Source organism: Formosa sp. Hel1_31_208, from assembly GCF_900104785.1.
Lineage (GTDB): Bacteria > Bacteroidota > Bacteroidia > Flavobacteriales > Flavobacteriaceae > Psychroserpens.
In genome coordinates, this window is record NZ_LT629733.1 from 263,187 (window position 1) to 378,529 (window position 115,343).

Below are 115,343 nucleotides of genomic sequence, written 5' to 3' on the forward strand. Positions count from 1 at the left end.
TTTATTGGCACAGGAGGTCATGGACATACCTATCCTGGAGCAACCATGCCTTTTGGGATGATGCAATTAAGTCCAGATACACGATTGGATGGCTGGGATGGCTGTTCAGGCTATCATTACAGTGATACCTATATCTACGGATTTTCACACACGCATCTAAGTGGCACAGGCGTTAGCGATTATGGCGACGTACTTTTAATGCCAACTAATGCAATACATTTCAATAATGGTAGTGATGGCCAATTAGGGTATCGTGCATACTTCTCTCATGATAATGAAATCGCTCAACCAGGTTACTATAAAGTACATCTAGATTCAACTAACATTGATGTAGAACTTACCGTTTCAAAACGCAGTGGAATTCATAAATACCAATTTCCTTCAGGCGACAACCAATATGTAATTCTAGATTTAGATCACCGCGATGAACTCCTAGATTATAAAATTCAAAAAATTAATGATAATACCATTTCTGGATATAGACACTCCAAAGCTTGGGCTACAGATCAGCGCTTATATTATCACATTGAGTTTTCTCATCCTATTAAATCTATTACCTATGAAGAAAATGGAACCCCTATTTCAAAAAACTATAAATTTCAAAGTAAAAAAGCCGCTATAGAATTTGAAAACCCTAATAACGACATCGTTTATGTAAAAGTTGGCATTTCCGCTGTTGACGAACTTGGAGCAAAAAATAATTTACAAGAAGAAATTCAATCTAAAACATTTGATCAAGTAAAAAATGAAGCCCAAACAGTATGGGAATCACAACTAGAAAAAATTGTGATTGGCTCCAATAACACCGACTATAAAACAAATTTTTATACAGCTTTGTATCATACAATGATTGCACCAAATTTATATCAAGATATTGATGGTCGCTATCGAGGAATGGATCTAGAAATTCACGAAACTAAAGATTTTGACTACTACACTGTGTTCTCTCTTTGGGACACTTATCGAGCGGCACATCCCTTGTACACCATTATAGAGCAAGAGCGTACCAATGACTTCATCAATACCTTTTTAGCCAAGTATGATGAAGGTGGTATTATGCCAATTTGGGATTTAAGTGCAAATTATACTGGCTGTATGATTGGTTATCATGCCGTACCCGTTATTTCTGATGCCTACATGAAAGGTATAAGATCTTACGATGTAGAAAAAGCTTTTAATGCCATGACCCATTCGGCTACAAGAGATAAACTCGGACTTAAATCTTACAAAGAATTCGGTTTTATTCCTGTAGAAGAAGAAAGTGAATCCGTTTCGAAAACTTTAGAATATGCCTACGACGATTGGACAATTGCCCAAATGGCGAAAGCTATGGGAAAAGAAGAGGACTACAAAACCTATTCTGAAAGAGCGCAGTATTATAAGAATATCTTTGATCCAGAATCAAAGTTTATGAGAGGGCGGTTTCGTAATACATGGTTCGCACCTTTCGATCCTTACGAAGTTAATTTTAATTATACCGAAGCCAACTCTTGGCAATATAGTTTTTACGTACCACAAGACATTACTGGTTTTATGAATTTGTTAGGCGGAAAAGAGCAACTCGAAGCCCAATTAGATGAATTGTTTATTGCTAAAGCCCAAACCTCTGGTCGCAATCAAGCCGATATTACCGGATTGATCGGACAATATGCACACGGTAATGAGCCAAGTCATCATATGGCTTACCTCTATAATTTTGCAGGAAAACCGCACAAAACAATGGAGAAAGTCCATCAAATTTTGACCGAACTTTATAAAAATGAACCCGATGGAATCTCAGGAAATGAAGATTGCGGACAAATGAGTGCATGGTATGTGTTTTCATCAATGGGATTCTATCCCGTAACTCCTGGTTCTAATCAATATATTATTGGAACTCCGTTATTTGATAAGGTGACCATTAACTTAGAAAATAACAAGCAATTTACGATTGCGGCAAATAATCTAAGTGATAGCAACAAGTATATAGAATATGCATATCTCAATGGAGAACAATTAGATAAGACCTTCATTACTCATGAAGATATTATCAATGGTGGAACACTAGAATTTAAAATGACCGATAATCCAGCAGTTTGGGGAAGTCGTAACGGACAAGAACCGAAAACAGAAATTTCAGAACATCTCATTGTTCCAGTACCTTTTATTGAGAAAGGAGATGTAGCTTTTAAAGGTGGTACTGAAGTTAGTTTGGCGAGTGTACAATCTGAATCAGAGATTTTTTATAGTCTCGATGATTCTGAATTCAAACGATATACTACACCTTTTACAATTTCAGAAGCGACAACATTAAAAGTATATGCAACCGATGATATTGGAAATAAGAGCTCAACCGCAGAAACCAACTTTTATAAAATAGATCCTAACCTATCGATAAGGTTAGATACTGAATATGCTAATCAGTATAATGCTGGAGGCAACGACGCTCTTATTGATGGCATTTTGGGCACTCAAGATTTTAGAACTGGCACATGGCAAGGATATTGGAATGAAGACTTGATTGCTACTGTAAATCAAGGAAGTGTTAAACCTATTCAAAATGTAAGTATCAACTTTTTACAAGATCAAGGGTCATGGATTTTCTATCCAACTCAAGTAGAATGTCTGGTTTCTCAAGATGGTACATCCTTTAAATCTATTGAAGTTCTCAGTATAGATACAGCTGTTAAAAATGACACTGTTCTAATTAAACATATATCCTGGAATATTCCTTCAGACTCTTATCGTTACGTCAAAATAATTGCCAAGAAAATGGGTGAACTTCCAAAATGGCACTTAGGCTATCCACATGATGGCAGAAGCTGGATCTTTGCAGATGAAATAACCATAAAATAAATACGAGGTAACCCTATGAACCAACAGAAATCCTATCGCTCATCCTTTATCCTTTTAACGACGTTATTTTTCCTTTGGGGATTTATAACGGTCTTGGTCGATTCTTTAATTCCTAGATTAAGAGAACTGTTCACGCTAACATATTTTCAAGCTGGAATGGTGCAATTTGCATTTTTCGGCGCCTATTTCTTACTCTCCATTCCTGCCAGTTATATCCTTTCAAAAATAGGGTATAAACGAGGTATTATATTCGGACTATTTACCATGGCCCTTGGATGTTTATTATTTTATCCAGCAGCTTCTTATCGTGTATTTGGCGTATTTATGTTTGCTTATTTTATTTTAGCGGGAGGTATGACCATCTTACAAGTTGCCGCTAATCCTTATGTAGCCGTTTTAGGTTCAGAAACCGGTGCATCAAGTCGTTTAAATCTCTCTCAAGCTTTTAACTCATTAGGAACCGCAATTGCTCCGGCAATAGGCGCCTTATTTATTTTAAGTGATAAAATCAAAACCAAAGATGAGATTGCAGCACTTTCAGAAACTGCCAAAGACACCTATTTAGCCACTGAAGCTTCGGCAGTACAAAAACCATTTATCGGATTGGCATTGTTTATTCTATGTATCGCAGGAATATTCTTTTTTGCAAAACTTCCTAAACTAATCAGTGAAAAATCTGAAGGGACCTATAGTGAAGCTTTTAAACAGAAAAATTTGATGCTTGGTGTCTTAGGCATCTTTTTCTATGTAGGTGCAGAAGTCGCTATTGGAAGCTACTTAGTCAACTATTTCCTAGATATGAATTTGGTGGAAGTCATCAAAGACAATAACATGATGCGATCTTTCGCAGAGAGCATTCTAAATTCTGGATTAACCGACAATGATAACAAAGCTATTGTGGGCGTATTTGTTACCTTCTATTGGTCGGGTGCTATGATTGGTCGTTTTGTAGGTTCTTATCTCACTAAAATTATAAACCCAGGAAAAGTACTTGGTATTTTTGCCACGATAGCCATGATCTTAATTTTAACTTCTATTTCAACAACAGGCATAGTAAGTATGTGGAGCATACTAGCCGTAGGGTTATTTAACTCTATTATGTTCCCTACCATCTTTACCTTAGCCATAAATGGAATAGGTGATCTTAAACCTAAAGCCTCTGGACTGCTATGTACCGCTATTGTAGGTGGTGCTTTCATTCCGCCCTTATATGGCTATTTTACAGATGAGATTGGCTTTAAATCGGCTTTATTCTTTATCATTATTTGTTATGCTTATATCTTATGGTATGGCTATAAAAACTCTAAAAAAGTATTCGTATGAAAAGACGTCATTTTATTAAAAAAGCATCTTTAACTGGTGTTGGACTTGCCGTTGGCAGTACACTTGTGAGTTGTGCTGAAAACACTTCAGATAAAACAGTTGAAAGTACAGCTGTTTTGAAAGCTGAAGATCCCACAAATAAAGCATCATTACCCTTAGTAATTGCCACATGGCATGTCATTAAGGCTACCGCGAAAGCGATGGAAGTCCTCCAAGCTGGAGGCAATGCATTAGATGCCGTAGAACAAGGCTGCATGGTAGAAGAAGCGAACGAAAAAGGGCAATCGGTTGGTAAAGGCGGCCTCCCAGATCGCGATGGCAATGTTACACTTGATGCCTGTATTATGGATAAGCATGGAAATTGTGGCTCAGTCGTCTATCTTCAAAACATAACTCATGCGGTTTCAGTCGCACGAAAAGTTATGGAAGATACACCGCATGTCATGCTAGCTGGCGAAGGTGCCAAACAGTTTGCGGTGTCTAAAGGGTTTAAACCAGAAGACTTATTGACTGAAGCTTCAAAAGCAGCTTGGGAAAAATGGAAAATTGAAGCGGAATACAAACCCATTATCAATATCGAAAATCATGATACTATTGGTATGTTGGCAATCGATAAAAATGGTGATATTTCTGGCGCTTGCACAACGAGCGGATTAGCATACAAAATGGGAGGTCGCGTAGGAGACTCCCCAATAATAGGTTCTGGTTTATTTGTAGACAATGAAATTGGAGCTTGTGTCGCTACAGGTTTAGGCGAAGAAGTCGTCAAAACTGTTGGCAGCTTTTTAGTAGTAGAATTAATGCGACAAGGTAAATCACCTCAAGAAGCTTGTGAAGAAGCTATTAGTAGAATCGTGAACAAACCGAATAGCAACTACAAAGATTTTCAAGTTGGTTATATCGCTGTGAACAAAAAAGGTGAAACTGGGAGTTATTCCATACATCAATGGTTTAGTATGACAAAGTTTCAAAATGATGTTAATGAGCAAATTCAGTCTGATTATTTTAACAAAGTTTAAAACCACTTTATAGTCAAATCGACAAGCTTCTGTTTAAAGTTGTTGTAAGGCGGCATGAGTAAATCTACCGCTCCAAGAGTATGTTGTTTTAATACTGAGCGTTGATTGCTAAATTCTTGAAATCCATAAACACCATGAGTTTTACCAATACCACTATTATTTGAGCCTCCAAACGGTAAATTATGATTTAAAAATTGCAACAAATTATGATTGATACAAGTGCTCCCGGCTCTTGTGTTATTTATTATGTCATTAATGCGTGTTCTATTCTTACTGAAAATATAAAGTGCTAGTGGTTTTTCTTTTGAATTGATGAAGTTAATAACTTCGTGCGTGGATTGATATGTTTTCACCGGAAGTATGGGCCCGAAAATTTCATTCTGCATGAGTTGACTCTCTTCGGAAATATCAAAAACTAAAGTTGGTGCAATATAATTATCCGTCTCGTCAAAGTTCCCTCCAACTGCAATACTCGCATTTCTAGCGTAAGCATCTTCGAGATACCCTTTTAAACGTTTATAATGTTTTTGGCTGACAATTCTTCCGAAGGAATCTGAAGTTGAAGGGCTTTCAGAATAGAATTCAGTAATATAATTTTTAAATACTGAAGCAAATTCAGCTTTAATCGTTTCGTTAACAAGCACATAATCAGGGGCAATACAGGTTTGGCCTGCGTTTAAAAATTTTCCGAAAACAATTTTTTTCACCGCTTTATCTAAATTTGAGGTGTCATCAATAATTACGGGTGATTTACCTCCTAATTCTAATGTCACAGAACTTAAGTGCTCCGAAGCCGCTTTCATAACTAGTTTCCCTACTTGAGGTGACCCAGTAAAAAAGATATGGTTGAAAGGCAATTTAAGCAACTCTTGCGCTACTTCAACCTCTCCTTCGACAAGTGCAATTTCATTCTCATCAAATAAGTCATGAACGATATCATACATCACCTTAGAGGTATGATAGGTTACTTCACTAGGTTTTAAAATCACCGTATTTCCAGCAGCTATTGCTGATACTAATGGCCCAAAGGTTAAATTCACAGGAAAATTCCAGGGAGAAATTATTAGGCAAACACCCTTGGCTTCATTTTTAATCCATGAAGAACTACCCAATAATGCTATTGGCGTATCGACATGTTGCTTTTTGAGCCATGATTTTAAATGCTTTATTGCAAAGTTTATTTCATCAATGACGGGATAAATTTCAGTAAGATCAACTTCAAGTTGCGGTTTTTTGAAATCTTTATATAAAGCTTCTCTAATCTCATTTTTATAGGTTATCTCGAGTGCCGCTTTTAAAGCTTTTAATTTTTTGATACGTACTTTATTATTGGTTTTACCTACCAAAAACTGATTTGCTTTTTGTTTGTCAAATAGATTAGAAAACTGGTTATCTGAATAATTTGTCATTTAAACTGTAATGTATTTATTGGGCTGCAAGCCCTTTTTGTGTATTTCGTCGATGTTTTTTACTACGGACTTCATCTCACCTAAAAATCATCCTTTTTATCTAATATATTCATTAGCACTCTATTTGTTGTGTTTCTTTGGCTTGAGTTAAAACACAACACCTCAGTGATTATGAAAAAAATATTAACCATATTAGCCTTTACAATATTACCTCTTATTTCTATAGGACAGGAGGCTAATGTTGATATCAAAAATAATGATACTGCTGAAATTATCATTGAAAAGAAAGCAGAAACTCAAAATGCGAAACAAACCTCATCTAACTCTACTGCTAAGTCTCAATTACTAAAAATTAACAGAAAGAAAAGTTCAGATATTATCAGCATCAAAGCTTATCGTAAAAGTTTACAAATAAAAGTGAAGGAAGTAAAGCTTTGTTAATGCGTTTAAAAAAAATCAAAAAAAATCCGAAACATTAGTGTTTCGGATTTTTTTTGTTAATTATTATGCGAAATTTAATTCTCCCCTGGCTTCCTGTTCTTTAAACTTTTTAACCAATTCTAATGCGTCAGGTATCACATCACTACATAAAACAATAAGAGACCCTTTTACTGCATTTTTTACCGCAAAAGTAATCGCTTCTTTTTCAGATGGAATAATGGTTGTTTTCTTATTGGGATCTCTCCTCTTTATACCATCATCCAACATTTTAATGAGTTCTTGTTCTGTTTTACCGCGTAATCGTTTGTCTTGTCGAATAATTACCTCATCAAACATTTCGGCAGCAATAGCACCCATTTCATTATTGTCTTCAACCCGTCGATCTCCTAGTCCGGCGATAATACCTACTTTAACTGTGGCGTCTAACTCATCTGTAAATTTTTGTAGTGCTCTCATACCAGATGGGTTATGAGCATAGTCTAATAAAATACTGAAGTTATTAAACTTGAATAAATTTAATCGTCCTGGAGTTTGAGAAGCCGACGGAATAAACGTTTCTAATCCTGCCTTCATATCCTCTATACTTATGCCCTGTACATGCACCGCAAGAATGGCTGCGAGTACGTTTTGTATCATAAATTTTGCCTTACCACCGTAAGTTAACGGAATGTTTTCAGCCCTCATAATACGCATTTTCCATTCTCCTCTGCAAATCGTAACGTAACCATTTTCATATACAGCTGTTATACCATGTAAGCGTTGCAAGGCTTTAATTCTTGGATTATTCTCATCCATCGAAAACAAGGCGACATTGCAATCTACGCTTCTTCGCATATTATATACCAAATCGTCATCTGCATTTAAAATCGCATATCCATCTGGCAAAACAGTTTCTGGAATAACTCCTTTAACTTTAGCCAATTGTTCGATAGTATGAATCCCTTTTAAACCCAAATGATCAGCTGCTACATTAGTCACAACACCAACATCACATTTCTTAAAGCCTAAGCCAGCTCTTAATAAACCGCCTCGAGCACATTCTAGAACTGCAAAATTTACGGTTGGATCCTTCAGTACAAATTCGGCACTTGACGGACCAGTACAATCACCTGTCATTAATAATCTATTCTGAATATAAACGCCATCACTTGTGGTATAACCTACACGGTAACCATTCATTTTTGTGATATGTGCAATAAGTCGAGATGTTGTTGTTTTTCCATTTGTTCCTGTTACAGCAATGATAGGAATTCGTCCCGTATCACTCTTTGTTGGAAATAACTTATCAATTACTGGTGCAGCCACATTTCTTGGCAATCCAGTGGTTGGTGCTAAATGCATTCTAAATCCTGGACCAGCATTCACTTCTAAAACGGCACCCCCTGTTTCACTTAGTGGTTTCGTGATATCACTTGTCATCACATCAATTCCACAAATATCTAAATCAATGATTTTTGAAATTCGCTCTGCCATTGACACATTTGCAGGATGCAAAATATCAGTGACATCCTCTGCGGTTCCACCTGTACTCAGATTTGCTGTGTCTTTTAAAATTAGTCGTTCTCCTTCTGGAATCACAGAATCAAGAGTATATCCAGCATCTTTTATGATCGTTTTTGTCAATTCATTAATAGAAATTTGCGTCAATACATTTTCATGACCGTAACCACGTCTTGGATCTTTATTAACCTCATCAACAAGTTCTTGAATTGATGATTTACCATCTCCAATAACATGCGCAGGAGTTCTTATTGCCGCAGCCACTAACTTATTATTGATTACAAGTAACCTATAATCCTCACCCGTAATAAATTTCTCTACGATTATTGCGCCACTACGCGAACTCTCTTTGGCATGTTTAAAAGCCTCCAAGGCATCTTCATAATTTCTTATATCTACAGTAATTCCTCGACCGTGATTTCCATCAACTGGTTTAATCACTAAAGGATAACCCACATAGCGACATGCCTCTTCTAAGCTACGTTCACGGCGAATAATATCACCTTTAGGCACTTCAACTTCTGCCTGTTCTAAGAGGTATTTCGTATCTTCTTTATCACAAGCTAATTCTACACCAATACTGCTAGTTTCGCTCGTTACTGTTGCCTGAATTCGCTTTTGATTAGCCCCATAACCTAACTGAACCAGCGAGTATTTATTTAACCGTATCCATGGTATACCTCGAGACTCAGCTTCCGCTACTATAGAACCTGTACTAGGCCCTAAACGATCGGCTTCGCGAAGTTCTCGCATTTCTTGTATGTCTTCAGACAAATCATAAGGTTCCCCACTAATCAATGCCTCACATATGCGCACAGAAGCTTTTGCGGCAAAGCGTCCAACAGATTCCTCCATATAGGCAAAAACCACGCTATAAACTCCTTCTTCGCCATAACCTCGTGTTCTTCCAAAACCAACATCCATACCCGCAAGAGTTTGAATTTCTAAGGCGATATGTTCTATAATATGACCCATCCAGGTCCCTTCTTCTACCCTTTGAAAGAAACCACCTGGTTCTCCCACCGAACATCTATGCTCAAACATCCCTGGAAACATAGTTTTTAATCGTTCATAAAAGCCATCAACTTTATTAGATGGTTGTTCTTCCATTTCCTGAAGATCTAATACCATTACAATTAATTTATGACGGCGAATAGACCAGTAATTAGGTCCTCGCATGGCATTAATCTCGCGTATTTTCATGTTAGTTAGTTTTAATTTAAATTTTGTGAAAGATTATAAATATAGTATTTTTCAGAAGAAAATTTAGTTTATTTTTGCCCAATATTTAAACGAGAGAAAGATTTTTATGTTGACGAATAAAGGAACATTAATCCCTATTGGTGGAAATGAGGACAAAGGAATAGAAGAGCACGAACAATATACCTTGGAGTTTATTGATGAAGGTATCTTATATCACGTGGTCAAAGAAGCTGGAGGAACATCAGCAAAAATTGTTGTGATCCCAACTGCGTCGAGTATTCCCGAAGAAGTTGGCGCTAATTATCTAGAAGCTTTTAAAACTTTAGGATGTAACGATGTTACTGTTTTAGATATTAGAAGTAAAGAAGATTCTGAAAAAGAGTCCTCCATTAATTTAATGACCTCTGCCAACTGCATCATGTTCTCTGGTGGGAATCAATCTAAAATTACTGACAGAATTGGAGGAACTTCTATCCACAAAATTTTATTAGATCGCTATCAAAACGAAAAAGGTTTTGTTATTGCAGGAACAAGTGCTGGTGCTATGGTTATGGCTAATGAAATGATAGCAGGCGGCAGTGCGTCTGAAGCTTTTTATAAAGGTGCCGTAAAAATGTATAAAGGTCTTGGGCTAATTCCCGACCTCATTATTGATACGCACTTCATTAAACGAGGGCGCTTTGGGAGACAAAGTGAAGCCATTGCTAAATTTCCAAATATAATTGGTTTTGGATTAGCAGAAGACACCGGAATTATTATTAAGAATGGTAACGAGTGTACCGTGATTGGATCAGGAATGATTATTGTTTTTGACGGAAGTAAATTGACTCACAACAATGAAAAAGTATTAGAAGAAGGCACACCTATGACTATGGCAAATTTAACTGTTCATGTGTTGTCCAATGGCGATCAGTACAATATCAAACAACGAAAAGTAACTGTTCTTCCTATTGAAGCACCATTTATCTAATTTTTTTTTAAATTCAAATTAAATTCTTTTAGTTTCGAAACCTATGAAGCTTAGGTTTATGATCGGAATTTTATTTTTAATGCTACAAGTTGGTTCAATCATCTATGTGCATTTTATTCCAGAACGCTTTTTTTGTATGGGCACTCATCTTTTACTTTTTACCGGTGAGATGGAAGAAAGTAAAACAACTCTTATTATTTATAAATCAACACGGTTTCTTCTCCTTGAGAAGTTTTAAACCCACGATACATCCCTTCTGTATTAAAAGGCATGGCAATATTTCCATTCGCATCCACAGCAATTAACCCACCATCACCTCCAATTTCGAGAATACGCTTATGAATGACCTCTTCTGAAGCAGCTTTTAAACTCATGTTTTTGTGTTCCATTAAACTAGCCACATCGTAAGCTACAACTCCGCGAATAAAGAATTCACCACTTCCTGTGCACGAGATGGCACAGGTCTTGTTGTTGGCATAATTTCCTGCGCCAACCATCGGGCTATCGCCTACTCGTCCCCATTTTTTATTGGTCATTCCACCTGTAGAAGTTGCTGCCGCAATATTCCCGTCTTGGTCGCAAGCCACAGCGCCAACAGTTCCAAACTTTCCGTCTTTTTTCACACTGTGATCCAACTGAAACGTCTCACTGTCTTTTATGCCTTGCCATTGTTGGTAACGTATCTCATCGTAAAAATACTCCGGAGATTCAATGGTATACCCTCGCCCTTTAGCAAATTGCATCGCGCCTTCTCCAGCTAAAAACACATGATAACTATTATCCATCACGTCTCTAGCTAAAGACACAGGGTTTTTTATCCCAGTAACTAAGGAAACAGCTCCAGCATTGCGCGTTTTTCCGTCCATGATACAGGCGTCCATTTCATGGGTGCCTTCTGCTGTAAACACAGCGCCTTTTCCAGCATTGAATAACGGTGTGTCTTCTAAAGATTTAACTGCAGTTTCAACCGCATCCAAAGCACTTCCACCTGTTTCTAAAACATGATACCCTTTATCTAATGCTTGTTTTAATGCCGCTTTATATTCCGCTTCCAATTCAGTAGTCATTAAACCTTTAACTAAGGTTCCTGCGCCTCCATGGATAGCGATAGAAAAATTTCTCATTCGTATTTATTTTACTTCGGAAAATTACAAATTGTAGTTCAAATAATTCTCAAATTACTCATAACTTTTCGTAGCTTTGAATCTCTTACAAATTCATTCCGATGTCAGATCAAAAACGCCTATTCCTCGTTGATGCCTACGCCCTTATTTTTCGCGGGTACTACGCTTTTATAAAAAATCCAAGAATCAACTCTAAAGGGGAAGACACCTCAGCCATTATGGGGTTTATGAACTCGCTATTAGATGTCATTAAACGTGAAAGACCAGACCATTTGGCGGTTTGTTTTGATAATGGCGGTAGTGTTGATCGTGTAGAAATGTATGAAGCCTATAAAGCCAATCGTGATGAAACCCCTGAAGGTATTAAAACGGCTATTCCACGTATTCATGAGATTCTTGAGGCCATGCATATTCCTATTATTGAAAAACATGGCTTTGAAGCCGATGACGTTATTGGTACATTATCTCGTCAAGCGGAAAAAGAAGGTTATAAAACCTATATGGTAACCCCTGATAAAGATTTTGCACAATTGGTCACCGAAAACATTTTTATGTACAGACCGGTTTTTGGAGGTGGTTATGAAACTTGGGGGATTCCTGAAATTCAGAAAAAATTTGAAGTCGAAACACCAGATCAGGTCATTGACTTTTTGGGGATGATGGGAGACGCCTCTGATAACATTCCCGGACTTCCTGGTGTAGGTGAAAAAACAGCCAAAAAGTTTATCAAAGAGTTTGGCAGTATGGAAAATCTCCTCGCTAATACCGATCAGCTTAAAGGCAAGATGAAAGAAAAAGTAGAAGCCAATGCTGAGCTTGGTCGACTTTCAAAAGAACTGGCAAAAATCATGTTGGACGTCCCTGTGACTTTTGATGCTAAAGATTTTGAACTCGATCATCCAGATATTGAAAAAGTCAAAGAAATTTTTCAAGAGTTAGAGTTTAGACGACTCACCGATAACTTTTTAAAAGCTTTCCCTTCGGAAACCGAAACACCTGCAGCCACACAATCCAATGACAGCAAGCCACCAGAAGCCAAGCCCACACCAAAAGAAGAGAAATCTGCTGGCGCAGGACAGTTTTCATTGTTTGGTGGTGACGCAACGACAGCAACCGAAACGACTTCAGAATACGTTAGACGTACGATCGAAACTACGTCTCATTTTTACCAAAGCGTAGCACCAGGAATGGCTACTACTTTATTCGTTAAAAACTTGATGAACCAAACGGCTGTGTGTTTTGATACCGAAACTACTGGACTCAATCCCTTAACAGCAGAACTTGTTGGCATCGCTTTTTCATGGGAAGCCGGAAAAGGCTTTTATGTCCCATTTCCACAAGATAAAAACGAAGCACAAGAACTCATTGAAATCTTTCGTCCATTTTTTGAAAACGAGGCCATTGAAAAGATTGGTCAGAATTTAAAATATGACATCAAGGTCTTAGCCAAATACAATATTGACGTCAAAGGCAAACTTTTTGATACCATGTTAGCGCATTATTTAATCAATCCAGATATGCGCCATAATATGGATGTCCTAGCAGAAACCTATCTCAATTATACTCCAATTTCTATTGTAGAACTCATTGGTAAAAAAGGGAAAAACCAAATGTCGATGCGCGATGTACCGTTAGACAAACAAACGGAATATGCGGTTGAAGATGCCGATATCACCTTACAACTCAAAGAGCACTTCGAAAAAGAATTAACCGAAGCCAATACACAAAAGCTATTTGATGAGATTGAAGTGCCATTACTTCGGGTGTTAGCTGCTATGGAATTGGAAGGCATCAATTTGGATAAGGCCTTCTTGAATTCCTTATCGGAACAGCTCAATACAGACATAGCTGTGCTTGAAAAGAAAATTTATGAAGCGGCTGGTGAAGAATTCAATATTGCCTCACCAAAACAGATGGGAATTATCCTTTTTGAAAAGCTGAAATTAGTCGATAAACCCAAAAAGACCAAAACCGGACAATACGCCACGTCTGAAGACATCTTATCCTATCTCGCTAAAGACCATGAGATCATTCGAGATATTTTAGAATATCGCGGACTCGCAAAACTAAAAAGCACCTATGTGGATGCCTTGCCTTTACAAGTTGAGGAAACTACGGGTCGCGTCCATACCGATTATATGCAAACCGTTGCTGCGACTGGCCGACTGAGTAGTAATAATCCGAATTTACAGAATATTCCAATCCGTACCGAACGTGGACGACAAGTGCGTAAAGCCTTTATCCCGAGAAACGAAGAGTATACCCTACTCGCTGCCGATTACTCGCAAATAGAATTGCGAATTATTGCTGCTTTAAGTCAAGAAGAAACCATGATTGAAGCCTTTAAAAATGGTGAAGACATTCATGCCTCAACCGCGTCTAAAGTCTTTAATGTCCCATTGGCAGAAGTCACTCGTGAGCAACGTAGTAATGCCAAAACGGTGAACTTCGGAATCATTTATGGTGTCTCTGCCTTTGGATTGAGTAATCAAACCGATCTATCGCGTGGTGAAGCCAAAGAACTCATTGACACTTATTATGACACCTATCCGAAACTGCGTGCGTATATGAGTGAGCAAGTGGATTTTGCAAGAGATCATGGCTATGTCCAAACCGTTTTAGGACGTCGTCGTTATTTGGCAGCCATCAATTCTCGTAATGCGGTGGTTCGTGGTGCTGCCGAGCGAAATGCGGTCAATGCACCCATCCAAGGAAGTGCAGCAGATATCATCAAAATTGCCATGATAAACATTTATGAGAAGCTACAAGCAGGCAATTACAAATCGAAAATGCTCTTACAAGTGCATGATGAATTGGTTTTTGATATCTACAAACCAGAACTCGACACTATGAAAACACTCATCAAAACGGAAATGGAAAGTGCCTACAAACTAGACGTGCCTTTAGATGTCGATTTAGATATTGGTGAGAATTGGTTAGAGGCGCATTAATGGGAATTAATTGAGGAGTTAAATATTACGATAAAAGAAATAAACACACATTCGAGTAAAGATCGTACATCCAATTTTCAAATTTGAATTATTAATACCTACAACCCCAACCCCTTCAAACTCTCCACACGATTTCTAGCTAAGAAATCATCAATCGTTTCAAAGTGTTCGATGACACGTTGGTCTTTAAATTCGAATACTTTTTTAGACAAGCCTTGTAAAAAATCACGATCGTGAGACACAAGAATTAAGGTCCCATCAAAATTTTGGAGAGCTTCTTTCAACACATCTTTAGATTTTAAATCAAGGTGATTAGTAGGTTCATCGAGAATCAATACGTTCACAGGTTCGAGTAGGAGTTTCACCATGGCCAATCTGGTTTTTTCACCTCCAGAGAGCACACTTACTTTTTTGTCAATGTCATCGCCTTTAAACATAAAGCGACCTAAAATATTCTTAATTTGTGTGCGCACATCACCTTTGGCCACCTCATCAACGGTTTGAAAAATCGTCAAACTTTCATCTAACAAAGCGGCTTGGTTTTGCGCAAAATACCCAACCTTTACATTATGTCCTAAAGCACAAGTACCTTCCACATCAATTTCACCTAAGATGGCTTTAATCATCGTCGATTTCCCTTCGCCATTTCGCCCTACAAAACAGACTTTCTCACCTCTAGCAATAGACATATTGGCGTTTCTAAAGACATCAAGAATACCGTAGGATTTAGAGACGTCTTTTACCGTTACAGGATAATCTCCTGAACGTGGTGTTTGCGGAAATCGCAACTTCAATGCCGAGGTATCGACATCATCAATTTCAATAATCTCTAACTTTTCAAGCATACGTTCTCGCGACGATACTTGATTTGTTTTTGAATAGGTGCCTTTAAATCGGTCAATAAATGCTTGATTATCGGCAATCATTTTTTGCTGTTCTTGGTAGGCTTTAATTTGATGTGCACGTCGGTCTTCACGCAACTGCAAGTAATGGGTATACTTGGCTTTATAATCATAAATACCTCCCATAGTGACTTCTATGGTTCGGTTGGTAATATTATCAATAAAGGCGCGATCATGAGAAATCACAACAACAGCATTGGCTTTATTAACTAAAAAATCTTCTAACCACACCACAGATTCTATATCAATATGGTTGGTAGGCTCATCTAATAAAATCAAATCTGGCTTTTGAAGTAAGATTTTAGCAAGTTCTATTCGCATACGCCAACCTCCAGAAAACTCATTGGTTTGTCGGTTAAAATCGTCTTGCTTAAAGCCTAAACCTTTGAGTGCTTTTTCGACTTCGGCATCATAATTCACATCTTCTAAAGCATAATAACGCTCTCCTAAATCGGAGACACGCTCAATAAGTTTCATATAGGCATCAGACTCATAATCGGTTCGGGTCTCTAACTGCTTATTCAAACCTTCCATCTCATCACGCATGGCAAACACATGGCTAAAGGCTTTAGACGCTTCTTCAAAAACGGTGGTATCATCCTCCGTTAATAAATGCTGCGGCAAATACGCAATAATGGCATCTTTGGGCGCTCTCACATTTCCACGCGTTGCAGTTTGAACACCAGCGATGATCTTCATCATCGTAGATTTTCCCGCGCCATTTTTACCCATTAAGGCAATTTTATCGTCTGCATTAATCGTAAATGACACCTCACTAAACAAGGTGTGGCCACTAAATTCTACTGCTAAATTATCTACTGAAATCATCTAAAACATATAAAGCTGCAAAACTACTAAAAGCGCATTCGTGTTTTAAAGAATTGTTTCGTTTTTTTGACATCATAAGACGTCTGTAACTCTTATGAGTATCATATTATGAAACTGATCCAAAACGAATACCCTATTTAGCCATCCAGAAGTGGTGATTAGTGCTTGAAGACCCTCCAGAAACATTGATTTGAATAGGTTTTCTCAACCATATGTCGTCAACTTCATTTTTCTAGTATGGAATTCTAACGGAATTACTATATTTGGCGCTTAACCAATTTTATATTAAAACCATGGCAAAAAAAGTTATCATAGATATCGAATTCGCTGTTTACGGCACTGGTGCAAATACTGTTGATGTTACAGAACAAGTTCAAAATACAATCAGCGGAGACGATCTTACAGTTTCAGCTCGTAAATTCGGGATTGAAAATCCTGCTCCAGGAGAAACAAAACATTTTGCGGTGAAAGCCAATATTACCATTGACGATAATGAGCCTTATCCATTCTTTTATATTGCAAAAGATTATGAAACGATCGACTTTATCCCATAGGTCGTCATTCAAATTCCTGTTTTAGTATTGCCTTAATCCTAACTTTCACAAAGCACATATGCTCCCTGTTCAAAAAAGTTGAGGCTTAATGTCTTGCACTTATGTGGGTAAAAACTCTGTTTTTATTCAGGTTGTCATAGATATGAGTGATAATTGGTTGGAGGTGCATTAAAACTTCATTTTTTTGAAGTAATATTGCAATCTAATTTGGTTATGAGTATTATTTCAACAGACATATCAAAAGCCGTGGCTTTATTACAAGCTGAGGATGTGGTGGCAATTCCCACCGAAACAGTCTATGGATTGGCGGGAAATATTTTTAGCGAGAAAGCCATCAAGTGTGTTTTTGAAACAAAACAACGTCCATTTTTTAATCCGTTAATCGTGCACATCGCTTCTGTTGCACAATTACCAAACATTGTAAGTTATATTCCTGAAAAGGCAAGACTATTGGCTGATGCCTTTTGGCCAGGACCATTAACACTGGTGCTTCCAAAACAATCAATTATTCCTGATGTGATTACGGCAGGAAAAGATACGGTTGCAGTTCGCGTACCAAACCACCCAATCACTTTAAAATTATTACAACAGTTGGACTTTCCATTAGCGGCACCTAGTGCCAATCCGTTTGGAAGTATCAGTCCCACAACAGCGCAGCATGTGGAAGACTATTTTAAACATCATATCAAAATGGTATTAGACGGTGGTGCTTGTCAACGCGGCATCGAATCTACCATTATCGGATTTGAAGGTGAGGCCCCTATCATTTACCGGTTAGGATCTACAGCTATTGAAGCCATTGAACGTGTTGTTGGAACTATCGAAATTAAGAACAAAGAAGACATTGCTCCCAACGCACCAGGAATGTTAGAGCGCCATTATGCACCTTCAACACAAACCATCTTAACCGATAATATTTCCGAAGCTATTAAAAACAATACCGAAAAACGTATTGGTGTTTTGGCTTTCAGCACAGGGTGTCATCATGAGTCTATTGCGTTTCAGATTGTGCTTTCTCAAACTAAAAATGATCAAGAAGCCGCATCAAAACTTTACGATGCCTTACACCAACTGGATAAGCAAAATTTAGACCTCATTGTTGCCGAACTTCTGCCCGATGTTGGCTTAGGCAAATCGATTAACGATAGATTGCGACGTGCCACCGTTCAACCTTGAATGCCGGCGCATTAGATAAGACCTTTAAATTCCCGACAAAAAACCCGTTACAGGGTTTGGTAATCAAATATATAATCGTAAATTTGCAAACTCTTTTTGAGAGAGAAAAGTTTAACCAGCTTGTCGTGAGACAGGTGATTAATATGAATAAGTGTGGATACATTAAGCTACAAAACGATTTCAGCAAACAAGGCTACTGTTAATAAAGAGTGGGTTTTAGTTGATGCTGAAAATCAAACACTAGGTCGTTTATGTTCTAAAGTAGCAATACTTTTAAGAGGTAAACACAAGCCTAACTTCACACCACATGTTGATTGCGGAGATAACGTTATTGTTATCAATGCAGAAAAAATCAACTTATCAGGAAACAAGTGGAATGACAAAACGTACATTCGTCACACAGGGTATCCAGGTGGTCAAAGAAGTTTAACTGCGAATGAATTGTTTGGAAAAGATCCGGCAAGAATCGTGGAAAAATCAGTAAAAGGAATGCTCCCTAAAAACAAATTAGGCGCAGAGTTATTCCGTAATTTAAATGTTGTTGTTGGTTCGGCTCATACACATGAAGCTCAAAAACCAAAAACAATTGACTTAACAAAAGTTAACTAATGGAAGTAATGCACAAAATCGGTCGTAGAAAGACGGCTGTTGCTCGTGTGTACCTTGCTAAAGGAAAAGGCAAGATCACGGTAAACAAAAAAGACATGGCGGATTATTTTACAACTGCAACATTGCAGTATAAAGTAAACCAACCTTTAACCATGACTAACAACGATGGCAACTTTGATATTACAGTAAACGTTTATGGTGGTGGCATTACAGGCCAAGCCGAAGCGATCCGTTTAGCATTATCTCGCGCGATGTGTGAGTTGGATGCAGAAAACAGACTAATATTAAAGCCAGAAGGATTATTAACTAGAGACCCTCGTATGGTTGAACGTAAGAAGTTCGGTCAGAAGAAAGCAAGGAAGAAATTCCAATTCTCGAAACGTTAATCCTATTCTTTGTTATTATTCTGAATTTTCTTCGGAATATAAAACATTTTCAAAGCTGTTCTGGTCAATCCGGAACAGCTTTAAATTAAACGTGTTGAATGCAATTCAGCACACATTAAAAAATCCTGAAACGAGTTCGGGTATAGTTTAGCATCTAAATGGTTAAGGCGAGCGTAAGCAACCACTTAAACATTGCTAATTTAACAGAACGTAAACGATTAAAAAATGAAAAAAGTAGAAGTAACAGAATTACTTGAAGCAGGTGTACACTTTGGTCACTTGACAAGAAAATGGGACCCAAACATGGCTCCTTACATTTATATGGAACGTAACGGTATCCATATCATCAACCTTTACAAAACACAAGCAAAAATTCAAGAAACTTCTGAAGCCCTTCACAAGATTGCAGCTTCGGGAAAGAAAATCTTATTTGTTGCTACAAAAAAACAAGCGAAAGACATTGTTGCTGAAAAAGCAGGAAATGTAAACATGCCTTATATTACTGAAAGATGGCCTGGCGGAATGTTAACCAACTTTGTAACGATTAGAAAAGCGGTTAAGAAAATGGCTATGATTGATCGTATGAAAAAAGACGGTACATTCAACTCATTATCAAAGAAGGAACGTTTACAAGTAGATCGTCAACGTGCTAAATTAGAAAAGAATTTAGGTTCTATTTCTGATATGACACGTTTACCTGGAGCCTTATTTGTTGTAGATATTAAACGTGAGCACATCGCTATTAAAGAAGCGCAGAAATTAAACATTCCTATTTTCGCAATGGTAGATACGAACTCAGATCCACGCGAAGTAGATTATTTAATTCCAGCTAATGATGATGCCTCGAAATCGATTAACTGCATTATGTCTGCAGTAGCAGAAGCAGTAGCAGATGGTCTAGCTGAAAGAAAATCAGAAAAAGCTGAAAAAGATGCTAAAAGTGAAAAATCACCAGCAGCAGATAAAGAAGTGAAAGCTGAAGTAAAAACTGAAGCTAAGGCAGAAGTAAAGACTGAAGCAAAAGCTGAACCAAAGGCTAAAACGAAAACTGAAGAAAAAGTTGTTGCACCAGTTGCAGCTAACGAAGAAGAATAAATTAAAAATTACTCAATATCATTGAATCGTTTAATTGCTTTCTTCCCAGAAAACCATTGAACGATTTTTTAAATATTAAATCTATGGAAAATACTGTAAAAATAACAGCCGCAGAGGTAAACAAACTAAGACAAGCTACAGGTGCAGGAATGATGGACTGCAAGAAAGCTTTAGTTGAAGCTGGAGGTGATTTCGATAAAGCTATTGAAGTACTTCGTAAAAAAGGTCAAAAAGTTGCAGAAAAAAGAGCTGACAGAGATTCTTCTGAAGGTGCTGCAATTGCAAAAATTAATGCAGATCACACTTCTGGTGTTGCTATCGTTTTAGGATGTGAAACTGATTTCGTTGGAAAAAACGAAAACTTCATAGCATTGGCTAACCAATTAGCAGATATCGCATTACATACTAATTCTAAAGACGAATTTTTAGCTGCTGATTTCGATGGAATGACTGTTGCTGAAAAATTAATAGAACAAACTGGTGTTATTGGTGAAAAATTAGACATCACTTCTTTTGAAAAATTAGATGCACCATATGTTGGACAATATGTTCACATTAACAAAATTGCTGCTTTAGTAGGATTATCTGCGAAAGTTGATAACGTTGAAACTTTAGTGAAGGATATTGCTATGCAAGTTGCTTCTATGGGTGCAACAACATTATCTTACAAAGATTTTGAGCCCGCTTTCATTGCTTCAGAAACTGAAGCAAGAATTGCTGTTATTGAAAAAGAGAACATCGAATTAGGTCGTTTAGGAAAAACATTAAAAAACGTACCTACATACATCTCTATGGCGCAATTAACTCCTGAAGTCATTGCTGAAGCTGAAGCTGCTGCAAAAGCAGAATTAAAAGCAGAAGGTAAACCAGAACAAATCTGGGACAGAATTTTACCAGGTAAAATGGAACGTTTTATTTCTGATAATACCACTTTAGATCAAGAAAAATGTTTGTTAGATCAAAAGTTTATTAAAGATGAAAAGAAAACTGTCGCTCAGTATGTAGCATCTTACGGTGATGTTGCTGTTACTGGATTCAAACGTGCTACAGTAGGATAAATACCAAAGCCTTCAGTTATTCTTATCACCTAGAGCTCTGTCGAAAGGTCTCGAATAAAATGGTATACAAAAAACCACTACCCTTAGATTAAGGCTAGTGGTTTTTTTATTTGTAAAATTCTACTTTTCTAAATTACAATAATGATTATATTTGCTAAACTTTCAAGTGAATCTTAACATAAGCCATAGCTATTAATTTAATTGAAAGACAAATATGAACATGGCGATTTGCATTTGATTACTAAAAGCAATAAACACGACTAATGAAATACAAAAGAATACTCCTAAAACTATCTGGTGAAGCATTAATGGGATCACGCCAATATGGAATTGACCCAGAACGTTTAGCCGAATATGCTAAAGATATTAAAGAAATCACCGATTTAGGTGTTGAAGTTGCCATTGTTATAGGTGGTGGTAATATTTTTAGAGGTGTCGCCGGAGCCATGCATGGTATGGATCGTGTTCAAGGAGATCATATGGGAATGCTCGCCACTGTTATTAATGGATTAGCCTTACAAAATGCATTGGAAGATGCTGGCGTTAAAACGCGTTTGCAAACGGCAATTAAAATTAATGAAGTCGCAGAACCTTTTATTAGACGAAAAGCAATGAGCCATCTTAACAAAGGCCGTGTTGTTATTTTTGGTGGAGGCACAGGAAACCCCTATTTTACGACAGACTCAGCAGCAGTCTTACGAGCTATTGAAATAGAGGCAGATGTGATTTTGAAAGGAACGCGTGTTGACGGCATATATAATGAAGATCCAGAAAAAAATGCCGATGCTATAAAATTTGATCATATTACTTTTGATGATGTCCTAAGAAAAGGACTTAAAGTAATGGATACTACGGCTTTTACATTAAGTCAGGAAAATAAATTACCAATTATTGTATTTGATATGAATAAGAAAGGAAACCTCTTCAAGGTCGTTTCTGGAGAAAATATTGGCACTAAAGTTAATTTATAAGTTTTGGCTTATTTTTTGGTAAACATTAGTTTAGTATCAGTAATTAATGTTGCCAAATAGCTAGAATTGTTTTAAATAAAACAAAGTATAGCCTTATTATCGTTTCTGTTTTTAACGAAATTAAAGCTAAAAAACAACCATTTATTGGTGATATTAGATTTGTAAACTAGTATTAATACATTAAAGTTTTTTAAATATGAACGAGGAGATAAAATTTATATTAGACACCACTAAAGAAGCAATGGATGCTGCAATGAAGCACCTAGAAAAACAATTTTTGAATATTAGAGCCGGTAAAGCAAGTCCTGCAATGCTAGGAAATGTTATGGTAGATTATTATGGGTCTCAAACGCCTTTATCACAAGTGGCTAATGTCAATACTCCTGACGGCAGAACTATTACTGTTCAACCATGGGAAAAAAGTATGTTACAAGAAATTGAACGCGGTATAATGTTCGCTAATTTAGGGTTCAACCCTATGAATAATGGCGAAGTTATTATTATTAATGTTCCACCTTTAACCGAAGAGCGAAGACGTGACTTATCAAAACAAGCCAAAGCAGAAGCAGAAGATGCCAAAGTTGGAGTACGAAGCGCAAGAAAAGAAGCAAATAATGACCTCAAAAATCTAGAAGACATTTCAGAGGATCTTCAAAAAAATGCAGAAATTGATGTACAACAAATGACGGATAGCTACGTTAAAAAGATAGATGAAATTTTTGATGCCAAAGAAAATGAAATCATGACGGTATAACTTTCAAAAGCGACATTTTTAAAGTCGCTTTTTTTATTAATCCATTTTTCAACCTCTACTCAATGCATAAGATTTATTGCTTAATTTTATTTACGCTCTTCACCTGTGCATTATATTCGCAAAACCCACCACCATCAGCTAAAGACACTATAAGTGTTGCGCAAGATTCTCTGAAAAAACGTGAATTTTTAAAACAATTAGGAAATGGCTTCTTACCTACTAAATTTATTAATCTTGATTTGCGTTATCTTATAAAATTCAATCAATATGAAGGTCTTAGAACTGGTTTAGGTGGTGTGACCAACGAAAATTTTTCAAAAAAATATCGTGTTAATTCATATGTCGTTTACGGCTTTAAAGATCACCGATTTAAATACAAAATAGGTGGTGGCTTTAGAATTAATGAAGCCTCGAATACATGGATTAACTTGTCATACACAGACGACCTGCAAGAAACAGGGAGCTCAATTTTTTTAACTGACAAGCGCTTTTTTTCTTTTTTTGAACCCCGATTATTAAATATCGATCTGTTTCATAAACATATTACAAAGGCTCTAGCTATTGAACATCAATTTTCAGATCATTTGCTTTCGGAAACCGAATTTGCTATCAGTAAAATCGACCCTACTTATGATTATACTTACAATATTGATGGTGTTTCCTATGATAACTTCGAAGTGAGTACAGCAAAAGTATCACTCCAATGGAGTCCGAAAAGTGATTTTGAAACCTCCGATGGGACCGTTGTTGAACGTAAAACCGGCTATCCTAGATTTACGTTGCAATTCACACAAAGTTTTAAAGATATTTTGAATGGTGACTTTAACTTCTTTAAGACCGATTTTAGAGCTGTCCATCACTTTACCTATAATGACGATGTATTTACTCAAGCGACCCTAACCTCTGGACTTGCGCTTGGAAACACCCCTTTAACACATTTGTACCACGCCTATCCTAATAATATTACAAAGGAAACTGTGTTGCAACGTTTTTCAGTTGCTGGCATCAATAGTTTTGAAACAATGTATTTCAATGAGTTCTTTTCAGATCGGTTTGCAACATTACAAATTAAACACTTTGTGAAACCATTTAAAATTACAGAACGCTACAGACCACAGTTAGTGCTAATTTCTCGATTTGCATTTGGTGATATGAGTAATATTGAACGCCACCAAAATATTGAGTTCAGCACCTTATCAAAAGGCTATTCCGAAGCTGGTATCGAGTTAAATAAATTACTTTTTGGATTTGGCTTAAGTTTCGCCTATCGTTATGGCGCATATCACCTTCCTTCTTTTGCTGATAATATAGCCGCGAAATTCACATTTAATGTGACTTTGTGATGCGATAATATATCGTTAAAATTATCGCTTATCCCTAGGTTTTTTCTAACTTTGCGCTTCTTTTACAAGGTACATGTTTAAATTGTTTACAAAGGACTTCTGGGAAGTTGTTGCTCGATTAATATTGCGTAACAAAATTGGTATACTCATTGCTATTATTTTGGCGACTGTATTCTTTAGTTCCCAATGGAAGCATATGCGTTTCACCTACACAGAAGCCAACTTGTTACCAGATGATCATGAGGTTAATGTTACCTACAATGAATTTCTAAATATTTTCGGAGAAGAAGGCAATCTTATTGTTATTGGTGTAAAAGACTCAACACTATTCACCGTTGAAAAACTTAACGCTTGGAATCAACTTTCGGAAGATTTCAAAACTTATGACGAAGTTGAAACCGTAGTATCTATAAATGATCTTCAGAAATTAATTAAAAACAAAAAAGAAGAGCGTTTTGATTTAGTACCATTTATTGAAGATTCTATTACATCTATCGCACAAATTGATAAACTCCAAGAAGAACTGTTTAAGCAGTACCCATTCTATGATAATTTCTTATTCAATACCGAAACAAGAACCATAAGAACAGCCATCTATCTCAAAAAAGAGATCGTCAACACACCGGTAAGAAAAGATTTCATCATGGAAACCCTTGATGAAAAAATCAAAAATTTTGAATTAGCCAACGATTTGGATGTTCGAGTGTCAGGAATGCCATACATCCGTACTCTGAATTCTCAAAACATTGTTGACGAAATTGGTCTATTTATTGGACTGGCATTGGGTGTCACATCGCTCATTTTCTTTCTGTTCTTCAGGTCGTTCAGAGCCACTATTATTTCACTTATCGTGGTATGTGTAGGGGTGATGTGGACCTTTGGTATATTAGGACTATTAAATTATGAAATCACAGTCTTAACAGCTTTAATTCCACCACTAATTATCGTCATTGGTATTCCAAATTGTATTTTCCTTATCAATAAATACCAGCATGAGGTGAAACTTCATGGTAATAAGGTTAAGTCATTACAACGTGTAATTACTAAAGTTGGTAATGCTACCTTAATGACTAACGTCACCACAGCTTCTGGTTTTGCAACCTTTATTTTAACTGAAAGCAAGCTCCTAAAGGAATTTGGTATTGTCGCCTCACTGAGTATTCTGGCTATTTTTGTACTGTGCTTGTTTGTTATTCCTATCATCTATACATTCTTACCTTATCCTAAAGACCGTCACCTGGAGCATTTGAATAAGCGCTGGATTGGTGGTTTTGTTAATTGGATTGAGCGCATGGTAAAAGAGAAGAAAATTGCCATTTACCTGACCTCACTCATTCTCATTATTGTGAGTATCATTGGAATATATAAAATAGAAATCTCTGGATCGCTCATTGAAGATATGCCAAAAGAAGAAGCATTTTTTAAGGATATCCGTTTCTTTGAAGAAGAGTTTAAAGGGATTATGCCTTTAGAAATAATGGTAGATACCAAGCGTAAAAAAGGGGTTATGAAATTAAGCACTCTAAAAAAAATGGAGGAGCTTGAAAATCTAATAGACGAAACACCAGAATTATCACGTCCGATTTCCGTTGTGAGTTTAGTTAAATACAGTAAACAGGCCTACTACAACGGTAATCCAAAATATTATCAATTACCCACAAGTCAAGAAAATGGTTTCATTTTATCATACGCAAAAAACTCATCTTCAAAAGTAGATTTGCTTCAAAATTTTGTGGATAGTACTGGACAATATGCCCGGATAACTACCTTTATGAAAGATATCGGCACAGATAAAATGGAGCGCATCGAAGAAGACCTTCAAAATAAAATTAATAAAGTCTTCCAGCCTGAAGATCGTTATAATGTGACGATGACTGGAAAAGCTTTAGTATTTCAAAAAGGGACAAAATATCTGGTTAAAAACTTAGCTATTTCTCTATCCTTAGCGATTTTTCTCATTTCCCTATTCATGGCTTATATGTTTAGATCGTTCAGAATGATTATCGTCTCTCTTATCCCCAACCTGCTTCCACTGTTGATTACTGCAGGATTGATGGGCTATTTAGGTGTTCCTATTAAACCTTCTACGATTTTAGTATTTAGTATTGCTTTCGGAATTTCGGTAGATGATACCATTCATTTCTTAGCCAAATACAGACAAGAATTACAGGCTAACCATTGGAAGATTCGTAAATCAGTATATGCCGCATTGCGCGAAACCGGTGTTAGCATGTTCTACACATCCATTGTATTATTCTTTGGCTTTATTGTATTTACAACCTCAAGCTTTGGTGGAACTGTTGCTTTAGGAGCCTTAGTTTCGGCAACCTTATTATTTGCAATGCTCTCAAATCTATTATTGCTTCCTTCGCTGCTGCTATCATTAGAACGCAGCATTGCGAATAAGGAAGTGATGCGAGAACCATCTATTAATATTATTCCAGAGGAAGATGATATTTCCGAAGAAAACATAAATTCATAAACATTTATATTTGCATAAAATTTCAAAATAATGAGCTATACAGTTTCACAATTATTAACACAAGACATTACCTTTCAACCTATTGAAATTAAAGGTTGGGTAAGAACATTTAGAGCCAATCGTTTTATTGCCTTAAATGACGGTTCTACCATACATAATATACAGTGTGTTGTTGATTTTGAAAATACAGACGAAGATCTTTTGAAGCGCATTAACACTGGCGCTGCAATTCATATAAAAGGTGAATTAGTTGAAAGTCAAGGTAAAGGACAAAAGGTAGAAATACAGGTGATGTCAATTGAAATCTTAGGAGATTCTCATCCTGATGAGTACCCTATTCAACCCAAAAAACACTCCCTTGAGTTCTTGAGAGAAAATGCACACTTACGCACCAGAACAAATACATTTAGTGCTGTGATGCGTTTGCGTTCATCATTATCATTTGCCGTTCACAAATATTTTAATGATAATGGATTCTATCATATGCATACACCTATCATCACAGGAAGTGATGCTGAAGGTGCAGGCGAAATGTTTAGAGTAAGTGCCTTAGATGCCAAGAATCCACCTTTAGATGAAAACGGAAATGTGAACTATAAAGAAGATTTCTTCGGAAAAGAAACTAACCTTACCGTTTCTGGTCAGTTAGAAGCCGAAACCTACGCCATGTCCTTAGGAAAAGTATATACTTTCGGACCAACATTTAGAGCCGAAAACTCGAATACTTCTCGTCATTTAGCAGAATTCTGGATGATTGAACCTGAAGTCGCATTTATGGACTTGGCAGGCAATATGGATCTTGCTGAAGACTTTATGAAATCAGTACTTGGTTATGTCTTAGAACATAATCAAGAGGACTTAGAATTCTTAGAAAAACGTTTGCTTGATGAAGAAAAAACAAAACCTCAAGCCGAACGTTCAGAAATGAGTTTAATTGAAAAAATCAAATTTGTTGTAGACAATAATTTCAAGCGTGTGAGCTATACAGAAGCAATTGACATCCTAAAGAAATCTAAGCCAAATAAGAAAAAGAAATTTAACTACATCATTGAAGAATGGGGCGCAGATCTTCAAAGTGAACACGAACGTTTTCTTGTAGAAAAACATTTCAAATGTCCAGTTATCTTATTTGATTATCCAGCAAATATCAAAGCGTTTTATATGCGTTTAAATGAAGATGGAAAAACAGTTCGTGCTATGGATATTTTATTTCCAGGCATTGGAGAAATGGTTGGAGGATCTCAGCGTGAAGAACGTTTAGAGGTGCTTAAAGAAAAAATGAAAGCACTAGATATCGATGAAAAAGAATTATGGTGGTATTTAGATCTTAGAAAATATGGAACTGCAGTGCATTCAGGATTCGGATTAGGGTTTGAACGATTAGTAATGTTCGCCACAGGAATGGGCAATATTAGAGATACGATTCCTTTTCCAAGAACACCACAAAATGCAGAATTTTAAATAAGTAAACAACCTGTTGGTTAAAAACCAGCAGGTTTTTTTAATTTTATAAATAGAATCATTACAAATAGAAAAAATCATCTTTGTTGGAATAATTCTTGTAGATTTATATCAATTATTTTATTATTCACAACAAACATTCATTAGCATAAACGATTAGGCTAATATTATATGGCTTTAAAACAATACTTACAGTTTAAACTATCACAAAAGTTGTCACCGCAACAAATCCAGCTCATGAAGTTGATTCAGTTGCCGACCCAAGCTTTTGAGCAACGTATCAAACAAGAGTTAGAAGAAAATCCAGCTTTAGATACGGGAAAGGAAACTTCTGATGAAGACAAGTATGATGATGAATTTGACAACTCTGCAGATGAGTATGATGATAATGAAACTATCAATACAGACGATATCAATATTGATGAATATCTTAGTGATGATGACGTCCCAGAATACCGTACGCAAGCCAATAATTACAGTGCAGATGATGAAGAAAAGAGTGTGCCTTATGCAGCAGGAACATCATTTACACAACACTTAAGAAATCAGTTAAATACCTTCAGACTTGATGAAGAGGAGTATGAAATAGCTGAGTTCTTGGTAGGCAGCGTGGATGAGAGCGGCTACATACGTCGGTTAATCAGTGACATCTTAGATGACCTGGCTTTTACACAAAACGTCTTTACTACAGAAGAAAAAATTGAGCAAGTGCTTCATGTAGTGCACCAACTTGATCCCGCGGGTGTTGGTGCTCGGAATCTCCAAGAGTGTTTAAGTATTCAATTACACCGAAAAGAAAAAACTCCAGACGTTGAATTAGCTATTGATATCATAGATAAGGCTTTTGATCAGTTCACAAAAAAACATTACCAAAAGCTTCTCCAAAAATTTGATATTACTGAAGTTCAACTCAGAGATGCTATAGAAGAAATAGAGCGCCTCAACCCAAAACCGGGAGGATCGTATGCTGGAAACAACCGTATGGTTGAGCATGTGGTTCCTGATTTTGCAATTAAAATTGTAGATGGTGAATTAGAACTGACTTTGAATGGCAGAAATGCTCCAGAGCTTCATGTATCGCGCGAATATAGCAATATGATGAAAGGCTATAAAGCATCTAAGGACAAAAGTAGGTCTCAAAAAGATGCTGTGATGTTTATCAAACAAAAGTTAGATGCTGCCAAATGGTTTATAGAAGCCATTAAACAGCGTCAACAGACCCTTTTTGTCACCATGAGTGCCATTATGCAGTATCAAAAAGAATACTTCCTTACAGGGGACGAGCGCAAGCTGAAACCAATGATTTTAAAAGATATTGCCGATGAGATTAACATGGATGTGTCTACTGTGTCTCGTGTGGCTAATAGTAAATATGTAGATACACCTTATGGCACAAAATTAATAAAAGAATTCTTTAGTGAATCTATGACCAACGATCAAGGTGAAGAAGTGTCTACGAGAGAAATAAAGAAAATTTTAGAAACAGTTATTGAAGACGAGGATAAGAAAAAACCGCTTACCGACGAAAAACTAGCTACGATTCTTAAAGAAAAAGGCTATCCTATTGCACGTCGTACCGTTGCAAAATATCGTGAGCAGTTAGATATTCCTGTGGCACGATTGCGTAAGAAAATTTAATGAACCGTATCCTGAAAAGCATATCTTATATTTTTCACCCCTTGTTAATGCCATTGCTAGGTGTGGTATTCTATTTTTCCAAAACACCTCGATTTATTCCGGAACCTTTAATGAAGGCAAAATTGTTCTCGGTAACCATTCTTACTGTAATCCTACCAATTCTATTATTTTACCTTTTGAAAACGATCAATAAAGTACAATCTATTCATTTGGAATCTGTTCATGAACGTCGAATTCCATTAATTATAAATTCCTTTATAATCCTTTTAATCTTAATTCGTGTTTTACCGATTGACGAAATTACTGAGCTCTACTTTTTCTTTATAGGTATTTTAATATCTACAATTACGTGTTTTGTTTTAGCTATTGTAAAATTTAAAGCAAGTATACATATGATTGCTTCTGCTGGATTTTTTATGTTTGCCGTTGCTCTTGCCATTCATTTTAAAATCAATATCAATGGAACCATTGCGCTAATGTGTATCATTCTTGGTGCTATTGCAACATCACGGTTACATCTTAAAGCGCATTCACCAATAGAATTACTTGTTGGCTTCTTTGTAGGGCTATTGCCGCAACTTATATTATTAAACTATTGGATGTAAGTTTATAGGATGTAAAAAATTAGTCCTATTTTAAATGCAGTCATATCAACTATTTCTCCTGAGTCTGTTAATTTAGTGTCATTATCAAAAATAGAATTCAATGCATAATAGAGGTGAAAATTCACATTAGAATACCCTGCACTTAAAGTGAGTCCATATTGAATGGCATTAACATTATCAATATTAGATAACTTGATGTCATTTGGAAGTCCTCTAAATTTTGAAGAATTATGAACTACATATCCCAATTTGATCCCTGTATAAATACGCCAGAAGTCATATTCGGTGGCCGTTGATGTTCGCCATCTGAATTCAATGGGTATTTCAATCAAATAGGTTGTGAACTTATTTTTACTAAAGGTAACATCACTATTGATGAGCTCATAATTTAAAGTATTGTTTTCTTCAGATATTAAAATGTTCTGATTATAAGAGTTAGTAGAGAGTCCGAGACCTATTCCAATGGCTATATTGCGACGTTTATTGATGGGCATATCTCTAATGAATCCTATATGAAATCCACTAGAAAACCCACTCTGCGACACATTATTTGGTTTTTTCCCTAAGAGATTATAGGTCACTGAAGCATAAAATTGATCTTCCCTATATTTGGAATCAACAACGGAATCCTTTTTTACACCTAATTTTTCAGTTTCTTGACCAATTATCGAAGGCATACAAAACAAAACCAATATAATAAATAGCAGTTGCTTCATGTTACAAATATAACTCAATAGTCCGTAAAAATATTTTAGTGAATGAAATAAAAAAAGCATCCAGAAATTGGATGCTTTTTTATTAATATAATGTAAAGTGCTTAATTATCCATTGCGCTACCTGTTCCAGTAGTATAATTGATTTTTAAAGCATTTGCTTTTCTTAATTCTTGTTTGATATCTCCTACGATGCCCATATTGGCATCTCTATCTACCTTTAATGACACTGTTAAATAAGGAACTAACTCTTCACGAAGTGCAAGTCGTTCAGCATTAATAAAAGATTGTATTTCAGAGATTTCTGCAAACTTATCATTGAGTTGTAATCTTGCTTCCGTTCCAAATTTCTCATAACCTCTTGCCGGTTTTCCAGCATAGATGTAACTAATTGGGTTTTTCTTATCCAACTTTTCAACTTGGTCTGCAAGTGGTAATTTATTTTCAATTAATAAATTGTCTTCTCTCATTACAGTAACAACCATGAAGAAAAACAACAGCATAAAAACAATATCTGGTAACGATGCTGTATTTACAGCAGGTAATGCATTGTCTTTTTTCTTTTTAAACTTAGACATATTGTTTGAGTGTTTTTATTTATTGTACTTCTGAGAGCTTTTCTGGATACTCGTTACGGATTTGATCAATAAGCGCTTTCAGTTTCACGGTGTTACCGATAAACTTTGGATCTTTATAGTTTTTCTCCATCATGACGAAATCCATTTCTGGAAATCCCCTTTTTGGACCTATATCTAAAGCTCTTCGGTTACGCAAATCGTTATATGCTGCTACTAGCTCATTCTGAACAGAAATATATGCAGAATAAGAAGTTTCTCTCTCATTCTTTAAAGATATAATCGCTTTATCAGGATTATCAGATGATGATGGATTTTTTGCACCGTTACAGTAATTACAAGAACCGTCACCTCCGTTATCTAAAAATTCTATTGCAGCAGCTCTCAAATCTTTGAGTTCCATCAGCTCGTCTTCAACTAATAATTGATCTTTACCATTTAAAAGAACGGTAAAAATATTCTTTTGCTTGATCACAACATCTTCGTCATTTTCCTCAATAGGAGGAAGCTTACGGTTGATCCCTGAATCTTTAGGGATTGTTGTAGTTACAAGGAAAAATATGAGAAGTAAAAATGCAATATCTGCCATAGATCCTGCATTAACTTCTGGTGCTGATCGTTTTGCCATAATTAATATTTATTTACTTAGCATTTTCTTCACTCCAAAGAACAACATTAAACCTGCTGCCATGAAGATTAAGATATAAAATGCTTTGATTCCTGCTTCAATCAGTTGTGATTGACCTTCAGTTAATATTGAACCGTCGTTTAGCGTTCTTTCTACTCCTGTCGAAGCGAACCATGCTACTACACAAACAAGAGCAAATACGCCTAATGACAATAATGCCTTTTTAAGCTTCTCTGGACTGCTAACTAAGTTTATTAAACTAAATACTAATGCAGAAATCGTTGCAATAGCCAGTACGACATAGGCCAAGTTCGCAAAATTACCTAGCACGCCTTGATTTGCTACATCTGCCTCAATTGCCTCGTCTCCAAGTCTCATGATATTCACTAAGAAGAATACAGCAATTAGACCTATTACTAAAGCAACAATTTTGATTATTTTTTGAATATTCATATGATGTCTGATTTAATAATTGGTGTATTATTTCTTATGTCTAACTAATAAATCCATTAGTGAGATTGATGCATCTTCCATATCGTTAACGATGCTATCAATTTTAGAAATAATATAATTGTAAAATATCTGTAAGATAATAGCAACAATTAGACCAAATACTGTTGTTAATAAAGCTACTTTAATACCTCCCGCTACTAATGAAGGGTTCATATCACCTGCAGCCTCAATTTTATCAAAGGCATCAATCATACCAAGTACGGTACCCATGAAACCTAACATTGGAGCAAGAGCTATAAACAATGAAATCCAAGATACATTCTTCTCTAGTTGTCCCATTTGAACACCACCATAAGCTACAACAGCTTTTTCAGCGGCATCAAGGTCATCGTCTGCTCTATCTAATCCTTGATAGAAGATAGAAGCAACAGGTCCCTTTGTATTTCTACAAACTTCCTTAGCAGCTTCAATTCCACCTGAATTAAGTGCATCCTCGACATTTTGAGTTAATTTCTTAGAATTTGTTGTTGCAAGATTTAAATAGATAATTCTTTCAATAGCAATAGCCAATCCCAGAATTAAACACAGCAATACAATTCCCATAAAAAATGGACCACCTTCAATAAAACGCTCTTTGACTTCTTGAGTGAAAGATTTGTCAGCTTCAACAGCTGGTTCTTCTTGAAATGATGTTGCAACTGCTGTTGTTGCAGCTTCTACTGTGTAAGCATTTGTACTTGCATTCACAGTACCGAAAGCCATGATACATGCTATGGCTAAGATAGAAAATAGTCTTTTCATCGTTCTTGTTCTTAATTTTTATTAGTTAAAGTGTTAAAGATATAAAAAAATTGTAATTAAAAAATAAAAATCCCAATTGAGTCCTGTGGTTTAACGTTGTTTAACTCAATTTGAATTTTTACCGTGACGAATTTAATTAAAATGTTTTGGATTTCTTGTTTTGGAACAAAAAAAACTTTCAATATCTATCAATAAAAACAACAATATTTAATGAGTTTTAGAGCAAAGGCATTCATATTTTTGAACTCAATAGCTATGTTTCAGTTCTTTAAGTGATTTTAGAAAATCAAGAGAATAAGAATCTTATACTAACAGTATTTTTTTAAGAGTGTCTTGCATTGATTTACAACTTCGCTAAATTTGTCGTTATTGGCCTCCATAGATCTCAAATAATTATACTGGCCATACATCTTTTCAGCAAACTTTCGTTTGCTTATGAAAACACGCCTATGTATTTGCTGAAGCTAAATTTGTTCATTGGGATTGACGTCGTCTCTCCCAAATGGTTATGCTGGCAATACATCTTTTCAGCAAACTTTCGTTTGCTTATGAAAACACGCCTATGTATTTGCTGAAGCTAGCTTCGACAAATACATAGGCGTGTTTTCATGTATTCGCAGAGAGGAAGGGATTCGAACCCTCGATACCCTTTTGGAGTATACACACTTTCCAGGCGTGCGCCTTCGACCACTCGGCCACCTCTCTAGTTTTGAGTTTGCAAACATACAACTCATATCAATTTTAAAAAACTTTAAACAAACTTTTTAAGACATTTCACCTCGCAACGACGTTTCGAAAATAGTTTTGAATGTTTTTGATGTCACACCTTCTCCAAGCATATACATCATTTTTGTCAAAGCAGCCTCTGTCGTAATATCTTTCCCTGAAATCACACCAATGGATTTTAATTTCGTACTAGTCTCATATTGACCCATTTGAACACTACCTCCTGAACATTGTGTCACATTAACTATTGGAACGCCTCTTTTAATAGTTTCTTGCAACATACTTATAAACCATGCGTCAGTAGTTGTATTACCTGCCCCATATGTTTCAAGAATTACCCCTTTAATATTCGCCATTTGAAAAAGTGGCTCTAATATAGATGCGCAAATTCCAGGAAATAATTTTATGAGAAGAATATTGGTGTTAAATTGTTTATGAACCACTAGTTTTTTTCGAGCATTTGGTTTGTATAAGTTACCATACTCCACTTTTAAATGCACTCCTGACTCTGCCAAATGCGGATAATTCAAGGACTCAAAGGCTTCAAAATGTTCAGCATTTATTTTTGTGGTTCTATTTCCGCGGTATAATTTATATTCAAAATATAAGCCTACTTCTTTAATTACGGGCTTTCCTCCTTTTTGTAAAGATGCCATTTGAATTGAGGTAATCAAATTTTCTTTAGCATCCGTTCTTAGATCACCTATTGGAAGCTGAGAACCTGTGAAAATAATAGGTTTCACCAAATTTTCAATCATAAAGCTCAGTGCTGATGCCGAATAACTCATAGTATCACTTCCGTGCAATACAACGAAACCATCAAAAGTTTCGTAATGTTTCTCGATAATTTCGGCAATGTCAATCCAGTACTTCGGATTCATATTGCTCGAATCTATTGGCTCTTCAAAGGATATTGTCTCAATATTACAATCCAATAGCTGGAGTTCAGGTATGCGTTCTAAAATCGTATTAAAATCAAAAGACCTTAGAGCACCAGTTTCAGGATCTTTAATCATTCCTATAGTCCCTCCAGTATACACTAATAATATGTTAGGTTGCTCAGTAGTTATCATTATATGCCAAATATATCTTTTGAGTTTGCGGTTGTAATTTCGGCAATTTTTTCTTCGGAAACCGAATATATTTCGGCTAATTTTTCCAAGACCTTAATGATATAAGCACTTTCATTACGTTTGCCTCGATAAGGCTTCGGAGCTAAATAAGGGGCATCTGTTTCCAGAACAATATGTTTCAATTCTATTTCCTGAAGAAACTGATCTATCTTTCCATTTTTAAAAGTCGCAACACCACCAATACCCAGTTTCATATTAAATGCTATCGCACGACGCGCTTGTTCTATGGTTCCTGTAAAACAATGAAAGATACCAAAGAGCTTGTCATCTTTAACTGTCTCCAGAACTTCAAAGATTTCTTCAAAGGCTTCACGGCAATGAATAACGATTGGCAAATTATAGTGTTTTGCCAGTTCTATTTGATGCTTAAACGCCTCTTTCTGCATCTCCAATGTCGATGTATCCCAATACAAATCAATACCTATTTCACCCACTGCATAAAAATGTCGCTGTGCGAGCATGTCTTCGACATGTTTCAATTCACTCTGAAAATTTTCCTTTACAGATGTAGGATGTAGTCCCATCATTAAAAACATATGCTCCGGAAAATCAGCCTCTAAACTTAACATGGCATTGGTATATGACGAGTCAATAGCAGGAATAAAAAACCGTGTCACATCTTGAGCGATGGCGCGCTCTATCATTGCTTTTCGATCTTCATCAAAAGCGTCACTATAAAGATGTGTATGTGTATCTGTAATTATCATGTTGCAAAAATAATTGTTTTATAGGACTATATTTGTAGAAAAAATGAGCTTATGGAATCTTTACAGGACTATCTACTAAATAAAGGCTATACAAAAGTGAAACTAAAACTGACTAAGACCAATCACTTTGAAGTCAAAGCATCAATTAATGGCGTTAAAGGACTTTTCATTCTTGACACAGGTGCTTCAAGTTCTTGCGTGGGTTTTGAAGCTGTAAATACTTTTAAACTTACAGCCAAAGATTCTAAAATAAAAGCTGCTGGTGCAGGTGCAACTGATATGCTCACACAATTATCAAAAAAAAACAAATTAAAAATCGGCAAATGGAAACAAGATAAAGTAGCACTTATTTTATTTAATCTTACACATGTAAATACCGCATTAAAGAATCACAATGCACAACCTGTCGATGGAATTATTGGTGCAGACATTCTAAAAAAATCTAGAGCAATTATTGACTACGAAAAGAAATACTTGTATTTAAAATAACGCGCTTAAAGGCGGCACATTCACAAAAACTAATTATCTTTAGACTTGAATCCCTCAGATACATTGCCCTATGCCTATATCTATAATTACCGCAGATGATCACCCCCTAATACTTAAAGGGTTAAATGATTTCTTAATTGAAAAACAATTCAATGTCATTGCGAGTGCTAAAAACGGAAAAGACGCTTTTACACTTATTAAAGCTCATGAACCTGATATTGCTATTTTAGATATTCAAATGCCAATATTAACTGGGCTGCAGGTCGCTGAGAAATGTAATACTGAAAAGTTCAGAACAAGAATCATCATCATTACTTTCGAAAAAAGTGAAACCATTTATAAGAAGGCAAAAAACTTAGGAATCTATGGCTATATTTTGAAAGAATTTGCCATTGCCGAAATCGAAAATTGCATCGCTTCAGTTCTAAAAGGGAAATCATATTTTAGTGCCGAATTGATTGAGTATCTAGAAATTAAAGAAACCCCTAAGGAACTTGCCACTCTTACCGATGCTGAAATGAAAGTTCTTAAGCTCACAGCTCAAAATAAGACAGCAAAAGAAATTGCAATTATTTTATTTATTTCAGATCGTACAGTCGAAAAACATAAGAGTAATATAAGACACAAACTAAAACTGGAATCTAAAGCTAATAGCATTGTGCTCTTTGCGAAAGAACATCAAGAATTCTTGTCAAAATATATATAAATATCTCAAATGCAATCCTTTATTTTAAAAACAGGTAAATATACCTATTGATTATTTCTGCATAAACAGACATCTTTGTAACAGCTATTATATTCTTTTAAGGGAGAATTAATTGAATATGAACTCTGGATTAGTTTTAATCCAGAGTTTTTTGCTCTTATCAAAAAATACGTAGATCTACGTATTGTGCCACCTTAATTTATTCTCTAAGTTTGTAATGCTATTAATCAATTTCCTTTCGTGAAAAAAAGAAATAAAGCTCTAAGTCTTTTGGCTTAGAGCTTTTTTTTATCTAAAATTATCAAAAGAATAAAAATTTAACATTTAAAATCAAAATATACGTAGAACTACGTATTGTTTGATGTTACTTAAATAACGAATTTTACATCAGAGTTATTAAGATTAGAGGGATTTACTTGCGGTAACTCTATTAATTAATTAGGGTAAATAAGGCTCTGGGCTCTATAACCCGGAGCTTTATTAAAAAAACATATAATTTAAAAGATATCAAATGGAAACGATGAAAAACCAACAAAGCCTAACCAACCGAATATTTATCGCTGGCTTAATATGTAGTGCCGTTATCATTATATCGATAAATATTCTTGTCAATTTTTTTTAGTTATTAGTTAGTTATTTTTATTAGGGAAAAAAGCGCAATCCAAATGTTGAATTGCGCTTTTTTGTATTTTACAATATATGCTTTATAACTACATTTCCAAAGCTCTCTTTACATCATTATCCATTAACAATTCGGTTGGGTTTTCAAGAGCTTCTTTGATGGCTACTAAGAACCCAACAGATTCTTTCCCATCAATAATTCTATGATCATATGATAAGGCGACGTACATAATTGGTCTAATCTCTACTTTACCATTTATAGCGACTGGACGTTCTACAATATTATGCATGCCTAAGATTCCGCTTTGCGGTGGATTAATTATGGGAGTTGATAACATACTTCCAAAAACACCACCATTAGAAATGGTAAAGGTTCCTCCTGTCATTTCATCCACGGTTATTTGTCCATCACGAGCACGAATAGCTAAGCGTTTCACTTCTGTCTCCACACCTCTAAAGCTTAAATTTTCAGCATTTCTAATAACGGGCACCATTAATCCTTTTGGTCCTGAAACAGCGATACTTATATCGCAGAAATCATATGACAACATTTCTTTACCATCAATCATTGAATTCACCGCTGGATATAATTTCAAAGCGCGAACTACAGCTAAGGTGAAAAAACTCATAAATCCAAGACTTACGCCATGCTTTGTCTTAAAGTCTTCCTTATATGCTTTGCGTAATTCGAAAATTGGCGACATGTCAACCTCATTAAAGGTGGTTAACATCGCTGTTGTATTCTTTGCCTCAACCAAACGTTCTGCAACTTTGCGACGTAACATTGACATCTTACTACGAGATGTGCTGCGACTTCCGCCTGCCGGAGTTCCCATTGATGGTACGGCATTGATGGCATCATCCTTTGTAATACGTCCATCTTTTCCAGTTCCAATAACCGAAGTTGCGTCAATACCTTTTTCAGCTAGTACTTTTTTAGCTGCCGGACTAGCAGTTCCTGTTACATAAGTTTTTGCTTCAACTTCAGCGGGTTTTGAAGTCACCTGTTTAGGGGCATCATCCTTCTTCTCCTCTTTCGCTGGCGCAGCATCTCCTCCTTCCGGTTTTGCAGCACTCGTGTCAATTAAACACACAACAGCACCTACATCTACAGCATCTCCTTCTTCTGCTTTAAGTGTAATAGTTCCACTGGCCTCTGCTGGTAATTCTAACGTTGCTTTGTCGCTATCTACCTCAGCAATTGCTTGGTCTTTTTCAACATAATCTCCGTCTTGTACTAACCATTCTGCAATTTCAACTTCTGTGATTGATTCTCCTGGTGAAGGCACTTTCATTTCTAAAATCATCGTTCTGTAATTTTATTTTAGGCGTTTGTTTTGGTTATCTTTTTATTTTAACATCCTTTTTTTATGGATGTTCTTATTCTAGCGTTGGTTATTTTGGGTTTTATCAAATACGTAATCAATAACTTCTTGATGGCGTTTTTTAGAACGCACACTACTACCAGCTGCCGGAGCGCCATAAGGTCTTCGAGTTGCTGCTCTAAATGATTTTGCCTCATCAAAATGCATTAACATATGACCATAAGCTCCCATGTTTCTTGGTTCTTCTTGAGCCCAAACGATATCATCAGCATTCTTATATTTCGCCATGATATCTCTCATTTGTCGCTCTGGTAATGGGAATAATTGTTCTATTCTTACCAATGCCACATCATCTCTTTTTAATTCGGTTCTTTGCTCTAGCAAATCATAGTAAAACTTTCCAGTAACAAATGCCAATGTTTTTACCTTATTGGCACTGACTAAAGCATCATCAATGACCATTTGAAAACTCCCATTAGCAAACTCATCTACTGTAGACAAGACCAATGGATGACGCAATAAACTCTTTGGAGTAAACACAATTAAAGGTTTTCTAAATTTAGTCTTCATCTGTTTACGCAACAAATGATAGAAGTTTGCTGGTGTTGTACAATCCATAACAAACATATTATCTTTGGCACATAGTTGCAAGTAACGTTCCATTCGGCCAGAAGAATGCTCTGCTCCTTGTCCCTCATATCCATGAGGCAACAGCATAACCAATCCGTTTTGAAGTTTCCATTTGTCTTCGGCGGCAGAAATATATTGATCTAACATGATTTGAGCACCATTGCTAAAATCACCAAATTGTGCTTCCCAAATGGTTAGTGTATTTGGACTTGCCATCGCATAGCCATAATCAAAACCAACAACTCCATATTCTGACAGCAATGAATTATATATGTAGAACTTACCTTGGTTGTCACTAATTTGATTAAGTAATAATATTTCCTCTTCACTATCTTCAACTTTGACAACAGCATGACGATGTGAGAATGTTCCACGCTCGACATCCTGACCAGAAATACGAACATCGTATCCTTCTTCTAATAAAGTTCCATAAGCTAAATGCTCAGCCATTGCCCAATCAAGTTTATCCTCATCAAACATTGTTTGACGTGATTGAACTAAACGTTGAATTTTGCGAATGAAATTTTGATCTTCAGGTAATGTTGAAATCACCTTAGTAATCTTCTCTAAATGTGCTTTTGGATAAGTGGTGTCGACAGTTTGGAGCATTTTATCTTCAATCACTGTTTGAAAATCTGCCCATTTATCCTCCATGAAAGGAGTAATTACTGTTTTATCTTCTTTTCGAGAATCTTCGAGTTTTTCCTCGAGCTTATCTTTATAATCTTTTTCTAATTGAACGACATAGTCTTTATCGATAACGCCTTCTGCTATGAGCTTTTCAGCATAGATATCTCTTGGGTTTTTATGCTTTGAGATTGCCTTATATAATTTTGGTTGTGTAAAACGAGGTTCATCGCCTTCATTATGACCATATTTTCTATAGCCTAATAAGTCAATAAAAACATCACGTCTAAATTTCATTCTAAAGTGAAGTGCAAATAACATCGCGTGCACTACGGCTTCTGCATCATCAGCATTAACGTGCATGACAGGGGATAAAGTCACTTTACCAACATCAGTACAATAGGTGCTCGATCGTCCATCTAGATAATTAGTAGTAAATCCAATCTGGTTATTGACTACAATATGAATAGTTCCATTGGTTCTATAACCATCTAGCTTTGCCATTTGGACTAATTCATATACTAAGCCTTGTCCAGATATTGCAGCATCACCATGAACAATAATTGGTAAAACCTGAGAAGGATTATCGCTATATTTTTCATCTTGTTTTGCTCTTGCTATACCTTCAACAACGGCTCCAACAGTTTCTAAATGTGAGGGGTTTGGAGCAATATTAAGGTTAATTTTTTTTCCACCATCGGTAACACGATTACTGGTCCACCCTAAATGGTATTTCACATCACCATCAAAGATTTCTTGCTCATAATCTTTTCCATCAAATTCGCTAAAGATATCTTTTGCTGATTTTCCAAAGATATTAGTTAATGTACTCAAGCGTCCACGGTGCGCCATCCCCATAACGAATTCTTTTACACCATGATCAGCAGCATTTTCAATCAATGAATCTAACGCAGGAATAAGTGACTCGTTACCTTCTAATGAGAAACGTTTTTGACCTACATACTTCGTATGAAGGAAGCTTTCAAAAGAAACTGCTTCATTTAATTTTTTTAGTATATACTTTTTCTGTTCAGAAGAAAATTGTGGTTGATTGTCGTTTATGTTTAACTTGTTCTGAATCCATTCAATCTCTTCAGGCTTCCTAATATACATGTATTCTACACCAATTGATTCACAGTAAATACGTTCTAAATGATCAATGATATTACGTAATGTAGTTTTTCCAATGCCTATAATTTCTCCCGCTGAAAATACCGTATCTAAATCACTTTCCGACAACCCAAATGTTTCAACATCTAATGTTGGCGCATACTTTCTACGGTCACGAACTGGATTAGTTTTGGTAAATAAGTGCCCACGATTTCTGTATCCATCTATCAATTTTACAACCTGAAATTCTTTTTGAACGTGTTCTGGAATTTGAGTAGAAACACCTTCAATAATTTCAGTTTCCATTCCATAGCTTTCACTACCAAAATCGTACCCTTGAAAAAAGGCTCTCCAACTTGGCTCTACAGAATCAGGATTTTTTAGGTATTGGTCGTATAAATCAGCAAAGTATGCTGTGTGTGCTGCGTTTAAAAAGGAATATTTATCCATTATTGGGTGTCAGTCGTTTTCGCTTCAACAAAATTTAGACAAAAATACAACATTTAGGAAAATTAGGAGTCCTTTTGTTATATTTATGAATGTTATTTAACTCAAATTTTAGATTATGAAAATTTACCCCCTTATTAATTGTAAAATCTTAAAAATGACCTTGCTTTTTCTAAGTTTTTCATTCGCCATATCCGCTCAAGAAGAGGAAGATAGATCTACGTTTTGGTCAAAGGTACAATTTGGTGGTGGCGTGGGTTTAAGTTTTGGTGATGGGTTTTTTAGCGGAACATTAGCCCCAAACGCTATTTATCAATTCAATCCTGATTTTGGTATGGGTCTAGGCCTGAATGGCACATATAACAAACAACGTGACTTTTTCAAATCTACAATAATCGGCGCAAGTGTCATTGGTATTTACAACCCTATCGACGAGCTTCAATTCTCAGGTGAATTTGAGCAATTAAATGTCAATCAAACATTTGACAGTAATGCGTTTGCAAACGACAATTACTGGGTTCCTGCCCTTTTCGTTGGACTTGGTTATAGAACTAATAATGTCGTTTTTGGGATGCGTTATGATGTGCTCTATGATGTTCGAAAAAGTGTTTACGCTGATCCGTGGTCGCCTTTTGTGAGAGTATTTTTCTAAAATTATAGATTAATTCTTATAATGGTTTTTAAACCACACTTTTTGCCACTCACGTTGTAAAATTAAAAAGGTGACATCCTCTGAAAGTTTCAGCATATCACTACCATCTAACTGTTTTACTTTCAATTCAGAAACGTCGATGATATATAGTAAATTAAGATAATCAGTAAACTTTTGTTGTATGAGATTAAAGATAATTTCATGTAACAAGTATTTAAGGCTGGACGGCAAAATATCCTCTTGGAAGTCAAGATCAATATTCGCTAATAGAAAGTCCTTATTAATTTGCTGTATTAGTTTGTCATAGAGTTGAAGACTTTCAGCTTCATCAATAAGAGCATTAAAAGATGCTGGTAGCTTAGACATTTCGGTTCATTAATTCTTCTCCAAAACTTCTAAGAGCCACTTTATTTTCATTGGAAATTTTGATGGTCTCTAAAACAGAAAATGCCTTGTCAGTATAATATTTGACTTCTTTAGTTGTTGCTTTAACAGAACCACAGGATTCAAACAAGTGTTTTACTGTTTCTATTTTTTCAGAAGGATCAGAAGGGTTGATGCTATATAAATGCTCCAATTGCAACTTGTGTTCTTTTTGCGAAAATTCCAATGCCTTGAGATATAAGAACGTTTTCTTGTTCTCAATGATATCGCCCCCCACTTGCTTCCCGAAGGTTTTAGGGTCTCCAAATGCATCGAGATAATCATCTTGCAATTGAAAGGCGATACCTAGGTTTTTTCCGAAATTATAAATTGCATTTTGACATTCTTCTGAGGCTCCTGCTACAATAGCACCCATTTTCATAGCTGCCCCAACTAGAACGGCTGTTTTATATTCTATCATTGTCAAATATTCAGCAATCGTCACATCATCTCTGGTTTCAAAATCGACGTCATACTGCTGTCCCTCGCAAACTTCTAAGGCTGTTTTACTAAATAATTTAGCCAATCCTTGAAAGACAGATGAGTCATAATTTTCAAACAACTGGTACGCCATAATAAGCATGGCGTCTCCAGATAAAATTCCAGTATTTATATCCCATTTTTCATGAACTGTATCCTGACCACGTCTTAATGGTGCATCGTCCATAATGTCATCATGAACTAAGGAAAAATTATGAAAGACCTCAACACTTAAAGCTGCATTTAAGGCTTTGTGATAATCACAGCCAAATATTTCAGCCGTCATTAGAGTCAATATTGGACGTAAACGTTTTCCGCCAAGTTGTAATATATAATTAATGGGGTCATAAAGGTTAACTGGTTCTTTATGTTGCACGGCAGATTCTAAGTGCTTTAAAAATGCCTCATGATAGGATTGGATATTCTGCATGGCACAAAAATAATGCAAATGAGCAAATCTACAATCACACTTTAACTATATGTTAAAAAATCATTAAAACTTTGGAAACTTTAATTGTTTTTAAAGTTTCCGTGTTTATCTTTGCGGTCCAATTATGAGAGACAGAATTATACACAAATCGTCAGAATTATTTCTTACACTCGGCTTTAAGAGTGTAACCATGGATGATATAGCTAGTACAATGGGTATTTCAAAAAAAACCATCTATGTTCATTTTTCTAATAAAACCAAACTGGTAGAGGCGGTGACTTTTACACTTTTTGAAAATATTTGCGATGGTATTGACTGCATTTGCGAGACTGCACCTAATCCAATTTCCCAGTTATACGATATTAAGATGTTCGTTATGCAACATTTAAAGAACGAGCAAGCGTCGCCACTTTTTCAACTTAAAAAGTATTACCCTTCTATTCATGATGCCTTGAAATCAAAACAATTTGAAAAAATGCATGAATCGGTTTCAGAAAGTTTAGCAAAAGGAATTGAGACCAGCGTTTTTAGACCAAATATTGATGTTGAATTTATTGCACGTCTTTATTTTAATGGTATGACTGGAATTAAAGATGAGATTATTTTTCCACGTGAAAAATTCAACATGCACTATTTGATGGAAAGTTTTTTAGAATACCATTTAAGGGCAATTGTTACAGACAAAGGAATGACAATATTGAATAATTTTATTAACAAGAATCAATCTTAAACCATGAGACAATCACTCATATTAATATGTAGTCTAATTACCATATCATTTGCTTTTTCTCAAGAAAACTCGACTCGCTTTTCGCTCCAAGAGGCCATAGTTTATGCTTTAGAGAATAATAGACAGGCTAAAAATGCAGTTCGTGATATTGATGCAGCAAAGCAACAAAAATGGGAAACTACAGCTACAGGTTTACCTCAACTTAATGCCAATATCAATTATCAAAACTTTTTGAAGCAGCAAGTATCGGTGATTCCTGCAGAGTTCTTTGGTGGAAATCCAGGAGAATTTGCTGAAGTCATATTTGGAACTAAACAAAGTACTGCTGCCACTGCAACCTTAAATCAGATGCTATTTGATGGATCGTATTTGGTTGGATTACAATCTGCAAAAGTGTTTCTAGAAATATCTGAAAACGCGAAAGTCAAAACCGATTTAGAGGTTAGAAAAGCAGTCATAAATGCTTATGGAAATGTTTTACTAGCGGAGGAAAGTATAGAAATACTTGTTAAAAACATTGAGGTTTTAAGTAAAAATCTATACGAAGTAACCAAGATTTATGAAAATGGTCTTGAAGAACAAGAAAGTGTAGAGCAACTACAAATTACACTATCTAATGTTCAAAGTAGTCTCAACAACACCAAACGTCTCAAAAATATCGCCTATCAAATGCTAAATATCACACTAGGCATTGATTATAATACTGACATTATTCTCACTGATGACTTGGAGTCGCTCACTTTAAAGAATATAAGTTTAGATATCCTCAGTACAAACAACGACGCCACCTCTACAATAGATTATAAAATTGCTCAAAACGACACCAAAGCTAAAGCCCTAATGCTGAAACTCGAAAGAAGCAGAGCATTACCAACATTAAATGCATTTATCAATGGCAGCTATACCGCTTTTGACAATGACTTTGTTTTTTTTGATTCTGATACCAAATGGTTTGGCGCGTCTTTATTTGGATTAAACTTAGATATTCCAATTTTTAGTTCAGGAAAGCGCAATGCTTCAACACAACGTGCTCGAATTAATCTAGAGAAAGCAAAAGACGACCTTACCGAAACCGAACAACGTTTAAACCTTCAAATTGAAGCTGCTAAAAGTGATTTTAAATTTGCTATTGAAGACTATGATAATAAAAAACAGAATTTAAATCTAGCCGAGCGCATAGAGCAAAAAAATCAAACTAAATTTTTTGAAGGTGTAGGCTCAAGTTTTGAGTTGCGCCAAGCACAAACCCAATTATATTCAGCACAACAAGAATTACTACAAGCTATGCTTGATGTTATTAACTCAAAAGCTGAACTTGAAACCGTATTAAATACTCCCAACAATAATTAAAAAATTGCCAAATGAAACCTATATTCACATTAATCTTTACCGCTCTAATTGTAGTTTCCTGCGGAAATAACAACACCAAAAGTATCGAAGACATTATAGCTTCCAATGATTTGAAGCAAATTCGTACTAAAAAAACAGAACTTGATGCTCAAAGACAAGAATTAGAAACTCAGTTAAAACAACTTAGTCTCAAAATCAAAGAATTAGATCCTCAGGCTAAAATTCCTTTAATTACAACATTTCCTGCCGAAGAAACGGTTTTTACTCATTTCGTAGAATTACAAGGAAACGTTAACACCAAAAAAAATCTAGTCATCTATCCAGAATATTCTGGGGTTATGACTAACGTCTTTGTCAAAGAAGGTCAAAACGTTACTAAAGGGCAAACACTTGCCAAAATTGATGACGGCGGATTAAGTCAACAATTATCTCAATTACAAATACAAGCAGAGTTAGCAAAAACTACTTTCGAACGTCAAAAACGTTTATGGGAACAAAATATTGGTAGCGAAATACAATATCTACAGGCCAAATCTAATTACGAAGCACAGCAAAAAGCCGTTAGTCAGATAAGGCAACAAGTCGCCAAAACGGTCGTTACTGCGCCTTTTTCTGGAACTATTGACGATATTATTACTGAACAGGGTAGCGTTGTAGCTCCTGGTCAATCTCAATTATTTCGAATTGTAAACCTGGATGACATGTACATTGAAACGAATGTTCCTGAAAGTTACATCATGAATGTTATAGAGGGAAAAGTCGTTGAAGTGGATTTTCCGGTTTTAGGATTAACTATGGATGCTGTAGTTCGTCAAGCTGGAAGCTTTATAAATCCAGCTAACAGAACTTTCAAAGTTGAAGTGGCTATTGCCAATGCAAACAAAAACATTAAACCAAATCTTACCGCTAAATTAAAAATCAATGATTACACCAATAACAAAGCCATCTTAATACCGTTGAGCATCATTTCAGAAAACTCACAAGGTGAACAATATGTGTATACCATTATTGGGAAATCAGGCGATACGGCAACAGCGAAACGTTCTATAATTACTACAGGTAAAACTCAAGGGGACTACATTGAGGTGTTGACGGGATTATCTAGCAATGATGAAATCATTAAAGAAGGTGCTCGTAGTGTGAAAGACGGACAAGAAGTTAAAATCATTAAAACAGAAACTAACGCATCTACCCTATAACCGTATCCATATGATTCAGAAAAAGAAAAAAGTAGATAAAGAGTTTATTCTATCGTCATGGGCTATCAATAATAAAACCACGATGTATGTGCTGATTACCCTTATTTTAATATTAGGTACTGGAGCTTATTTTAGTATGCCACGTGAAAATTTCCCAGAGATTAAGGAAACTAAAATCTATGTCAGTTCTATATATCCGGGAAATACAGCCGAAGACATCGAAAAACTAATTACTGATCCTATAGAGGATAAACTTAAAACGGTGAGTAATGTTGTTGAAATCACCTCTACCTCTCAAGAGGATTATTCTATTGTTATTGTAGAGTTTGACGAAAACATATCTGTTGAAGCAGCTAAGCAAAAGGTAAAAGATGAAGTAGATTCTGAAACATCAAGTGAAGACTGGCCCACCTTTAATGGCGCAAAGGTCGAACCAAACGTGTTTGACTTGAGCATGTCTGAAGAAATACCAATTTTAAATATCAACATCTCTGGAGATTACCCTGTTGATGTGCTTAAAGGATATGGAGAATATCTCGAGGATGAAATCGAAAGTTTACAAGAAATTAAACAAGTAGATATTAGAGGTGCTCAAGATAAAGAAGTTGAAGTTGCTGTAGACATTTATAAAATGATGGCCGCAAAAGTAAGCTTCAACGATATTATTCAAACCATTACTAACGAGAACATGACCATGTCTGCAGGTAACTTGATTTCTAGCGGACAACGTCGTACCATCAGAATTTTAGGTGAAATTGATGACCCAAAAGAATTAGAAGATTTTGTAGTAAAAAATGAACGTGATAACCCGATTTATCTCAAAGACATAGCTAAGGTCACCTTTAAAGATGAAGATAAAACGACTTATGCAAGAGAATTTGGCGCACCTGTTGTCATGCTTGATGTCAAAAAACGAGCAGGTAAAAATATGGTGGATGCTGCCGAAAAGATTCAAAGCATGGTAGATGATGCCATCACCAATGTATTTCCAGCAGATTTAAAAGTAACTATAGCGAACGATCAATCTGAGAAAACAATTGGTCAGGTGGATGACTTAGTTAACAATATCATCTTTGGTATTATATTGGTTGTTACGGTATTAATGTTCTTTTTAGGTTTTAAAAACGCCTTGTTTGTCGGCTTTGCAATCCCAATGTCTATGTTTATGTCTTTAATGATTCTAAATCTTTTAGGCTATACCATGAATACGATGATTCTCTTCGGATTGATTATGGGATTAGGTATGTTGGTTGATAACGGGATTGTAGTTGTTGAAAATGTGTATCGCCTCATGCAAGATGAGGGGTTGAGTAGAGTTGAAGCCGCAAAAAAAGGTATTGGAGAAATCGCATTTCCCATCATTATATCTACACTAACTACAGTGGCAGCTTTCGTCCCTCTAGGCCTATGGCCAGGGGTGATGGGACAATTCATGATTTATTTTCCTGTGACACTTTCTGTAGTATTAGGATCTTCACTATTTGTTGCGATCTTTTTTAATTCAGTATTGGTGTCTCAATATATGACTGTAGAAGATAAAGAAATGCCCTTAAAGCAGATTGTGAAAATTTCAGCAATAGTTGGTGTCACTGGGATTTTAATTCTGATTTTTGGCGGTGCGTATAGAGGTCTTGGAAGTTTAATGATTTTCACAACAATATTGCTTTGGATCTATCGCTTATTTCTAAGAAACTGGGCTAATAATTTTCAATCTCGAACATTACCAAAATTAGAAGGTTTTTACGAGAAGACATTAAGAGTTGCCCTATCAGGAAAACGTCCTATAATAATAACTATAGCTACAGTTATCCTTTTGTTTATTGCTTTTGGCGGTTTTGGTGCATCAATCGGTAGCCAGCGAACAAAAGTTGAATTCTTTCCAGACAACACGCCTAATCAGATTATTGCCTATATCGAATATCCTGAAGGAACTGATATAAAAAAGACCAATGAGATTACAAAAGATATTGAACAGCGTATTTACAACATTATTTCTGATGATGCCTATATAAACGGTGGCTATAATTTTTTAACTGAAAGTGCTGTATCCCAAGTAGGTGAAGGCGCAGGTAACCCACAAACTGATGGAGGTTCTGCTGCAGAAATGCCACATCGTGGCAAAATTACAGCAACCATGCGTGAGTATAAGTTTAGAGAAGGTGCCGATAGCAATGAACTTCTTAAAAAGATACAAGATGACCTAGATGGTATATATCCAGGTGTTGCGATTTCTGTTGAGAAAGATGCGGTTGGTCCACCCGCTGGCTACCCGATAAATATAGAACTCGAAGGCGAGAATTATGAAGAGTTAATAGCGACTGCCGAACGTATGCGTGATTTTATCAATAGTCAAAACATTCAAGGTATTGAAGAATTAAAAATTGATGTGAATCGTTCAAAACCATCCATGCAAGTTAATGTTGATCGTAAAAAAGCAGGGGAATTAGGAATCACCTCTGGTCAAGTAGGACAACAATTACGAAACTCCATTTTTGGGGCAAAGGCAGGTGTTTATAAAGAAGGTGGTGATGACTACGATATTTATGTTCGATTTAATGAAGATAATCGCTATAACAAAAGTGCTATTTTTAATCAAAAAATCACCTTTAGAGATATGGCTTCTGGTCAAATAAAAGAAGTTCCCATTTCCGCAGTAGCAAGCCAAAACAACTCTTCAGGTTTTAGTGCAATAAAACACAAAGATGTGAAGCGTGTGGTAACAGTGTATTCAGCTCTAGCAGCTGGCTTTACTGATGCTGGTGCTATCGTTTCTGAAATACAAAATGAGATGACATCTTTTGATGGCAAACCTGATAATGTGAATATTGATTTTACAGGCCAGATTGAAGAACAAAACAAACAAATGGCTTTTTTAATGTCTGCATTTTTTATTGGATTAGGGTTGATCTTCTTTCTGCTTATATTTCAGTTTAATTCGGTGTCTAAACCTGGAATTATCATGTTGGCTATTTTCTTAAGTCTTATTGGTGTATTTGGTGGATTGATCATAACAGGAAAAGCCTTCGTTATTATGATGACTATGATGGGAATAATTTCTCTTGCCGGTATTGTCGTAAATAACGGTGTAGTATTGTTAGACTACACGCAATTACTTTTAGACCGAAAGAAGGTCGAAAGAGATCTTGATGAGGATCAATATCTTGATAACAGTGATTTATTAGAGGCCATTATCAAAGGTGGGAAGGCACGTTTACGACCTGTATTATTAACAGCTATAACCACCATTTTAGGACTTATTCCGTTAGCGACTGGATTAAATATTAACTTCTTCACATTGTTTAGTGAATTTGATGCGAATATCTATGTGGGTGGTGACAATGTAATATTCTGGGGACCATTGGCCTGGACTGTTATTTACGGTTTGTTTATAGCGACGTTTTTAACACTAATAGTAGTTCCTATTTTATTCTATTTAATTACACGTTTTAAGATGTGGATGCGTGGAGCTAATCGTTCTACCAAAGTTATAAAACAACCGATTAATTTGGATAAAAGCATTGAAGCTCAATTATAAAAATCACCTTAACATATACCTAAGGATTGATTAATGGCAAAAAGCCTCAACAAATGTTGAGGCTTTTTTTAGACATAAAACTCAGTATATTAATTATTCATTCTCTGTAAATGGAGTTGGAAAAGCAGGAATAACATTATCACCAGGTCTATCAAGTGAGATATTAGACGCATTCAATATGTTTAATCGTCTCAAGTCAATCCACCGATGTCCCTCTGCAAGTAATGAATACCTTCGTTGCTTGAGGACTTCATCAAGCAATTCACCGGGATCTGTAGGACTTCCTGAATAATTACCTAGCCCAGCGGCATTTCTTATAATATTAATGGCATTAACGGTTTCAGAATTATTGACTCCAATATTCGCTTCTGCATACATTAGAATTAATTCTTCATTTCGAACTAAGTATACGGGATCTGTATTAGAATCATATACCGCTAATTGATATTCAGCAGAAAGACCATCAAACATTGTTCCTCCAGTTAATTGAAATGATTTCTCGGTCACACGTGAATCACCTGCTTCAGCATCTGCGATCCAGTCATCTAGTATCATATATTCCTGCCCTGATTGTCCTGCAACATGAAATTGTGTATTCACAATATCGTTGCCTGTCAATCCAAAAACATGTGCTGGACCATTATATAAATCACCATTAAGATTTAGAAAAGAAGCACCTAAAAGCGTCAATACCATAGGATTATTTCCTTGATATAAAGCAACTCTCGCTGCTATCGCTCTATTAAATTCACTATAACTAGAAGTCGTATTAAATCCATCAAAACCAGAACTAATACTAAAATCAAAATCATCTGAAGCATTAGCTAAATCTGAATTAGCTTCATTTAGTAAATTCATGATCCCAGTTAATGCGTCTTCATAGCTTACTTTTGGCCCAAGATTATTGAGATCTTCAACCTCTAACCTTATACCGTTGGTAAATTGTCTATTCGCAACCATTAACAAGGCATAAGCCTTAAGCGTCTTTGCGTAACCGTAGTAACTATTCTTAACGTCATCTGTAAACCCTGCGGAGGAATTCTCTACAGCTCGAATTAATATATTAGCAGACTGCACCACTTTATACCAAGCAGCATATGATCGTGTTGTAAGAAACCCATTATTATCTAATGGCCCCTTTAAAAGCTCTCCTGTATAACGAGGATCTACACCAGTAAGATCATAGTACTCACGCCCTAAAATACTTACGGTATCATAATGAAAGGCTAAATCGTTTCTCATAATTGCCTCGAGTCCAACGGCTAACAATTGCACATCAGCTTGACTTGAACCACTTCCAAAGCTTCCTACTGTTGGAGCATTGGGGTTTTCAATTTCATCTAATTGGCATCCAGACAAAGTCAGGATTAACCCAAAGAAGACTATTTTTATAATATTATTTTTCATAATTCTCAAAATTAATTTTTAGAAGTTCACATTTAAATGAAAGTTTATAAACTTAGACATTGGATAAGGCGTAACTTCAACATTATTTCCTAATACATTATTACCGAAATTTGAAACTTCCGGATCGTAACTATTATAGTCAAAAATATTGATGAGATTCCTACCTGAAATACCAACCTTGATTTTATCGGCATACTTTATTAAACCATCTGGTAAGGTATAAAATATCCCTATTTCTCTTAGCTTTAAATACCCTGCATCTTCAATCACTGGATCAGGATTGACAAAAGCCTGACTAGCTCTGTAATCACCATTTGAAAGCTGACCAGTTGGATCTAAACCAAAGTCATTATAGTCCCAAGTTGTCCCTGCTAAATCATATAACAAGGTAGTAAGATTGATATTATCTCCTCCTTTTTTCCAATGCCATAAAAATGTAAAATCAAAGTTTTTATAACTTATTTCATTGAACCAAGACATCTGAAAATCTGGCTCTGCATTACCATATACAAAGAAGCCATCACCTTCTGGATCTCTTATAGCAATCTCTTCTGCTGTATAGGCTGACGGGTCAAAAGTTCCAACAATCTGTGTTGCGCTTTGGCCTTCTTGTATTAGAAATGTTCCTAATGACGCGGCAAAACCTCCTGTAGTAAACGCCGGAACGTCTAAACGCGTAATTTCTGATTTATTCTTCCACCACTTTAATCCTACATTCCAAGAAAAATCTTCTTTTTGAAGTACATTGGCATTTAAAGATAACTCTATTCCTTTATTTTCAAGTTCACCTCCATTAACAACTCTATTTGTAAATCCTGAAGATGTTGGGATTTGTGATCTAATTAATAGGTCATCAATTTTTTTATTATAAAACGACACTTCAAAATTTAAACGTTTGTCAAATAATCCAAAATCAATACCATACTCCAATTCAGATTGGCGCTCAGGCCCTATATCTGGATTTCCACTTAAGTTTCCAGGACTTAAGCCCGATTGACCACCAATAAACTGTGGATCCATGAGTGTGAATCGATCATTGAAATTCGAGAACCGACCAGATTCTCCATAAGCTATTCTTGGTTTGATATAACTTATTTGTTTAATGTTCCAAAAATCAAACTTGTGCAAGTTAACGGCTAAGTTTGCTTTTGGATAATAATACATTTTATTAGAATCTCCATTATTTGTAGACTTATCCCCTCTTATTCCAACTGTACCAATTATCTGATCGTTGAAATTAATTTCTTCTTGCACGAAAAACCCAGTATCTTTTTGAGGTCTTATTGTTTGTTGTGTCGACACATTTGTTGACTGTGTTAAATTGGTTTGAGAACCATTTAAACCCGTAGCAATCGTAATTACTGTGTTGCGATCAAAATTTTGAAAGAAACTACCAACCTGAGTTGTAAAACCTAAGCCATTATCTAAATCTAAATTATGTACTAAGAAAGCAGATAAATTATAATTTGTATTCACTGTTGTCCCCGAAATTGATACCCCTCCTAAAGACGTTGGGTCAGAAAAATAAGATAGTGCTCTAGGAAATATACTCGTCGTTCTTAAAGTGAATTGATCAAAACCTCCTTCTAAAACCATTTTCAACCTATTGTTGGCTCCTGATAGTAATTGGATATTCGATGTGGCACTTCCTATAAATCTGTTAACTTCTTCACGATTTGTAGTAATTGCAATTGTTTCTAATGCATTTGAACCTGCACCACCTTGAGGATATGCCCCATTTACTGGTGACAAATCTTCCCAAGGATAGGTAAATGCCAGAGCATAACCTACAGTTCGATTGGCATTACCATTATTAAAGAATCCTCTATCTGACTCAGAATTAATATAGTTTGTTGTCACATAAAGATCTAACCACTCATTAAATTTTTGTCCAATATTTAATCGCACAGAACTTTTAGTATATCCCGTATTATCTACTAATCCTGGCTCATTTCTGTGGGTCGCTCCAAAGAAGTAATCTGTGTTTTCCTTCGCTCCTGAAGTTGAGAATCGTGTTGTAGACGATACTTGTGTTTGATCAAATATTTCCGCCTCATAATCTCTAAGTACAGCATTAGCCGGACCACCTAAATCGGTTATTTGTTGAGGTGTGTAATCTCGTATTCCTAATAATTGGGTAGGACTTCTAAATCCAACAACCTGAGAAAATTGAACAACTGGTCTCCCTTGTTTTCCTCTCTTGGTTTTTATTATGACCACACCACCAGCAGCTCGAGAACCATATATAGCTGCGGCCGAGGCTCCTTTCAGAATTTCGATACTCTCGATATCGTCAGGGTCTATATCTGCAATTCTATTGGAAGCATCGTCCTGATTAGACGATGGATTACCACCTCCTGCGGCTTCACTTACAATATTATTACCTAAACCTATTGAAGAGTTATCTACATAGACACCATCTACAACAAATAATGGTTGTTGATCTCCAAAAATAGATGTGACACCTCTTAGTCGCATTGAAATTCCTCCTCCTGGTGCTCCAGAGTTAGCCTTAATCTCAGCGCCATTAAATTTACCGTATAAGGCACCATCTAAACCAGATTGTACGGTGACACCTGTAAGTTGTTCGGCGGATACAGACGCTACTGCATTTGCTGAGTTAGATCGTTTCGTCGTAGATGCTAAACCTGTAATTACAATTTCATCCAAAGATGTATTAGATTCTTGTAATGTTACATTAACTATGCGAACTTCAGTTAATCGCTCTTCTAATGATTCAAAGCCTAATGAAGAAAAAACGAGTGTTACTGGAAAACTGGAAACATTGATACTAAAATTTCCATCGAAATCTGTAGTTGTACCAGTAGTTGTCCCTTTAATGATGACCGTTGCACCAGCTAAAGGCAAATTTGATGCTCCATCCATCACCTTACCCGTAACTTGTTGTCCTAAAGACAATAACGGAATAAATAGAAATGCAAACAAAAGCAACTTTAATGATAAAGTGTTGTTCATAATGACAATATTTTGAATTAGTTATTATAAATATCTTAATTTATTGTTAATAAATCAGCTTTTTAACTTAAAATATGAAAATAATTTTGTGTAAACTGTATTATTATTTCTTTAGTTTTTTATATAAATTATCTCAATTTGCTTTAATAAACACATTAACTTATTAAATTTGCAGGATTAAAATTTCGATATGTATAGAAGTCATAATTGTGGTGAGTTAAGAGCTTCACACATCAATACGCAAGTAACTTTAGCTGGGTGGGTTCAAAAGTCCCGAGATAAAGGGTTTATCGTTTGGGTAGATTTAAGAGACCGTTATGGGCTTACGCAGTTAGTATTTGACGAAGAGCGTACGTCTAAAGACATAATGAAACAAGCCCAAAATTTAGGTCGTGAGTTTGTAATTCAAGTTACGGGAAACGTCATTGAGCGTGCTTCAAAAAATCCGAATATGTCTACGGGTGACATTGAAATATTGGTGTCAGAATTAACCATTTTAAACGAAGCGCAATTGCCACCCTTCACTATTGAAGATGACACTGATGGTGGTGAAGAATTACGAATGAAATATCGCTATTTGGATATACGTCGTAATCCTGTTAAAAACAGCCTGATTTTTAGACATAAAGTAACTCAAGAAGTAAGAAACTATTTATCTAAAGAAGGATTTATTGAAGTTGAAACACCTTATTTAATCAAATCTACACCTGAAGGGGCACGTGATTTTGTGGTGCCTTCCCGCATGAATGAAGGGCAGTTTTACGCACTTCCACAATCACCACAAACTTTTAAGCAACTGCTTATGGTTGGAGGGATGGATAAATATTTTCAGATTGTAAAATGTTTTAGAGATGAAGATTTACGCGCTGATAGACAACCAGAATTTACTCAAATTGACTGTGAAATGGCATTCATTGAGCAAGAAGATATTTTAAATGCGTTTGAAGGTTTAACAAGGCATCTTCTGAAAGAAGTCAATGGTGTTGACGTTGAAAAATTCCCAAGAATACTTTACGATGATGCGATGCGTATCTACGGAAATGACAAACCAGACATTCGTTTTGGGATGGAATTTGGTGAATTGAACGCCGTAACTAAACACAAAGAATTTAATGTATTTAATTCAGCCGAATTAGTTGTTGGTATTGCAGTTCCTGACGGAAATAGTTATTCAAGAAAGGAGATTGATAAATTAATCGACTGGGTAAAGCGTCCACAAGTTGGCGCTTTAGGTATGGTGTATTGTAGATGCAATGATGATGGAAGCTATAAATCTTCCGTAGATAAATTTTACGACCAAGACGATTTAGCAAAATGGGCAGAAGTTACAGGCGCAAAAGCTGGAGATTTAATTTGTGTTCTTTCAGGAAACATACATAAAGTTAGGGCACAATTAAGTGCTTTACGTATGGAATTAGCCGAGCGTTTAGGGTTAAGAGATCCTAGAACATTTGCACCTCTATGGGTCTTAGATTTTCCTCTGTTAGAATGGGATGAAGAGACTGAACGCTACCATGCCATGCACCATCCATTTACCTCACCAAAACCTGGTCAATTAGAATTATTGAAAACAGATCCAGGCGCTGTTAAAGCCAATGCTTATGATTTGGTATTAAATGGAAATGAAATTGGCGGTGGATCGATTCGTATTCATGACAAAGCTACCCAAGCTTTGATGTTTGATTATTTAGGTTTTACACCCGAAGAAGCTAAAGCACAATTTGGTTTCTTAATGGATGCTTTCCAATATGGAGCTCCTCCGCATGGTGGACTAGCTTTTGGATTAGATAGATTGGTTGCTATTTTAGGCGGACAAGAAACCATTCGTGATTTTATTGCCTTCCCAAAAAATAATAACGGTCGGGATGTGATGATAGATGCCCCTGCACCAATTGATGATGAACAACTCAAAGAATTGAGTTTAAAACTCAATTTAAAATCATAAATAAATAATCCTGCTTCATGCAGGATTTTTTAGTAGATTTAATCAATGTCAATCCGAAACCTTATCAAACGCTTACTCATTTTGCGGTATAAATACATATCGCAGAAAAATTTCGTGTTTTTACTAGCCATGCTTATTGGTTTATTATCTGGATTGGTTTCTGTAACTATTAAAAATATAACTTATGGGATCGAGTGGATTTTAGACCATCTCGCTATTGTATCTCAAAACAGCATATACTTCATTCTGCCAATAATTGGATTATGGTTGGTTTACTTATTCGTAAAATATGTGTCCAAGCAAAAAGTAGAGCATGCCATACCAAGCATTCTTTTTTCATTATCTAAAAAGGACGGATTACTCAAAAGAAGCAAAATGTACTTACCACTAATAACGGCACCTCTAACAGCAGGGTTTGGAGGCTCTGTTGGTCTTTTAGGCCCTGCTATTGCTTCGGCTGCAGCGGTAAGCTCTAATATTGGTCAGCTATTTCATGTAGATAGAAAAACAAGAACTTTACTCATTGGTTGTGCAGCAGCTGGAGCTATTGCCTCCATTTTTCAATCTCCCATTGCCGCCATTATTTTTGCCATAGAAGTCTTTAGTCTAGATCTCACATTTGCATCTTTATTGCCATTATTAATCGCCTCAGTATCCTCGGTATTAACCTCTTATTTTTTCTTGGGAAATGGGGTGTTATTTAATTACAATATATCACAGCCATTTGCGTTAAGAGACACCTTATTCTTTATTATTTTAGGTATTGGAACAGGTATTGCCTCCATCTATTTCTCGAAAATATACTTTGCAATCTATAAGTTCTTTGAACGATTTAAAACAAATGGTCAAAAGCTTATTGTAGGCGGCTTAGCCATAGGGGTTATGTTATATTTTATACCACCACTTTATGGTGAAGGTTTTGGGTTTATTAATGACCTTTTAGATGGAAATCATTTACACGCTCTAGGGCAAACTCCTTTTGATAACTATTTGGATAATATATGGGTGGTTATTGCACTCCTTATAGGAATCACCATTTTTAAAGCGGTAGCAATGACAACTACTTTTGCGGCCGGTGGTGCCGGTGGTATTATCATACCAACTATGGTTATGGGAAGTGCCCTAGGAAATGTTGTTGCAAAAATCATTAATAATATTGGGTTGGGTTTTCAAGTGTCTGAATCTAACTTCACACTATTAGGCATGGCAGGACTGATTGCAGGAGTGTTGCATGCACCTCTCACTGCTATTTTCTTAATCGCAGAAATCACAGGTGGTTACCAATTATTTGTCCCTCTAATGATTACAGTATCAATGTCGTTTATCATCACAAAGAATGCCATAGATCATACTATTTATACCAAAGAACTTGCTGAAAAAGGAGCGCTCCTCACTCACGATAAAGATCAAACTATCTTAACTTTAATGAAATTAGACAGCGTCATTGAAAAAGACTTCACCATTTTACATCCTGAAATGTCTTTGGGCGAAATGCTGCATGAAGGTGTTGCTAAATCTAATCGAAATCTGTTTCCTGTTGTAGACGAAAATCAATATCTAGTTGGTATTATCTTATTAGATGATATTAGAACCGTTATGTTTGATCAGTCTCTGCATAAAACAACTTCCGTAGAAACCTTTATGCATAATCCTCCTGAACATATACACTATGAGACGGACTCTATGAAAGCTGTTATGAAGAAATTTCAAAATACTGGTGCATGGAATCTACCAGTAATTAAAGACTTAAAATATTATGGTTTTGTCTCAAAATCAAAACTCTTAACCGCTTACAGGCGCGAATTGATTAATTTTACAACTTAGAATATTCTGGTCATTACATTATGAAATATCTTATTTTTATCTGTTTTATCTCTGCCATTGGCAGTATTTTATGTGGTTTTCTTTTAGACCTGCACTATTCCCAAAAACTTATAGGTTTTGGCGTTTTAGGTCTATTTCTCGTGGTTTTTCCTTTATTCATTTATTATAGATGGAAAGGTAAAGACATTAAAGACTATATGCTCACTCAAGAAAATTTAGAAAAAATGAGAAAAAACCAGAAAAGAAATAAATATTAGCACTCAATCAAGAGCAATTTTTTCCCACATAAAATACAGTAATTACTCTGAGCCTTTTCAAAGATTTATTTTAATTGTTTAGTTTTCAATTATTTAAAAAAATAAAATTAATTAAGCATCGCATTAGTATAAGTATTACATTTGTAACTTTATTAACATATATTTTTATTACAATGACTGGAACAGTTAAATTTTTTAATGATTCAAAAGGATTTGGATTCATTACCAACGAAGAAACAGGAAAAGACATTTTCGTTCACGTATCAAACCTTAACGGTGTTGAATTACGTGAAGGCGATAATGTAGAGTACACAGAAGAAGAAGGAAGAAAAGGAATGGTCGCGGCTAACGTGCAGGTTCTTTAAGAAGATATACTTTATATTACAGTTTCAACGTCTAACGAAAGTTAGGCGTTTTTTTGTGCGTTTTCTCCTTCGCTAAAGCCACCGAGAATCAGGCTCTCGGCAATCGCTCTTTTCAAGGAGCTCCAGCAAAGCCTCCATCCTTAACGCAATATTCGGTTTAATTCAAATTACGTCTTTGAATAAAAAATCGTTTCAATAATGCTGATGCTTCATCAGCTAATATACCACCAATCATGGTAGTCTTTGGATGCAATTTACTTTTCAAATTAATACATCCACGTTTTTCATCTCTGGCAGCATAAACGATTTTAGAAATCTGACTCCAATACAAAGCTCCTGCGCACATTTGACAGGGTTCTAAAGTGACATATAAGGTGCAATTTTGCAAGTACTTACCTCCTAAAAAATTAGCTGCTGCTGTAATAGCTTGCATTTCTGCATGGGCAGTCACATCATTTAATAATTCAGTTAAGTTATGAGCTCTTGCGATAATTCTATCATTAATCACTATCACAGCACCTACTGGAATTTCATCTTTTTCAAAAGCAATCTCAGCCTCCTGTAAGGCCTTTTTCATAAAATAAATATCGTCAAAAGGATTTTCCATAATCGTAAAAATACAATAACAACTCGTACATTTGCCAAGCAGTGCAAAAATTATTAGACCATATCAACCTTCCTTCAGATTTAAGACAATTAAATCAGAATCAACTCCCACAACTCGCTCGTGAGTTACGTGACTTTATTATCAATGTCGTAGCTACCAAAGAAGGTCATCTTGGAGCTAGCTTAGGGGTCATTGAATTGACATTAGCGTTGCACTATGTATTCAACACCCCTGAAGACTTGTTAGTTTGGGATGTTGGTCATCAAGCTTATGGACATAAAATTATTACTGGAAGAAAAGAACGTTTTCATACTAACAGGCAGTTAGATGGCATAAGTGGCTTTCCAAAACGTGATGAAAGCACCTATGACACATTTGGGGTTGGACACTCATCAACATCTATTTCGGCAGCATTAGGCATGGCCATTGCATCTCAACTTAAAGGTGAAAACAAACATCATATTGCTGTGATTGGTGACGCATCTATTGCTAGTGGAATGGCATTTGAAGGGCTTAATCATGCTGGAGTGACTGCTGCAAATCTTTTAGTTATTTTAAACGACAATGCCATAGGTATAGATCCAAGTGTTGGTGCTTTAAAGCAATACTTAACTAATGTTAAAAAAGGAAAAGAAAAACAAGACAACATTTTCGAAGCCTTGAACTTTGACTATACTGGTCCTATTAATGGTCATGATTTACCCGCTTTAATAACAGAATTAGAACGTTTAAAACATGTAAAAGGTCCGAAATTTCTTCATGTAATTACGACCAAAGGAAAAGGCTTGAAACAAGCCGAAGACGACCAAGTAAAATATCATGCTCCTGGGAAATTCGACGCGAAAACAGGTGATCTTTTTCCTAAAGAAACTATTGAACAAGCACCAAAATTTCAGGATGTTTTTGGTCATACTATAGTTGAATTAGCTAAAGTTAATAAACACATAATAGGTATAACACCTGCTATGCCCACTGGAAGTTCTTTAAAGTTTATGATGGCAGAACTTCCAAAACGCGCTTTTGATGTTGGCATTGCCGAACAGCATGCCGTCACTTTAGCGGCAGGAATGGCGACACAGGGTCTCATTCCCTTCTGTAATATTTACTCTACTTTTTTACAGCGTGCTTATGATCAAGTAATTCATGATGTCGCCCTACAAAACCTACCCGTAATATTTTGTTTAGATCGTGCAGGTTTGGTTGGAGAAGATGGCGCCACACATCATGGTGTTTTTGATTTAGCCTATTTACGATGCATTCCAAATATGATTATTTTTGCACCTAGAAACGAAATTGAATTGCGGAACATTATGTTTACGGCTCAATTAGAAATAGCTCAACCCATTGCCATTCGATATCCTCGAGGTCGTGGCCGGATTATAAATTGGAAACAGCCATTTACTAAAATAGAAATAGGAAAAGGTCTACGTATAAAAAAAGGGACTGAAATTGCTGTTTTAAGCATAGGTACAATAGCATATAATGTCGAAGAAGCTATATCTATATCTGAATTCGGAGAATTAATCTCACATTATGATATGCGCTTTGTAAAACCCCTAGATGATTTATTACTGCATTCTGTTTTTACCACATATAAGGAAATAGTAACACTTGAAGATGGTGTTATAAGTGGAGGTTTTGGATCTGCCATTTTAGAATTTGCATCAAAACACAAATATAAAACTCCAATTACAAATTTAGGTGTCCCTGATAATTTTGTAGAACAAGCATCTGTAAAACAACAACATCAATCGGTTAAGATTGATGCTGATAATTTAAGTATGTTATTTAAATCTATTATTCTTCGTCTGTCTTAACCATATCTGGTTGTTGGTTTGCATCTGCATCATAGACCTCAACATTAATCTGTGGCTCTTGATTACCATTACTCGTAATATCATCTAACATTAATAAAAATGCTAATGTGACAAAAAAGATGACTGCCGCTCCTAAAATATTTTTTTTCATAATAGTAGGTTTTAAAGATTTGGTTAACAAATATAATTAATTATCGCTTAAACACAAATTTAATCGATGAAATGCATTATTTGAACAAAGGGAACTCGTAAAAGCCCCCTTCTATGTGATACATATCTTATTTATTTTATAATAATTTTTTTCGTCTCGGAATAATTATCCACTCTAATATCGACAAAGTAAATTCCTGAATTTAGATTCAAATTAAGTTTGGCATTTGACGGTGACAGGTTGAGTATAGAATTGTAAACGTTTTGGCCATTCAAATTATAAACGGTAATATTCGCATTACCTAATTCAATCTTAGAAGTAATCGTAATGTCTCCCTCAGATATTGTTGGGTAAAGAACAATGGTATTCGAATTAAACTCACTCTCTAGCACACTTAACGGATCCGGAGTGAACTGACTAGTAAAAAAGCCTCTACCGAAAGTGGTTGCCAAAATCGTATTATCCGATGCCTTAAGGTCCAAATCGGTTACAACCGCATCACTCATCCCATTGTAAGATTGAACCCAACTCGGATTTGGAACGGTATAATCTCCAGTTGCCCAAACTCCCAACTCAGTTCCAATAATTAACTCTTCAGGTATTAATGGGTTTTGAAGAATACAGCGTACAGGCACATCAGGAAGGTTTCCTTCTATACTTCTCCATGTCGCTCCACCATCATCAGTAAACCAAACACTTTGCACACCATAATTATACATCGTTACGAAAATTTCCTGTTCACTTAAACCAAATTCAATATCAGATATACTCCCAACAAAACCAGTTCCCGAAATATTTATAAACGCTGGGTTTGCAATATCAGCTAATGTTCCTCTTAATAATCTTCCACTTCTTAATCCGACATACAACGTAGATGATGTTGTTGTAAAAGGAGAAACTTTTAATGCACTTGGAGTCGCATTAAATTGCCCTGATGTAAGTAAATCATTCTCTCTTGCGGCACCACCTGGCAAAAATTCTTTCACCCTTTCAATAGCTATTCCATTGGCATTACTCGAAGCATTAGCATATAAGATAACTAGGTTCTTGTCTAGAGCAGCCTCGTTTATGAAACTACCGCCTCCTTGGTTTGTTATCGCTGAAAAATTAGTAAAACTAGGATAACTAATAAATCGATGTGAATTTCTAGGGTAAGTTGTAATTACATAGTCTCCAGCTGCTCCAAATTCAGTAAAACCACCATCTCCACCCACGGGATCAAAAAATGCATTTGCTCCAGGAGTGGCATTGTTAACAAATTGTGTTCCGTTATCTTGTGTTCCTCCTGCTAAATTAGTGTCTGGTGAATTAGGATCAATTGCACCATAATAAAATTGTATGGTATTAAAATCTTTATTTCTAGTTTGAATTCCATTTGCATTACCAACGACGTTACTCATATCTGGGGCGTAATAAATACCTCCATCATTGCCAAAAACAGCCTCACTACCATTTGTTCCAGGGCGAAATACAATAGCATGTTGATCCGCGTGTACACGCGGCACATTTAATGCTGCTAGATTATTATTATTGGACCATTTTGAAATTTGTGTCCAAGTATTCCCAAAATCTTCAGAACGAAATAAATCAATTCCACCAACATATAAATTACTATTTTCATCAATTTCGATTGGTAGATTGTAGAAGGCTTGATTCCTTGTGTAGTCATTAGCTGGAATTCCATTATCCGCATCATTTGGTTCATTCACTACAAATAAATTTGCCGGAGAAGCAAATGCATCTGTGGTTCTGAAAATATCAGCTTCGCCACCAATATTACAAACTACCCATAATAAATTCGGGTTTGTAGGATGGGTTTCTAATTCCGTTCTTCTTGATGCTCCAAATGATCGCATTAAGGTAAACGAAATTCCATCAGTAGAGCGATAAATATCTCCGCCACCTTGACCAAACTCGTCACTTGTTGTAGTTAACCAAACATTATTATTGGCGTCTAATTCAATATCATTTGGATTTTTATAATTTCCATTAGTAAATTGAATATCAAATCGCGTCCATGTGACACCATCATCAATAGATTTGTATAATCCGCGACTATTGCCTCCTAAAAAATTGTTTGGTCCCGAAGCCTCAACAAATCTTCCACTAGGAAATGCAGCATACAGTTCTGTAACGCCACCATTATCTCTAGCGACAATATCGCTTACATAGAAAATTCCATCAACATTTTGACCTCCATTACTCACGCCTGTAAAACCACCAATAACATTTTCCCAGGTAACACCACCATCTATAGATCTGTATACACCGCGTCCTATGACAGCCCCATCTGCTCCAATATATGGCTCACCAGAACCAATATACAATTTGTTACTGTCGTTAGGGTCTGAAATGATCACAGTTACCGCAATATTCTCTTGAAGCCCAGGAACCAAAGTCCATGACGAATCTGGATCTGTAATATCTTCATTAACCCAAAGTCCCCCCGAAACACCTCCAGCAAAGACACGTGTGTAATCATCATTTGGATTGGCATTTCCTACATCATTAGGATCAAACATAATTCCTCGAGTACGACCACCTTGGTCATTAGGGCCTCTATCCACCCAAGGATTGACATCATCACCTCCAACGCCTCTTAAGAATATTCGTTGTTCTCTTAAATCTTCCTGCACAGCTAATGCGCGTTCAGGCATCGGTCGACCGGTTGACGGATCCATAGTAAGTTCCCACAATTGCTCATTATAAGCATTTGGAGGCAAACCTAAATCTTTTCGTTCTGATCTTGACAGTTTTTGAGTTTCCTTGTAAGGACTATTTTCAAGATGAGATAAATGTTGTTTTCTAAGTTCTGAAACAGAATCTTCCTCTTTTACATTACAATTGAACATAAAAATAGGCATAAGGGCTAGGGTAACTATTGTAACAATAGTTAGAAATTTTCTTTTCATTTTTCGCAATTTTTCTTTTTTATAAATGGTTTCCTTTTAATTTCTGATAGCTTAACATAGCATTGCTGTCAGACATTTTTGAGACATAAAAACAAACAGATAATAAGCTGTTATAAATATGATCTGTGTCTAAGTCTACTTGCGGTTCTAAAAGTTTCAAAATAAGTTTATCAAAATTTGATAATTCTCCTTTGATATTATTTATGACCGATGTTGTAAAGATACCTAAAAGTTCATTAATTACCTTGTACCCTATAATCTCTTTATCGATAACCTCAGACGATTGATATACGTTCTTAATACTTAACGTAATGATGTCATTAATTTGTGCTTCGTACTTGCTATAATCCATTAAGGCCTTTGAGAATTCACCAGATAATATGCTATTCTCATGCGCCATGAATACTTCGACGACTTCATTAATTAATGTATTAATTGCCAATGCCCGCAGATAACTCAATCGGTCTTGCGTACTTCTTAAAGCATTGTATGTTTTTGTTTGAATAGAATCTCTTACTAAATTGATTAAATATTCTAATGCGAATTCTTCTTGTATCAAACCGAGATTAATACCATCTTCAAAATCTATAATGGTATAGCAAATATCGTCTGCTGCTTCAACTAAATATGCCAGAGGGTGTCTACAATATCTAACGTCACCATCAGCACCTCTTTTTTCTAATCCTAACTCTCGAGCGACATCTTCAAAAAGGTCTTTTTCACTTTGAAAGAATCCATACTTTTTATCTGCAATATGTTTACTCGGTTTTTTAGGTAGTGACTCTTTTGGATATTTTGTAAATGCTCCTAAGGTTGCATAACTCAAACGCAAGCCTCCTATTCGTCCTTGACGACTTTCAGTTAATATTTTAAAACCGTTGGCATTGCCCTCAAAACTGCAAAGATCTTCATATTGCTTTTTAGTGAGATGATCTTCAAAGTAGCGTCCTTCTCCTGTTTTAAAAAATTCTCCAATTGCCTTTTCTCCCGAATGTCCAAATGGTGGGTTTCCAATGTCATGAGCCAACGCTGCTGCGGCAACGATAGCACCAAAATCATTAATTTGATATCCATGAACATCACGAAGGTGAGGATGTTTTTCGAGTAGTTTCTGACCTACCTTACGGCCAATTGATCGCCCCACAACACTCACCTCTAGACTATGCGTTAATCTTGTGTGTACAAAATCTGTCTTAGACAACGGAACAACTTGAGTTTTATCTTGCAGGCTTCTAAATTCCGAAGAAAAGATAATCCGATCATAATCCACTTCAAAACCTAAGCGCGTTTCATCTTGTTCTTTCCGCAATCGTTTATGCGTGTCTCCAAATCGTTTTAAGGAGAGTAATTGTTCCCAAATCATAGATATTTTTTAGCAGTTGCAAGATAAACTTTTTCAATGTTAAATTAATGTTTCTATTTCATAAAAAATCGATTCTTGGGTAACCATAAATTAACCTTTTTATCATTTAGGTTTAATCTGCTATTAACCTAAACTTTACATAATCCCTCCATCTTTGCACCATAACAAAAAAGAATATAAAATTTATTTTAAAAAAAATATCATGAAAAAATTAGTACTATCTGCATTAATCGCTTCTTCACTAGTATTCACTGGCTGTTTTAAGGATGACGATACTCCAATTATTATTGAAGAAACCACCATCATTAACAATAATGGTGGAGGAACTGACGACGAATGTCCAATAGTAGCTATCACGGGAGCTATCACTGAGGATACCACTTGGACAAATGATAACATTTATCAATTGAATCAAAAAGTAGTCGTAGATAATGGCGCAACTTTAACCATTCAAGAAGGCACAATTATCAAAGGCTCTCCAGGCACTGGATCTTTAGCTTCTGCTTTAATTATTGCCAAAGGCGCAAAAATAAATGCTGTTGGAACCGCAACTCAACCCATCATATTTACAAGTACCTCCGATAATATTAATTGTGGTGAAACTGCTGGAACCAATTTAGATGAAAACGACAGAGGTCGTTGGGGTGGTTTATTAGTATTAGGAAACGCACCTTGCTCATTTGCTGGAGAAATTGTTGAAGCGCAAATAGAGGGTATTCCTGCTGATGACACTTTCGGACTTTACGGAGGAACTGATGCTGCCGACAACTCTGGTGTCATTCAATATGTATCTATACGTCATGGAGGTGCCTTAATTGGAGAAGGCAACGAAATCAACGGTTTAACACTTGGAGGTGTTGGGAATGGAACTGTAATCAATAACATAGAAATTGTTGCGAATGTAGATGATGGTATTGAATTCTTTGGAGGAACTGTAAATGCATCAAACTTATTAGTTTGGGCTGTGGGAGACGATGCTTTAGATATCGACCAAGCGTACTCTGGAACGATTGACAATGCTGTTGTTGTATTAGGTGAGGTTTCTGACCATGCTTTTGAAATTGACGGTCCAGAAGGATCAGCTACAGGATCATTCACGCTACAAAACGCAACCATTATTGGCAACACGACAACTGTTAACGGTGAATATGCAGATTATAGAAGTAATGCTACTGGAGCAACAAATAACATCTACGCTTTTGGATTCAAAGACACATCAGATGTAGAACTAGATAATGATGGTGTTGCAACTAATTATAACAATGGTGATTTAACATTCGGAACTTGGGAAATTGTTTTACCAACAGGCGTTACTGATGTTACAAGCATTTTTGCAAACAAAGCCGAAACTGTGACCGTGACTGGATTTGGATCAACTGCTACTGCAGTTTCGTTAGGTGCAAATACAGTTGGCGCGACCACTTCTGAATTGGCTTGGACATACGCAAATACTGCAGGTGGTTTAGGTTTCTAATTTTAATTAATATTAAATATTGATTGCTGAAAAAGCGTTCATAAAACAAACGCTTCTAATCGTTGTAAACTAACGAGCAGAAGTGTTTAGATAATTATCTCAATATGAAAAATAAATTATCCTCACTTTTAATTGTCTGTCTTCTTGTTTTTGGTTTTGCTAACGCACAAAAAGGAACCATAGCTGGAAACGTAATTGACGGTGAGTTTGTAGAACCAATGGCCTTTGCTAATATTTTAGTTAAAGGAACAACCACTGGGACCACTTCTGATTTTGATGGTAAATACGAATTACAGTTAGAGCCTGGAACTTATACCTTAGTGTTTTCATTTGTTGGCTATGCCACGCAAGAAATTACCGATGTGGTTATAAAGGCTGGTGAAGTTACATCTCTTGATATAACCCTTAGCGCGAATTCTTTAGATACTGTTATTATTAATACCACAATGAAACGTAATACTGAAAACTCCGTATTAGATCTTCAAAAGAAATCGGTGGTTGTATTAGACGGTTTATCGGCACAATCGATAAAAAGCAGCGGAGCAAGTAATCTTGCCAGCGCCGTAAAGAGTGTTCCTGGTGTTTCCATCGAAGGTGGTAAATATGTTTATGTTCGAGGTTTAGGAGACCGTTACACCAAATCTATCTTAAATGGTATTGATATCCCAGGATTAGATCCAGATCGAAATACAATACAAATGGATTTATTCCCAACTAATATTTTAGACAATGTTATCGTATTAAAATCGGCTTCTGCTGAATATCCTGCCGATTTTACAGGTGGTATCGTTGATATTGTAACAAAAGACTTTCCAACAAGAGCGGAATATACACTTTCGGTTGGAACAGCATATAATCCTGATATGCACTTTAATGAAAACTATTTAACCTATACGGGTAGTGATACAGACTTTTTAGGTTTTGATGATGGGACAAGAGATCTTCCAATTAACAGGTATCAGCCTGTTCCTAATACCGATGAAGACCGAATTTTATTATCGAGTTTAACCAATAGCTTCGAAAAAGAACTTAGAGCAAAGCGCGAGATGAGTGGAATGAACTTCGACTTTGGCTTCACTTTAGGAAATCAATATGACGTAGGTGATGATCAATTAGGGTATCAAGCATCCTTCTCTTATAAAAATTCAACTACATTTTATGAAAATAGAAATGATGGTGCTTGGGTAAAGGATAATGACGAATCATCAAATAATGATCTTGTTTTTACTTTAAATTCACAAGGATCAGAAGGTATTAATAATATCATTTTAAATGGTCTTGTTGGTTTAACCTATAAAGCTGACCGAGCAAAATATAAGGTCAACTTTCTTCACATTCAAAACGGTGAGTCAACAGCTGGTTTCTTTAACCAAATTATTTCACAAGATGGAATTGGTGGCGCTAGAGAACCACTAACAAAAAATTCATTGACCTATACAGAACGTTCGATCACTAATTTATTATTAAGTGGCCAACATCGCTTGAGTGATGATGAGAACGCTTTCAACTTAGTTTGGAAATTCTCACCGACGTTTTCTAAGGTGATGGACAAAGGTCACAGGATTACTCCTCTGCAACAAAATGACCAAGGTGTTTCATTTTTAACACCTTCAGCAGCAACTTTTCCAATTCAATTATGGAGAAACTTAATTGAAGAAAACTGGGCAGCAAGGGTAGATTTTGATAAAACAATTGATCTTTTTGGAAGACCTGGAAAACTAAAATTTGGGGGTGCTTATACTTATAAATTTAGAGATTTTAGTATCGATGACTATACCTTTAATATTCAAGGTGATGCGTCATATATCGCAAATGGTGATGTTGACAACTTATTATCTGATGAAAACATTTGGGCACCAAATGAAGGCGGCACCTTTTTAATTTCTACTGATACCTTTAACCCAATTGATGCTTATGAAGGTGAGCAAAATATTGGTGCAACTTATGTTTCTGCAGAATTTAATATTTCCGAGAACATTAAAACCGTCATCGGTTTAAGGTCGGAATTCTTTAAGTCCTTTTATACAGGAGCTCAAGATGCTGAAACAACATTCTTAAGAGAATCTATATTAGATGAATTGGATTTATTTCCATCTGCTAACGTGATATATTCAGTAACAGATAACACTAACATTAGGACCTCATTCTCAAGAACTACAGCAAGACCCTCTTTTAAAGAAGCTTCTGTAGCTCAAATTTTCGACCCTATTACGAGCCGACTATTTATTGGTAATTTAGATATCGCACCAACTTATGTCAATAACTTTGACTTAAGATACGAACGCTTTGGTGATAATGGTCAGATGTTCGCCATAAGCGGTTTTTATAAAGATTTTAAAGATCCTATTGAACAAGCATTTTTTGAATCTGCTCCTACGCAGTTAACCGTTGGAAATCTTGGTGATGCTAAAGTTTATGGTATTGAATTTGAAATCAGACAACGTCTAGGTTTCATCACTGAAGGGCTTAAAAACTTAAAATTTAATGCTAACATGTCATTGATAAAATCAGAATTGACGATGTCTGATGCAGAGTTTAATAGTAGGGTTGCTAATTCAAGAGATGGTGAGTCTGTTGATAGACAAAGAAACTTGCAAGGGCAAGCACCATATTTGATTAATTTTGGTCTTGATTATAACAACCAAGACATTGGACTACAAACTGGTTTATTCTTTAATGTTCAAGGGGAAACACTCGAAGTTGTAGGTATAAATATTGTACCAGATGTCTTCACACAGCCGTTTAACAGTTTAAACTTTAACTTAAATAAATCTTTTGGTGAAACTAAAAATTCGTCAATTGATCTAAAAGTATCAAATATACTTAATAGCGTTAGACGCAGTGATTATGTATCATTTGGCTCTCAAAACCAATTGTTTTCATTAAGAGAACCCGGGACTGAAATTTCAATAGGATATTCTTTTAAATTTTAAAAAAACTAGAATTAGTTTCTAACAAAAAAGCTCTCAACCACAAGTTGAGAGCTTTTTTGTTTATTATATTTGATGGTTAGTTACCTACAGCAAGTAGTACTTTGTCCTTCCACTCGCTTACACTAGTGATTTTTGAATCCACATAATCTACCTCTCTAAGCGAATTATCTGACCAAAATAACCATTTACCAACTTTTTTACCACTGTGGTAGTTTCCCATGGTTACCTTATTTCCTTTAGCATCAAAACTCGTCCATATGCCATGAAGTTCTCCAGCTTCATTGAAAGTGCCTTGTTGTTCTATTGCACCATTATCATGATAATAAGTGGCCACTGTTACATCACCATCTTTTTTTAAGTCTACTTTTTGTTGTTCCTGCGCAAATGCAAATGTTACACTCAACATCAATAGTATTGTAAATATCTTTTTCATGTCTTTCTGAATTTGGGTATTAATTATGATTTATCAACGAAAGTTATGAAAAACTTTACAATATTCAAACATTTAGGTAACATTTAGTTAACATTAGGAGCGCAACAATCTAATTAACTTGCCTTTACAATTCAATGAAACTGTTTTAATAAGTTAATAATTAGATAATATTAGCATTACAATTACATTACGTTCAATACGCATCTTTGCAATGTGTTGAAAAACACAATTAGTATTTCATAAAACTGTATTAGTTTTTGTCGACTAAATGATTATGAATCCTAATGAGACTGCTTTTCATAAAGCAGTCTTTTTTTTTAAAAATATTAAAATGGTAAACATTAGGAAACATTAAGTTAATATTAGAGTTGGTTATTTGCAGTGACAAAAACTAATAACAAAATGAAATCAAAACTATTACTAGCACTCACATTGTGCATTGTATCTTATTCAAGTTCTCAAGAAATAAGTGATACTTCATTCGGAAAAGGCTTATTAAACTTTACAGCAAAAGACAGTTCTTTCAGTGTAAAATTCGCACCGCGTTTTCAAGTACGGTCGATATCATCATGGGATCATGATGGCAGTCAATACGGTAGTCCTGAACACAACTTTATTGTAAGACGTGCGCGATTAAAGTTTGACGGTTTTGCCTACAGCACAAAACTGAAATATAAAATTGAATTAGGACTCTCTAATAGAGATATTTCTGGGGCAAACGACTTCAATCGAAATACACCTCGATATATTTTAGATGCCGTTATCATGTGGAATTTTGCAGAGAATTGGGAATTGTGGGCTGGTCAAACTAAGCTTCCAGGTAATGTCGAACGTGTAGTCTCATCTGCAAACTTGCAATTAATAGATCGTTCCTTATTAAATAGTAGATTTAATATTGATCGTGATTTAGGTATACAGTTACGTCACAAAACTAAATTAGGAGAACACTTTTTAATGCGTGAAAAACTTTCTGTGTCACAAGGTGAAGGACGAAATGTTACTGAGGGTAATGAAGGTGGTCTACAATACACAGCTCGTGTTGAGTTTTTACCTTTTGGAACATTCAAATCTAAAGGTGATTATAGTCAATCAGATCTAAAACGTGAAGAAAAGCCAAAATTGATGATGGGTTTTACATATAACTATAATCAAGATGCAGTAAGAGAAAGAGGATTTGCTGGTGATTATATGATAAGAGCTGACGAATCGTTATATGAAACAGATCAAACCACAATTTTTGCAGACGCTATGTTTAAATTCGACGGATTTTCTTTTATGGGTGAATATGCAAAACGTACCGCTCAAGATGAAATAGCAACAGAAATAGATGGCACTACTCCTACTGGTGATATTGTTTTAACCGGTAATGCTTTAAACTTACAAGCAGGCTATTTATTTAATAGTAACTATGAAATCGCAGCACGTTTTACAACTGTAAATTATGAGAATGTTACTGGAGAACTGCCAAGTGAGCAATATACACTTGGTGTTAATAAATTCGTTGTTGGTCACAAATTAAAAGTACAGACCGATATTAGCTATACCACAGTAGATGGGAATGAAGATAATATTACATTCAGACTTGGTTTTGACATTCACTTCTAAAGATTAAATAACAATTAGGTAACTTTACAGTGAAAATTACTTAAGATATTTGCAAACTTATTTTAATTAAAAATTATGGATAATATTTACTTATTAATGTTAATTGCCATCACAGTTTTAGCTGTAGCTGATATTGTTGTTGGTGTAAGTAATGATGCTATTAACTTCTTAAACTCTGCCATTGGTTCTAAAGCTATTTCGTTAAGAACTATAATGATTGTAGCTAGTTTAGGGATTTTCATTGGAGCTGTATTTTCTAGTGGAATGATGGAGGTAGCTAGGAAAGGCATTTTTGTACCTGCTCAATTTGAGTTCGGAGAGATTATGCTGATTTTTATGGCCGTAATGATTACGGACATTTTATTGCTAGACTTTTTTAATACACTCGGACTTCCAACATCAACTACGGTTTCTATCGTATTTAACTTATTAGGTGCAGCTGTAGTAATGTCGTTAATAAAAATTAGTCAATCAGATACGCAATCCTTCTCGGATTTAGCCACCTACATAAATACAGAAAAAGCGCTAGAAATTATATCTGGTATTTTGTTGTCAGTAGTCATTGCTTTCTCTGTTGGTGCCCTGGTACAATGGGTCTCAAGACTTATATTCACATTCAACTATGAGAATAAAACAAAGAATTTTGGAATTATTTTTGGTGGTGTTGCCTTGACAGCAATCACTTATTTCATTTTCTTAAAAGGTTTAAAAGGGACACCATACTACAAAGAACTAAAGGGCGTTATAGAAGGTCAAGAAATTTATATTATTCTTGGCAGTTTTGTGTTTTGGACCTTATTTTCATTCATCTTTGAAAAAATCACCAAGAAAACAGTTTTACTAGTTGTCATCGCAGTGGGAACTTTTGGACTGGCATTAGCCTTTTCTGGAAACGACTTAGTCAACTTTATTGGTGTGCCTATGGCTGCCTATCATTCATATGAAGCCTGGGTTGCTGGAGGTATGGATGTCACAATGTCAATGGCTGTTTTAGACAAAAAAGTGCCTGCTGAACCATTACTTCTATTTATAGCAGGAACCATCATGGTTTTGACACTATGGTTTTCTAAAAAAGCTAAAACAGTTGCAGAAACGGAAATAAGCTTGTCTCGTCAAGGAGAAACTCATGAAAAATTTGAACCTAACCGTCTCTCTAGAGCGATAGTAAAAGGAACATCACAATTATCTAATTATTTTAGTGTTTTAATTCCAAATTCAGTTCAAAATAACATCAGTAAACGTTTTGAAAAACAGAACTTCAATTTGACAAAAAATCAAAGTATTGAAGCACCTGCTTTTGATATGATTCGTGCTTCTGTGAATTTAATGGTTGCTGGTGTATTAATTGCCATTGCAACGTCTATGAAGTTACCGCTTTCAACAACCTATGTGACATTCATGGTTGCTATGGGTACATCTTTAGCAGACCGTGCATGGGGAAGAGAAAGCGCTGTGTATCGCGTTGCTGGTGTATTAAATGTGATTGGTGGATGGTTTGGCACTGCAATAGGTGCATTTGTAGCTGCAGGGATTGTGGTATTTTTAATTAACTGGAATCCAAGTGTTATTACACCAATATTATTGTTGTTGACAGTTCTATTGTTATACAGAAATTATAGATCTCATAGAAATAAGACAAACAAAACTATTGATGAAGATAGCTTAACATCTTCTGAAGAGATTAGCTCTGTTCAAGGTGTTATTCACCAAAGTGCCAAGAATATTTCTAAAGTTGTTAAAAGAACAAATAGGATCTATTCAAATGCAATTGTAGGTCTTGCCAGACAAGATTTAATCTTACTAAATAAGAGTAAAAAGCAAGTCATAAAGTTATCTGATGAAGTTGACGAATTACGTGATAACGTCTTCTATTTCATCAAGAATCTTGATGAGTCTAGTGTTGGTGCAAGTAATTTTTACATTAATATTTTAGGGTATTTGCAAGATATGTCACAATCGTTAGAATACATCTCGAAGGTGAGTCATAAACATATTAATAACAATCATAAAAAACTTAAACTTAGTCAGATTAAAGAATTAAAAGAAATAGATGATAAATTAGAACTTTTATTTAGTGACACTGAAAATGCATTTAAATCTGAATCTTTTGAGGAAATAGGAGCAATTCTAAATAAAAAGAAAGAAGTTTATGATTTAGTGAAAGAGAAAATCCAAACTCAGGTGGCACGTACACGAAATGAAGAGTCAAGTCCAAAGAACACGACACTTTATTTTAGTATTCTTTTAGAAACAAAAGATTTAATGAATGCTACAATGAGTTTATTAGATGAATATCACGGTGCTCATGATAGTAGTGTCGAACCCGCTACGGCTAATGAGCCTGAAGAATAAATACTACAAATAGAAAAAAAGCGACCAATAGGTCGCTTTTTTTTATGTACCATTATTTAAAAGTGGATCTTTTTTACCATAAAGTAATTCGGCTACTTCAATAAGCTTCTTAATCATATCATTGACATTATCACTATCATTGACCAAAGAGGAAGCCATATCTACAGTGATGAGATCTTGTCTAATTAGCTTATCTATCTCTAAATTCCCTTTGTGAAAACTTTTTTTAGCTTCATCACTCAACTTCATCAGTGTTTGATGGTATTTTGCATTGTCTTTTTCCGTTCTAAACAGATGAATAACTCGCAATACTTTAGCCACTTTTTTTCTTAGTTGATCGTACTCTTTTTGAATATATTTATTTTCCGAATTTAAATATTTGGTAATATTTCTACTCAATTCCCTCACATCTCTAATGATTTCAACCATTTTTCTGTTGGCTACTTTTATCTCAGTAATTTCGCTGTTTTGTTCCTCACTTAAATCCAAACTACTTTGAGCTTTAGTTGCATAACTAATAATCTCACCGTAAATATGTTTCACCTTAGTAGCATACAATTCTCTCACGTCTGTTTCAAAAAGAATATTTGATTTCTTAATTACTTTTTTAAGTTTCAAATCAGATTTTATATCCTCTCGATGAATGTTTAAAGCATGTGATACTATTTCAAAAATCGCATTTTTAAATAAATACTTTGATTCTTTAATCAATGTAGCAATGGCTGTTTCTGGATATTTCAGTTCTGCTTTAGTTAAGTATTTAGGTACCTCAATTTCTCGTTCTGGCAATAATTTTTCAGGTATGATACGTTCCACGAGTTTCGCTATTGGATTAATAAACCAAATAAGTATGAACGTATTTAAAATATTGAACGTGGTATGAAATAGTGAAATGGCGACAGGAATTGCAGCGGCATTGACATATGGTGAATCAGACCCTAAATATTGCGTTAACCAACTTACAAATTTTAAAAACGGATAAAACAAAATCAGCATCCATAATACCCCAATCAAATTAAACACAAGATGTGCTCTAGCGGTTCTCTTCGCCTGATAATTAGCAATAATTGCAGCAAGATTAGCTGTTATGGTGGTCCCCACATTTTCACCCAAAACCATCGCAGCAGCCAGTTCAAATGGAATCCAACCCTGTGCAGTCATAATTAACGTTAGAGCCATCGTGGCACTTGAAGACTGAATAACAACGGTCAAAACAGTTCCAATTAAAAGAAATAAGAGAATTGACAAAAACCCCAAATCTGTATACTGTGCCAAGAAACTAAGTAATTCGGGGTTGCTCTTTAAATCTGGCATGGCCTCCTTTAAAAACTGGAGCCCAATAAACAGTAAAGCAAATCCAATAATAAAATTCCCCCAATTTTTATAATTCTCTTTCTTCACAAACGTAAATCCAAATCCAAATCCAACAAGTGGAAGTGCGATGGCGCTCATACTTACTTTAAAACCCAATATCGTAATTAACCAAGCTGTAATGGTTGTTCCTATATTGGCTCCCATAATCACGCTAATAGACTCTGTAAGCGTTAATAAACCAGCGTTTGAAAAACTAACGACCATTAATGTAGTCGCAGAGGAGGATTGGATTACGGACGTAATTAAAAACCCAGTAAATACTCCCAAGAATCTATTGGAAGTCATTGTTGCAAGAATTGAACGCATTTTGTTTCCTGCTAATTTTAAAAGTGCATCACTCATAACCTTCATTCCGAAGAGAAATAAACCTAATGCACCTATGAGCTGCAAAATGTCATAAAAACCGTATTCCATAGTGTAATTGTCGACTTAAAACCTATTAAAAGTTAGGGTAAGGTAGTTTATTCCGATAATAATTACAAGTAGGAAATTTTGCGCATTCTAAATTTTAGAGCACAATTTAAAAGAAACTGATCAAAAGATACCCTAAAAATGAACCTATAACAATAGTCCATATAGAACTCAGTTTTGTTCCAAATACAAAGTAAGCAGATAACAAGGCAATGCTAATTGCTTGCCAATTTATCAATGTTTCCTTAGACATCACAAAAAGCACGGCAAGCATCACTGCAACAGCAGCTACATTTACTGCATCTAAAAAATAGCCAAACACCTTAGATTGTCTCATTTTAGGAATAAACGGATTTAAAATTAAAACGAATAAGAAGGATGGTAAAAAAATACCAGCTGTGGCTGCTAAAGCACCACTAAAACCAGATAATTGATAGCCAATAAAGGTAGAGGTAGATAATATTGGGCCAGGAGTAAATTGCCCTACAGCAATAGCATCTATAAGCTCTGCACGTGTGAGCCAACCTCTAGTGACTAATTCGGCATCTAAAAATGCAAATAAAACATAGCCACTTCCATATAATATAGCGCCAACTTTTAAAAACACCCAGAATAACTTCGCACTTGATATTTTGACTAGTAAACTATTGAGCGCTGCAGCACCAATAAAAGGACTGAAACTATGTAACCCTGATCCCAATTTAGACTTCAGGCTGTAGTATAATACGCCAATAAGTCCTGCAGCAAGTAATGCGAAAATTTCATTAAGACCAAGCAGGCTGGCCATTAAAACTAAAACACCTAAAACAGCGAGCTCCGTGCGTTTTATAGCTTTTTTACCAAGTTTTAGAATGGCCGAAGCAATAACAGCAAGTACGGCTGGCTTAATACCAAATATAAAGGGCTCTACTTCTGGCAAATTTCCATACTTCACATACAAATAAGCAAGGATGGCTGTGATGACTGTCGCTGGAAAAATGAAGCATATACCCGCTACAAAAAGTCCTTTTTTTCCTGCATATTCAAAACCACAGTGCATGGTCATTTCTGTTGAATTAGGACCTGGAATTAAATTTGTTGAGCCCATGAGATCTAAGAAATGTTCTCTTGACATCCATTTTCGCTTTGTAATAATTTCGTCATCCATCATTGCAATATGGGCTGCAGGACCACCAAAGGCAAAACAACCTAACTTAAAAAATACTAGGGCGACTTCTTTGAGTCTATTGCTTTGTAAAGACATGATTTTATTCGTTTATTATTCACCAATTCTTCCTATTTCTTCTAGGCCTTCAAGTGTTTCTTTCTTTGCATTATACTTTTTCACATCCACAACATACGTCTTAGATATTGAATCGTGCCACCCTTTTCCATCTTCTCCAAGAAACGAGAATTGTTCAAATGGGATAATTCGACATAAACTACGTACTAAAATATCTTTGAATTTTGGTTTAGAGCCATCATAACAAACTACTTTGGTATTAGTGATATATTTTCCTATTGAGCGCCCAGTAAACGTTTCAATTGTTGTGTAGTAAATCATTAAGACGAAATAGCCAAATGCAAAATCAACAAGTCGGCTTTCAGAATATAAAAAGGTGTCGGCTAGTGTATAATCTCCCGTTAATTCGGCCATGATTCCAATAACAAAGCCTATAAGCATGCCAATAGCAATCTGTATCACATAGTCAATGATATAATTTAAAAACCTAATACTTTTACTTGACAGGACGTCTTTAGTAACTGTATGTTCAATAGTATTCATAACGAAGGATTAGCATTTACCTTTCAAATATAGCATTCTGAGATTAAAATCAAATAGTTTAATTTAGAGTTTTTAAATATCATGTATATGAAATATCTTACACTTATCGTTATTGCTTTACTCAGTTTTCAATCTGGATTTGGTCAAGAGTTATCTGGAACTGAACTTTTAAAAAAAGCAATTAAATATCATGATCCTAATGGACAATGGTCATCTTTTAACGGTCAACTACAAGTGGTCATGGAAACTCCTAATAACCCAAATCGACATAGTAAAATTAAAATTAATCTTCCAAAAGATTACTTCTGTGTTAGTGCAACTAGAGATACGATAAACACGGAGTACACAGTAGATCATGGAGCGTGTTCTATCAAATTAAATGGGAGTGAAGCTATTTCAGAAGCGGAACAAAAAATGTATAATCTCAGCTGTGATAGAGCTACCCTCTATAAAAACTATTACACCTATCTCTATGGTTTACCGATGAAATTAAAAGATGAAGGCACCATCATTCATGATGCTATAGAACGTAGGACATTTAAAGGTAAAGAATATCTAGTATTAAAAGTCTCCTATGATAAAAATGTGGGAAGTGATGTTTGGTTTTTTTATTTTGACCCCGAAACTTACGCCATGGAAATTTATCAGTTTTATAAAACCGACGAGAACGGCAAACTTAAAAAAGATAGCGGTGAGTATATTCTTCTAACTGAAACAATGACCATAAACATGATAAAGATGCCTAAAAACAGAGCGTGGTATTATAATAAAGATGATAAATATTTGGGTACAGATAAGTTACAGGAATAGATCCTTTCATTTTTAAGCATAAAAAAAAGCATCTCTCTCGAGATGCTTTTTAATTTTATATGTAATGGTTATGAACCGCACATTAAGCAATCATCACCTTCAGCTTCTTTAGCTTGAGCAATTAGTGCTTTCATTTCATCAGCGCTCAAAGGCTCTACTTCAACTTTTTCTGCTGTTTGCTTAGCAAATTTTGCTGCAGTTTCAGCGGCTTTCTGTTGTTTTTGTGCGACGTTATCTATAGCAACTTCTTGCACTTCAGCAACAGGTTCTGCTTTTGCTTCTCTTGTGATTGTTACTTTTTTAGCATCAACGGCACTCTTGGTACGTAAATAGTACATTCCCGTTTTTAAGCCACTTTTCCACGCATAAAAGTGCATAGATGTTAACTTAGCCATAGTAGCGCCTTCTAAGAACAAGTTAAGAGATTGTGATTGGTCAATAAAGTAACCACGTTGACGCGACATGTCTATAATATCTTTCATAGACAGTTCCCAAACTGTTTTGTATAATTCTTTTATGTCTTGAGGAATGCAATCTACATTTTGTACAGATCCATTAGCTCTCATAATTTCGTTTTTTAAGTCTTCATTCCAAAGTCCTAATTCTACTAAATCTTCTAATAAATGTTTGTTCACAACAATAAATTCACCAGACAATACACGACGCGTATAAATGTTAGATGTATAAGGTTCAAAACATTCGTTGTTTCCAAGAATCTGAGATGTTGATGCTGTTGGCATTGGCGCAACCAATAAAGAGTTACGTACTCCGTTTTTTAATACTTGCTTACGCAATTTCGCCCAATCCCAAAGTCCGCTGAGTTCTTCATCTTTAATTCCCCAAAGGTTATATTGGAATTCTCCTTTACTAATTGGAGAGCCTTCATAACTTTGGTAAGGACCATCAACTTTTGCTTCTTCCATACTTGCGGTTACAGCAGCAAAATATAGTGTTTCAAAAATATCGTGATTTAGCTTTTTAGCTTCATCACTAGTAAAAGGCATTCTTAGTTTAATGAATGTATCTGCTAATCCTTGTACCCCTAAACCAACTGGTCTGTGGCGGAAATTTGAGTTTTCAGCTTCTTTTACAGGATAATAATTTCTATCTATTACTCTATTTAAGTTTTTAGTAACACGTTTTGTAATTCTAAATAATTCTTTATGGTCAAACTCTCCATTTTTAACGAACATTGGCAAAGCAATAGACGCTAAATTACATACAGCAACTTCATCTGGCGAAGTATACTCCATAATTTCTGTACATAAATTTGAAGAACGAATAGTCCCCAAATTCTTTTGGTTAGACTTACGGTTTGCTGCATCTTTATACAACATGTAAGGTGTTCCTGTTTCAATTTGTGATTCTAATATCTTTTCCCAAAGTTCTCTCGCTTTTATAGCTTTACGTCCTTTGCCTTCAGATTCATATTTTGTGTATAAGGCTTCAAATTCTTCGCTGTGCACATCACATAATCCAGGACATTCGTTAGGGCACATTAAGGTCCATTCGGCATCTTCTTGCACACGCTTCATAAATAAATCTGGCATCCACATCGCATAGAATAAATCACGCGCCCGTAATTCTTCGGCACCATGATTCTTTTTTAAATCTAAGAAACTCATAATATCTGCATGCCAAGGTTCGATATACATCGCAAAGCTTCCTTTACGTTTTCCTCCACCTTGATCTACATAACGTGCCGTATCATTATATACTTTAAGCATTGGTACTATACCGTTACTAGTTCCGTTTGTTCCAGCGATATAGCTCCCTGTTGCACGTACATTGTGAATAGATAAGCCTATTCCTCCGGCAGACTGTGAAATCTTGGCAGTTTGTTTTAATGTATCGTAAATACCATCAATACTGTCATCTTTCATTGTTAATAAGAAACAAGAAGACATTTGAGGTTTTGGAGTTCCTGAGTTAAATAATGTTGGTGTAGCATGTGTAAAGTACTTTTTAGACATCAACTCATAAGTCTCAATTGCAGCATCTAGATCGTTAAGGTGAATACCAATAGATACTCTCATTAACATGTGTTGTGGTCTTTCTGCAATTTGACCATTCAATTTTAAAAGGTAAGAGCGTTCTAGCGTTTTGAATCCAAAATAATCATAACCAAAATCACGGTTATAGATAATAGCAGAGTCTAACATGTCTTTATTATCGGTAATTACTTTATATACCTCATCACTTAATAAAGGTGCCTTTTTTCCAGTTCTAGGATTGACGTATGTATACAAATCAAACATGACCTCACTAAAGGTCTTTTTTGTGTTTTTGTGTAAGTTAGAAACTGAAATACGAGCTGCTAAGCGTGCATAATCAGGATGTGCTGTGGTCATTGTTGCGGCTTGTTCTGCTGCCAAATTATCCAATTCACTGGTTGTTACACCATCGTACAAACCATCAATAACGCGCATTGCTACTTTAATTGGATCGACAAGTTCATTAAGTCCGTAACATAGTTTACGAACTCTTGCTGTAATTTTGTCGAACATTATTGGCTCTTTCCTTCCGTCTCTTTTTAATACATACATACTTTACACATTTTTTAGTTTATTTCTGAAGCTACTTTTCAGAAAAAGGGTTAGTTAGTTATCATTAATCAGCTAGGCAACTGATTAACAATGGATTAATTGTTAGTTTATTTATTCTGAAATTAAAACTGGTTGAATCAATGGTGCTGGAGTCTTTGGACAGCTGTCATTAATGACCAATTAAAATTATTCTATTATTGATTTATTTTAAAGATCTAGAAATCAAAGCTGTCGCTTCCGAAATCGTACTTATTCTCTTCTTCTTCTTTATTAAGCACACCTGCTTTCTGATATTCTGACACACGCTTTTCGAAGAAGTTAGTTTTACCTTGTAATGAAATCATATCCATGAAATCAAAAGGATTTGCCGTATTGTAAACTTTCTCACAACCAAGATCCTGAAGTAAGCCATCAGTTACAAATTCTAAATATTGTGACATGAGTTTTGAATTCATACCAATCAAACTTGCAGGCAATGACTCTGTAATAAATTCTCTTTCAATGTTTAGTGCATCAACCAAAATCTCTTTAATACGCTCTTTTGATACTTTATTTACTAAGTGATGTTCGTGTAGGTGTACTGCAAAGTCGCAGTGCATACCTTCATCACGAGATATTAATTCATTAGAAAAGGTTAGTCCTGGCATTAAACCACGCTTCTTTAACCAGAAAATCGAGCAAAACGAACCTGAAAAGAAGATACCCTCAACAGCTGCAAAAGCTATTAAACGTTCAGCAAAACTCGGAGACTCTATCCATTTTAATGCCCAATCTGCTTTTTTCTTAATTGCAGGAAATGTTTCAATAGCATTAAAAAGCATTGCTTTTTCTTTTTCGTCTTTTACGTAGGTATCGATTAATAATGAGTACGTTTCGCTATGAATATTTTCCATCATAATTTGGAAACCATAGAAAAATTTAGCCTCACTGTATTGTACTTCACTCACGAAATTTTCAGCTAGGTTTTCGTTTACGATACCATCACTTGCAGCAAAAAATGCTAAAACATGTTTGATAAAGTAACGTTCGTCTTCATTTAATTTATCGGTCCAATCTGTAATGTCTTGATGTAAATCAATTTCTTCAGCAGTCCACATACTCGCTTCAGACTTCTTATACCATTCCCACAAATCATGGTGTTGAATTGGAAAAATCACAAAACGATCTTTATTTTCTTGCAAAATTGGTTCTACCTCTTGAGACATATTAATTGGTTTTAAAAATTAAAAAATTAACTGAAAAATTTAGTGTGATTTGGGACTAACAAAGATTCAAAAATGTAACAGATATTTTGACCTTTTTTTAGAAAGCTTTTCAACAAGTTTTTAACAATTGAGGATTTGATAAAAAAATCAAAGAAATGTTAAATATAATATTAACATACTGTTTATCAGTATTTTATGCTTATTTTGTTTTACTATCATTCGTAAGTATAATCTTATTAAATACCTCCTCAATAGTGATGTTTCCTATATAATTTAGATTATAAAATTGACTTCAGAATTAAACAAAAATAGAGTTTGTTTTGAAGGGCTTATTTTTAATTATTATTTAGGCCCAGTAAATCGTTTTTTTAAGCATATGCTGCTGTTTAACGACATAAAAATGATAAGAATAAAAGTTGCTATATAGTTACAACACTTCAAATATGGATATTAAAAAGATTTTATTGTAAGGCAGCTTTTGCACAGCATGTGCAACTCTTTTTATTTATAAGTTTTGGCAATAGTCTCTAACTCTGCATACCAGTCTTCACCAAACTTTCGTATTAAGGCTTCTTTTACAAATTTATAAATAGGCACTTGTAATTCTTTACCGAGCACACATGCATCATCACAGATATCCCATTTATCATAATTTACTGCAGCAAATTCTGAATATTGTTTAATTCGCACAGGGTATAAATGACAGGACACAGGTTTCTTCCATGAAATAACACCTTGATTGTAAGCTTCCTCAATACCGCAAAGTGCTGTTTTTTTATCATCGAAAATTACGTAAGCACAATCTGCTCCATCTATCAATGGTGTTTCAAAATCTCCAAATTCGGTGGTAATATGAGTGCCTTGTGCTTCAATAGCTGAAATCCCTTCCTGACGTAAAAATGGTTTCACTTCAGGATAGATGTCTTTTAATATTTTTACTTCTTCTTCATCTAAAGGCGCTCCTGCATCTCCATCAATACAGCAAGCTCCCTTGCATGCGGATAAATTACAGATAAAATCCTTTTCGATAATATCCTCTGAAACTATTGTTTTTCCTAACTGAAACATAAATTTATAACACTAAAAATATTAGGGGTAAAAATAGCTAAACTTTACCACTATTTAATGTTATACATATGTCTTAAAGACCTACTTTTGCCGAAAATTTAGAAATCATGGATATTCAATTGAATTTGAAAGAAATATTCACAGCATTTATGATCCTATTTGCTGTTATCGATATTGTTGGAAATATTCCAATTGTAATTGATCTGCGCAAAAAAGTTGGACATATACAAAGTGAAAAAGCGTCAATTATCGCAGGTGTAATAATGGTACTGTTTCTGTTTTTAGGAAAAACAATACTCTCACTTATTGGTGTTGGTGTGAATTCATTCGCTGTAGCTGGTGCCTTTATTTTATTCTTTATTGCCTTAGAAATGATTCTAGGCATTACCCTTTACAAACAAGATGAAGATGCTGCAATGACCGCATCTGTGTTTCCATTGGCATTTCCTTTAATCGCAGGACCGGGTAGTTTGACCACCTTACTATCTTTACGCGCAGAATATCGTATTGAAAATATCATAATTGCTGTAGTGCTAAATGTTATTATTATCTTTATAGTTTTAAAAACATCTGCTAGAATTGAGCGTTTTATTGGACAAAACGGTATAAATATAATCAGAAAAGTTTTTGGTGTAATTCTATTAGCAATTGCTGTAAAACTATTTGCTCACAATATTAAGGCTCTCTTTGAACTGGCATAACGATTAACTTATGAAGTATTTTACCATTTTAGTTACCATAGTAGCCACGGGCCTTATTGTCTTCAACGCTCTACAATTAGATTTTAACAACCTCTTTGAAGGTCAAAGCATTGTTGCGCTCATTACTATTTTGGCCTCGCTTTGCGCCATTGCTTTGCTACAGATATTACGATTGTCAAAACGTATTGACAACAAATTAAAAGGCCGCGACTAATGTATGACGCATTGATTATCGGTGGAGGAGCTGCAGGCATGTCTTGTGCTTTAGTTTTAGGATCGGCAAAACCGAAACCTTTTGCTGAACACAAACGTATTGGCATTATCATGCATCAAAAAACCTCCCACTTACAAAATGCCTTATTTAATAATGTTTTAGGGTTATCTCCAGGAACTTTAGGGTCTGATATTTTAGAACAAGGAAAAATACAGCTTAAAAACTTATATCCGCATGTGGATCATATCGATAAAGAAAAAGTACAATCTATATTAAAGTCTTCCGAAGGATTTACAATAACAACAAATAAACACTCTTACCTTTCTAAAACTGTTATTATTGCGGTAGGATACACGAATTTATTGACAATTAAAGGTTTAGAGCAATACGTTGAGCCTCATCCGAGAGCACCAAAAGAGAAAGAACGCATCTGGTTAAAAAACGAAGACCATGTGGTGGATAACGGACTCTATGTTGCTGGAACATTGGCGGGTTGGACCAGTCAGTTTGCTATAGCATCAGGGAGTGGCTCACAAGTGGCTACAGATGTATTAACCCTTTGGAATAAAGGAAAACCTACCAAAGTACACGATAAGATATCATTGGTTTAATTATCTTCGGAAATTTCAACTTCAAAATTGGCTTCATCTTGACTTAACAATATCACTTCTTCGATAATATCGTCATTTTCGTTAAGAATTTGCTCCGCAACGTTACTCCCATAGAGTTGCTCTGCCAGTTCTGATTTGATGAGGCGACGCATTTGATTATAATAGGCTACAAATGTGATATTTGTACGCTCTTTCAGATTTACATAATCCTGAAACTTCACTACAATATCATCACTAACTTCAAAATTTGCTACAAAATCAGAAGCATCAACATCTTCATAAACACTTCGGTCTTTATCTAATTCGTTAAAAACAAAATTACTAATGTATTCACGACGTTTGAGATAATTGAGTGTTTCGTTTTGATGGTTTGTATTTAACGGCACGAAGATATCAGGAATAATTCCTCCTCCTCCATAAACTACTTTGCCCTTTGGTGTCTTAAATTTTAAGGAATCAGCAATTTGTATATATGCTTCATTTTCAAATTCACCACTGCGCAAGCGTTTATTATAATCGTTGTAATAGTCGTTATTATTCCCATTATTATAAGGCCGTTGAATGGAGCGCCCTGTAGGTGTATAGTATCTAGACACTGTGAGTCGTACTGCGCTTCCATCTCCTAATGACATTTCACGCTGCACGAGTCCTTTGCCATAACTTCGTCTTCCAACAATTATCCCTTTATCATTATCCTGCAAAGCGCCAGCTACTATTTCACTAGCAGAGGCAGAACTTTCATTAATCAAAATATAGACCTCACCATCTTCAAAATCACCACGATTTGTGGCATAACTTTTTTCAATCTTTCCTGTTTTATTTTTAGTAAATAAAATGAGTTTATCATCTTCTAAGAACTCATCAACAATTTGTTCTGCGATACCAAGAAAACCTCCAGGATTATCTCTAAGATCCAATGCTAATTGCGTTGCACCTTGATCTTGAAGTTTATCCAGTGCCGTCTTAAACTCTTTATAGGTAGACTCTGCAAAACGATTAATTTTAATATACCCTAATTTAGCTGTGAGCATATAGGCGGCATCAACACTTTTTATTGGCACAACGTCGCGTTTGATTCTAAAATCTAATAATTGGTCTTCCCCTTTTCTAAAGATTTTAAGGTCTACTTTTGAGCCCTTTTCCCCTCTTAGTTTAGCAACGATGTCTTTGTTAGACCACTCTTTACCGAAAATAGAATCTCCATCTGCCATTAAAATACGATCACCAGCTTTAATTCCAGCTTTTTCACTTGGACCATCTTCAATGGTACGAATCACAGTGATGGTATCCATATAGGTATAAAAATTAACTCCAAGACCAACAAAATCACCTTTCATATTATTAGTGACGCGTTCTAATTCACTTTTAGGAATATAAGTTGAATGTGGATCAAGATTGTCTAAAATACCGTTAACCGTTACATCAACTATACTATCAGTATTGACCTCATCAACATATTCATAATCTATATAATCAATGAGACGATTCAGTTTATCTTTTTTACTATTAGAAGTAAATAGTCTATCTGACGTGTCTTTAAAGTTTAACTTCCCTCCAATAAAAACACCAGCTGCAATAGCAGCCCCAACAATAAGCGGTATGTATTTTTTATCAAATGTCATTTAAACAGCAACATTTTCAATAAGTTCTAATTCTATTCCGGCCTTTTTCAAAAAATCTATTCCTGAGCAATCTTTATAAGCTTGTTGATACACGACTCTTACAATACCTGCTTGATGAATAAGCTTACTACATTCTTTACACGGTGATAGTGTAATATACAATGTAGCACCTTTACAAGATTGTGTTGAAGCCGCTACTTTTGATATTGCATTGGCCTCGGCGTGCAACACATACCATTTTGTATACCCTTCTTCATCTTCACAAAAATTTTCAAATCCTGTTGGTGTTCCATTGAAACCATCAGAAATTATCATTCTATCTTTTACGATAAGCGCACCTACTTTCTTACGTTCACAATGAGATAATTTTCCCCATTCTTTTGCTATTCTCAGGTAAGCTTTATCGTATCGTAATTGTTTATTCTTCGGCATTCTAAATATTTAGTACTGCAAAAATAGTTCCACTAATCCTAATAACACTTTAAATTGGCTAGTATTGTGCATGCGGCTTATTCGTGCTGAATTTCAAATGTAACAATAAATCCAAACGTATTTGTTATATAAAATGTTAGATAACGTTAAAGTTTTATCAAAATCGAGCAGCGGTCTTTAAGCAAAGAGCTCACTGTTAATCAGCATGGGTAATACAAAACCAACAACAATTGCAGAAATAACCATGATCCAATCACGTCTTGAAAATCTAAAAATAGTCTGACATAAAAAACTCAGAAACATAACGATGAAAACAACGACTAACTGACCTACTTCAATTCCTAATCCGATTTCTAATAGTGCTAGGAGTTTATTTTCGGAAGTTGAAATCAGTCGTTCGAAAGCAGTTACAAAGCCTAATCCATGAATCAATCCGAAAAATAAAGTTGCGAAAAATAAGAGTCCGATTTTAGTGCCATGTGATTTCTTGCCTGCTGTAAAGACATTGAACAGGGCAACAATTAATATGGTCAAAGGGATAAGAAACTCGACTAATTTCACATTAACGCTAATAATATCGTAAGTTGTTAATGCTAGTGACGCACAATGGCCAAGTGTAAAAACGGATACGAGTATTAACACACGCTTCCAATCTTTAAACAAATAAGGAATTGTAAGTACGATTAAAAATAGAATGTGATCGTAGGCACTGAGATGGAGGACATGGAAGACACCATCTTGAAAATTTGACAGAAAATTGTCAATCATAGGATTTTTTATTTGGGTTAAACCAAAGTTACGTTTTAAAATTGATAATGGAAATAAAACAGGCTTTAACTCTTTCCAATATCCAATAGCTTTGCTTAAAGTGTCGGCTTGGACATCAAAAACCCACAAAAACAAAAAAGCAAGCTTTGTGTTTTTGCTTGCTTTTTGATGTATTCGTACTCAAGGTGGGAATCGAACCCACACGACCGAAGTCACTGGATTTTGAATCCAGCGCGTCTACCAATTTCGCCACTTGAGCGTTTAAGGATTGCAAAATTATAAAATAATTTTTTACAATCGAGTAAAAATAGTAGGTTTTATGCTTTTTCAGTTGAAATAAATTCATAAATTTGCACCTCGTTTAAAGTAAGCGTTTTAGATAACACCTATAATTCATTACCAATGCCAACCGGAGCAACAGAAGCAAAAATTTTTGCATGTACTCAAAGTAAAGAACTCGCAACGCATATTGCATCAAAATTTGGTGTGCCGCTAGGTAATGTCATTACGTCAACTTATAGTGATGGTGAATTTCAGCCATCTTACGAGGAATCGATTCGTGGTACACGTATTTTTATTATTGGTTCTACGAACCCAGGTCCAGAAAATTTAATGGAAATGCTCCTGATGATTGATGCCGCAAAACGTGCCTCAGCAAGACATATTACGGCAGTTTTACCATACTTTGGTTGGGCTAGACAAGATCGTAAGGATAAACCAAGAGTGCCTATTGCAGCAAAACTTGTTGCTAAAATGTTAGAAGTAGCTGGAGCAACTCGTATTATCACAATGGACTTGCATGCCGATCAAATACAAGGATTCTTTGAGAAACCTGTAGACCACTTATTTGCGTCAACCATATTTTTACCGTATCTCAAATCACTAGGGTTAGATAATCTAACGATAGCGTCTCCAGATATGGGTGGTTCTAAAAGAGCTTATGCCTATTCAAAAGCTTTAGAAAGTGATGTCGTCATTTGCTACAAACAACGCGCAAAAGCTAATGTGATTTCACATATGGAATTGATTGGTAATGTGACCGGAAAGAATGTTGTCTTGGTAGATGATATGGTAGATACAGCTGGAACTTTAACGAAAGCAGCCGATTTAATGATGGAAAAAGGAGCACTTAGCGTAAGAGCTATTTGTACACATCCAATCCTATCAGGTGATGCTTATAACAAACTAGAAAACTCCAAATTAGAGGAATTGATCGTAACTGACTCCATCCCTTTAAAACAACAAAGTGATAAAATTAGAGTTTTAACCTGTGCTGATTTATTTGCAGAAGTGATGCATAACGTGCATTATAACAAATCAATTAGCTCTAAATTTTTAATGTAATTTAATATTAATATAAACACAAACAATGAAATCAATTACAATCAATGGATCTCAAAGAGAAAGCGTGGGCAAGAAAGCAACAAAAGCCTTACGTAATGCTGGTCAGGTTCCTTGCGTATTATACGGAGGAGACCAAACTATGCATTTCTCTGCACCAGAATTGGCATTCTCTAAACTAGTATACACGCCTAATGCGCATACAGTTGTGATTGCCTTAGACAATGGCGAAACGTTAGATGCTGTTTTACAAGACATCCAGTTTCACCCAGTAACCGATAGAATCTTACACGTAGATTTCTACCGTTTATTTGAAGACAAAGAAATTGCTATGGATATTCCTGTGCATATCATCGGAACATCTAAAGGTGTTTTAAATGGTGGTGTTCTTCGTAGAAATAGACGTAAATTAAGAGTAAAAGCTTTACCTAAAAATCTTCCAGATTTCTTAGAAGCTGATATTACACCTCTTAAAATTGGTGGTAAATTATATGTTACCGCATTAGAAGGTGAAGATTATAAACTCTTACATACAGACAATACTGTAGTTGTGCAAATCAAAACTGCTAGAACTGCTATTGTTGAAGATGAAGATGAAGATGAAGATGAATTAGAAGGAGCAGATACAGCTGCAACTACTGAAGGAGGTGATGCTCCTGCAGGAGATGCACCCGCTCAAGAATAGAACTTATTTATTCATGAATAATAAAAAGCATTCTATTTATTTAGAATGCTTTTTTATTTTTACATAAAGATTTTAATATTATCTGGACATTTCTACGAAATCTATTTAATTGGAATTCAACTTCTCGTGATGCTGAAAACACAGATCCTATGAAAAAATTTCTTATTGTCGGACTTGGAAACATTGGCGACAAATATGCAAAGACGAGGCATAATATTGGCTTCAAAATTTTAGATGCTCTAGCTGAAAAAGAGGAACTTAAATTTGAAACCCGAAAGCTGGGAGACCTCACAACTTATAAATTCAAAGGACGAACATTTATTCTTCTTAAACCTAGCACCTACATGAACTTAAGTGGCAAGGCCGTTGTCTATTGGATGACTAAAGAAAAAATTCCTTTAGAGAATCTTTTAATCATCACTGATGATCTCAATTTACCCTTCGGAAATATTAGATTGAAAACCAAAGGAAGTGATGGTGGACATAACGGTTTGAAAGACATTCAGGATAAATTACAAACTACGAAATACAACAGATTTAGATTTGGAATAAGTGATGAATTCTCAAAGGGTAGACAAGTGGACTATGTCTTAGGGGACTGGTCAGAGGAAGAATCTAAAAAGCTTCCAGAACGCCTAGAAAAATCTATAGAACTCATCAAGTCTTTCGGAACCGCAGGCATTAATAATACCATGAATACATTTAATGGAAAATAAAAAAGAGGCTTCTAAGCCTCTTTTTTATTTTGTATTTATTATGTGTTATTCAACAACAATTCGTTTCGTAGCTTTCTTTAAGCCATCATCTACCGTTACTAAATACACTCCTGCTTGAGCATTTCCAAGGTTGATGGTTTGATTAAATGCTGGCGACCCTTCATAGGTGTTATTAAAGATACGTCTGCCTCTTATATCAAATACAGTGATTTTCACATCACCAGTCGCAGCATTATTTAAAACAACATTAAATTCCCCAGTATTAGGGTTTGGATAAATAATGAAATTTGAATTATCAAACTCTGAATCTGCAACCGATAGGGATCCTTGAACACATAGAAATAATTCAAAACTATCAAACGTCCCACCGTCTAGGTTTGCATCATCGACAACCGTTAATACCCAATCACCACCAGAGGTTTCACCGTAAATTGTAGACAAATCTCCTTCAGGCAAGAAACTTCCTGTAAATGGTGCAGCTGCACCTACTATAGATCCATCAGTTCCTTCTTGGTCAAATGTTGTGTTTACAAGGTTATCGCCATTTCCTCCTTCATCAAAAATCAAATCAACAACTGTTCCTTGTGGACTAGTTAAGGTGATTTCAAGATCAGAAACCCAAGTATGCGTAATATTCAGCGTCACATTAACATCAGTTACTGGAAAATCTTCAGTAACCGTTATTGTTGATGTCAAGGTGTTTCCTGCTCCTGAAGGAGAGATCGTTTGTTGCACATCATCAATAAAACTGTCACATGTTAAATTTGCAGTTGTAAAACTAAACACCGCGGAGGCATTTGCAACACCGCAAAGGTTGGAAGCTGTCACTCTCCAGAAATATAAAGTATTTGCACCAAGCGATCCACTCACATAAGTTGTTGTTTGTACGTTCGCACTATCAATTATAGCCGTAAAATTACTATCTGATGCAATTTCAATCAGGTAATCTTGAGCATTAGCCGATGCATTCCACATAAATTCGACTTCCGCACTCACATCGACAGCCGTATTAGCAGGCATGGTTAAAACCGCTGGTGTTATGGTATCATTAAATATATTTAATATTAAATCCACTGTTTTTGTATTTGTTCCAGATATCCCTTCAAATGTAAATGGATAACTTCCTGTAGCAACATTTTGCGTCCCACTAATAGTTAGTGTTCCAGTAGTGCCATCTGCAGTTGCAGATGTCGGATTAATAGAGGCATTTAATCCCCCTGGTAATCCTGTTACAGAGAAATTAGTCGTGCCTGTGAACCCTAAAAATGTATTATACATGAAATTGTATATGGCATCACTCGGCTGACAAACATCTAATTCTGTATTATCAACAGTAATGACGTATTCAGACTCTTGAATGCTAAAGTTTATTGGATTAACCGCATAAAATATATTATTATTTCCTTCTACAATAACTCTGGCGGTAGTTGTATCACCACCTGTTACCGGCACTGTAACGTCATGTGACCCATCATTTGCAACACCAGAAGCCATAACAAATGGGAAGGTTTGTCCACCATCTACAGATAATAAAATATTCACTGTAGGTGTGTTTACAGTTCCAATATCTGTTCCTGCCACATCCCATGTAATTGTTTGCGTAGACCCTGCATCCCATGATTCATTTGTAGTTTGAGATGTTACAGCAAAAGGTCCAGAAGCAGCATCTACCGTCACGGTCATTAGGTCAAAGTCTGATTGAGGGGATTGCCCTACACCACCAGCTTCAGAACGATCTCTTACGGTAAGTGCAAAATTTAAATCCCTTCCTACGTTTGAAACAGTCTCCCATGAGGAGTTATCCACAGTTTCAACCGGATTAGTTTCTGTTAGTTGACCATTTAATACCCGTTCTAAAATTGGCATGTAACGGTTTGGAGAAACGCTTGGAGGTCTTGAACGCCAAACTGCCCCCGTTGTTTTATTTGGGCCGAATGTACCATTAGTGGTTACACCGTTATCAATTTGTTCCCAGCAATAAGTTAACACATCAGTTCCGTCAGGATCTGTAGCTGCACCTCTCAATACAAAAGCGGTTCCACTTGGAATCGTATAATCTGTACCAGCATCTGCTACTGGTGGACTATTTGTTATTGCGGTAATCGTTGCACAGTTATTAGGTGGTGAAATTACATTATTCAATATTTGAAGAATACTGTAATAATGGAAATAAGGATCACTGTGATCTTGAACATCATTACCACCTGTAATTCCAGCATATCCCATAATGGTTGTTCCACTTCCAGGTTCGGCATTCACACCAGTACCTTCAGAACTAAATGACCACGTATGATTTGCTCCCATTTGATGTCCAATTTCATGAGGCACGTAATCGATATCAAAGAAATCAGCGAAATATGGTCCACCATCATTGTCTAAGAAAGAGTGTGATGAAAATCCAGACCCTTTTCCATTCGTACACACACATCCAATACATCCTGCATTGCCAGTATTTCCTCCAAAATCAAATAAATGTCCAATATCATAATCGGACTCACCGACAGTGGCTGTTAAATTTGATTGCAAGCCTGCATTTAAATTTGCTCCATAGGGATCAGGAAAAGAAGGTGAATAAATCAAATCAATGGCTGGATCATCGGCAGTATCTACGAGCTGAAACGTAATCGCCATATCCACTTCAAATACTTCATTAGTTCTATTTAAGGTCGATACCATTTGCGCTAAAGCATCCTGACGATCAATCCCATTAACACTGTTGCCATCATCCCAAAATGCAGTATACTCTTGAGTTACGGAAATGGCAATTCTAAAGGTGCGTAATTGCTGATCATTAGCATCTCTATTCAGCATAGAGGATTCAAAAGCCTCCTTTGAAATATCCAAATCATCCGTTAAACACTCAAATGTTTCTGGATATGCTTGTCTTGCGCTTTTATTATATACTAAATATTGACCGTTAGAAACTTTGGTTACAGGTTGAATAAAGAACGTCTCTTCACCTGGGACAGAAATCATTGCATTTAGGCCTAACGGAGTCACACTAAACCTTACACGTGCTCCAGGGTTATCAATCTGCGACCCTAAGTAGGTTTTAATATTAGGGTGTTGTGCAGCATTGTCTTGCGATGAAAATATTTGAGTTTCAACTATTCTATACTGCTGAAGTTTTCCAAACACATCTGGAAAATCAACACTGACATTAGATTTTCCTCCGGATTGGCTTCTTAATGGTGCTTCTATTAATTCAGATTTAAAGTTGTCTACATCAAATTGAAACAGTCTAAAATGGTTTTCATCTAAAGCTTTTAAGCTTACATTTTCTATTCTGCTGTCCTTTGAAATGGCTTGCCAAACAGGGCTTTGACTATAACCGGAGGTCATAGAAAGACATAGTAAAATTACGGTTAGGGTAAGTAGTGTTTTTTTCATAAGTAGATTTTTTTTAATAGATACATCAAAACAGGCGGCTCACAAATATAATACAGATAAATTAAAAATAAAAAAAGAGAGGCAAGAATGCCTCTCTTTTTTTATTTCAAACTTTTAAAGACTATTCAACAATAATCTTTTTTGTTGTTTTCTTATCTCCGTCGCTTACAGTAACGAGATACATTCCAGATTGCACATTGTTCAATCTAACAACTTCGTTAAAGTCTGCGTTGTTCACGTATGTATTATTAAAGATTCGTCGCCCTCTAATATCATACACGTCTACTATGATATCTTCATTAGATGATGAATTCAACTTAATGGTGAACTCACCTTGATTTGGATTAGGGAAAATTAAAAACTCGTCACTACCAAACTCTGCAACGCTCAAAGGCTGTTCTGTACAAACTGTAATCGACCAATCATTCAATTGACCTGTATCTGCAGCAAAGAAATCAGCTATTAATATGGTCCAATCTCCTGCGGTGGCTAATCCAGCAAATGCACTTAATGGGTTAGTTGGAGCATATGTTCCTGTAGTTGGACTCGCACATGTAATTGCCGGTGCTGTATCATCAAATGTCACATCAAAATTAGCATTACTGCCACAGTTGCCGTTCCATACATCTACAAATGTTACACCGTCAGGATGAATAATTCTCACAATTAAATCAGAAACAAAGGTGTGACTAACATCAACGTTCACAGAGATACTTTCTATTGGAGCTCCTAAATCTGGCAAGGTTAATATATTTGTCAAAAATGGTGTTCCCGGATTACCGGCATTACCATCCACAATGGCTAAGTTTAAGTTAGTCGCAGAAGCAAATGGATCACAAACAACTTCTGTACAGGTGTTTTTCAGCAATACATCAGTACTTTCAGTTACTGTTGCCGAAGTTCCTGTAACTGTAATTGTATATTCACCTTCTGCAGTGGCTCCAAGATTACCTACAGTCATCGTAAAGTCTCCATCAGCACTAAGTGATGTAGGACTAAAAGTTACCGTAGCTCCTGCAGGCGCTCCAGATGCTGAGAATGTGGTTGTTTCGGTAAATGACAAAATCGTATTATAACTAAAGTTAAAAACCACTTGGTTATCTACTGTAGGACAACTAGAAATCTCATTATTTGCAGATACAAGATTAAATCCTGGCGCAGGGGGTGTACATACATTAGGCTTAAATTGTGGTGCCAAAACACCAGCAACATAACCGTCTACGACAGCCATTTGATCAGGTGTAAACATATACATACACGCATCATTAACATAATCCATATAATTCATATGTAATACAAATTCACCAGCATTACAACCTGGCTGAGTTCCTGGGTTCGGACAATTATAAGTTTCCTGACCAGTATTTGGTGTATCTGCTATACCGTCATCAGCCGCACAAGAAGGTGCGCCTGGACCCCAAGGGTGATTTAAATTATAGAAATGACCTAACTCATGAGTTACTGTACGACCTAAATTAAATGGTGCACCCGGTACAATTCCTGAGCCCGGACAACCAGATCCAGATCCAAATGCTCCTAAATTCATCGTGACCGCTTGACCCGCTGCAATACTTCCACCTAATGGTGAAAATCCTAGTAGACCTGGTCCAATATCTCTTACTACAAAGTTCATGTAACCTGCCCAGTTGGTATCGGCATTATTACCACCACCAAAATTGTAACCAATAGACACCGCCGGATTCCCTTCTAATAACTCAGGATCTATACCAACAGGATGATTTGAAACGGCAAGACAAAAGGAGATATTCGCAACTCCGGGATTTAAGCCTGGATAAAAAGCACTTGCTGGAGTCCATAAACCAATATCGCTATTGGTAGCGGTGTAATCAGCATTTAAAATGTCTATTTGATTTTGAGCTAAAGCTTCTAAACACGCTCTATCGGCTTCATTACCAGAAGGAAAATGTACAGCAACTGGAATAACAATATTCCCGCCTCTAGCATTAAAATCTGTGCTTAATCGACGTGCGACTTCAGCCTTAAATTTCTTCTGATTTAGTTCATATTCTCTAGCAAAATCAGGGTCTTGCATCATCTCTTCCATGTACTCGACCATACCACAAGTTCGATCTTGCGCATTAAGATTTACAGTACAAATTAGCATGAGTACAGCAAAAATTGTTTTTAAAGTAAAATTTCTTTTCATAAATGATATAATTAAGTGTATTGAAAAATTTTGAATTTTGAACCCAAATCTAATAAAATTCAATCATTTTAGTGACTTTTTTTTAACAGAATATTAAGTTTTTAACGAATTCTAACTCTTTTTGTGGGTTATTTAGGATTTAAACTCATAATGAGTCGCTTACATATAATCTGTCATTTTTATTAATTGGTCTTTGGTTTATGATTATTTTTATCGAAAATTACAAATCTTGAACGTCTCGTTAAATAAGACTCTGCATACGAAAGCTCCTTCAGTGATTACCATTGGCACTTTTGATGGTGTACATATAGGTCACCAAAAGATTATCGAGCACTTGGTGAGAATTGGAAAAAACCAACAATTAAAATCAATTGTACTCACTTTTTTTCCGCATCCTAGAATGGTACTTCAACCCGATTTTAAAATTCAGCTGTTACACACCATAGAAGAACGCCAAAGTGTCCTAAAACAGTTTGGTTTAGATGAATTAGTAATTAAAAAATTTACAAAAGATTTTGCGAATCTATCTGCTCGTGATTATGTAAAACGCATACTGGTAGATGAGCTCAATGCAAAGCATATCATAATTGGCTACGATCACCATTTCGGAAAAAACAGAACAGCAAATATTGACGATTTAAAAGCTTTTGGTATTGAATTCGGATTTACTGTAGAAGAAATTTCAGCTCAAGACATCAAAAACGTTGCGGTAAGTTCAACTAAGATTAGACAAGCCCTATTAGATGGTGATATTCCTATGGCAAATTCATACCTAGGCTATCCCTATTTTCTTACTGGAGAAGTCATTAAAGGTAAAGGTATTGGAAAAACGATGTCATTCCCAACGGCGAATATTCATATAGATAAACCCTATAAACTCATCCCTGTTAACGGTGTTTATGTGATAAAATCGACTATTGATAACCATACCGTTTTTGGTATGATGAACATAGGCACGAATCCAACTTTCAAGGAAAACAAACAATCTATTGAGGTGAACTTCTTTGATTTTGAAGGCAATTTATATGGGAAGACGTTAAAAATTGAAATTTTACAACGACTCAGAGACGAACATAAATTTGAGTCTATAGATGCCTTACAATCTCAACTGAATTTGGATAAAACAAATGCCTTAGAGTTTCTTGAGCATTATGATAAATAAGATTTTATTTAAGCATATCGATAATAGCGCTCTTGTCGTCTTCAGAATGTTTTTGGGCGCATTGATAGCTCTTGAGTGCTTTGGTGCCATTGCAACTGGATGGATAAAACGCACGCTAATAGAACCACAATTCACTTTTAATTTTATAGGCTTCGAATGGCTACAGCCTTTGCCTGGATCTTGGATGTATGTCTATTATGTTGTAATGGGAATACTTGGGCTTTTTATAATGTTAGGTTATAAATACAGACTAAGCATGCTGAGTTTTACGGTATTATGGGCTGGTACATACTTGATGCAAAAATCATCTTATAACAACCATTACTATTTCTTGATGATTCTGAGTGCCGTGATGACGGTAATGCCTGCACATAGATATGCATCTGTTGATGTTAAACAAAATTCACGACTCATGCGCAGATCTATGCCTAATTGGTGTCGCTTGTTTTTCTTTCTGCAATTATTTATTCTCTATACCTATGCATCAATTGCTAAAATGTATCCTGATTGGATGGATCTCACAGTTCCAGAATTATTAATGAAAAGCAAACAAAATTATCTATTGGTTGGCGATTTTCTGCAGTACAAATTTGTACATTATTTTATCGCTTATGGTGGAATAGTATTTGACGGACTCATTATCCCTTTGTTGCTCTGGAAGCCTACACGTAAGATTGCTTTTTTCGCGTCAATATTTTTTCACCTCTTTAACTCATTCATTTTCCAAGTTGGAATCTTTCCGTATTTATCATTAGCATTTGCTGTTTTCTTTTTTGATCCAAAAACAATTCAAACCCTGTTTCTAAAACATAAACCTTTCTATTCCGAAAGCCTTATTAAAACACCGCAAAACGCTCTACTATTTAAAACGATTTTCGCACTTTACTTTGCGGTACAAGTCCTGCTCCCTTTAAGACATTACACTATCGAAGATAGTGTTTTATGGACCGAAGAAGGCCATCGATTATCTTGGCGAATGATGTTACGAACCAGAGCTGCAACTACTAGTTTTAGAGTTATTGATAAATCAAATAATAAAGTTATCCCGGTCAACTTAAATGATTACCTCACACGAAAACAAATTAGAAGCGTTAGCACTAAACCCGATTTTATGTGGCAATTTTCCCAACGATTAAAAAGTATATATAGTGAAAAAGGCATCGATATAGAAGTACGTGTGCGGTCTTTTGTGAGCATCAATGGCAAACCGAAAAAACGATTTATTGACCCAGAAGTTGACTTAGCCAACGAAAAATGGAATCATTTAAAACACCATGATTGGATTTTACCATCAAATCAAGACGAGAATAACTGACAATTCATTAAATTTGGCGTTTGAAAAACCCACCATTAAAACGATTTGTTTTGATGCGATTAATCTGAAGAATACATGTTACAAGTTGCTTTTATTAGAGAAAATAAAGAAGATGTCATCAAACGTTTAGCAAAACGTAATATAGATGCGGCTCCAATGATAGAAGAGGTTATTGTTCTGGACGAAGCACGTAGACAATTACAAACACAACTTGATAACACGCTTGCAGAGTCTAATACTCTTTCGAAGGAAATTGGCAATCTATTTAAATCAGGCAAGGCTGCAGAAGCCAATGATTTAAAAGAAAAAACAACCCAACTCAAAGAGGACTCTAAACGCTTAGGCGATGATTTAAATACCAAAGCCGAGGCATTAATTGATTTATTGTATAAAATCCCAAATGTACCTCACGAGTCGGTTCCTAATGGTACAAGCGAAGCAGATAACAAAGAAATCTATAGCGAAGGTGATATTCCTAAACTTCATGAAGCTGCATTACCACATTGGGAATTAGCGAAGAAATATGATATTATCGATTTTGAACTTGGGAATAAAATTACCGGTGCAGGTTTTCCTGTCTATAAAGGTAAAGGCGCTCGATTACAACGTGCTTTAATAGCATACTTCTTAGATAAAAATACAGCTGCAGGTTATACAGAGTATCAATTACCGCTTTTAGTCAATGAGACTTCTGGATTTGGTACTGGCCAGTTACCTGATAAAGAAGGACAGATGTACCACGTTGGTGCCGACAACCTATACCTCATACCTACGGCCGAAGTTCCTGGAACTAACATTTTTAGGGGCGACTTGTTGTCTGAAAGTGAATTACCATTAAGTATTACTGGCTATACTCCTTGTTTTAGAAGAGAAGCTGGCAGTTATGGGGCACACGTAAGAGGTCTGAATAGATTACATCAATTTGATAAAGTCGAAATCATAAGAGTAGAACATCCTGAGAATTCATATAAAGCATTTGAAGGCATGATTGAGCATGTTAAAGACATTTTAAAGGAACTTAAACTTCCATATAGAATTTTAAAACTATGTGGAGCAGATGTCACCTTTGCCTCAGCATTGACTTACGATTTTGAGGTCTTCTCAACAGCTCAAGACCGATGGTTAGAAATATCTAGTGTGTCTAATTTTGAGACCTTTCAAGCGAATCGCTTGAAATTACGCTTTAAAAATCAAGATGGTAAAACTCAATTATGCCATACCTTAAATGGAAGTTCTCTAGCATTACCTAGAGTTCTAGCCGGTATTTTAGAGAACTATCAAACAGAAGATGGCATCGAAATTCCTGAAGTATTAATTCCGTATACAGGTTTTGCTAAAATCTAGATTTGTAAGAATTTTACTCTTTTAAGTCGTTTAAATGCTAAAAATATACGTTGTTTAACGATTTTCTTCTAAATTCTTTTGTTTTTTAAATAATAATGTAGATGTTAGTTGTCCAAATTAAGAACTAACCTACTTATTATGAAAAATATCAAACGACTTGTATTACTTGTGACATTAATTGTCATGGCAAGCAAAGTCTTTCTTTAGTTTAGAAGACTATAATCACGAACTTAAAAAAAAGCCACAGCAGAATAACTGAATCATTTGTAAAAATAGATTAATAGCACATTTATTTTGGTTGGTAATGCCCGAACTAGCGTTTGGGCATTTTTTTTTGCAGTTCGTCAAAACAATTATAAAAACATTCACAATATCTCGTAATTGCATTTGTTATATTTACATAAACTAATGGAAATGCGTCGACTCATAATTATTCTAATCTTCTTTTGCTGTGGCCTTCTGTACTCACAAAGTGAGCCACTTGCGGATAATTATTTTAAGAGAGGAGAATTTGAGAAAGCATTGATTTCTTATAAAAAACTTAATGACAAGAAAAAGAGTTCTAAATACATCTATAAAATTATTGAAACACTTCAGCAACTTGAACGTTATGACGAAGCTCAAATGGTCATTTTGCAGCGCATGAAAGAAATTAATTATCCTGCACTTTTGGTTGAATTGGGTTATAACTATCAATTAAAAGATAGTTTAGACTTAGCGAACAAATACTATAATGAAGCCATCCTAAAGGTTGAAGTTAAACCGAGTTACACTTATGGTATTGCAAAAAAGTTTGAGGATCATTCATTATTAGATCAAGCTTTGGAAACTTATAAAAAAGGAATGGAGATGAATCCAGACTTTAATTTCAATATGCAAATGGCTCGTATTTATGGTGAGCAAGGAAATATTGAATTGCTATTTTCAAACTACATAGATTATATTGAATCCAAACCTAGCTTTCTAAGTAACGCCAAACGCGCGTTCAGTGATTTCGTTTCAGAAAACAAGGAAAATGACAACAATTTAATACTGCGGAAATTACTACTTAAAAAACTTCAGGCACAACCTGATCCCTATTGGTATGATCTCTTGAGCTGGCTATACATTCAGCAAAAAGAATACAACAAAGCGTTTATTCAGGAAAAAGCGCTATATCGCAGAAGCCAAGAAAGCTTAAGTCGTATTATCGATCTCGCTTTAACAACGATTAATGAAAAAGAATATGACATCGCCAATTCAATTCTAACCTTCATACTCGACAATTCTCAAGATATAGAAACGCGGCTAACAGCTCACCAATATATGTTAGAAATTGAGATTGAAAATGCCAATAAAACGCAATTAGTAGACATTGATGAAACATTCAATGCGCTTTTCAAGCAATATGGGAAATTTGAACAAACCATAGCATTACAAATTGCTTATGGCAATTTTTTAGCCTTTAATAGACATGAACCGAAATTAGCCAGTTCATTTTTAAAAGAGAGTCTTAAGCTAAAACTTTCTGCTTTCCAAGAAGCTAAAGTAAAACTAAGCTTAGGAGACATTTTAGTCTTTCAAGAACGATTCAACGAGGCACTCATCTACTATTCTCAAATTCAAATGAATTTAAAGAACAGCACCATATCTCAAGACGCGCGTTTTAAAGTTGCAAAAACAAGTTACTACAAAGGGGATTTTGACTGGGCCGAATCACAGTTAAAAATCTTAAAATCATCAACCTCACAGCTTATAGCTAATGATGCATTAGATTTAAAATTACTCATTTCAGACAATAAAGATGAAGACTCACTGCGCACGGCATTAAAACTCTATGCCAAAGCAGATTTGATGTCCTTTCAAAATAAAAACGACGAGGCGATTACCCTTTTAGATAAAATTTTAACCGAGCATAAGGGAGAAAGCATTGAGGATCAAGCCTTATTTATGCAAGCGAAACTATTTGAAAAAACCAAACAAATAGATAAAGCAATAGCGAGTTACGAGTATATTATTGCAAATTATAGAGATCAAATTCTCGCTGATGACGCCTTATTTTACTTGGCAGAACTCTATCAATATCAGCGGTCGCAACCAGAAAAAGCTAAAGAACTCTACGAAAATATTCTTTTTAATCACGAAGATAGTATCTATTTTATTGAAGCTAGAAAACGTTTTAGAATGTTACGTGGTGATGTTATAAACTAAATTGCACCATGGTTGTCGCAGAAACCGAACGTCTTATTCTCTCTAAAATCTCAATAGAAGATGCCCCTTTCATTTTAGAACTAATGAACTCACCAGATTGGATTAACTATATTGGTGATCGCAATATAAGAACTATCAAACAAGCTGAAATCTATATTCAAAATAACCAACTCAAAAGTTATAAAAGGAATGGGTTTGGCTATTATAAGGTTCTATTAAAAGCTGAAAATTTAAAACCTATAGGTTCTTTCGGATTGATCAAACGAGACCAACTTGAACACGTTGACATTGGTTTCTCGTTACTTCCTAAGTATCAATGTTACGGTTTTGGTTTGGAAGGAGTATCAGCACTTATGTCGCTTGCAAAAAACACCTTTAAATTACATACGATATGTGCTATTACGCTTCCAGAAAACGAAGCCTCCATTCATCTTTTGGAAAAATTAGGCTTATCTTACCAAAAAAGAGTAAAACCCTTTGAAGACGACGAAGAACTTCTGTTATTTGCAAAAATTTTATAATTAATTGTCATTTTGCACGTCATGCAGAAACTACAAAAGCATATACAATGATCATATATAACGTCACAGTAAATATAGACGACTCCGTTCACAATGAATGGTTAGAATGGATGAAATCCGAACACATCCCAAAGGTATTGGGAACTGGTAAATTTGAAAAAGCAACCTTATCACAGGTGCTGGTAGAAGAAGATATGGGAGGGCAAACATATTCTATTCAGTATCGTTCCTATTCAAGAGAAGCATTAGACACCTATTATAAAGAAGATGCCGAAGGCCTAAGATTAGAGGGATTCAAAAAGTTTGCAGACAAAATGTTAGCATTTAGAACTGAACTTGAAATCGTAGATGAATACACCGTAAAATTCAAATAACGTGGCAAACCATCATCAAGTAAAAGCAAAAAAAAAATTAGGACAACATTTCCTAACCGACGAATCTATAGCTAAAGATATTGCAGATTCACTGTCTTTAGAGGGCTATCAACACGTCCTAGAAATTGGACCAGGAATGGGTGTTTTGACTAAATATTTACTAAAAAAACCTATTAAAACCCATGTCATTGAGATTGATTCAGAGTCTGTAGATTATTTAAAAGCGAACTACCTCAATTTAGCAGATCGCATTTACGAAAAAGACTTCTTGAAATTCGATTTAACTGAAATTTTTAATGATGACCCTTTCGCTATAATTGGAAACTTCCCGTATAATATTTCTACACAAATCGTATTTAAAACGATAGACATGCGTGATCAAATTCCTGAATTTTCAGGGATGTTTCAAAAAGAAGTGGCCCAACGCATTTGCTCAAAAGAAGGCAGTAAAGTTTACGGCATTCTTTCTGTATTAACCCAAGCCTTTTACAACGCAGAGTATTTATTTACAGTACCACCTCATGTTTTTAATCCACCACCAAAAGTAGATTCAGGGGTATTACGCCTAAAAAGGAAAGACAACTTCACACTTTCTTGTGATGAACAACTATTTTTTAGAGTGGTAAAAACAGCCTTCCAACAGCGCAGAAAAACGTTACGTAACAGCTTAAAAACTTTTAATCTTTCAGATAATTTAAAAGCAAATGTTATATTTGACAAACGTCCGGAACAATTGAGTGTCGAATCATTTTTAGAATTAACACTTCTGATTGAAAACGACCAAACTTAGAACATCATTTCAAGTGATTTTTTGATTTTAAAATCTTTAAAATTGTATCAAGACGCATAAAATCTCATGGTAGAAGAAAAAGAAAATAACCAATTTGAGCTTACCGATGAACTCATTGAGAAAGTAGAATTTCTTGTTTCCAATTCCGAAGACAAAGAATTAAGATTGCTTTTAAATGAATATCACCATGCTGATATTGCCGAAATTCTTGACGAATTAGATCTTGAAGATTCGGTTTATGTGATTAAATTGCTCGATTCTGAAACCACATCAGATATTCTGATGGAACTCGATGAGGACACTAGAGAAAAAGTCCTTAAAAATCTTTCAGCCAAGGAAATTGCTGAAGAAATTGAAGAATTAGATACCGATGATGCGGCAGATATGATTGCCGAACTACCTGAAGCACGTCAGGCAGAAGTTATCTCAAGAATTGAAGATGACGAACACCGAGAAGAGATTACCGAGCTTTTGGCATATGATGAAGATACTGCTGGTGGTCTTATGGCAAAAGAACTGGTTAAAGTATATGAAACATGGACCGTTGCTGGATGCTTACGTCGCATTAGAGGACAAGCAAAAGAAGTGACCAGAGTACATTCGATATATGTTGTTGATAAAGAAGATAAACTCATTGGGCGCTTGTCTCTTAAAGATTTAATCGTCGCCAAAAGTGAACAAAAAATCTCAGACATTTCTAAAGACACGGTTGATTGGGTTAATGTACATGACGATGTAGAAGATGTGGCTAGGGTCATGTCCAAATACGATTTAGAAGCTATTCCAGTTGTAGATGACAATCAAACTTTATTAGGTAGAATTACCATTGATGATATCTTAGATGTTTTAAAAGAAGAAGCTGATAAAGATTACCAATTGGCAGCAGGTATTACAAAAGATGTCGAGGCTGACGATACCGTTTGGGAATTAACTAAAGCACGTTTGCCATGGCTCGTTTTAGGGCTTTTTGGTGGTTTAGGTTCTGTGTTTATCATGAAAGGTTATGAAAACATCATGGAGACCGTACCATCATTGTTCTTTTACACACCCCTTATTGCCGCAATGGCAGGAAACGTAGGAGTTCAATCCAGTGCGATTATCGTTCAAGGTCTCGCTAATGATAATGTAAAAGGAAGCCTTATAAGTCGATTGATTAAAGAAGTCGGCCTTAGTCTTATTAATGGATTTGCATTAGCACTACTCGTTATTTTATTTGGTTTCGCGATTGGTCAAGATGCTACCGAAAGTCTTGCTATCGCAGTGTCCATGATGAGCGTCATAATCGTTGCCGCTTTAGTAGGTACCTTCGTCCCAATAATTTTAGATAAAAGAGGTATTGATCCAGCCATCGCCACAGGTCCATTTATTACAACTAGTAATGATATTCTTGGCATTTACTTATTTTTTGTGCTTTCGGGATTAATTATTGGTTTTTAATTTAGGCGTTTACTACTTCGCCGAGGCTTCGTAGCACCGTGCTTTTCGTTTCAATCTTTTGTAAAAGCAAAAGTATTTCCTCTGCAGTCACTAACGCAAAACTTTGTAACTTTAAACACGAAAAAGTCGTTTTAAGATGAAACCCATAAATATTAAAGAAAAACATCTCCTGTTTACCAAAACGTGGCATCCGCATCGCATTGCCCTAGTTGATAACATGCAGGTCATTTTAGCCAAAATTAAAGGCGAGTTTGTATGGCATAGTCATGACAATGAAGACGAACTGTTTCAAGTCCTTAAAGGCACGTTATACATGCAGTTTCGAGACCGTACAGAAGTTGTTAAAGAAGGGGAAATTATTGTAGTTCCCAAGGGTGTCGAACATAATCCATGCACAAAAAATGATGAGGAAGTACATCTTTTATTATTTGAAAAACTGGACACTGAACACACAGGAAATGTAGAACACGAACGCACACAAACTGAATATCCTGAAATTTGAAAATTCTCCACTTAGACACAAATCATCCGTTACTTATTCAGCAACTTAATGGCTTAGGGTTTACCAATGATGAAAATTACACCGCTTCTAAAGAAGTGATTGAGCAAGATATTCATCAATATCATGGTTGTATCATTCGCAGTCGTTTTAATATCGACAAACAATTCCTAGATGCGGCCACCAACTTAAAATTTATTGGACGCGTTGGCGCAGGATTAGAAAACATAGATTGCGATTATGCCCAACAAAAAGGAATCAAATTAATTGCAGCTCCTGAAGGAAATCGCAATGCCGTTGGAGAACATAGTTTGGCAATGCTATTATCGCTTTTTAATAAATTGAATAAAGCCGATAAAGAAGTACGGGAAGGTCAATGGCTGCGAGAAGCAAATCGTGGAATAGAACTTGACGGCAAAACTGTGGGTCTTATTGGCTACGGAAATATGGGAAAAGCCTTTGCTAAGAAACTTCGCGGTTTTGATGTAAATGTGCTTTGTTATGATATCAAACCCAAAGTAGGCGATGCAAATGCCATTCAAGTATCGTTAGAAGAACTTCAAGAAAAAGCAGATGTATTGAGCCTACATACTCCTGAAACACCGCTCACAATTAATATAGTTGACTCCAATTTTATCAATGCTTTTAAAAAGTCGTTTTGGCTCATTAATACCGCTCGTGGTAAAAGTGTAGTAACCCAAGATTTAGTTTCTGCATTAAAATCTGGTAAAATATTAGGTGCTGGTTTAGATGTTTTAGAATATGAAAAATCATCTTTTGAAAACTTATTTTCATCTAAAATGCCCGAAGTATTGGAGTCTCTTATGTCCGCAGAAAATGTGATTTTAACCCCACATGTCGCTGGATGGACCGTTGAAAGCAAAGAAAAATTAGCACAAACCATTGTCGATAAAATAAAAATAGAATTTTGTTATCTTTAGAGTAACTAAATGCAATCGATATGCAATACAAAGCAACTTCAGCTGACGACTATATTAGTCAGGTTCCAGCAGAGCGACAAGATACGCTCAAAAAATTACGCAAGGTTATCAATGACAATCTCCCATCCGGTTTTCAGGAAGGTATTCAATATGGAATGATTGGCTATTATGTACCGCATTCAGTATATCCAGATGGTTATCACTGTGATCCAAAAACACCTTTGCCTTTTATGAGTTTTGCTTCTCAAAAAAATTCAGTCAACTTATATCATAGCGGCATATATGCGAAACAAGAACTTCATGATTGGTTCGTAAGTGAGTACGCGAAACAATGTAAACGAAAATTAGATATGGGCAAAAGTTGTGTGCGTTTTAAACGCTTGGATGAGATTCCTTTTGATCTTATCGCTGAGCTTACCAGAAAAATGACTTCCGAAGAGTGGATAGATATCTACGAAACTAATATTAAGAAAAAATGAAAAAACGAGTCACAGGTATTGGTGGATTATTTTTTAAAACAAAAGATCCAAAAGCATCAAAAGATTGGTACAAAAATCATTTAGGATTCAATACCGATGATTACGGTTGTACCTTTTGGTGGAAAGACAAAGATGGTAAAGATTGCTCAACACAATGGAGTCCTTTTAAAGATGACACTAAATACTTTGACCCTTCTAAAAAAGGATTTATGTTCAATTATCGTGTTGAAAATTTAAAGGAACTATTAGTGACTTTAGAGGCAGAAGGTGTCACTATAGTAGGCGAAATGCAAGAATATGAATATGGTAAGTTTGGTTGGATCTTAGATAATGAGGGCAATAAAATTGAACTTTGGGAGCCCGTAGACAAAGCCTTTCTCTAATGTTGTAACAAAGTGAGCAATATCGCTACTCATTAAGTAAACACCTATAATGAGCGAAAACAATAAATGTAATTGCTTGATTTTTAGTAACTTTATAATATAATAAAACTAATTGATATGTCTGATGATAGTAAAAGTTTAAGCGATGACCTTAACGAAATGTTAGGTGATGCCAAAGAAGGCGCAAAAAAAGCTGCCGATAAAGTAAGTGAAAAAGCTAGTGAGTTTGCCGATGAGGCCAAGGAATTCGCAGGAGAAGCTAAGGAGAAAGCTTCAGAATTTTCAAAAGAGGCAAAAGCTTCTGCAAAAGAGTTTGCTGATGACGCCAAAGAAGTTTTTAGTGACGGAAAAAATGTAGCAGTTATTGCGCATCTAACGCTAATTGGATGGGTAATTGCATTGGTAATGAACAATAATAATAAAACTGAATTTGGCTCTTTTTATATTCGACAATATCTAGGGTTTTTATTATTAAGTCTACTGGTAATCATACCGTTTTTAGGTTGGATACTAGGCGTTGTTATTTTTGTAGCTTGGATTATGAGTTTAGTAAGTGCTTTAGGCGGGAAAATGCAACCATCATTTCTACTTGGTAAACAATTCCAAGAGTGGTTTAAAACGTTATAATATAAATGCCAGGTTTATCAATCTGGCTTTTAAATTGTTATTATTATCGTAATATTGCAATATTACGATAATAATCAATACATTTGTAGACAAACCAATTCTTATGGGAGTTACAAAGCAATTTATTTTTCCAGATAATATCAATGAAATTGCAATGCTTGCAAAAGTATTTGCTCATCCTGCGCGTTTGGCTATTTTAAAATACATTAGCGAGCAAGACGGTTGTATCTGCAATGATTTAGTCGATGAAATAGGCTTGTCTCAAGCTACAATCTCTCAACATTTATCGGTCATTGGTGATAGTGGATTATTAAAAGGAACTTTTGAAGGTAAGAAAAAATGTTACTGTATAAATGTTGAACGATTTAGTGAGATTCAACTTTTACTGAACTCTTTCTTAAACAATACTAAATCCAACTGCTGCTAACATTAAAAGTATCAAATCATCCTAATAAAACTCATATAAAATGAAAACACAAGACTTATTCTCATTACTAGAACAACATAAAGACAAGGCTTTACTATTTGAGTACGCTCCAAATTGCTTTGTTGGAACCAACTATCACATTACTGAAGTTAAACACATAACTATTGATTCTGTAGATTGTGGCGCTCAAACAGACTCTTGGAAAGAAACCATCATTCAACTCTGGGAAAGCCCCAATGACATTGAAAATAGTAAACATATGTCTGTACTTAAAGCTTTAGGTATTCTAAAGAAAGTAGGTCAAATGAAACCCTATATTCTCAATGCGGAAGTGAAATTTGAATACAGTAATAGTTCATTTCATACTGCTCAATTGTTTGTAAATCAATCTAAAATAGATGACGGAAAACTAATCATACAACTAGGAATAGAAAAAACCGATTGCAAAGCAAAAGATACTTGTGGCATCGCTGAACCAGCAATGGAACAAGAAACCCAAGATGAACCTTGCTGCTCTCCAACTGGCAACTGTTGTTAATTAGCATACCTGTCATATATTCTTGAAATTCTTGGCGAAGGCAGATGCCTTATGACTAGCTTCACCATTTTTCCTAAGGAAAAGTATGAGGTGTTTTTAAAAAGCTCGCAATGAGATTAGAGCCTTCTTCAAGGATTGTGTTGAAATCTACTTTTAAATGTCTATGGCAAAATCTAAAGGAAGCATGTCGCCAATTCTTAAATTAGACATGTATCCTACGAAATAGAATGCACCAATAGGGCTATAATTTCCATATTGATCTATAGTTATAATCGTATTATAATATGATTTCTGTGTTTGTTTATCCTTATCACCACTTGAGTGTTTTATAGATTTCCTCAGGCCTGATTGATAATCTCTATTATAAACAACACTTAATGGCAGCCTTAATTTGACAGCAAACTTAACAGTGTCTTCAAGAGCTCTCACTGAAATATATTTTGAAGCATCAACCTTAAACCCATTAGTAAAAACTTGATAGCCTTCATCTTCCAGACGACTATTTGATAGCGCTCTCATAAAATGTAAAACAGAACCTTTATAGGTGCTGTCCCTTTGTACATGAGATGTTTCTTTATTTTTCAGCAAGTCCTTAAAAAAGGTTGTACCAGTATAAATGACAGATTCAATTCTATAGATTTCCTTTTTAATATTCACATATCTGAAATCTATTACAAAGTCTTTTATTTCAAACTGAATTTGATATTGAAGATTTTCATTTTTAATACTAATGGGTTTGGTAGAAGACGCAACCAACTGTTTAGTAGATTTATTAAATCTAAGAATAAGATCATCCTCATTCAAAATGGTACAAGATGCTCCATTCTCAGATTGTCCTAAAAATTGTTCCTTAAAATATTTCAGCTTTAAAGCTTTTGACATCCCATCATAAGATGTAATAACGACTTCATCTAACTGACTAGTAGTAGGGACTAATAAAACTTTATAGAATGTTTTTGAATTATAGTTCGTTAAGAACACTTTTTCATAACCTAAAAAAGAAATGATTAAAGGTGAGTTGACGCCTTCTCTTTTGTCAATTTCAAATTCGCCTTTTTCATTAGTTGTTGTCCCTATTGTCGTATTATCAAAATAGACCGCAACTGTTTCAATAGGTAAATTGGTTTTTACATCCAGCACGATGCCTTTAATACTTTGAGAAAATGAATAGGCTGAAAACAGAAAACTAATAAAGACAACTATACTATGCTTCATTATTATTTGAGAATTTTCGTTCCAACTCTGCTTGAAACTCCTCCATTACAGGTTTTACTGTGCTTTCAGGAAGATCGGCTATTTTAATATACATCAAACCATCAACTGAATTATTGAATAAAGGATCAACATTAAACGCCACAAGCTTTGCATTTTGTTTGATATACTTTTTTAGTAATACGGGTAAACGCAATGCTCCAGGTTCTATCTCATCAATGATTTTATCAAATTTATTCAAATCCGCTTCTGTCGCATCAAACACAAAATCTTTATCGGCATCTTTTAATATGACCTTAAACTCTTTTTTGGGATGCACATACTGAGCGACATAAGGATCGTAGTAATGTGATTTCATAAACTCTATCATTAATGACTTTGAGAAATTTGAAAACTGATTACTAATACTCACACCGCCTATAAGGTATTTGTGTTCTGGATATCGTAATGTGGTATGTACGATACCTTTCCAGAGTAAAAATAAAGGCATTGGTTTTTGCTGGTATTCCTTAATAATAAACGCTCTTCCCATTTCTATAGATTCGCTCATCATTTTATACAATTCAGGTTCAAACCTAAACAGATCTTGAAGATAAAACCCATCTATTCCGTAACGGGCATAAATCTTTGAGCCTAATCCCATTCTGTAGGCGCCAGCCAATTGTTTAGTCTCTGTATCCCATAAAAACATATGGTGATAATAAGTGTCAAAACTATCTAAATCTATGGCTTCGTTTGTCCCTTCTCCTATTGCTCTAAATGTAATTTCCCGCAATCGCCCAATTTCATGAAGAATATTTGGTATGAGTTCTGCTGACGTTAAATATACTTCATAGTTTTTACTAACAAGCAGCCTGAAATCACCAGAGCGTAAAGCTTCAACCTCTGAGGCCATCTTTTCAGAACTTACTGAACCTACAATCCGTTTTGGAGGTTTAGCTGGAGGCTTTAAAGTATTTGAAATATTATCTAAGATCTTAGGTTTAGTATCGAAAGCATTAGATAACATGTAGGTTTTTCGTCTAAGAAATTCAGAAAAATCAGCAATTGTTGTTTGCTCTTTCTGATCATTTACTGAAATAGGCTTCCCTATTCTCACCTTAATTATTCGGTTTTTTTGTGTTAATAATTCCGAAGGTAACTTAGCAGTTCTAAACGTATCACTAATCTTCGAAAGTTTATAAAAAAGCTTGCTATTTTTAGCATGGAAATAAATAGGGACGACTGGTACTTCGGCCTTCTTAATTAGTTTCATAGCAGCTTCCTCCCATGGTTTATCAACTACCAGCTTTCCATCTCTATAGGTAGAAACCTCTCCCGCCGGAAAAATCCCCAAAGGATGACCATCTCTCAAATGTAATATGGCATTTTTAAATCCTGTCACACTTGATTTGACATCCTTTCGGTCTTCAAAAGGGTTTACAGGCATAATATATGGCTTCAAGGGCTCTATTCTATGCAGTAGAAAATTAGCAATAATTTTAAAGTCTTGGCGTTGCTCAATCATGAGCTTTAATAGCAATATCCCATCAATACCTCCAAGTGGATGATTAGATACTGTAATATAAGGACCTTCTTTAGGCAAGCGCTTTAAATCTTCTTCTGGAATTTCAAATTTTATTTGAAAATCATCTAAAATCCCATTTAAAAACTCTCCATCACTCAAATGCTTATTGCGCTTATAGACTTTATTAAGCGTTGATATCTTTAACACCTTCATTAACAACCATCCAATAAAGGTGCCTAAAAAACCGTATTTATCAGCTTTAATTGCTTTAGAAACTTCTTTTGCGTTAACTAATCCTGTATCTTGTTGTTTGGTCATGACTGTAAATGTACTAAATAAACTATTTAGTTACTATCTGTATGGTTTCCTGTGTTAACTGTTTTAAAAGCAATTCTTTACCCGTTTCTAACGAAGAAACAGCTTGTTCGTTATAGTGTCTTATAGTATACAGATTCACGTTTTCATAACATGTTACTTTAAATTTTGCCTTTAAATGCTGAAGTAAACGTTCAAGGTTACTATATGAGTTTTCAAAACAAACCGAAAAACTAATGGCAGAATTTTGTATCACGTCAACTTTCATTTTATACAAATGCAATAATTTAAAGATCTGACTAATGTTTTCCTCTACGATATAACTAAAATCTAATGATGATAATGAGATTAATACCTGATTCTTCTTTACGATAAAACAAGGAATATCTGGATCTAACCCTACCCCTTTACCTACCATTGTACCCTCATTTTTAGGGTTTAAAAACGATTTTACAAAAAGAGGTATTTCTTTTTGTTGCAGCGGCTGTAGTGTCTTGGGGTGTATCACTGAAGCTCCATAAAAGGCCAATTCTATAGCTTCTCTATACGAGATACTATGAAGCAGTTGCGCGTTTTCAAAATAACGAGGATCGGCATTCAAAATCCCTGGTACATCCTTCCAAATTGTAACGCTTTCCGCATTTAAACAATACCCAAAAATGGCTGCAGTATAATCACTTCCTTCCCTGCCTAAAGTTGTGGTAAAATTATTGGAATTACTTCCCAAAAACCCCTGTGTGATATTAAGTATTTTAGTGTCAAAACACTCCTTTATATTTGTTTGCGTTTGCTCCCAATTGACATTAGCTCGTCGGTAATAATCATCTGTTTTAATGAACTCCCTAACATCTAACCAATTATTTTTAATACCAATATCATTTAGGTAAGCGCTAATGATAGTGGTAGATGTCAACTCGCCATAACCAATGACTTGATCATAAACAAAATTATAATCAGGAGATTTATTTCGTCTTAAAAAATGGTCTAAGTCTTCAAAGAAGGATGCAACTTTTTTAAATATTGCATGTTGTGTGTTCTCAAAAAGGTCTAATAAAATTTCATTGTGATATTTTTTAACCTCTTGAATTGAGCTTTGGAGTTCGGCTTTATTATCAAAGTAGTTTTTGATGACGAGTTCAAGTGCATTTGTGGTTTTTCCCATTGCTGAAACCACAACAAGTGTATTAGTGTATCCGACTTGTTGTAGGACTGATGCCAAGTTTTTGACTCCTTCAGCATTTTTTACCGAAGCACCTCCAAATTTGAATATTTGCATACTATATATTTGCTATATATGTTTCTATTTCTTGTTCATTAAGTTGAACAAGATCCCAATCTCGCTTCACAATTGCTCCTTTTTTTTCGTAAAATCGAATTGCTAACTCATTCCAATCTAATACTTCCCATCCAATGCGTTTAACGCCTCGACTATGACCATATTTTACAACGTGATCCAAGAGTGCAGTTCCTAATCCCGCACCTCTCATAGTTTGCGTAACCACTAAGTCTTCAAGGTGGAGCACAGGACCCTTCCAAGTAGAAAAACGTTCGTAAACTAAAGCCATCCCTTGTATAATTCCATCGTGTTCAGCAACAAAACATTGAAATTTAGGATGATCTCCAAAACCATGGGTTACCAAATCGTCAACCGTTACTTTCACAGCATCTGGTTCTTTTTCAAAAATAGCGAGCTCATAAATAAGGTCTAATACTTTGGACATGTCATTTTTAGTCGCTTGTCTGATAGAAAATGTCATAGAATTTCTTTAGTTCAAAGATAGTTTAAAACTTCAAATTTTTATCATATAATAATTTTCCGAAAACGTTGTAGTTGATTAAAAAAATGAGATATTTGCAAAAACAACCCAACTTCATGTCTCAAAAGAATCAAACTCTTGGTGAATTCAT

The 115,343-nt window shown here is 35.4% G+C and carries 93 protein-coding genes and 2 tRNA genes (2 of these 95 cut by a window edge); 56 read left to right on the forward strand and 39 right to left on the reverse strand.

Translation table 11 applies throughout. The features are described from left to right. The 3 genes in view from BLT57_RS01125 to BLT57_RS01135 are tightly spaced (at most 15 nt apart) and all read left to right on the forward strand, a layout consistent with a single transcriptional unit that may run on beyond the window. Nucleotides 1–2,835 carry the 3' portion of a GH92 family glycosyl hydrolase gene (locus tag BLT57_RS01125; RefSeq protein ID WP_091421118.1) on the forward strand. It extends 114 nt beyond the left edge of the window, so only the last 2,835 of its 2,949 coding nucleotides appear in the window; the start codon falls outside the window, past its left edge; its stop codon occupies nt 2,833–2,835. A gap of 15 nt (nt 2,836–2,850) precedes the next feature. Continuing rightward, the gene (locus BLT57_RS01130) at nt 2,851–4,158 is read left to right on the forward strand and encodes a sugar MFS transporter (protein ID WP_091421122.1); all 1,308 of its coding nucleotides are present in this window, start codon (nt 2,851–2,853) and stop codon (nt 4,156–4,158) included. Further along, the gene (locus BLT57_RS01135; RefSeq protein ID WP_091421125.1) at nt 4,155–5,177 is read left to right on the forward strand and encodes a N(4)-(beta-N-acetylglucosaminyl)-L-asparaginase; all 1,023 of its coding nucleotides are present in this window, start codon (nt 4,155–4,157) and stop codon (nt 5,175–5,177) included. The genes BLT57_RS01130 and BLT57_RS01135 overlap by 4 nt, the downstream gene beginning before the upstream one ends. On the opposite strand, the gene BLT57_RS01140 is transcribed toward BLT57_RS01135, so the two are convergent. Then, nucleotides 5,174–6,586: an aldehyde dehydrogenase family protein gene (locus tag BLT57_RS01140; protein WP_091421128.1), complete on the reverse strand. Its 1,413-nt coding sequence runs from the start codon at nt 6,584–6,586 to the stop codon at nt 5,174–5,176. The two genes, BLT57_RS01135 and BLT57_RS01140, sit on opposite strands and share 4 nt — an antisense overlap. 171 nt (nt 6,587–6,757) lie before the next feature. On the opposite strand from BLT57_RS01140, the gene BLT57_RS01145 reads away from it, so the two are divergent. Beyond that, nucleotides 6,758–7,027 (forward strand): hypothetical protein, encoded by a 270-nt coding sequence (locus tag BLT57_RS01145; RefSeq protein ID WP_091421130.1) that lies wholly within the window; start codon nt 6,758–6,760, stop codon nt 7,025–7,027. Between the two features lie 63 nt (nt 7,028–7,090). On the opposite strand, the gene cphA is transcribed toward BLT57_RS01145, so the two are convergent. After that, nucleotides 7,091–9,730 (reverse strand): cyanophycin synthetase, encoded by a 2,640-nt coding sequence (gene cphA / locus BLT57_RS01150; protein ID WP_091421133.1) that lies wholly within the window; start codon nt 9,728–9,730, stop codon nt 7,091–7,093. A 106-nt stretch (nt 9,731–9,836) separates the two neighbouring features. Between cphA and BLT57_RS01155 the strand changes: the two genes are divergently transcribed. Next, nucleotides 9,837–10,700, forward strand: a complete 864-nt coding sequence (locus BLT57_RS01155) for a cyanophycinase (RefSeq protein WP_091421136.1) — start codon at nt 9,837–9,839, stop codon at nt 10,698–10,700. Between the two features lie 194 nt (nt 10,701–10,894). Here BLT57_RS01155 and BLT57_RS01160 read toward each other — a convergent pair whose 3' ends face one another. Further along, nucleotides 10,895–11,824 carry an isoaspartyl peptidase/L-asparaginase family protein gene (locus BLT57_RS01160; RefSeq protein ID WP_091421140.1) on the reverse strand — a complete coding sequence of 310 codons (930 nt, stop codon included), beginning with the start codon at nt 11,822–11,824 and terminating at the stop codon, nt 10,895–10,897. A 101-nt stretch (nt 11,825–11,925) separates the two neighbouring features. On the opposite strand from BLT57_RS01160, the gene polA reads away from it, so the two are divergent. Then, entirely contained in the window at nt 11,926–14,775 is a 2,850-nt protein-coding gene (polA, locus tag BLT57_RS01165; RefSeq protein ID WP_091421143.1) for a DNA polymerase I, read from the forward strand. Nucleotides 14,776–14,873: 98 nt separating this feature from the next. Here polA and BLT57_RS01170 read toward each other — a convergent pair whose 3' ends face one another. Next, nucleotides 14,874–16,505, reverse strand: coding sequence for an ABC-F family ATP-binding cassette domain-containing protein (locus BLT57_RS01170; protein WP_091421144.1), 1,632 nt, complete (start codon nt 16,503–16,505; stop codon nt 14,874–14,876). A gap of 293 nt (nt 16,506–16,798) precedes the next feature. On the opposite strand from BLT57_RS01170, the gene BLT57_RS01175 reads away from it, so the two are divergent. From BLT57_RS01175 to BLT57_RS01235, 13 genes are all read left to right on the forward strand, one after another. Next, nucleotides 16,799–17,059 carry a hypothetical protein gene (locus BLT57_RS01175; RefSeq protein ID WP_091421146.1) on the forward strand — a complete coding sequence of 87 codons (261 nt, stop codon included), beginning with the start codon at nt 16,799–16,801 and terminating at the stop codon, nt 17,057–17,059. A 213-nt stretch (nt 17,060–17,272) separates the two neighbouring features. Then, nucleotides 17,273–18,235, forward strand: a complete 963-nt coding sequence (locus BLT57_RS01180; RefSeq protein WP_091426592.1) for an L-threonylcarbamoyladenylate synthase — start codon at nt 17,273–17,275, stop codon at nt 18,233–18,235. 153 nt (nt 18,236–18,388) lie between these two features. Beyond that, nucleotides 18,389–18,844 carry a 50S ribosomal protein L13 gene (rplM, locus tag BLT57_RS01185; protein WP_091421148.1) on the forward strand — a complete coding sequence of 152 codons (456 nt, stop codon included), beginning with the start codon at nt 18,389–18,391 and terminating at the stop codon, nt 18,842–18,844. After that, a complete protein-coding gene (gene rpsI, locus BLT57_RS01190) occupies nt 18,844–19,230 on the forward strand; it encodes a 30S ribosomal protein S9 (protein ID WP_091421150.1) in 387 nt (128 codons plus the stop codon). Before rplM ends, rpsI begins: the two co-directional genes overlap by 1 nt. Before the next feature lie 225 nt (nt 19,231–19,455). Next, nucleotides 19,456–20,325 carry a 30S ribosomal protein S2 gene (rpsB, locus tag BLT57_RS01195; protein WP_091421153.1) on the forward strand — a complete coding sequence of 290 codons (870 nt, stop codon included), beginning with the start codon at nt 19,456–19,458 and terminating at the stop codon, nt 20,323–20,325. An 83-nt stretch (nt 20,326–20,408) separates the two neighbouring features. Beyond that, nucleotides 20,409–21,383, forward strand: a complete 975-nt coding sequence (gene tsf, locus BLT57_RS01200) for a translation elongation factor Ts (RefSeq protein ID WP_091421156.1) — start codon at nt 20,409–20,411, stop codon at nt 21,381–21,383. Between the two features lie 263 nt (nt 21,384–21,646). After that, a complete protein-coding gene (gene pyrH / locus BLT57_RS01205) occupies nt 21,647–22,354 on the forward strand; it encodes a UMP kinase (protein WP_091421159.1) in 708 nt (235 codons plus the stop codon). A 196-nt stretch (nt 22,355–22,550) separates the two neighbouring features. Beyond that, the gene (frr, locus tag BLT57_RS01210; RefSeq protein WP_091421161.1) at nt 22,551–23,108 is read left to right on the forward strand and encodes a ribosome recycling factor; all 558 of its coding nucleotides are present in this window, start codon (nt 22,551–22,553) and stop codon (nt 23,106–23,108) included. Between the two features lie 62 nt (nt 23,109–23,170). Next, complete coding sequence (locus BLT57_RS01215) at nt 23,171–24,451, forward strand: DUF5686 family protein (RefSeq protein WP_091421165.1); 1,281 nt, start codon at nt 23,171–23,173, stop codon at nt 24,449–24,451. 73 nt (nt 24,452–24,524) lie between these two features. Beyond that, the gene (locus BLT57_RS01220) at nt 24,525–26,933 is read left to right on the forward strand and encodes an RND family transporter (RefSeq protein WP_091421170.1); all 2,409 of its coding nucleotides are present in this window, start codon (nt 24,525–24,527) and stop codon (nt 26,931–26,933) included. Between the two features lie 30 nt (nt 26,934–26,963). Further along, nucleotides 26,964–28,394: an asparagine--tRNA ligase gene (gene asnS / locus BLT57_RS01225; RefSeq protein WP_157717091.1), complete on the forward strand. Its 1,431-nt coding sequence runs from the start codon at nt 26,964–26,966 to the stop codon at nt 28,392–28,394. 171 nt (nt 28,395–28,565) lie between these two features. After that, nucleotides 28,566–30,032, forward strand: coding sequence for an RNA polymerase factor sigma-54 (gene rpoN / locus BLT57_RS01230; protein ID WP_091421174.1), 1,467 nt, complete (start codon nt 28,566–28,568; stop codon nt 30,030–30,032). Then, complete coding sequence (locus tag BLT57_RS01235; protein WP_091421177.1) at nt 30,032–30,637, forward strand: hypothetical protein; 606 nt, start codon at nt 30,032–30,034, stop codon at nt 30,635–30,637. Before rpoN ends, BLT57_RS01235 begins: the two co-directional genes overlap by 1 nt. A gap of 2 nt (nt 30,638–30,639) precedes the next feature. Here BLT57_RS01235 and BLT57_RS01240 read toward each other — a convergent pair whose 3' ends face one another. The 8 genes from BLT57_RS01240 to BLT57_RS01275 form a co-directional block, all read right to left on the reverse strand. Beyond that, nucleotides 30,640–31,353, reverse strand: coding sequence for a porin family protein (locus tag BLT57_RS01240; RefSeq protein WP_091421179.1), 714 nt, complete (start codon nt 31,351–31,353; stop codon nt 30,640–30,642). A gap of 101 nt (nt 31,354–31,454) precedes the next feature. Next, nucleotides 31,455–31,928: a biopolymer transporter ExbD gene (locus BLT57_RS01245; protein ID WP_091421181.1), complete on the reverse strand. Its 474-nt coding sequence runs from the start codon at nt 31,926–31,928 to the stop codon at nt 31,455–31,457. A 19-nt stretch (nt 31,929–31,947) separates the two neighbouring features. Further along, on the reverse strand, nt 31,948–32,553 hold the full coding sequence (locus tag BLT57_RS01250) for a biopolymer transporter ExbD (RefSeq protein WP_091421184.1): 606 nt from the start codon (nt 32,551–32,553) through the stop codon (nt 31,948–31,950). Between the two features lie 9 nt (nt 32,554–32,562). After that, entirely contained in the window at nt 32,563–33,006 is a 444-nt protein-coding gene (locus tag BLT57_RS01255; RefSeq protein WP_091421187.1) for a hypothetical protein, read from the reverse strand. Between the two features lie 27 nt (nt 33,007–33,033). Further along, nucleotides 33,034–33,807: a MotA/TolQ/ExbB proton channel family protein gene (locus tag BLT57_RS01260; protein ID WP_091421191.1), complete on the reverse strand. Its 774-nt coding sequence runs from the start codon at nt 33,805–33,807 to the stop codon at nt 33,034–33,036. 617 nt (nt 33,808–34,424) lie between these two features. After that, nucleotides 34,425–34,512, reverse strand: a tRNA-Ser gene (locus BLT57_RS01265). A 59-nt stretch (nt 34,513–34,571) separates the two neighbouring features. After that, the gene (locus BLT57_RS01270; protein ID WP_091421196.1) at nt 34,572–35,606 is read right to left on the reverse strand and encodes an asparaginase; all 1,035 of its coding nucleotides are present in this window, start codon (nt 35,604–35,606) and stop codon (nt 34,572–34,574) included. Next, on the reverse strand, nt 35,606–36,373 hold the full coding sequence (locus BLT57_RS01275) for a TatD family hydrolase (protein ID WP_091421199.1): 768 nt from the start codon (nt 36,371–36,373) through the stop codon (nt 35,606–35,608). Before BLT57_RS01275 ends, BLT57_RS01270 begins: the two co-directional genes overlap by 1 nt. A 51-nt stretch (nt 36,374–36,424) precedes the next feature. On the opposite strand from BLT57_RS01275, the gene BLT57_RS01280 reads away from it, so the two are divergent. Together BLT57_RS01280 and BLT57_RS01285 are read left to right on the forward strand one after the other, a co-directional pair. Next, complete coding sequence (locus tag BLT57_RS01280; RefSeq protein WP_091421203.1) at nt 36,425–36,862, forward strand: retropepsin-like aspartic protease; 438 nt, start codon at nt 36,425–36,427, stop codon at nt 36,860–36,862. A gap of 70 nt (nt 36,863–36,932) precedes the next feature. After that, nucleotides 36,933–37,568 (forward strand): response regulator transcription factor, encoded by a 636-nt coding sequence (locus BLT57_RS01285; protein ID WP_091421206.1) that lies wholly within the window; start codon nt 36,933–36,935, stop codon nt 37,566–37,568. A gap of 710 nt (nt 37,569–38,278) precedes the next feature. On the opposite strand, the gene odhB is transcribed toward BLT57_RS01285, so the two are convergent. Further along, on the reverse strand, nt 38,279–39,496 hold the full coding sequence (gene odhB / locus BLT57_RS01290) for a 2-oxoglutarate dehydrogenase complex dihydrolipoyllysine-residue succinyltransferase (RefSeq protein ID WP_091421210.1): 1,218 nt from the start codon (nt 39,494–39,496) through the stop codon (nt 38,279–38,281). A 78-nt stretch (nt 39,497–39,574) separates the two neighbouring features. After that, on the reverse strand, nt 39,575–42,331 hold the full coding sequence (locus BLT57_RS01295) for a 2-oxoglutarate dehydrogenase E1 component (protein WP_091421213.1): 2,757 nt from the start codon (nt 42,329–42,331) through the stop codon (nt 39,575–39,577). Nucleotides 42,332–42,485: 154 nt separating this feature from the next. Between BLT57_RS01295 and BLT57_RS01300 the strand changes: the two genes are divergently transcribed. Next, nucleotides 42,486–42,980 (forward strand): alpha-ketoglutarate decarboxylase, encoded by a 495-nt coding sequence (locus BLT57_RS01300; protein ID WP_231928738.1) that lies wholly within the window; start codon nt 42,486–42,488, stop codon nt 42,978–42,980. A 9-nt stretch (nt 42,981–42,989) separates the two neighbouring features. Here BLT57_RS01300 and BLT57_RS01305 read toward each other — a convergent pair whose 3' ends face one another. After that, entirely contained in the window at nt 42,990–43,346 is a 357-nt protein-coding gene (locus BLT57_RS01305; protein ID WP_091421217.1) for a hypothetical protein, read from the reverse strand. Next, complete coding sequence (locus BLT57_RS01310; protein WP_091421220.1) at nt 43,339–44,313, reverse strand: polyprenyl synthetase family protein; 975 nt, start codon at nt 44,311–44,313, stop codon at nt 43,339–43,341. The genes BLT57_RS01305 and BLT57_RS01310 overlap by 8 nt, the downstream gene beginning before the upstream one ends. A gap of 124 nt (nt 44,314–44,437) precedes the next feature. Between BLT57_RS01310 and BLT57_RS01315 the strand changes: the two genes are divergently transcribed. The 4 genes from BLT57_RS01315 to BLT57_RS01330 are packed head-to-tail and all read left to right on the forward strand — an operon-like array spanning nt 44,438 to nt 51,127. Next, the gene (locus tag BLT57_RS01315) at nt 44,438–45,043 is read left to right on the forward strand and encodes a TetR/AcrR family transcriptional regulator (protein ID WP_091421222.1); all 606 of its coding nucleotides are present in this window, start codon (nt 44,438–44,440) and stop codon (nt 45,041–45,043) included. Nucleotides 45,044–45,046: 3 nt separating this feature from the next. Then, the gene (locus BLT57_RS01320) at nt 45,047–46,393 is read left to right on the forward strand and encodes a TolC family protein (protein ID WP_091421224.1); all 1,347 of its coding nucleotides are present in this window, start codon (nt 45,047–45,049) and stop codon (nt 46,391–46,393) included. Between the two features lie 11 nt (nt 46,394–46,404). Further along, nucleotides 46,405–47,592, forward strand: coding sequence for an efflux RND transporter periplasmic adaptor subunit (locus BLT57_RS01325; protein ID WP_091421226.1), 1,188 nt, complete (start codon nt 46,405–46,407; stop codon nt 47,590–47,592). Between the two features lie 10 nt (nt 47,593–47,602). Continuing rightward, nucleotides 47,603–51,127, forward strand: a complete 3,525-nt coding sequence (locus BLT57_RS01330; RefSeq protein WP_172827422.1) for an efflux RND transporter permease subunit — start codon at nt 47,603–47,605, stop codon at nt 51,125–51,127. Nucleotides 51,128–51,220: 93 nt separating this feature from the next. On the opposite strand, the gene BLT57_RS01335 is transcribed toward BLT57_RS01330, so the two are convergent. Both BLT57_RS01335 and BLT57_RS01340 read right to left on the reverse strand, forming a co-directional pair. Next, entirely contained in the window at nt 51,221–52,534 is a 1,314-nt protein-coding gene (locus BLT57_RS01335) for a RagB/SusD family nutrient uptake outer membrane protein (protein WP_091421228.1), read from the reverse strand. Between the two features lie 18 nt (nt 52,535–52,552). Continuing rightward, nucleotides 52,553–55,510, reverse strand: coding sequence for a SusC/RagA family TonB-linked outer membrane protein (locus BLT57_RS01340; protein ID WP_091421230.1), 2,958 nt, complete (start codon nt 55,508–55,510; stop codon nt 52,553–52,555). Nucleotides 55,511–55,700: 190 nt separating this feature from the next. On the opposite strand from BLT57_RS01340, the gene aspS reads away from it, so the two are divergent. From aspS to BLT57_RS01360, 3 genes are all read left to right on the forward strand, one after another. After that, nucleotides 55,701–57,455: an aspartate--tRNA ligase gene (gene aspS, locus BLT57_RS01345; protein ID WP_091421233.1), complete on the forward strand. Its 1,755-nt coding sequence runs from the start codon at nt 55,701–55,703 to the stop codon at nt 57,453–57,455. Between the two features lie 45 nt (nt 57,456–57,500). Further along, on the forward strand, nt 57,501–59,279 hold the full coding sequence (locus BLT57_RS01350; protein WP_091421235.1) for a chloride channel protein: 1,779 nt from the start codon (nt 57,501–57,503) through the stop codon (nt 59,277–59,279). 430 nt (nt 59,280–59,709) lie between these two features. Beyond that, a complete protein-coding gene (locus BLT57_RS01360; RefSeq protein WP_008269621.1) occupies nt 59,710–59,901 on the forward strand; it encodes a cold-shock protein in 192 nt (63 codons plus the stop codon). Between the two features lie 157 nt (nt 59,902–60,058). On the opposite strand, the gene BLT57_RS01365 is transcribed toward BLT57_RS01360, so the two are convergent. Continuing rightward, on the reverse strand, nt 60,059–60,508 hold the full coding sequence (locus BLT57_RS01365; RefSeq protein ID WP_091421238.1) for a nucleoside deaminase: 450 nt from the start codon (nt 60,506–60,508) through the stop codon (nt 60,059–60,061). A gap of 41 nt (nt 60,509–60,549) precedes the next feature. On the opposite strand from BLT57_RS01365, the gene BLT57_RS01370 reads away from it, so the two are divergent. Beyond that, entirely contained in the window at nt 60,550–62,325 is a 1,776-nt protein-coding gene (locus BLT57_RS01370; protein ID WP_091421239.1) for a 1-deoxy-D-xylulose-5-phosphate synthase, read from the forward strand. On the opposite strand, the gene BLT57_RS01375 is transcribed toward BLT57_RS01370, so the two are convergent. The 3 genes from BLT57_RS01375 to BLT57_RS01385 all read right to left on the reverse strand — a co-directional run bounded on the left by BLT57_RS01375 (nt 62,306) and on the right by BLT57_RS01385 (nt 66,751). Beyond that, nucleotides 62,306–62,476: a hypothetical protein gene (locus tag BLT57_RS01375; RefSeq protein ID WP_157717092.1), complete on the reverse strand. Its 171-nt coding sequence runs from the start codon at nt 62,474–62,476 to the stop codon at nt 62,306–62,308. The two genes, BLT57_RS01370 and BLT57_RS01375, sit on opposite strands and share 20 nt — an antisense overlap. 131 nt (nt 62,477–62,607) lie before the next feature. Continuing rightward, nucleotides 62,608–65,388, reverse strand: coding sequence for a T9SS type A sorting domain-containing protein (locus tag BLT57_RS01380; RefSeq protein WP_091421242.1), 2,781 nt, complete (start codon nt 65,386–65,388; stop codon nt 62,608–62,610). Between the two features lie 19 nt (nt 65,389–65,407). After that, complete coding sequence (locus BLT57_RS01385) at nt 65,408–66,751, reverse strand: deoxyguanosinetriphosphate triphosphohydrolase (protein WP_091421244.1); 1,344 nt, start codon at nt 66,749–66,751, stop codon at nt 65,408–65,410. 202 nt (nt 66,752–66,953) lie between these two features. On the opposite strand from BLT57_RS01385, the gene BLT57_RS01390 reads away from it, so the two are divergent. Beyond that, nucleotides 66,954–68,225 carry a hypothetical protein gene (locus BLT57_RS01390; RefSeq protein WP_091426595.1) on the forward strand — a complete coding sequence of 424 codons (1,272 nt, stop codon included), beginning with the start codon at nt 66,954–66,956 and terminating at the stop codon, nt 68,223–68,225. A gap of 104 nt (nt 68,226–68,329) precedes the next feature. Beyond that, a complete protein-coding gene (locus BLT57_RS01395; protein ID WP_091421246.1) occupies nt 68,330–71,158 on the forward strand; it encodes a TonB-dependent receptor in 2,829 nt (942 codons plus the stop codon). Nucleotides 71,159–71,234: 76 nt separating this feature from the next. Here BLT57_RS01395 and BLT57_RS01400 read toward each other — a convergent pair whose 3' ends face one another. Then, nucleotides 71,235–71,591, reverse strand: a complete 357-nt coding sequence (locus tag BLT57_RS01400) for a toxin-antitoxin system YwqK family antitoxin (protein ID WP_091421248.1) — start codon at nt 71,589–71,591, stop codon at nt 71,235–71,237. A 402-nt stretch (nt 71,592–71,993) separates the two neighbouring features. Between BLT57_RS01400 and BLT57_RS01405 the strand changes: the two genes are divergently transcribed. After that, nucleotides 71,994–73,196 (forward strand): porin, encoded by a 1,203-nt coding sequence (locus BLT57_RS01405; protein ID WP_091421250.1) that lies wholly within the window; start codon nt 71,994–71,996, stop codon nt 73,194–73,196. 75 nt (nt 73,197–73,271) lie between these two features. Then, complete coding sequence (locus BLT57_RS01410; protein ID WP_091421252.1) at nt 73,272–75,548, forward strand: inorganic phosphate transporter; 2,277 nt, start codon at nt 73,272–73,274, stop codon at nt 75,546–75,548. A gap of 42 nt (nt 75,549–75,590) precedes the next feature. On the opposite strand, the gene BLT57_RS01415 is transcribed toward BLT57_RS01410, so the two are convergent. The 3 genes from BLT57_RS01415 to BLT57_RS01425 form a co-directional block, all read right to left on the reverse strand. Then, nucleotides 75,591–77,336 carry a Na/Pi cotransporter family protein gene (locus tag BLT57_RS01415; protein WP_091421253.1) on the reverse strand — a complete coding sequence of 582 codons (1,746 nt, stop codon included), beginning with the start codon at nt 77,334–77,336 and terminating at the stop codon, nt 75,591–75,593. Between the two features lie 106 nt (nt 77,337–77,442). Continuing rightward, nucleotides 77,443–78,576 (reverse strand): chromate efflux transporter, encoded by a 1,134-nt coding sequence (gene chrA / locus BLT57_RS01420; protein WP_091421255.1) that lies wholly within the window; start codon nt 78,574–78,576, stop codon nt 77,443–77,445. A 15-nt stretch (nt 78,577–78,591) separates the two neighbouring features. Beyond that, complete coding sequence (locus tag BLT57_RS01425) at nt 78,592–79,098, reverse strand: RDD family protein (protein WP_091421257.1); 507 nt, start codon at nt 79,096–79,098, stop codon at nt 78,592–78,594. A gap of 87 nt (nt 79,099–79,185) precedes the next feature. On the opposite strand from BLT57_RS01425, the gene BLT57_RS01430 reads away from it, so the two are divergent. Further along, nucleotides 79,186–79,908, forward strand: a complete 723-nt coding sequence (locus BLT57_RS01430; RefSeq protein ID WP_091421259.1) for a DUF6503 family protein — start codon at nt 79,186–79,188, stop codon at nt 79,906–79,908. A 68-nt stretch (nt 79,909–79,976) separates the two neighbouring features. On the opposite strand, the gene BLT57_RS01435 is transcribed toward BLT57_RS01430, so the two are convergent. The 3 genes from BLT57_RS01435 to BLT57_RS01445 form a co-directional block, all read right to left on the reverse strand. Beyond that, nucleotides 79,977–82,454 (reverse strand): ribonucleoside-diphosphate reductase subunit alpha, encoded by a 2,478-nt coding sequence (locus BLT57_RS01435; RefSeq protein ID WP_091421260.1) that lies wholly within the window; start codon nt 82,452–82,454, stop codon nt 79,977–79,979. Between the two features lie 215 nt (nt 82,455–82,669). Next, on the reverse strand, nt 82,670–83,659 hold the full coding sequence (locus BLT57_RS01440; protein WP_091421262.1) for a ribonucleotide-diphosphate reductase subunit beta: 990 nt from the start codon (nt 83,657–83,659) through the stop codon (nt 82,670–82,672). Between the two features lie 501 nt (nt 83,660–84,160). Next, a complete protein-coding gene (locus tag BLT57_RS01445) occupies nt 84,161–84,727 on the reverse strand; it encodes a DUF3109 family protein (RefSeq protein ID WP_091421263.1) in 567 nt (188 codons plus the stop codon). 113 nt (nt 84,728–84,840) lie between these two features. Here BLT57_RS01445 and BLT57_RS01450 point away from each other — a divergent pair, with 113 nt between their 5' ends. After that, on the forward strand, nt 84,841–85,428 hold the full coding sequence (locus BLT57_RS01450; RefSeq protein ID WP_091426597.1) for a MarC family protein: 588 nt from the start codon (nt 84,841–84,843) through the stop codon (nt 85,426–85,428). A 213-nt stretch (nt 85,429–85,641) separates the two neighbouring features. Continuing rightward, a complete protein-coding gene (locus tag BLT57_RS01460) occupies nt 85,642–86,253 on the forward strand; it encodes an NAD(P)/FAD-dependent oxidoreductase (protein ID WP_091421266.1) in 612 nt (203 codons plus the stop codon). Here BLT57_RS01460 and BLT57_RS01465 read toward each other — a convergent pair. From BLT57_RS01465 to BLT57_RS01480, 4 genes are all read right to left on the reverse strand, one after another. Continuing rightward, a complete protein-coding gene (locus BLT57_RS01465; RefSeq protein WP_091421268.1) occupies nt 86,250–87,875 on the reverse strand; it encodes a S41 family peptidase in 1,626 nt (541 codons plus the stop codon). The genes BLT57_RS01460 and BLT57_RS01465 overlap by 4 nt on opposite strands. Next, nucleotides 87,876–88,307, reverse strand: coding sequence for a dCMP deaminase family protein (locus BLT57_RS01470; RefSeq protein WP_091421269.1), 432 nt, complete (start codon nt 88,305–88,307; stop codon nt 87,876–87,878). It abuts the gene before it with no gap. A 177-nt stretch (nt 88,308–88,484) separates the two neighbouring features. After that, nucleotides 88,485–89,075 carry a HupE/UreJ family protein gene (locus BLT57_RS01475; protein WP_091426598.1) on the reverse strand — a complete coding sequence of 197 codons (591 nt, stop codon included), beginning with the start codon at nt 89,073–89,075 and terminating at the stop codon, nt 88,485–88,487. Between the two features lie 177 nt (nt 89,076–89,252). Beyond that, nucleotides 89,253–89,334 (reverse strand) — tRNA-Leu (locus tag BLT57_RS01480). 143 nt (nt 89,335–89,477) lie between these two features. On the opposite strand from BLT57_RS01480, the gene BLT57_RS01485 reads away from it, so the two are divergent. The 3 genes from BLT57_RS01485 (at nt 89,478) to pth (ending at nt 91,817) form a co-directional block, all read left to right on the forward strand. Further along, nucleotides 89,478–90,419, forward strand: coding sequence for a ribose-phosphate pyrophosphokinase (locus BLT57_RS01485; protein ID WP_091421271.1), 942 nt, complete (start codon nt 89,478–89,480; stop codon nt 90,417–90,419). Nucleotides 90,420–90,444: 25 nt separating this feature from the next. After that, nucleotides 90,445–91,101, forward strand: a complete 657-nt coding sequence (locus tag BLT57_RS01490) for a 50S ribosomal protein L25/general stress protein Ctc (RefSeq protein WP_091421273.1) — start codon at nt 90,445–90,447, stop codon at nt 91,099–91,101. A gap of 149 nt (nt 91,102–91,250) precedes the next feature. Continuing rightward, a complete protein-coding gene (pth, locus tag BLT57_RS01495) occupies nt 91,251–91,817 on the forward strand; it encodes an aminoacyl-tRNA hydrolase (RefSeq protein WP_091421275.1) in 567 nt (188 codons plus the stop codon). Between the two features lie 45 nt (nt 91,818–91,862). Here the strand turns inward: pth and BLT57_RS01500 are convergent, their stop codons facing one another. Beyond that, nucleotides 91,863–95,207 carry a reprolysin-like metallopeptidase gene (locus BLT57_RS01500; protein ID WP_091421277.1) on the reverse strand — a complete coding sequence of 1,115 codons (3,345 nt, stop codon included), beginning with the start codon at nt 95,205–95,207 and terminating at the stop codon, nt 91,863–91,865. 121 nt (nt 95,208–95,328) lie between these two features. After that, nucleotides 95,329–97,374: a T9SS type A sorting domain-containing protein gene (locus tag BLT57_RS01505; RefSeq protein WP_091421279.1), complete on the reverse strand. Its 2,046-nt coding sequence runs from the start codon at nt 97,372–97,374 to the stop codon at nt 95,329–95,331. A gap of 229 nt (nt 97,375–97,603) precedes the next feature. On the opposite strand from BLT57_RS01505, the gene BLT57_RS01510 reads away from it, so the two are divergent. The 15 genes from BLT57_RS01510 (at nt 97,604) to BLT57_RS01580 (ending at nt 110,401) form a co-directional block, all read left to right on the forward strand. Further along, complete coding sequence (locus BLT57_RS01510; RefSeq protein WP_231928740.1) at nt 97,604–98,536, forward strand: bifunctional riboflavin kinase/FAD synthetase; 933 nt, start codon at nt 97,604–97,606, stop codon at nt 98,534–98,536. Further along, entirely contained in the window at nt 98,526–99,851 is a 1,326-nt protein-coding gene (locus tag BLT57_RS01515) for an HTTM domain-containing protein (protein WP_091421281.1), read from the forward strand. The genes BLT57_RS01510 and BLT57_RS01515 overlap by 11 nt, the downstream gene beginning before the upstream one ends. A gap of 75 nt (nt 99,852–99,926) precedes the next feature. Further along, entirely contained in the window at nt 99,927–101,195 is a 1,269-nt protein-coding gene (serS, locus tag BLT57_RS01520) for a serine--tRNA ligase (RefSeq protein WP_091421283.1), read from the forward strand. A gap of 414 nt (nt 101,196–101,609) precedes the next feature. Beyond that, a complete protein-coding gene (locus BLT57_RS01525) occupies nt 101,610–103,385 on the forward strand; it encodes a tetratricopeptide repeat protein (RefSeq protein WP_091426601.1) in 1,776 nt (591 codons plus the stop codon). Nucleotides 103,386–103,393: 8 nt separating this feature from the next. Next, nucleotides 103,394–103,906: a GNAT family N-acetyltransferase gene (locus BLT57_RS01530; protein ID WP_091421285.1), complete on the forward strand. Its 513-nt coding sequence runs from the start codon at nt 103,394–103,396 to the stop codon at nt 103,904–103,906. A gap of 47 nt (nt 103,907–103,953) precedes the next feature. Next, on the forward strand, nt 103,954–104,280 hold the full coding sequence (locus BLT57_RS01535) for a DUF4286 family protein (protein WP_091421287.1): 327 nt from the start codon (nt 103,954–103,956) through the stop codon (nt 104,278–104,280). A gap of 1 nt (nt 104,281) precedes the next feature. Next, entirely contained in the window at nt 104,282–105,070 is a 789-nt protein-coding gene (rsmA, locus tag BLT57_RS01540) for a 16S rRNA (adenine(1518)-N(6)/adenine(1519)-N(6))-dimethyltransferase RsmA (protein WP_091421289.1), read from the forward strand. Between the two features lie 66 nt (nt 105,071–105,136). Continuing rightward, nucleotides 105,137–106,507, forward strand: coding sequence for a magnesium transporter (gene mgtE, locus BLT57_RS01545; RefSeq protein WP_091421291.1), 1,371 nt, complete (start codon nt 105,137–105,139; stop codon nt 106,505–106,507). A gap of 136 nt (nt 106,508–106,643) precedes the next feature. Next, a complete protein-coding gene (locus tag BLT57_RS01550; RefSeq protein ID WP_091421293.1) occupies nt 106,644–107,009 on the forward strand; it encodes a cupin domain-containing protein in 366 nt (121 codons plus the stop codon). Beyond that, nucleotides 107,006–107,947: a 2-hydroxyacid dehydrogenase gene (locus tag BLT57_RS01555; RefSeq protein ID WP_091421295.1), complete on the forward strand. Its 942-nt coding sequence runs from the start codon at nt 107,006–107,008 to the stop codon at nt 107,945–107,947. Before BLT57_RS01550 ends, BLT57_RS01555 begins: the two co-directional genes overlap by 4 nt. A gap of 20 nt (nt 107,948–107,967) precedes the next feature. Continuing rightward, a complete protein-coding gene (locus tag BLT57_RS01560; RefSeq protein ID WP_091421297.1) occupies nt 107,968–108,426 on the forward strand; it encodes a DUF1801 domain-containing protein in 459 nt (152 codons plus the stop codon). Beyond that, complete coding sequence (locus BLT57_RS01565) at nt 108,423–108,809, forward strand: VOC family protein (protein ID WP_091421299.1); 387 nt, start codon at nt 108,423–108,425, stop codon at nt 108,807–108,809. Before BLT57_RS01560 ends, BLT57_RS01565 begins: the two co-directional genes overlap by 4 nt. Nucleotides 108,810–108,926: 117 nt before the next feature. After that, complete coding sequence (locus tag BLT57_RS01570) at nt 108,927–109,436, forward strand: YtxH domain-containing protein (RefSeq protein WP_091421301.1); 510 nt, start codon at nt 108,927–108,929, stop codon at nt 109,434–109,436. 103 nt (nt 109,437–109,539) lie between these two features. Next, entirely contained in the window at nt 109,540–109,863 is a 324-nt protein-coding gene (locus tag BLT57_RS01575; RefSeq protein ID WP_091421303.1) for a helix-turn-helix transcriptional regulator, read from the forward strand. 40 nt (nt 109,864–109,903) lie between these two features. Next, nucleotides 109,904–110,401 (forward strand): DUF6428 family protein, encoded by a 498-nt coding sequence (locus tag BLT57_RS01580; RefSeq protein ID WP_091421305.1) that lies wholly within the window; start codon nt 109,904–109,906, stop codon nt 110,399–110,401. Between the two features lie 153 nt (nt 110,402–110,554). On the opposite strand, the gene BLT57_RS01585 is transcribed toward BLT57_RS01580, so the two are convergent. The 4 genes from BLT57_RS01585 to BLT57_RS01600 are packed head-to-tail and all read right to left on the reverse strand — an operon-like array spanning nt 110,555 to nt 115,192. After that, entirely contained in the window at nt 110,555–111,616 is a 1,062-nt protein-coding gene (locus BLT57_RS01585) for a carboxypeptidase-like regulatory domain-containing protein (protein WP_091421307.1), read from the reverse strand. Beyond that, complete coding sequence (locus BLT57_RS01590; RefSeq protein ID WP_091421309.1) at nt 111,606–113,438, reverse strand: lysophospholipid acyltransferase family protein; 1,833 nt, start codon at nt 113,436–113,438, stop codon at nt 111,606–111,608. Before BLT57_RS01590 ends, BLT57_RS01585 begins: the two co-directional genes overlap by 11 nt. A 22-nt stretch (nt 113,439–113,460) precedes the next feature. After that, on the reverse strand, nt 113,461–114,711 hold the full coding sequence (locus tag BLT57_RS01595) for an aspartate kinase (protein WP_091421312.1): 1,251 nt from the start codon (nt 114,709–114,711) through the stop codon (nt 113,461–113,463). Nucleotide 114,712: 1 nt separating this feature from the next. After that, nucleotides 114,713–115,192, reverse strand: a complete 480-nt coding sequence (locus BLT57_RS01600) for a GNAT family N-acetyltransferase (RefSeq protein WP_091421314.1) — start codon at nt 115,190–115,192, stop codon at nt 114,713–114,715. Between the two features lie 116 nt (nt 115,193–115,308). Between BLT57_RS01600 and fbp the strand changes: the two genes are divergently transcribed. Beyond that, on the forward strand, nt 115,309–115,343 hold the 5' end (the start) of the coding sequence (fbp, locus tag BLT57_RS01605; protein WP_091421316.1) for a class 1 fructose-bisphosphatase. The gene runs 988 nt beyond the window's last position; only the first 35 of its 1,023 coding nucleotides appear in the window; it begins with the start codon at nt 115,309–115,311; its stop codon lies beyond the right edge, outside the window.

Coding starts and splice junctions, on each gene's coding strand:
- BLT57_RS01130 (WP_091421122.1), top strand. CDS start 2,851: ATGAACCAACAGAAATCCTATCGCTCATCCTTTATCCTTTTAACGACG.
- BLT57_RS01135 (WP_091421125.1), top strand. CDS start 4,155: ATGAAAAGACGTCATTTTATTAAAAAAGCATCTTTAACTGGTGTTGGA.
- BLT57_RS01140 (WP_091421128.1), bottom strand. CDS start 6,586: ATGACAAATTATTCAGATAACCAGTTTTCTAATCTATTTGACAAACAA.
- BLT57_RS01145 (WP_091421130.1), top strand. CDS start 6,758: ATGAAAAAAATATTAACCATATTAGCCTTTACAATATTACCTCTTATT.
- cphA (WP_091421133.1), bottom strand. CDS start 9,730: ATGAAAATACGCGAGATTAATGCCATGCGAGGACCTAATTACTGGTCT.
- BLT57_RS01155 (WP_091421136.1), top strand. CDS start 9,837: ATGTTGACGAATAAAGGAACATTAATCCCTATTGGTGGAAATGAGGAC.
- BLT57_RS01160 (WP_091421140.1), bottom strand. CDS start 11,824: ATGAGAAATTTTTCTATCGCTATCCATGGAGGCGCAGGAACCTTAGTT.
- polA (WP_091421143.1), top strand. CDS start 11,926: ATGTCAGATCAAAAACGCCTATTCCTCGTTGATGCCTACGCCCTTATT.
- BLT57_RS01170 (WP_091421144.1), bottom strand. CDS start 16,505: ATGATTTCAGTAGATAATTTAGCAGTAGAATTTAGTGGCCACACCTTG.
- BLT57_RS01175 (WP_091421146.1), top strand. CDS start 16,799: ATGGCAAAAAAAGTTATCATAGATATCGAATTCGCTGTTTACGGCACT.
- BLT57_RS01180 (WP_091426592.1), top strand. CDS start 17,273: ATGAGTATTATTTCAACAGACATATCAAAAGCCGTGGCTTTATTACAA.
- rpsI (WP_091421150.1), top strand. CDS start 18,844: ATGGAAGTAATGCACAAAATCGGTCGTAGAAAGACGGCTGTTGCTCGT.
- rpsB (WP_091421153.1), top strand. CDS start 19,456: ATGAAAAAAGTAGAAGTAACAGAATTACTTGAAGCAGGTGTACACTTT.
- tsf (WP_091421156.1), top strand. CDS start 20,409: ATGGAAAATACTGTAAAAATAACAGCCGCAGAGGTAAACAAACTAAGA.
- pyrH (WP_091421159.1), top strand. CDS start 21,647: ATGAAATACAAAAGAATACTCCTAAAACTATCTGGTGAAGCATTAATG.
- frr (WP_091421161.1), top strand. CDS start 22,551: ATGAACGAGGAGATAAAATTTATATTAGACACCACTAAAGAAGCAATG.
- BLT57_RS01215 (WP_091421165.1), top strand. CDS start 23,171: ATGCATAAGATTTATTGCTTAATTTTATTTACGCTCTTCACCTGTGCA.
- BLT57_RS01220 (WP_091421170.1), top strand. CDS start 24,525: ATGTTTAAATTGTTTACAAAGGACTTCTGGGAAGTTGTTGCTCGATTA.
- asnS (WP_157717091.1), top strand. CDS start 26,964: ATGAGCTATACAGTTTCACAATTATTAACACAAGACATTACCTTTCAA.
- rpoN (WP_091421174.1), top strand. CDS start 28,566: ATGGCTTTAAAACAATACTTACAGTTTAAACTATCACAAAAGTTGTCA.
- BLT57_RS01235 (WP_091421177.1), top strand. CDS start 30,032: ATGAACCGTATCCTGAAAAGCATATCTTATATTTTTCACCCCTTGTTA.
- BLT57_RS01240 (WP_091421179.1), bottom strand. CDS start 31,353: ATGAAGCAACTGCTATTTATTATATTGGTTTTGTTTTGTATGCCTTCG.
- BLT57_RS01245 (WP_091421181.1), bottom strand. CDS start 31,928: ATGTCTAAGTTTAAAAAGAAAAAAGACAATGCATTACCTGCTGTAAAT.
- BLT57_RS01250 (WP_091421184.1), bottom strand. CDS start 32,553: ATGGCAAAACGATCAGCACCAGAAGTTAATGCAGGATCTATGGCAGAT.
- BLT57_RS01255 (WP_091421187.1), bottom strand. CDS start 33,006: ATGAATATTCAAAAAATAATCAAAATTGTTGCTTTAGTAATAGGTCTA.
- BLT57_RS01260 (WP_091421191.1), bottom strand. CDS start 33,807: ATGAAAAGACTATTTTCTATCTTAGCCATAGCATGTATCATGGCTTTC.
- BLT57_RS01270 (WP_091421196.1), bottom strand. CDS start 35,606: ATGATAACTACTGAGCAACCTAACATATTATTAGTGTATACTGGAGGG.
- BLT57_RS01275 (WP_091421199.1), bottom strand. CDS start 36,373: ATGATAATTACAGATACACATACACATCTTTATAGTGACGCTTTTGAT.
- BLT57_RS01280 (WP_091421203.1), top strand. CDS start 36,425: ATGGAATCTTTACAGGACTATCTACTAAATAAAGGCTATACAAAAGTG.
- BLT57_RS01285 (WP_091421206.1), top strand. CDS start 36,933: ATGCCTATATCTATAATTACCGCAGATGATCACCCCCTAATACTTAAA.
- odhB (WP_091421210.1), bottom strand. CDS start 39,496: ATGATTTTAGAAATGAAAGTGCCTTCACCAGGAGAATCAATCACAGAA.
- BLT57_RS01295 (WP_091421213.1), bottom strand. CDS start 42,331: ATGGATAAATATTCCTTTTTAAACGCAGCACACACAGCATACTTTGCT.
- BLT57_RS01300 (WP_231928738.1), top strand. CDS start 42,486: ATGACCTTGCTTTTTCTAAGTTTTTCATTCGCCATATCCGCTCAAGAA.
- BLT57_RS01305 (WP_091421217.1), bottom strand. CDS start 43,346: ATGTCTAAGCTACCAGCATCTTTTAATGCTCTTATTGATGAAGCTGAA.
- BLT57_RS01310 (WP_091421220.1), bottom strand. CDS start 44,313: ATGCAGAATATCCAATCCTATCATGAGGCATTTTTAAAGCACTTAGAA.
- BLT57_RS01315 (WP_091421222.1), top strand. CDS start 44,438: ATGAGAGACAGAATTATACACAAATCGTCAGAATTATTTCTTACACTC.
- BLT57_RS01320 (WP_091421224.1), top strand. CDS start 45,047: ATGAGACAATCACTCATATTAATATGTAGTCTAATTACCATATCATTT.
- BLT57_RS01325 (WP_091421226.1), top strand. CDS start 46,405: ATGAAACCTATATTCACATTAATCTTTACCGCTCTAATTGTAGTTTCC.
- BLT57_RS01330 (WP_172827422.1), top strand. CDS start 47,603: ATGATTCAGAAAAAGAAAAAAGTAGATAAAGAGTTTATTCTATCGTCA.
- BLT57_RS01335 (WP_091421228.1), bottom strand. CDS start 52,534: ATGAAAAATAATATTATAAAAATAGTCTTCTTTGGGTTAATCCTGACT.
- BLT57_RS01340 (WP_091421230.1), bottom strand. CDS start 55,510: ATGAACAACACTTTATCATTAAAGTTGCTTTTGTTTGCATTTCTATTT.
- aspS (WP_091421233.1), top strand. CDS start 55,701: ATGTATAGAAGTCATAATTGTGGTGAGTTAAGAGCTTCACACATCAAT.
- BLT57_RS01350 (WP_091421235.1), top strand. CDS start 57,501: ATGTCAATCCGAAACCTTATCAAACGCTTACTCATTTTGCGGTATAAA.
- BLT57_RS01360 (WP_008269621.1), top strand. CDS start 59,710: ATGACTGGAACAGTTAAATTTTTTAATGATTCAAAAGGATTTGGATTC.
- BLT57_RS01365 (WP_091421238.1), bottom strand. CDS start 60,508: ATGGAAAATCCTTTTGACGATATTTATTTTATGAAAAAGGCCTTACAG.
- BLT57_RS01375 (WP_157717092.1), bottom strand. CDS start 62,476: ATGAAAAAAAATATTTTAGGAGCGGCAGTCATCTTTTTTGTCACATTA.
- BLT57_RS01380 (WP_091421242.1), bottom strand. CDS start 65,388: ATGAAAAGAAAATTTCTAACTATTGTTACAATAGTTACCCTAGCCCTT.
- BLT57_RS01385 (WP_091421244.1), bottom strand. CDS start 66,751: ATGATTTGGGAACAATTACTCTCCTTAAAACGATTTGGAGACACGCAT.
- BLT57_RS01390 (WP_091426595.1), top strand. CDS start 66,954: ATGAAAAAATTAGTACTATCTGCATTAATCGCTTCTTCACTAGTATTC.
- BLT57_RS01395 (WP_091421246.1), top strand. CDS start 68,330: ATGAAAAATAAATTATCCTCACTTTTAATTGTCTGTCTTCTTGTTTTT.
- BLT57_RS01400 (WP_091421248.1), bottom strand. CDS start 71,591: ATGAAAAAGATATTTACAATACTATTGATGTTGAGTGTAACATTTGCA.
- BLT57_RS01405 (WP_091421250.1), top strand. CDS start 71,994: ATGAAATCAAAACTATTACTAGCACTCACATTGTGCATTGTATCTTAT.
- BLT57_RS01410 (WP_091421252.1), top strand. CDS start 73,272: ATGGATAATATTTACTTATTAATGTTAATTGCCATCACAGTTTTAGCT.
- BLT57_RS01415 (WP_091421253.1), bottom strand. CDS start 77,336: ATGGAATACGGTTTTTATGACATTTTGCAGCTCATAGGTGCATTAGGT.
- chrA (WP_091421255.1), bottom strand. CDS start 78,576: ATGTCTTTACAAAGCAATAGACTCAAAGAAGTCGCCCTAGTATTTTTT.
- BLT57_RS01425 (WP_091421257.1), bottom strand. CDS start 79,098: ATGAATACTATTGAACATACAGTTACTAAAGACGTCCTGTCAAGTAAA.
- BLT57_RS01430 (WP_091421259.1), top strand. CDS start 79,186: ATGAAATATCTTACACTTATCGTTATTGCTTTACTCAGTTTTCAATCT.
- BLT57_RS01435 (WP_091421260.1), bottom strand. CDS start 82,454: ATGTATGTATTAAAAAGAGACGGAAGGAAAGAGCCAATAATGTTCGAC.
- BLT57_RS01440 (WP_091421262.1), bottom strand. CDS start 83,659: ATGTCTCAAGAGGTAGAACCAATTTTGCAAGAAAATAAAGATCGTTTT.
- BLT57_RS01445 (WP_091421263.1), bottom strand. CDS start 84,727: ATGTTTCAGTTAGGAAAAACAATAGTTTCAGAGGATATTATCGAAAAG.
- BLT57_RS01460 (WP_091421266.1), top strand. CDS start 85,642: ATGTATGACGCATTGATTATCGGTGGAGGAGCTGCAGGCATGTCTTGT.
- BLT57_RS01465 (WP_091421268.1), bottom strand. CDS start 87,875: ATGACATTTGATAAAAAATACATACCGCTTATTGTTGGGGCTGCTATT.
- BLT57_RS01470 (WP_091421269.1), bottom strand. CDS start 88,307: ATGCCGAAGAATAAACAATTACGATACGATAAAGCTTACCTGAGAATA.
- BLT57_RS01475 (WP_091426598.1), bottom strand. CDS start 89,075: ATGATTGACAATTTTCTGTCAAATTTTCAAGATGGTGTCTTCCATGTC.
- BLT57_RS01485 (WP_091421271.1), top strand. CDS start 89,478: ATGCCAACCGGAGCAACAGAAGCAAAAATTTTTGCATGTACTCAAAGT.
- BLT57_RS01490 (WP_091421273.1), top strand. CDS start 90,445: ATGAAATCAATTACAATCAATGGATCTCAAAGAGAAAGCGTGGGCAAG.
- pth (WP_091421275.1), top strand. CDS start 91,251: ATGAAAAAATTTCTTATTGTCGGACTTGGAAACATTGGCGACAAATAT.
- BLT57_RS01500 (WP_091421277.1), bottom strand. CDS start 95,207: ATGAAAAAAACACTACTTACCCTAACCGTAATTTTACTATGTCTTTCT.
- BLT57_RS01505 (WP_091421279.1), bottom strand. CDS start 97,374: ATGAAAAGAAATTTTACTTTAAAAACAATTTTTGCTGTACTCATGCTA.
- BLT57_RS01515 (WP_091421281.1), top strand. CDS start 98,526: ATGATAAATAAGATTTTATTTAAGCATATCGATAATAGCGCTCTTGTC.
- serS (WP_091421283.1), top strand. CDS start 99,927: ATGTTACAAGTTGCTTTTATTAGAGAAAATAAAGAAGATGTCATCAAA.
- BLT57_RS01525 (WP_091426601.1), top strand. CDS start 101,610: ATGCGTCGACTCATAATTATTCTAATCTTCTTTTGCTGTGGCCTTCTG.
- BLT57_RS01530 (WP_091421285.1), top strand. CDS start 103,394: ATGGTTGTCGCAGAAACCGAACGTCTTATTCTCTCTAAAATCTCAATA.
- BLT57_RS01535 (WP_091421287.1), top strand. CDS start 103,954: ATGATCATATATAACGTCACAGTAAATATAGACGACTCCGTTCACAAT.
- mgtE (WP_091421291.1), top strand. CDS start 105,137: ATGGTAGAAGAAAAAGAAAATAACCAATTTGAGCTTACCGATGAACTC.
- BLT57_RS01550 (WP_091421293.1), top strand. CDS start 106,644: ATGAAACCCATAAATATTAAAGAAAAACATCTCCTGTTTACCAAAACG.
- BLT57_RS01560 (WP_091421297.1), top strand. CDS start 107,968: ATGCAATACAAAGCAACTTCAGCTGACGACTATATTAGTCAGGTTCCA.
- BLT57_RS01565 (WP_091421299.1), top strand. CDS start 108,423: ATGAAAAAACGAGTCACAGGTATTGGTGGATTATTTTTTAAAACAAAA.
- BLT57_RS01570 (WP_091421301.1), top strand. CDS start 108,927: ATGTCTGATGATAGTAAAAGTTTAAGCGATGACCTTAACGAAATGTTA.
- BLT57_RS01575 (WP_091421303.1), top strand. CDS start 109,540: ATGGGAGTTACAAAGCAATTTATTTTTCCAGATAATATCAATGAAATT.
- BLT57_RS01580 (WP_091421305.1), top strand. CDS start 109,904: ATGAAAACACAAGACTTATTCTCATTACTAGAACAACATAAAGACAAG.
- BLT57_RS01585 (WP_091421307.1), bottom strand. CDS start 111,616: ATGAAGCATAGTATAGTTGTCTTTATTAGTTTTCTGTTTTCAGCCTAT.
- BLT57_RS01590 (WP_091421309.1), bottom strand. CDS start 113,438: ATGACCAAACAACAAGATACAGGATTAGTTAACGCAAAAGAAGTTTCT.
- BLT57_RS01595 (WP_091421312.1), bottom strand. CDS start 114,711: ATGCAAATATTCAAATTTGGAGGTGCTTCGGTAAAAAATGCTGAAGGA.
- BLT57_RS01600 (WP_091421314.1), bottom strand. CDS start 115,192: ATGACATTTTCTATCAGACAAGCGACTAAAAATGACATGTCCAAAGTA.